The organism is Thermococcus sp. M36 (assembly GCF_012027355.1).
Lineage (GTDB): Archaea > Methanobacteriota_B > Thermococci > Thermococcales > Thermococcaceae > Thermococcus.
Genome location: NZ_SNUH01000001.1, coordinates 872,495 through 986,530, shown reverse-complemented (window position 1 = coordinate 986,530; position 114,036 = coordinate 872,495). Strand labels below are relative to the sequence as shown.

General features: G+C 53.3%; 115 protein-coding genes (1 of these 115 running past the window's edge). 40 read left to right on the top strand and 75 right to left on the bottom strand.

Annotated elements, in window-relative coordinates; translation table 11 throughout:
* Together E3E36_RS05525 and E3E36_RS05520 are read left to right on the top strand one after the other, a co-directional pair.
* Positions 1-692 carry the 3' portion of an ABC transporter permease subunit gene (locus tag E3E36_RS05525; protein WP_167894287.1) on the top strand. The gene continues 376 nt to the left of window position 1, outside the view, so only the last 692 of its 1,068 coding nucleotides appear in the window; the start codon falls outside the window, past its left edge; the stop codon is at positions 690-692.
* Entirely contained in the window at positions 689-1,945 is a 1,257-nt protein-coding gene (locus tag E3E36_RS05520) for an ABC transporter permease (RefSeq protein ID WP_167894286.1), read from the top strand. Before E3E36_RS05525 ends, E3E36_RS05520 begins: the two co-directional genes overlap by 4 nt.
* Here E3E36_RS05520 and E3E36_RS05515 read toward each other — a convergent pair.
* The 15 genes from E3E36_RS05515 to E3E36_RS05445 form a co-directional block, all read right to left on the bottom strand.
* The gene (locus E3E36_RS05515) at positions 1,934-3,121 is read right to left on the bottom strand and encodes an ABC transporter permease (protein ID WP_167894285.1); all 1,188 of its coding nucleotides are present in this window, start codon (positions 3,119-3,121) and stop codon (positions 1,934-1,936) included. The genes E3E36_RS05520 and E3E36_RS05515 overlap by 12 nt on opposite strands.
* Positions 3,118-4,152 (bottom strand): ABC transporter permease subunit, encoded by a 1,035-nt coding sequence (locus tag E3E36_RS05510; protein WP_167894284.1) that lies wholly within the window; start codon positions 4,150-4,152, stop codon positions 3,118-3,120. Before E3E36_RS05510 ends, E3E36_RS05515 begins: the two co-directional genes overlap by 4 nt.
* A gap of 107 nt (positions 4,153-4,259) precedes the next feature.
* Positions 4,260-5,483 carry a DHHA1 domain-containing protein gene (locus E3E36_RS05505; protein WP_167894283.1) on the bottom strand — a complete coding sequence of 408 codons (1,224 nt, stop codon included), beginning with the start codon at positions 5,481-5,483 and terminating at the stop codon, positions 4,260-4,262.
* Between the two features lie 45 nt (positions 5,484-5,528).
* Entirely contained in the window at positions 5,529-6,182 is a 654-nt protein-coding gene (locus E3E36_RS05500; RefSeq protein ID WP_167894282.1) for a V-type ATP synthase subunit D, read from the bottom strand.
* 29 nt (positions 6,183-6,211) lie between these two features.
* Entirely contained in the window at positions 6,212-7,603 is a 1,392-nt protein-coding gene (locus tag E3E36_RS05495) for an ATP synthase subunit B (RefSeq protein ID WP_167894281.1), read from the bottom strand.
* Positions 7,604-7,608: 5 nt separating this feature from the next.
* Positions 7,609-9,366, bottom strand: a complete 1,758-nt coding sequence (locus tag E3E36_RS05490) for an ATP synthase subunit A (protein WP_167894280.1) — start codon at positions 9,364-9,366, stop codon at positions 7,609-7,611.
* A 6-nt stretch (positions 9,367-9,372) separates the two neighbouring features.
* Positions 9,373-9,681, bottom strand: a complete 309-nt coding sequence (locus E3E36_RS05485; protein ID WP_167894279.1) for a V-type ATP synthase subunit F — start codon at positions 9,679-9,681, stop codon at positions 9,373-9,375.
* Positions 9,678-10,778, bottom strand: coding sequence for a V-type ATP synthase subunit C (locus E3E36_RS05480; protein ID WP_167894278.1), 1,101 nt, complete (start codon positions 10,776-10,778; stop codon positions 9,678-9,680). Before E3E36_RS05480 ends, E3E36_RS05485 begins: the two co-directional genes overlap by 4 nt.
* Positions 10,779-10,783: 5 nt before the next feature.
* Positions 10,784-11,395, bottom strand: coding sequence for a V-type ATP synthase subunit E (locus E3E36_RS05475; protein WP_167894277.1), 612 nt, complete (start codon positions 11,393-11,395; stop codon positions 10,784-10,786).
* Positions 11,396-11,432: 37 nt separating this feature from the next.
* Entirely contained in the window at positions 11,433-11,921 is a 489-nt protein-coding gene (locus E3E36_RS05470; RefSeq protein WP_167894276.1) for a V-type ATP synthase subunit K, read from the bottom strand.
* Between the two features lie 15 nt (positions 11,922-11,936).
* A complete protein-coding gene (locus E3E36_RS05465) occupies positions 11,937-13,922 on the bottom strand; it encodes a V-type ATP synthase subunit I (protein ID WP_167894275.1) in 1,986 nt (661 codons plus the stop codon).
* A gap of 1 nt (position 13,923) precedes the next feature.
* The gene (locus E3E36_RS05460) at positions 13,924-14,235 is read right to left on the bottom strand and encodes a V-type ATP synthase subunit H (protein ID WP_167894821.1); all 312 of its coding nucleotides are present in this window, start codon (positions 14,233-14,235) and stop codon (positions 13,924-13,926) included.
* Between the two features lie 146 nt (positions 14,236-14,381).
* Positions 14,382-15,074 carry a TrkA family potassium uptake protein gene (locus tag E3E36_RS05455; protein ID WP_167894274.1) on the bottom strand — a complete coding sequence of 231 codons (693 nt, stop codon included), beginning with the start codon at positions 15,072-15,074 and terminating at the stop codon, positions 14,382-14,384.
* Positions 15,074-16,597 (bottom strand): preprotein translocase subunit SecD, encoded by a 1,524-nt coding sequence (locus tag E3E36_RS05450; protein ID WP_167894273.1) that lies wholly within the window; start codon positions 16,595-16,597, stop codon positions 15,074-15,076. Before E3E36_RS05450 ends, E3E36_RS05455 begins: the two co-directional genes overlap by 1 nt.
* The gene (locus E3E36_RS05445) at positions 16,594-17,511 is read right to left on the bottom strand and encodes a protein translocase subunit SecF (RefSeq protein ID WP_167894272.1); all 918 of its coding nucleotides are present in this window, start codon (positions 17,509-17,511) and stop codon (positions 16,594-16,596) included. The genes E3E36_RS05450 and E3E36_RS05445 overlap by 4 nt, the downstream gene beginning before the upstream one ends.
* A gap of 335 nt (positions 17,512-17,846) precedes the next feature.
* On the opposite strand from E3E36_RS05445, the gene speD reads away from it, so the two are divergent.
* The gene (speD, locus tag E3E36_RS05440; protein WP_167894820.1) at positions 17,847-18,263 is read left to right on the top strand and encodes an adenosylmethionine decarboxylase; all 417 of its coding nucleotides are present in this window, start codon (positions 17,847-17,849) and stop codon (positions 18,261-18,263) included.
* Here speD and E3E36_RS05435 read toward each other — a convergent pair whose 3' ends face one another.
* The 7 genes from E3E36_RS05435 to E3E36_RS05405 all read right to left on the bottom strand — a co-directional run bounded on the left by E3E36_RS05435 (position 18,264) and on the right by E3E36_RS05405 (position 23,995).
* Positions 18,264-18,788 carry a hypothetical protein gene (locus E3E36_RS05435; RefSeq protein WP_167894819.1) on the bottom strand — a complete coding sequence of 175 codons (525 nt, stop codon included), beginning with the start codon at positions 18,786-18,788 and terminating at the stop codon, positions 18,264-18,266.
* A gap of 22 nt (positions 18,789-18,810) precedes the next feature.
* Positions 18,811-19,557 carry a KaiC domain-containing protein gene (locus E3E36_RS05430; protein ID WP_167894271.1) on the bottom strand — a complete coding sequence of 249 codons (747 nt, stop codon included), beginning with the start codon at positions 19,555-19,557 and terminating at the stop codon, positions 18,811-18,813.
* Between the two features lie 85 nt (positions 19,558-19,642).
* On the bottom strand, positions 19,643-20,149 hold the full coding sequence (locus tag E3E36_RS05425) for a PUA domain-containing protein (RefSeq protein ID WP_167894818.1): 507 nt from the start codon (positions 20,147-20,149) through the stop codon (positions 19,643-19,645).
* A 202-nt stretch (positions 20,150-20,351) separates the two neighbouring features.
* On the bottom strand, positions 20,352-20,867 hold the full coding sequence (locus E3E36_RS05420) for a YkgJ family cysteine cluster protein (protein WP_167894270.1): 516 nt from the start codon (positions 20,865-20,867) through the stop codon (positions 20,352-20,354).
* A 134-nt stretch (positions 20,868-21,001) separates the two neighbouring features.
* The gene (locus E3E36_RS05415) at positions 21,002-21,529 is read right to left on the bottom strand and encodes a hypothetical protein (protein WP_167894269.1); all 528 of its coding nucleotides are present in this window, start codon (positions 21,527-21,529) and stop codon (positions 21,002-21,004) included.
* A 9-nt stretch (positions 21,530-21,538) separates the two neighbouring features.
* On the bottom strand, positions 21,539-22,108 hold the full coding sequence (locus tag E3E36_RS05410; RefSeq protein ID WP_342764379.1) for a hypothetical protein: 570 nt from the start codon (positions 22,106-22,108) through the stop codon (positions 21,539-21,541).
* A gap of 111 nt (positions 22,109-22,219) precedes the next feature.
* The gene (locus tag E3E36_RS05405) at positions 22,220-23,995 is read right to left on the bottom strand and encodes a tRNA uridine(34) 5-carboxymethylaminomethyl modification radical SAM/GNAT enzyme Elp3 (RefSeq protein ID WP_167894268.1); all 1,776 of its coding nucleotides are present in this window, start codon (positions 23,993-23,995) and stop codon (positions 22,220-22,222) included.
* A gap of 104 nt (positions 23,996-24,099) precedes the next feature.
* Between E3E36_RS05405 and E3E36_RS05400 the strand changes: the two genes are divergently transcribed.
* A complete protein-coding gene (locus E3E36_RS05400; protein ID WP_167894267.1) occupies positions 24,100-24,852 on the top strand; it encodes a Nif3-like dinuclear metal center hexameric protein in 753 nt (250 codons plus the stop codon).
* Here the strand turns inward: E3E36_RS05400 and E3E36_RS05395 are convergent.
* The 3 genes from E3E36_RS05395 to E3E36_RS05385 are packed head-to-tail and all read right to left on the bottom strand — an operon-like array spanning position 24,827 to position 28,304.
* Complete coding sequence (locus tag E3E36_RS05395) at positions 24,827-25,192, bottom strand: hypothetical protein (protein ID WP_167894266.1); 366 nt, start codon at positions 25,190-25,192, stop codon at positions 24,827-24,829. The genes E3E36_RS05400 and E3E36_RS05395 overlap by 26 nt on opposite strands.
* Before the next feature lie 18 nt (positions 25,193-25,210).
* Complete coding sequence (gene alaS / locus E3E36_RS05390; RefSeq protein ID WP_167894816.1) at positions 25,211-27,952, bottom strand: alanine--tRNA ligase; 2,742 nt, start codon at positions 27,950-27,952, stop codon at positions 25,211-25,213.
* Positions 27,953-28,007: 55 nt separating this feature from the next.
* Positions 28,008-28,304, bottom strand: a complete 297-nt coding sequence (locus E3E36_RS05385) for a hypothetical protein (protein ID WP_167894265.1) — start codon at positions 28,302-28,304, stop codon at positions 28,008-28,010.
* A gap of 101 nt (positions 28,305-28,405) precedes the next feature.
* On the opposite strand from E3E36_RS05385, the gene E3E36_RS13275 reads away from it, so the two are divergent.
* On the top strand, positions 28,406-28,528 hold the full coding sequence (locus E3E36_RS13275) for a hypothetical protein (RefSeq protein WP_255452957.1): 123 nt from the start codon (positions 28,406-28,408) through the stop codon (positions 28,526-28,528).
* Here E3E36_RS13275 and hisS read toward each other — a convergent pair whose 3' ends face one another.
* The 5 genes from hisS to E3E36_RS05360 all read right to left on the bottom strand — a co-directional run bounded on the left by hisS (position 28,529) and on the right by E3E36_RS05360 (position 33,499).
* On the bottom strand, positions 28,529-29,842 hold the full coding sequence (hisS, locus tag E3E36_RS05380; protein WP_167894815.1) for a histidine--tRNA ligase: 1,314 nt from the start codon (positions 29,840-29,842) through the stop codon (positions 28,529-28,531).
* Positions 29,843-29,912: 70 nt separating this feature from the next.
* Positions 29,913-30,527 carry a MarC family protein gene (locus tag E3E36_RS05375; RefSeq protein WP_167894264.1) on the bottom strand — a complete coding sequence of 205 codons (615 nt, stop codon included), beginning with the start codon at positions 30,525-30,527 and terminating at the stop codon, positions 29,913-29,915.
* A 109-nt stretch (positions 30,528-30,636) separates the two neighbouring features.
* Positions 30,637-31,764 (bottom strand): cation:proton antiporter, encoded by a 1,128-nt coding sequence (locus E3E36_RS05370; RefSeq protein WP_167894263.1) that lies wholly within the window; start codon positions 31,762-31,764, stop codon positions 30,637-30,639.
* A gap of 10 nt (positions 31,765-31,774) precedes the next feature.
* Positions 31,775-32,917: a cation:proton antiporter gene (locus E3E36_RS05365; protein ID WP_167894262.1), complete on the bottom strand. Its 1,143-nt coding sequence runs from the start codon at positions 32,915-32,917 to the stop codon at positions 31,775-31,777.
* A 27-nt stretch (positions 32,918-32,944) separates the two neighbouring features.
* Complete coding sequence (locus E3E36_RS05360) at positions 32,945-33,499, bottom strand: HPP family protein (RefSeq protein WP_167894814.1); 555 nt, start codon at positions 33,497-33,499, stop codon at positions 32,945-32,947.
* A 158-nt stretch (positions 33,500-33,657) separates the two neighbouring features.
* On the opposite strand from E3E36_RS05360, the gene E3E36_RS05355 reads away from it, so the two are divergent.
* From E3E36_RS05355 to E3E36_RS05335, 5 genes are all read left to right on the top strand, one after another.
* Positions 33,658-35,124, top strand: a complete 1,467-nt coding sequence (locus tag E3E36_RS05355) for an NAD(P)/FAD-dependent oxidoreductase (protein WP_167894261.1) — start codon at positions 33,658-33,660, stop codon at positions 35,122-35,124.
* Between the two features lie 155 nt (positions 35,125-35,279).
* A complete protein-coding gene (locus E3E36_RS05350; protein WP_167894260.1) occupies positions 35,280-36,245 on the top strand; it encodes a DUF4855 domain-containing protein in 966 nt (321 codons plus the stop codon).
* Positions 36,230-37,195, top strand: coding sequence for a CGP-CTERM sorting domain-containing protein (locus E3E36_RS05345; protein WP_167894259.1), 966 nt, complete (start codon positions 36,230-36,232; stop codon positions 37,193-37,195). Before E3E36_RS05350 ends, E3E36_RS05345 begins: the two co-directional genes overlap by 16 nt.
* Before the next feature lie 70 nt (positions 37,196-37,265).
* A complete protein-coding gene (locus E3E36_RS05340) occupies positions 37,266-38,177 on the top strand; it encodes a TIGR00269 family protein (RefSeq protein ID WP_167894813.1) in 912 nt (303 codons plus the stop codon).
* A gap of 112 nt (positions 38,178-38,289) precedes the next feature.
* A complete protein-coding gene (locus E3E36_RS05335; protein WP_167894258.1) occupies positions 38,290-38,946 on the top strand; it encodes a DUF257 family protein in 657 nt (218 codons plus the stop codon).
* A gap of 50 nt (positions 38,947-38,996) precedes the next feature.
* On the opposite strand, the gene E3E36_RS05330 is transcribed toward E3E36_RS05335, so the two are convergent.
* Positions 38,997-40,961: an alpha-amylase/4-alpha-glucanotransferase domain-containing protein gene (locus E3E36_RS05330; protein WP_206203478.1), complete on the bottom strand. Its 1,965-nt coding sequence runs from the start codon at positions 40,959-40,961 to the stop codon at positions 38,997-38,999.
* 130 nt (positions 40,962-41,091) lie between these two features.
* Between E3E36_RS05330 and E3E36_RS05325 the strand changes: the two genes are divergently transcribed.
* Positions 41,092-44,496: a CARDB domain-containing protein gene (locus E3E36_RS05325; RefSeq protein ID WP_167894256.1), complete on the top strand. Its 3,405-nt coding sequence runs from the start codon at positions 41,092-41,094 to the stop codon at positions 44,494-44,496.
* A 20-nt stretch (positions 44,497-44,516) separates the two neighbouring features.
* On the opposite strand, the gene E3E36_RS05320 is transcribed toward E3E36_RS05325, so the two are convergent.
* Positions 44,517-45,167, bottom strand: a complete 651-nt coding sequence (locus E3E36_RS05320) for a diacylglycerol/polyprenol kinase family protein (RefSeq protein ID WP_167894255.1) — start codon at positions 45,165-45,167, stop codon at positions 44,517-44,519.
* Positions 45,145-45,837 (bottom strand): HAD family hydrolase, encoded by a 693-nt coding sequence (locus tag E3E36_RS05315; protein ID WP_167894254.1) that lies wholly within the window; start codon positions 45,835-45,837, stop codon positions 45,145-45,147. The genes E3E36_RS05320 and E3E36_RS05315 overlap by 23 nt, the downstream gene beginning before the upstream one ends.
* 74 nt (positions 45,838-45,911) lie before the next feature.
* Between E3E36_RS05315 and E3E36_RS05310 the strand changes: the two genes are divergently transcribed.
* The 3 genes from E3E36_RS05310 to mfnA are packed head-to-tail and all read left to right on the top strand — an operon-like array spanning position 45,912 to position 48,540.
* Positions 45,912-46,163: a DUF131 domain-containing protein gene (locus tag E3E36_RS05310; RefSeq protein ID WP_167894253.1), complete on the top strand. Its 252-nt coding sequence runs from the start codon at positions 45,912-45,914 to the stop codon at positions 46,161-46,163.
* Position 46,164: 1 nt separating this feature from the next.
* Positions 46,165-47,340, top strand: coding sequence for a cation:proton antiporter (locus E3E36_RS05305; protein WP_167894252.1), 1,176 nt, complete (start codon positions 46,165-46,167; stop codon positions 47,338-47,340).
* A 39-nt stretch (positions 47,341-47,379) separates the two neighbouring features.
* Positions 47,380-48,540, top strand: a complete 1,161-nt coding sequence (gene mfnA, locus E3E36_RS05300; protein ID WP_167894251.1) for a tyrosine decarboxylase MfnA — start codon at positions 47,380-47,382, stop codon at positions 48,538-48,540.
* Here mfnA and E3E36_RS05295 read toward each other — a convergent pair.
* A complete protein-coding gene (locus E3E36_RS05295; RefSeq protein ID WP_167894250.1) occupies positions 48,530-49,390 on the bottom strand; it encodes a cation diffusion facilitator family transporter in 861 nt (286 codons plus the stop codon). The genes mfnA and E3E36_RS05295 overlap by 11 nt on opposite strands.
* Positions 49,391-49,749: 359 nt before the next feature.
* On the opposite strand from E3E36_RS05295, the gene E3E36_RS05290 reads away from it, so the two are divergent.
* Positions 49,750-50,982: a flippase gene (locus E3E36_RS05290; protein WP_167894249.1), complete on the top strand. Its 1,233-nt coding sequence runs from the start codon at positions 49,750-49,752 to the stop codon at positions 50,980-50,982.
* 472 nt (positions 50,983-51,454) lie between these two features.
* Here the strand turns inward: E3E36_RS05290 and E3E36_RS05285 are convergent, their stop codons facing one another.
* The 5 genes from E3E36_RS05285 to E3E36_RS05265 form a co-directional block, all read right to left on the bottom strand.
* Positions 51,455-52,486 (bottom strand): SDR family NAD(P)-dependent oxidoreductase, encoded by a 1,032-nt coding sequence (locus tag E3E36_RS05285; RefSeq protein WP_206203477.1) that lies wholly within the window; start codon positions 52,484-52,486, stop codon positions 51,455-51,457.
* Positions 52,467-53,612, bottom strand: a complete 1,146-nt coding sequence (locus tag E3E36_RS05280) for a DegT/DnrJ/EryC1/StrS aminotransferase family protein (protein WP_167894248.1) — start codon at positions 53,610-53,612, stop codon at positions 52,467-52,469. The genes E3E36_RS05285 and E3E36_RS05280 overlap by 20 nt, the downstream gene beginning before the upstream one ends.
* The gene (locus E3E36_RS05275; RefSeq protein WP_167894247.1) at positions 53,609-54,043 is read right to left on the bottom strand and encodes a DapH/DapD/GlmU-related protein; all 435 of its coding nucleotides are present in this window, start codon (positions 54,041-54,043) and stop codon (positions 53,609-53,611) included. Before E3E36_RS05275 ends, E3E36_RS05280 begins: the two co-directional genes overlap by 4 nt.
* A 15-nt stretch (positions 54,044-54,058) precedes the next feature.
* A complete protein-coding gene (locus tag E3E36_RS05270; RefSeq protein WP_167894246.1) occupies positions 54,059-55,171 on the bottom strand; it encodes a glycosyltransferase in 1,113 nt (370 codons plus the stop codon).
* A 352-nt stretch (positions 55,172-55,523) separates the two neighbouring features.
* Positions 55,524-56,681, bottom strand: a complete 1,158-nt coding sequence (locus tag E3E36_RS05265; protein ID WP_240911771.1) for a glycosyltransferase family 4 protein — start codon at positions 56,679-56,681, stop codon at positions 55,524-55,526.
* Between the two features lie 54 nt (positions 56,682-56,735).
* On the opposite strand from E3E36_RS05265, the gene E3E36_RS05260 reads away from it, so the two are divergent.
* From E3E36_RS05260 to E3E36_RS05220, 9 genes are all read left to right on the top strand, one after another.
* Positions 56,736-58,019: a UDP-glucose/GDP-mannose dehydrogenase family protein gene (locus tag E3E36_RS05260; RefSeq protein WP_167894244.1), complete on the top strand. Its 1,284-nt coding sequence runs from the start codon at positions 56,736-56,738 to the stop codon at positions 58,017-58,019.
* Complete coding sequence (gene galU / locus E3E36_RS05255; RefSeq protein ID WP_167894243.1) at positions 58,016-58,894, top strand: UTP--glucose-1-phosphate uridylyltransferase GalU; 879 nt, start codon at positions 58,016-58,018, stop codon at positions 58,892-58,894. The genes E3E36_RS05260 and galU overlap by 4 nt, the downstream gene beginning before the upstream one ends.
* Positions 58,887-59,792 (top strand): glycosyltransferase, encoded by a 906-nt coding sequence (locus tag E3E36_RS05250; RefSeq protein ID WP_167894242.1) that lies wholly within the window; start codon positions 58,887-58,889, stop codon positions 59,790-59,792. Before galU ends, E3E36_RS05250 begins: the two co-directional genes overlap by 8 nt.
* Positions 59,793-59,846: 54 nt before the next feature.
* Positions 59,847-60,476 (top strand): acyltransferase, encoded by a 630-nt coding sequence (locus E3E36_RS05245; RefSeq protein ID WP_394353039.1) that lies wholly within the window; start codon positions 59,847-59,849, stop codon positions 60,474-60,476.
* Between the two features lie 2 nt (positions 60,477-60,478).
* Positions 60,479-61,582 (top strand): DegT/DnrJ/EryC1/StrS aminotransferase family protein, encoded by a 1,104-nt coding sequence (locus E3E36_RS05240; RefSeq protein WP_167894241.1) that lies wholly within the window; start codon positions 60,479-60,481, stop codon positions 61,580-61,582.
* A 23-nt stretch (positions 61,583-61,605) separates the two neighbouring features.
* The gene (locus tag E3E36_RS05235) at positions 61,606-62,556 is read left to right on the top strand and encodes a UDP-N-acetylglucosamine 3-dehydrogenase (RefSeq protein ID WP_167894240.1); all 951 of its coding nucleotides are present in this window, start codon (positions 61,606-61,608) and stop codon (positions 62,554-62,556) included.
* Positions 62,553-63,899, top strand: coding sequence for a nucleotide sugar dehydrogenase (locus E3E36_RS05230; protein ID WP_167894239.1), 1,347 nt, complete (start codon positions 62,553-62,555; stop codon positions 63,897-63,899). Before E3E36_RS05235 ends, E3E36_RS05230 begins: the two co-directional genes overlap by 4 nt.
* 82 nt (positions 63,900-63,981) lie before the next feature.
* Positions 63,982-65,115 carry a site-2 protease family protein gene (locus tag E3E36_RS05225; protein ID WP_167894810.1) on the top strand — a complete coding sequence of 378 codons (1,134 nt, stop codon included), beginning with the start codon at positions 63,982-63,984 and terminating at the stop codon, positions 65,113-65,115.
* Between the two features lie 64 nt (positions 65,116-65,179).
* Positions 65,180-66,169 (top strand): TIGR00269 family protein, encoded by a 990-nt coding sequence (locus E3E36_RS05220; protein WP_167894238.1) that lies wholly within the window; start codon positions 65,180-65,182, stop codon positions 66,167-66,169.
* Here E3E36_RS05220 and E3E36_RS05215 read toward each other — a convergent pair.
* Complete coding sequence (locus E3E36_RS05215; RefSeq protein ID WP_167894237.1) at positions 66,160-66,918, bottom strand: hypothetical protein; 759 nt, start codon at positions 66,916-66,918, stop codon at positions 66,160-66,162. The genes E3E36_RS05220 and E3E36_RS05215 overlap by 10 nt on opposite strands.
* 249 nt (positions 66,919-67,167) lie before the next feature.
* Here E3E36_RS05215 and E3E36_RS05210 point away from each other — a divergent pair, with 249 nt between their 5' ends.
* On the top strand, positions 67,168-67,782 hold the full coding sequence (locus tag E3E36_RS05210; RefSeq protein WP_167894236.1) for a hypothetical protein: 615 nt from the start codon (positions 67,168-67,170) through the stop codon (positions 67,780-67,782).
* A 4-nt stretch (positions 67,783-67,786) separates the two neighbouring features.
* Positions 67,787-68,095, top strand: a complete 309-nt coding sequence (locus tag E3E36_RS05205; protein ID WP_167894235.1) for a transcriptional regulator — start codon at positions 67,787-67,789, stop codon at positions 68,093-68,095.
* Between the two features lie 82 nt (positions 68,096-68,177).
* Here E3E36_RS05205 and E3E36_RS05200 read toward each other — a convergent pair whose 3' ends face one another.
* Together E3E36_RS05200 and pcp are read right to left on the bottom strand one after the other, a co-directional pair.
* The gene (locus E3E36_RS05200; protein ID WP_167894234.1) at positions 68,178-70,190 is read right to left on the bottom strand and encodes a DUF460 domain-containing protein; all 2,013 of its coding nucleotides are present in this window, start codon (positions 70,188-70,190) and stop codon (positions 68,178-68,180) included.
* Positions 70,191-70,228: 38 nt separating this feature from the next.
* A complete protein-coding gene (gene pcp / locus E3E36_RS05195) occupies positions 70,229-70,831 on the bottom strand; it encodes a pyroglutamyl-peptidase I (protein ID WP_167894809.1) in 603 nt (200 codons plus the stop codon).
* Between the two features lie 62 nt (positions 70,832-70,893).
* Here pcp and E3E36_RS05190 point away from each other — a divergent pair, with 62 nt between their 5' ends.
* Positions 70,894-72,006 (top strand): NAD(P)/FAD-dependent oxidoreductase, encoded by a 1,113-nt coding sequence (locus tag E3E36_RS05190; RefSeq protein WP_167894233.1) that lies wholly within the window; start codon positions 70,894-70,896, stop codon positions 72,004-72,006.
* Positions 72,007-72,025: 19 nt separating this feature from the next.
* Entirely contained in the window at positions 72,026-72,376 is a 351-nt protein-coding gene (locus E3E36_RS05185; protein ID WP_167894232.1) for an ASCH domain-containing protein, read from the top strand.
* On the opposite strand, the gene E3E36_RS05180 is transcribed toward E3E36_RS05185, so the two are convergent.
* The gene (locus E3E36_RS05180) at positions 72,369-72,512 is read right to left on the bottom strand and encodes a hypothetical protein (protein ID WP_206203476.1); all 144 of its coding nucleotides are present in this window, start codon (positions 72,510-72,512) and stop codon (positions 72,369-72,371) included. The two genes, E3E36_RS05185 and E3E36_RS05180, sit on opposite strands and share 8 nt — an antisense overlap.
* 30 nt (positions 72,513-72,542) lie before the next feature.
* Positions 72,543-74,039, bottom strand: coding sequence for a carboxypeptidase M32 (locus E3E36_RS05175; RefSeq protein WP_167894230.1), 1,497 nt, complete (start codon positions 74,037-74,039; stop codon positions 72,543-72,545).
* A gap of 159 nt (positions 74,040-74,198) precedes the next feature.
* Between E3E36_RS05175 and E3E36_RS05170 the strand changes: the two genes are divergently transcribed.
* Positions 74,199-75,032, top strand: coding sequence for a carbohydrate kinase family protein (locus E3E36_RS05170; RefSeq protein ID WP_167894808.1), 834 nt, complete (start codon positions 74,199-74,201; stop codon positions 75,030-75,032).
* Here E3E36_RS05170 and E3E36_RS05165 read toward each other — a convergent pair.
* From E3E36_RS05165 to E3E36_RS05145, 5 genes are all read right to left on the bottom strand, one after another.
* Complete coding sequence (locus tag E3E36_RS05165) at positions 75,029-75,451, bottom strand: hypothetical protein (RefSeq protein WP_167894229.1); 423 nt, start codon at positions 75,449-75,451, stop codon at positions 75,029-75,031. The genes E3E36_RS05170 and E3E36_RS05165 overlap by 4 nt on opposite strands.
* Complete coding sequence (locus tag E3E36_RS05160; RefSeq protein WP_167894807.1) at positions 75,448-76,674, bottom strand: DUF58 domain-containing protein; 1,227 nt, start codon at positions 76,672-76,674, stop codon at positions 75,448-75,450. The genes E3E36_RS05165 and E3E36_RS05160 overlap by 4 nt, the downstream gene beginning before the upstream one ends.
* Before the next feature lie 81 nt (positions 76,675-76,755).
* Positions 76,756-77,709, bottom strand: a complete 954-nt coding sequence (locus E3E36_RS05155; RefSeq protein WP_167894228.1) for a MoxR family ATPase — start codon at positions 77,707-77,709, stop codon at positions 76,756-76,758.
* Positions 77,678-78,130, bottom strand: coding sequence for a hypothetical protein (locus E3E36_RS05150; protein ID WP_167894227.1), 453 nt, complete (start codon positions 78,128-78,130; stop codon positions 77,678-77,680). The genes E3E36_RS05155 and E3E36_RS05150 overlap by 32 nt, the downstream gene beginning before the upstream one ends.
* Complete coding sequence (locus E3E36_RS05145) at positions 78,120-78,845, bottom strand: DUF4129 domain-containing protein (RefSeq protein WP_240911815.1); 726 nt, start codon at positions 78,843-78,845, stop codon at positions 78,120-78,122. The genes E3E36_RS05150 and E3E36_RS05145 overlap by 11 nt, the downstream gene beginning before the upstream one ends.
* A gap of 201 nt (positions 78,846-79,046) precedes the next feature.
* Here E3E36_RS05145 and E3E36_RS05140 point away from each other — a divergent pair, with 201 nt between their 5' ends.
* Complete coding sequence (locus tag E3E36_RS05140; RefSeq protein WP_167894806.1) at positions 79,047-79,541, top strand: DUF2118 domain-containing protein; 495 nt, start codon at positions 79,047-79,049, stop codon at positions 79,539-79,541.
* An 11-nt stretch (positions 79,542-79,552) separates the two neighbouring features.
* Here E3E36_RS05140 and E3E36_RS05135 read toward each other — a convergent pair whose 3' ends face one another.
* A complete protein-coding gene (locus E3E36_RS05135) occupies positions 79,553-79,846 on the bottom strand; it encodes a hypothetical protein (RefSeq protein ID WP_167894225.1) in 294 nt (97 codons plus the stop codon).
* A gap of 135 nt (positions 79,847-79,981) precedes the next feature.
* Here E3E36_RS05135 and E3E36_RS05130 point away from each other — a divergent pair, with 135 nt between their 5' ends.
* Complete coding sequence (locus E3E36_RS05130) at positions 79,982-80,464, top strand: peptidylprolyl isomerase (RefSeq protein ID WP_167894224.1); 483 nt, start codon at positions 79,982-79,984, stop codon at positions 80,462-80,464.
* Here E3E36_RS05130 and E3E36_RS05125 read toward each other — a convergent pair.
* Genes E3E36_RS05125 through E3E36_RS05105 form a run of 5 tightly spaced genes read right to left on the bottom strand, consistent with a single transcriptional unit; the run spans position 80,456 to position 86,823 of the window.
* Positions 80,456-81,394, bottom strand: coding sequence for a type II secretion system F family protein (locus tag E3E36_RS05125; protein ID WP_167894223.1), 939 nt, complete (start codon positions 81,392-81,394; stop codon positions 80,456-80,458). The genes E3E36_RS05130 and E3E36_RS05125 overlap by 9 nt on opposite strands.
* Before the next feature lie 5 nt (positions 81,395-81,399).
* Entirely contained in the window at positions 81,400-82,464 is a 1,065-nt protein-coding gene (locus E3E36_RS05120) for a type II secretion system F family protein (RefSeq protein WP_167894805.1), read from the bottom strand.
* A gap of 11 nt (positions 82,465-82,475) precedes the next feature.
* On the bottom strand, positions 82,476-84,359 hold the full coding sequence (locus E3E36_RS05115) for a CpaF family protein (RefSeq protein WP_167894222.1): 1,884 nt from the start codon (positions 84,357-84,359) through the stop codon (positions 82,476-82,478).
* 6 nt (positions 84,360-84,365) lie between these two features.
* Positions 84,366-85,364, bottom strand: a complete 999-nt coding sequence (locus E3E36_RS05110; protein WP_167894221.1) for a hypothetical protein — start codon at positions 85,362-85,364, stop codon at positions 84,366-84,368.
* A gap of 10 nt (positions 85,365-85,374) precedes the next feature.
* A complete protein-coding gene (locus tag E3E36_RS05105) occupies positions 85,375-86,823 on the bottom strand; it encodes a DUF515 domain-containing protein (RefSeq protein WP_342764378.1) in 1,449 nt (482 codons plus the stop codon).
* Positions 86,824-86,908: 85 nt separating this feature from the next.
* Between E3E36_RS05105 and E3E36_RS05100 the strand changes: the two genes are divergently transcribed.
* From E3E36_RS05100 to trm14, 3 genes are read left to right on the top strand one after another with little or no spacing between them, the layout of a single operon-like run.
* Positions 86,909-87,271 (top strand): TIGR04076 family protein, encoded by a 363-nt coding sequence (locus tag E3E36_RS05100; RefSeq protein ID WP_167894220.1) that lies wholly within the window; start codon positions 86,909-86,911, stop codon positions 87,269-87,271.
* A complete protein-coding gene (locus E3E36_RS05095) occupies positions 87,198-88,271 on the top strand; it encodes a GTPase (RefSeq protein WP_167894219.1) in 1,074 nt (357 codons plus the stop codon). The genes E3E36_RS05100 and E3E36_RS05095 overlap by 74 nt, the downstream gene beginning before the upstream one ends.
* Positions 88,272-88,276: 5 nt before the next feature.
* On the top strand, positions 88,277-89,374 hold the full coding sequence (trm14, locus tag E3E36_RS05090; protein WP_167894218.1) for a tRNA (guanine(6)-N2)-methyltransferase: 1,098 nt from the start codon (positions 88,277-88,279) through the stop codon (positions 89,372-89,374).
* A 40-nt stretch (positions 89,375-89,414) separates the two neighbouring features.
* On the opposite strand, the gene E3E36_RS05085 is transcribed toward trm14, so the two are convergent.
* The 6 genes from E3E36_RS05085 to E3E36_RS05060 all read right to left on the bottom strand — a co-directional run bounded on the left by E3E36_RS05085 (position 89,415) and on the right by E3E36_RS05060 (position 95,950).
* Positions 89,415-89,933 carry a cell division protein gene (locus E3E36_RS05085; RefSeq protein ID WP_240911770.1) on the bottom strand — a complete coding sequence of 173 codons (519 nt, stop codon included), beginning with the start codon at positions 89,931-89,933 and terminating at the stop codon, positions 89,415-89,417.
* Between the two features lie 4 nt (positions 89,934-89,937).
* A complete protein-coding gene (locus E3E36_RS05080) occupies positions 89,938-91,689 on the bottom strand; it encodes an OPT family oligopeptide transporter (protein ID WP_167894217.1) in 1,752 nt (583 codons plus the stop codon).
* A gap of 341 nt (positions 91,690-92,030) precedes the next feature.
* On the bottom strand, positions 92,031-92,369 hold the full coding sequence (locus E3E36_RS05075) for a hypothetical protein (protein WP_167894216.1): 339 nt from the start codon (positions 92,367-92,369) through the stop codon (positions 92,031-92,033).
* A 57-nt stretch (positions 92,370-92,426) separates the two neighbouring features.
* The gene (locus tag E3E36_RS05070) at positions 92,427-93,092 is read right to left on the bottom strand and encodes a fumarylacetoacetate hydrolase family protein (RefSeq protein WP_167894215.1); all 666 of its coding nucleotides are present in this window, start codon (positions 93,090-93,092) and stop codon (positions 92,427-92,429) included.
* 173 nt (positions 93,093-93,265) lie between these two features.
* Complete coding sequence (locus E3E36_RS05065) at positions 93,266-94,420, bottom strand: tryptophan--tRNA ligase (RefSeq protein WP_167894214.1); 1,155 nt, start codon at positions 94,418-94,420, stop codon at positions 93,266-93,268.
* Positions 94,421-94,540: 120 nt separating this feature from the next.
* Complete coding sequence (locus E3E36_RS05060; RefSeq protein WP_167894802.1) at positions 94,541-95,950, bottom strand: acetate--CoA ligase family protein; 1,410 nt, start codon at positions 95,948-95,950, stop codon at positions 94,541-94,543.
* 215 nt (positions 95,951-96,165) lie between these two features.
* Here E3E36_RS05060 and E3E36_RS05055 point away from each other — a divergent pair, with 215 nt between their 5' ends.
* From E3E36_RS05055 to E3E36_RS05040, 4 genes are all read left to right on the top strand, one after another.
* Positions 96,166-96,741 carry a winged helix-turn-helix domain-containing protein gene (locus E3E36_RS05055; RefSeq protein WP_167894801.1) on the top strand — a complete coding sequence of 192 codons (576 nt, stop codon included), beginning with the start codon at positions 96,166-96,168 and terminating at the stop codon, positions 96,739-96,741.
* 24 nt (positions 96,742-96,765) lie between these two features.
* A complete protein-coding gene (locus tag E3E36_RS05050; RefSeq protein WP_014788876.1) occupies positions 96,766-97,071 on the top strand; it encodes a DUF211 domain-containing protein in 306 nt (101 codons plus the stop codon).
* Positions 97,072-97,629 (top strand): winged helix-turn-helix domain-containing protein, encoded by a 558-nt coding sequence (locus E3E36_RS05045; RefSeq protein ID WP_167894213.1) that lies wholly within the window; start codon positions 97,072-97,074, stop codon positions 97,627-97,629.
* Between the two features lie 171 nt (positions 97,630-97,800).
* Entirely contained in the window at positions 97,801-99,174 is a 1,374-nt protein-coding gene (locus E3E36_RS05040; RefSeq protein WP_167894212.1) for an alpha-amylase, read from the top strand.
* A gap of 2 nt (positions 99,175-99,176) precedes the next feature.
* On the opposite strand, the gene E3E36_RS05035 is transcribed toward E3E36_RS05040, so the two are convergent.
* The 11 genes from E3E36_RS05035 to E3E36_RS04985 form a co-directional block, all read right to left on the bottom strand.
* Entirely contained in the window at positions 99,177-99,824 is a 648-nt protein-coding gene (locus E3E36_RS05035; protein ID WP_167894211.1) for a hypothetical protein, read from the bottom strand.
* Between the two features lie 9 nt (positions 99,825-99,833).
* Positions 99,834-101,276, bottom strand: coding sequence for an NAD(P)H-hydrate dehydratase (locus E3E36_RS05030; RefSeq protein WP_167894800.1), 1,443 nt, complete (start codon positions 101,274-101,276; stop codon positions 99,834-99,836).
* Positions 101,273-101,539, bottom strand: coding sequence for a hypothetical protein (locus E3E36_RS05025; RefSeq protein WP_167894210.1), 267 nt, complete (start codon positions 101,537-101,539; stop codon positions 101,273-101,275). Before E3E36_RS05025 ends, E3E36_RS05030 begins: the two co-directional genes overlap by 4 nt.
* Positions 101,540-101,680: 141 nt before the next feature.
* Positions 101,681-102,049 (bottom strand): hypothetical protein, encoded by a 369-nt coding sequence (locus tag E3E36_RS05020; protein WP_167894209.1) that lies wholly within the window; start codon positions 102,047-102,049, stop codon positions 101,681-101,683.
* Positions 102,050-102,055: 6 nt separating this feature from the next.
* The gene (locus E3E36_RS05015; protein WP_167894208.1) at positions 102,056-103,003 is read right to left on the bottom strand and encodes a hypothetical protein; all 948 of its coding nucleotides are present in this window, start codon (positions 103,001-103,003) and stop codon (positions 102,056-102,058) included.
* Positions 103,004-103,098: 95 nt separating this feature from the next.
* Positions 103,099-103,641 (bottom strand): [protein ADP-ribosylglutamate] hydrolase, encoded by a 543-nt coding sequence (locus E3E36_RS05010; protein WP_167894799.1) that lies wholly within the window; start codon positions 103,639-103,641, stop codon positions 103,099-103,101.
* A 189-nt stretch (positions 103,642-103,830) separates the two neighbouring features.
* Entirely contained in the window at positions 103,831-105,105 is a 1,275-nt protein-coding gene (locus E3E36_RS05005) for an amidohydrolase family protein (protein ID WP_167894207.1), read from the bottom strand.
* 213 nt (positions 105,106-105,318) lie between these two features.
* A complete protein-coding gene (locus tag E3E36_RS05000; protein ID WP_240911811.1) occupies positions 105,319-106,503 on the bottom strand; it encodes an MFS transporter in 1,185 nt (394 codons plus the stop codon).
* Positions 106,484-107,251 (bottom strand): hypothetical protein, encoded by a 768-nt coding sequence (locus E3E36_RS04995; protein ID WP_167894205.1) that lies wholly within the window; start codon positions 107,249-107,251, stop codon positions 106,484-106,486. The genes E3E36_RS05000 and E3E36_RS04995 overlap by 20 nt, the downstream gene beginning before the upstream one ends.
* The gene (locus tag E3E36_RS04990; protein ID WP_167894204.1) at positions 107,214-108,614 is read right to left on the bottom strand and encodes a PqqD family peptide modification chaperone; all 1,401 of its coding nucleotides are present in this window, start codon (positions 108,612-108,614) and stop codon (positions 107,214-107,216) included. Before E3E36_RS04990 ends, E3E36_RS04995 begins: the two co-directional genes overlap by 38 nt.
* Positions 108,615-108,945: 331 nt before the next feature.
* Positions 108,946-109,719 (bottom strand): S-methyl-5'-thioadenosine phosphorylase, encoded by a 774-nt coding sequence (locus tag E3E36_RS04985; RefSeq protein WP_167894798.1) that lies wholly within the window; start codon positions 109,717-109,719, stop codon positions 108,946-108,948.
* A 115-nt stretch (positions 109,720-109,834) separates the two neighbouring features.
* Here E3E36_RS04985 and E3E36_RS04980 point away from each other — a divergent pair, with 115 nt between their 5' ends.
* Together E3E36_RS04980 and E3E36_RS04975 are read left to right on the top strand one after the other, a co-directional pair.
* On the top strand, positions 109,835-110,563 hold the full coding sequence (locus tag E3E36_RS04980; RefSeq protein WP_167894203.1) for a proteasome assembly chaperone family protein: 729 nt from the start codon (positions 109,835-109,837) through the stop codon (positions 110,561-110,563).
* Between the two features lie 9 nt (positions 110,564-110,572).
* Positions 110,573-110,956 carry a DUF473 family protein gene (locus E3E36_RS04975; protein WP_167894202.1) on the top strand — a complete coding sequence of 128 codons (384 nt, stop codon included), beginning with the start codon at positions 110,573-110,575 and terminating at the stop codon, positions 110,954-110,956.
* Here the strand turns inward: E3E36_RS04975 and nucS are convergent.
* The 3 genes from nucS to E3E36_RS04960 form a co-directional block, all read right to left on the bottom strand.
* Entirely contained in the window at positions 110,953-111,705 is a 753-nt protein-coding gene (gene nucS, locus E3E36_RS04970) for an endonuclease NucS (protein WP_167894201.1), read from the bottom strand. The genes E3E36_RS04975 and nucS overlap by 4 nt on opposite strands.
* Positions 111,706-111,740: 35 nt before the next feature.
* Positions 111,741-112,805 carry a DNA repair and recombination protein RadA gene (gene radA / locus E3E36_RS04965; protein ID WP_167894200.1) on the bottom strand — a complete coding sequence of 355 codons (1,065 nt, stop codon included), beginning with the start codon at positions 112,803-112,805 and terminating at the stop codon, positions 111,741-111,743.
* 180 nt (positions 112,806-112,985) lie between these two features.
* Entirely contained in the window at positions 112,986-113,999 is a 1,014-nt protein-coding gene (locus E3E36_RS04960) for a TrkA family potassium uptake protein (protein WP_167894199.1), read from the bottom strand.
* Positions 114,000-114,036 lie beyond the last annotated feature (37 nt).

The window sequence follows — 114,036 nt, the reverse complement described above, 5'->3', positions numbered from 1 at the left end:
TCCTTACCGAACTTTTCATACTGACGTTCGGTCTTTATCTGGGACTGAGGGCAGGTTACAAAGGTGGATGGGCCGATAGGCTTTTATCTGTGCTCACCCCAGTATTTTCAGCCATTCCTCCCTGGTTCATAGCTGTTGTGCTCCTCTACACGCTGTACTGGAAAGTCTCACTCCTGCCGGTAGACTTTGAGGGCTACTTGAGGAGAACTTCAATCGAAGGGGGAGCAATGCCGATAGCATACGTAATCGGGCTCCTGCTCCCTGTTCTGACCCTAGTTGTTGCAATGGTGTGGGAGTACGCATTCAACATCAGGAACCTCGTCAAGTTCGAGAGTACCGAGGGGCACGTTCTGTATGACAGGGCCAAGGGTCTGCCCGACAGGAAAATAATGAGAAAGCTTCTGAGGACGGCGTTGCCGGCGTTTCTAACGTTTACCACCTACAACTTCCTGGAGATCATGATGAGCGCGTTCGTGGTGGAGGTTATATTCGATATCCACGGCGTGGGCTGGATACTCGTGTATTCCTTCAGGCTGGGACACGGTGTAGGCGGAGTAACGTTCCACTACAACAGCTACGGGGTTTTCTTCGCGGCCTTCGTGATGATGCTCTTCTACTTCATAAACGCCGTTGTGATGGAGTCGCTCTACATACACCTCGATCCAAGGACCGGAAAGGAGGGGCCAGAATGAGAAGGGTGCCGCTCAAACTAAAGATCGCCGCAAGCATACTTCTGTTTTACCTCCTGGCAGCGGCAATCAGCCCCAAAATAGCAGACAAGGAGGCCATAGACAACTGGGACATCAAAATGTATTGGGCCTCCAACCCAAAGCTCGTCCCTCCCGCCTGGGTCAACGTCTTCGGAAAGAACCTGCCGCCAACAGAAAACCTGACCCCCTCAAGGGTCGAAGGGGACGTATACGTTTACGAGTACGACTTCCACTACTCCGAGCCCCCGCAGGACATAATACTGTACTTCACATCCATCCAAGACGTGACGATAAACGTGACCCTCCCCGACGGGGAAGAGTACACCTTATACCAGGGGCTCTCACGGAGCGAGATGAGGCTCGGCATGATGTTTATGGTCATAGAGAAGATAGCCCGGGACAAGGGGCTGAACTACACGGAATCAGACCTTATTTTCGGCATGGGGCTCCAGCCGATATTCATGGGGAAGAACGGTCCGGAAAAGGGAACCTACCTGCTGGAAATAAAGGCGGAGAGCGAGCCGATGGTCAGGGTACTCGGAAAGGTCTACGGAATCCTCGGAACGGACTCCACGGGAAGGGACATCTGGCAGGGCTTTCTGTGGGGTCTCAGGGAGACGATGATCATGGTGGTTGCTGTGGGTCTGACGGCGGTGGTAATAGGAGTCACCCTTGGAGTACTGAGTGCCCTTTCGGGCATTGCCGGGACGATAACCGACAGCTTGACTAAGCTCTCGACTATACTCCCCCTGGTTCCGGTCATGGTAATGATGGTGCCGATTACAGGGAAAGTCACCTACGGTGGACACCTCGAAGTGCCCTTCTGGAGCTTCGTGCTTCTCCTTGGGTTGCTCCTCTTCGGGAAGATAGCGAGGAACGTCAGGGCCCTGGTGGAGACCGAGCTGAGCAAGGAGTATGTGGAATCGGCGGTGAGCCTCGGGGGCACGAGGTGGTGGATACTGAAGCATCACATAGCAAGGGCAGTCCTGCCGTATTCAATCTACCAGTTCTCCATAGTGATGCCGAAGGTCGTGGCCATAGTGTCCCTGCTGGGCTTCTTTGAAGCCATACCCGGCTTTAACTGGGGAACCCTTCTTGGAAACATGATAACCGAGAACCAGCTTTTCAGCATGGCGTGGTGGATAGTGTTGCCCATTGGAGCGGCCCTGGCGGTGTTTGCGATGGCCTTCGTGCTGATAAACCTCAGCATGGAGGAGGAGTTCTCAGTCAGATGAAGTCTTTGATAAAAGGGTCAGCCCCACGCTCAGCAAGACTATGGCTACCGACGGAGACAGCGGCCACCACCAGAGGGTGTAGATGGCGTTCTGGGCAAAGGCCTCCGCCACAAAGGAACCCCAGTTTACGCCGGGAATTATCTGAAACAGGCCGAGTATCGAGATGACCGCTATCATCTGGGCGAAGAGGAGCGTAGAGTAGGAGAGGGCGTACGGGACAACAGCCCTCATTATATGGCGGAGGATTATGGCCAGATCGCCCGCCCCCAAGGCCCTCGCCGACTCTATGTACTCCTGCACCTTCTCGTGCATGACGATGCCCCTGACCGCGCTTGCGAACTTCCCGACGAGGAGCATCGCGAGGATAACGGCGAGCTCGACCGTCCCCATTTTGAGCTTCCCGTGGGGGCCCGTAGAAGATAGGACGAAAACCACCGCTATCGCCAGCGGGAGGTAAGGGATGGAGTTGAGGGCCTCCAAGACAACCGAGACCGCATCGCCGAACTTCGATTCGTAATAGCCCGAGGCGACCCCAAGAAAAATGCCGAGGAATATCACGAAGAGCGTCGTGAGGAAAGCTAAAACCAGCGTGTTCACGGTGGAGCCAACAAAGCCCACCCACAGGTCCCTTCCCTTGTAGTCCGTGCCAAGGAGGCCGTAGGTGTCGCCGACTATTACGGCCTCAACGCCCGAAGGATAAACCTGAACCGTGTACGTGCCCCTCAGCGGCTCCCGATTCTCGTCCATGAAGAGGGCCTGCGTGGGCGTTATGAAGGCCATGTCGTCCCTCCTGAGGCCGAGCTCCTCGATGGCGAAGCGCCTGGCCTGGAGGACGAGGTCAACGTTCGAGTTCACGCTTGCGGTACCGTTTATCTCTCCCCTAAGATGAACAACCCTCCCGTCTGGGCGGAATATGGTTATCGAGACCTCTCCCTTTCCCCTGAGGATCAGGTTAGATGGTGCCTTCTCGACCACGGTGTAATCAACCCCTCCCCTGAAGGCAACAGTCTTGGAGGAATCCCCCAGCCAGACCGGCTTCGCCCCTCTTGGGTAGTCCACCCAGAAAAGGTAGTTGTCCCAGTTGTCGAGCTTGACCCGGTCAAGGGTGGCGTAGGATACGGCAGTGAACGTGAAGAAGAGCACCAGAATCAGCACGCCCACCTTCCTGCGGTTCATGACGACCCCCTCGGCTCCAGCTTTATCGAGAGAACCTCAACGGCCATTGAAACAATGAAGTTGAGGAGAACCAGCACGGTGACGACGAAGGCGAAGGTCATGGCATAGAAGAACACGCTGTCGGGGGTAATGATAAGTGCCGAAGCGAGGAGCGTCCCGAGGCCGTTGAGCCTGAAGAGGTAGTCAACAACGAGGACGAGAGTCTGGATCTCGATGAAGTTCTGGAGCCAGACGTGCATTACCGGGACTATGGAGGCCCTCACGACGTGCTGTTTAACTCTCCTTTCAGGCAGGCCCATCGCCTTCTTTGCCTCAACGTAGGGCTGCTGAAATTCCTCGCGCATGATGACTGTTATACCCTCTGCCAGTCCCCACGAGGCCACGAGGAGCACCGAAAGGACGGGGAAGATGAAATAGGCCATCATTGACCAGCCAGAGCCCTTGATGCCGTTCGCGAGATCCGAGGGGAGGGGGGAGTAGATTATGAGCAGGAAGAAGAGGACGACGAAGAACCAGACGGGGATGCCGTTGAAGACCCTCGCCGTCACCTGAAGGAAGCCATAGAAACGCTCACTCCTCACGGCCCTGAAAGCCAGAAAGAGGGCCAAAAGAACTACTGAAGCATCGGCTAGGACTAGGAAGAGCAGGGTGCGGTATATGTACCCCCAGGTGGGCTGTACAGTCCCGTAGAGGTAGTTCCAGTAGCTGTACTTACCCGAAAACCGGGTGATATCCCTGAGAACCGCTCCCATGTATTCCAAACCAACCCTGAGGGTCGATTTCCTGAGCTCCGGATGGTTTTTAGGGGCGATGTACTTGACGTAGTACTCGAAGGGATCCATGCCGAGCTTTTCGGCCGCCTCAACGACTTTCTGGGCGTTCGGATTGTACTGGAAGAAGCCGATGGCTTCGAGGTAGGCCCTCTTCTCGGTGACCCCCTTTATCGCATAGCCTAGGACGAAGGCCACAAGCAGCGTGACGATGACGTACCTCAGCAGTATCCTCGTCAGGGACAACGTCCCACGCCCCATCGGACTGATCCTGACTATGCACTATAAAAATTCACAACAACGCTTATAAAGTTTTACGCTGGGATAAAAGTAAGTTGAACACTTTCAAAGGGAGATAAACAGGTGGGTCATGCCAGGCGACGTTTGAGAGCCTCAACGGCTAGCTCGAGAACCTCCCCCGGAGAAACCCTGAACCCTCCGCCCCTGGCAAGGACTTCACTTCCTCCCCCACCACCTCCAGCCTTCGAGAGAACCTCTCTCAAAAGTTCGTTCATTGAAATACCATCAACACCCTTGTTCTTTGCGAATATGACGTAATTCTCCCCGACGAACAGGGCTACCGTGCCGGGGTTCTTGTCAACGAGGTGGACCACGAAGGCCTGGGCGTCCTTCATCGGGGCTTTTTCCAGGTGGGCAACGACCTTTATGCCCCTGACTTCCTCAGCCTCGCTAAGCAGTGCTTTGGCCTTCCACTCCCACAGCGCCTTCCTGAGGGAGTCCTTCTCTTTTTCAAGCTCCTCCATCTCGCCCTTAAGTTCCATTACGCGCTCGACGAGCGGCCTGTTCTTATTGGGCATCCCGTCGAGGGACTTCCAGTAGTCGTCCAGGAGTTCATCGAGGTACTTCAGAGCCCTGCTCCCGCAGACAAACTCTATCCTCCACAGCTTCCTGCTCTTGCGGTAGAAGTTGACGACCTTTATGAGGCCGACCTCCTTAGTGCTCTTTACGTGAGTCCCGCCGCAGGGGATTACATCGACGCCGGGGATCGAGACTATCCTTATCGGGGGCTTAACCTTTTCCGAGAGCTCCTTTCTGAGCTTCTTTCTCAACTCGTCGGGGAGCTCTTCATAGACATCAACTTGAACGGACAGGTCCTTCCACACTATCCCGTTGGCCCTCCTCTCGACCTCGTAGATGATTTCCCAGGTGAGCTCACCGGAATAGTCGATCTCTATTTTGTTGTGGGTCTCGAATATCTGGAAGCCCGTCGTGTTCGCATCGTAAAGATCTTTGAAGACCGCCGAAAGGATGTGCTGACCGGTGTGCTGGCGCATGTTTTCGTATCTCCACACGGCATCGAGAATTAGCCTCACCGGTTCTCCCGGCTCCGGAAGGCGTCCCTCAAGCCTGCCCTCATGCCATACCTCATCCTTTCCGTGAACCTTGTCCACAAAGATTTTGAAGCCTTCCCCTACGATGATACCCCTATCCGAAGGCTGGCCCCCTCCTTCGGGATAGAATATTGTCCTGTCGAGGAGAACCCCAACGTTTTTACCTTCTTTCTCGACCTTCAGAATCCTCGCACCGGCCTCCCAGAGGTAGGCGTTTTTGTAGAACAGCCTCTCCGTCATATCACCACCGAAGAAAAATAGGCGGGAGGGATAAAAGGGTTGCCGTCAGGAACCCTCGGCCTGGGCCCTGGCCTCAATGAGGGCCTTGACCCTCTTCAGCCTGAAGAAGTTCTCGCGCTCCATCTCGTCGAGGCGCTGCTTGATGAACTTGACGGTAGCTTCCATCCTCGGGATAATGATGTATTCAAGCGCATTGACACGCCTCTTAGTGACCTCAATCTCTCTGGCGAGTCTCTTGAGGGTTTCTTCAACCTCCGCGAGGCGGACAGCCAAATCGAGGACTTCTTCGAACTTCTCAGCGGCGAGGTCGACCTTTGCCGAACTGGAGACGAAGGCGTACCCTCTATCGCTGGTGCTCCTCCTGAAGGACTCCGCCTCTATAAGGGGGACGGAGACACCCATAACGTTCCTCCGCTTTATTTCTATCTCCCTGTTGGGCTCCACGGAGAGGCTTATCTCCCTGAGTCTGAGCATGCCGACGTCTATCTCTGCCATCTGGAGGGCCTTGAAGGCTTCCTCCATCTTCCTGCCGAGCTCTTCCCTGAGGCTTAGGGCCTCGTCGTAGATGGTAAAGAACTCCATGATGAGGGCGTCCTGCTTGTCCTTGAGGAGCTTGTGACCCTTCTTGGCTAACTTAATGCGTCTCTTGAGGTTCAGGAGCTCCATACGGGTCGGCTTGACGTTGAGCAGCTCTGCCATCTCGACCACCTAAAGGTTAAAGGGGGAGGTCAGCCCTCCCTCTTCCTGTACTTGGGGTGGTACTTGAGGATGTACTCTTTCCTGACACGCTTGAGCTCGCTCTCCGGAAGCTCGGCGAGGAGCTCCCAGCCGAGGTCGAGGGTCTCCTCTATGCTCCTGTCCTCGTCGTAGCGCTGGGCGACGAATTCTCTCTCAAAGCGGTCGGCGAACTTGAGGTACTTCCTGTCGGTCTCGCTAAGGGCTTCCTCACCAACGACTGCGACGAGGTCTCTCAGAGACCTGCCCTCAGCGTAGGCCGCGTAGAGCTGCTGACTGAGCTGCGGGTGATCGTCCCTGGTCCTGCCCTTACCTATACCGTCCTTCATCAGACGGCTGAGCGAGGGCAGAACGTCAATGGGCGGATAGATGCCCTTTCTGTGCAGCTCCCTGCTGAGGACTATCTGGCCCTCAGTGATGTAACCGGTGAGGTCCGGAATCGGGTGGGTGATGTCGTCGTCGGGCATGGTGAGGATTGGCATCTGGGTTATCGAACCCTTTCTTCCCCTCACACGGCCGGCACGCTCGTAGATGGTGGCTAAATCGGTGTACATGTAGCCCGGATAACCGCGCCTTCCTGGAACCTCTTCCCTCGCCGCGGAAATCTCACGGAGGGCCTCGGCGTAGTTGGTCATGTCGGTGAGGATGACCAGAACCTGCATGTCGTAGTCGAAGGCGAGGTATTCAGCCACGGTGAGGGCCATACGCGGTGTGATGATTCTCTCGATGGCCGGGTCGTCGGCGAGGTTGAGGAAGAGGACGGCCCTCTCTATGGCACCGGTCTCCTCGAAGCTCTTCTTGAAAAAGTTGGCCTCCTCGTAGGTAATACCCATCGCGGCAAAGACGACGGCGAACTGCTCCTCCTCGCCGAGAACCTTCGCCTGCCTCGCTATCTGTGCAGCAAGCATGTTGTGTGGAAGACCGGAACCGCTGAATATAGGGAGCTTCTGGCCGCGAACGAGGGTGTTCATACCGTCTATGGCCGAGACACCGGTCTGGATGAAGTCCCTCGGGTAGGCCCTTGCGACTGGGTTGAGCGGGGCACCGTGGACGTCGCGCCTGTCCTCGGGGATGATCTCCGGACCGCCGTCTATGGGCCTGCCAATGCCGTTGAAGACCCTGCCGAGCATGTCCATGCTGACGGGCACCTTGAGGGTCTCGCCTGTAAAGCGAACGCGGGTGGTCTTTATGTCGAGATCCCTAGTGCCCTCGAAGACCTGGACGATGGCCATGTCCTGCCTTGCCTCAAGGACCTGGCCCTTCCTCTTCTCCCCGCTTTCGGTCTCTATCTCGACGACCTCACCGTAGGTGACGCCCTTGACTCCCTGGACTATCATGAGCGGACCGTAAATCTTGCTAACGGTCGAGTACTCCATTCCCGGCATCAGCATCACGCCCCGTACTTCTTAAACAGCTCCTCGAACTGTGTGTTGGTCTCGTCTATAAGCGCGGCAACCTTTTCGACGTCAGGCTCGAACTTCATACGGCCTATCTTCTCCCTGACCGGGAGCTTGGCTATCTCGTCAACGGGGACGCCCCTGTCGACGGCCTCCATGGTCTTCTCGTAGAAGTTGAGGATAACCCTCATCATGGTGACCTGCTTCTTCGGCGGGCAGTAGGTGTCGACCTCGTCGAATGCATCCTGCTGGAGGTAGTCCTCACGGAGCATCCTTGTGACTATGAGCACCGCCTTCTCCCTGTCGGGCAACGCGTCCGGACCGACGATACGGACGATCTCCTGCAGTTCCGCCTCCTTCTGGAGGAGCGCCATTGCCGTGTCACGCATCTTCCTCCACTCGGGGTCAACGTTCTGCTCCCACCAGCCCTGTATCGAGTCTACGTAAAGCGAGTAGCTCCTGAGCCAGTTGATTGCCGGGAAGTGCCTCCTACGAGCAAGGTCGGCATCGAGCGCCCAGAATACCTTGACGACACGGAGGGTGTTCTGGACGACGGGCTCGCTGAAGTCTCCACCGGGCGGTGAAACGGCACCTATGACGGAAACGCTTCCAATCCTCTCATCGCTTCCGAGGGTGACTACACGGCCGGCACGCTCGTAGAACTCCGCTATCTTGCTCGCGAGGTAGGCAGGGTAACCTTCCTCACCCGGCATCTCCTCAAGACGACCGGAGATTTCACGAAGGGCCTCCGCCCACCTGCTCGTCGAGTCTGCCATGAGAGCGACGTCGTAGCCCATGTCCCTGAAGTACTCAGCGATGGTGATTCCGGTGTAGATGGACGCCTCCCTTGCCGCGACCGGCATGTTCGAGGTGTTGGCTATGAGAACCGTCCTCTCCATGAGCGGCTTCCCGGTCTTCGGGTCCTTGAGCTTCGGGAACTCCTCAAGGACGTCGGTCATCTCGTTTCCGCGCTCACCGCATCCGATGTAAACAACCACCTGGGCGTCGCTCCACTTCGCCAGCTGGTGCTGGGTGACGGTCTTTCCTGAACCGAACGGACCTGGAATGGCAGCGGTTCCACCCTTGGCCTGGGAGAAGAAGGTATCTATCGTCCTCTGTCCAGTGATGAGCGGAACCTCGGGCGGGAGCTTCCTCTTGTACGGTCTCTTGACACGAACCGGCCATTTGTGGTACATCTTCAGCTCCTCTATGCCCCCGTCCGGCTTCTTGACCTTGGCTATGACCTCTTCGATGGTGTAGTCGCCCTCTTCAGCTATCTCGATTATCTCGCCCTCGACCCACGGCGGGACGAGGATTCTGTGCTCGATGATGCTGGTCTCCGGGACGACACCGAGAATGTCGCCGCCGGTAACCTTATCTCCGACCTTGACCTTCGGGGTGAAGTGCCACTTCTTGTCCCTGGGCAGAGCCGGGGCGGTGAGGCCCCTAGCAATGAAGTCGCCGCTGAGCTCACGGAGCACTTCGAGCGGCCTCTGGATACCGTCGTACATCGCGGTGAGAAGTCCGGGACCGAGCTCGACGCTCAGGGAAGCGCCGGTTCCCTCGACCGGCTCGCCCGGTCTTATACCTGCCGTCTCCTCGTAGACCTGGATGACCGCTTTGTCTCCCTCAAGGCGGATGATTTCTCCTATGAGACCCATTTCGCCGACGCGGACGACCTCGTACATCTTCGAGCCTTTCATTCCGTCGGCAACGACGAGTGGACCGGTAACGCGAATTATCCTTCCCATTTCCCCTCACCTCTTCAGATCAACACCAATTGCCCTCCTAACTATCTCCTTGATGGCCTCTTCGCCGAACTTGGAGCCGGACTTGTCCGGCACCTGAAGGATGATCGGAAGCTCAACGTCAGGTACGTCAACCTTCTGGAGGAACCTCTCGGTTATCAGAATTATACCCACATCGCCCCTTTCAACGAGCTCCTTCAGCTTGTTACTGAGCCTCTCCATGTCCAGGGGGGTGTCCTCAAAGGAGTAGACCTCATGGGCCCCCGCCAGCTTGAATCCCAGAGCAGTATCCTTGTCCCCAAGCACTGCTATCTTCATGCGACATCACCCACGAGCTCCTTTATCCTCTCGGGGTGAACCCCGTCCTCGATCAGCTTGGCTATCGCCCTGAGCTTCCGCACTTCTCTCTCCTTCTGGAGTATGTAGCTGAGCGGTGCCGCGACGCTGAGCGGGTAGAACCTGTTGAGCTCGTTCAGCCTCTCAAGGATGTGCCTCTCAAGGGCCCTTTCAAGGGCGCTCAGATCCCTTTCAACCTCGTCCCGGACGTCCCTGATGACCTTGCCGTACTTGGTGGAATCGAGCTCGGCAAGGGCCATGCTGAGGTCCTCGACGTGCATGAGCGGCTCAAGTTTCACGGTGCCGCCGGGGATTAGGAGGGGCCTTATCGCCTCCGCAGGCATACCTGCTGCCTTGGCCCTGAGAACCGTGAGGAGGTTGATCCTGTCTATCCTGAGCCTGACGAACTCCTCAAGGATGATCCTCTCGTCGTCCTTCTTTGAGAGGGCATAGCCTAGAAGCTTGCCGTAATGCATCCTGTAGAGCTCCGTCTCGAACTCCTTGGCCGATATCTCACCAAGTATGAGCCTCTGATACGGTTCCTCGTAGGGAGTGCCCTCGAGTATGACGAGTATCTCCTCCATCGTCTTGGCGTCGGCCATAGCCCTGACCTTCGGGAGCATTGAGCCTATCTCTATGACGTAATCACTCGCCGGTTCCCCCGAGAGCTTGGCCTTGACGACGTTCGCCACGTTTCTGACGTCCCACTCCTCAAGCATCAACTTAAAGAACGGGCTCACCCTCTTCGGGAGGATCTTGACCATAAGCTCATAAGTCCCGGCCAGGGCCTTCTCCAGGGCCCTCTCTATCTCCCCCAACGTGTACCCTGAGACGTCCGAGAGGTAGTCCTTGTAGTCGGTGTCCTCTAAGCCAACGACGAAGTTCTGGAGCGTCCTGCTCTCGGCGAGCTCGTTGAACCTCTGCTCGCTCAGGAGCTTTGCCTCCATTGCCTTTATCCTGGCGTTGGGGTATGAATAGGGGGTGTACTTCCAGACTATCCTTGCGGTCTTGTAGCCGACCCAGGTAAAGACCACCGCGAGGGTCGTGTCAAGTATTCCGCTCACCGCTCCTGGTTCCATTCCCCTCACCCGAAGAGAGCCTTGGCTATCTCTGCCCTGAGCTCGCTCTCAAACCTCTCTATCCTGGCCTCAAAGGTGTTGTCAACCCTGACCGACCCATCGGGGACCTCCACGAGGACGCCGCCTATGGTCTGCACCTCCTCCCCGAGGCGGATCTCAACGTCCCTCCCGACCCTCTCTGCAAGGGCCCCTGCAAACTCCTCAAACCTCGTTTTAAGGAGCTCCAGCGTTCTCCCGTTTGACCTGATAACAATGCTCTCGGATCCAAGCTCTTCAACGGCCTTTGCCGCCAGGTCAACGAGTATCGGGAAGTACTCTTCCTCAGGGAGCTCCGAGAGCCTCTCACGGAGCGCCAAAATTACCTCCTGAATGAGGGCTTCCTGAACCTCTAGGCGCTTCTTTCTGACCTCAAGGCGGGCGTTTGCTATTATGCGCTGTCTCTCAGTCTCGGCTTGGGTCTGGGCCTTCCTGAGTATCCACTCGGCCCTCGCCTCGGCCCTTTTCCTGGCCTCGGCCTTGATCTTCTCCGCCTCGTCTTTGGCCTCACTGAGTATGTACTGTATTTTCTGCTCGGCCTCCCTGTTTATCTCCTGAATGATCAGCTCTGCCCCTTCCATCCTCCTTCCCCCTTGAATTAAAGAAAGTTGGACGGAGTCAGAAGCCGACTCCGGTGACGATCATTATCAGGGCACCGACGAGACCGAAGATTGCCATGGTCTCGGCCATAGCGGCGAAGATGATTCCCTGGGTGAAGGTCTTCGGGTTCTTAGCAACGGCACCAATGCTGGCGCTTGATATGATGCCCTGCGGTATGGCCGAGAGACCGGTGAGGCCAACGGTGAGACCGGCTCCAAGGAGTATAGCGCTCTTGACGATGTTGTCCATGTTGCTCGGGTCGGTGAACTTGAAGCCACCGCCGAGGATTCCCGAGACCATCAGGATGAGGAACAGCGTAATCAGTCCGTAGATGCTCTGGGTCATCGGCAGGCCCTCAAGGATGAGGGCGTTCCTGAAGTTCTTCTCGTCCTCTGCGACTACTCCGGCCGCGGCTGCTCCAGCTATCCCAACACCGAACGCTGAAGCCGCTCCGGCTATTCCAGCGGCAAGGGCCGCACCAAGGGATACGTAAACTATCGGATCCATCCTTCATGCACCTCCTTAAGCTTCAAACTCCAGCTCGGAAACTTCTCTTTTTGCCCTGAAGGGCTCAAAGGGTTTACCTTCACCTGAGTAGAACGTCCCGAAAAATTCAACGTACTGGAGACGGAGCGAGTGTACGAACGCCCCGAGGGCGTTGATGGCAACCGAGAACAGCTGGCCGCCGATAAAAAGTATGAGGCCTATGACTATGCCGATTGGAACGGGACCTATGCTTATGCCCCATATCATCTGGGTGAGGATGTTGATGACCATCGCTATTCCCGCAGTCGCCAGTGCGAGCGCCATGAGCCTTGCGTAGCTGAGCCAGCTACCGACGAAGCCGAAGAAGTCCGAGATCGTCATGAGAAGCTTCATCGGAAGAGGAAGGTCGCTCATGAACTCAGACACCATGAAGAGCACAAAGCCCAGGCCGAAGAGCACCTTTCCGGGGATACCCAGTGCAGGGTTGCTGAGGCTGAGTGCCAGCATGGTGACACCGACTATCACCAGCATCCATGAAAGCTGCTCGGTCACTGCACCGATCCTGTCTCCGTTCTTAAAGCGGACAATGAAGCCCACGGTATAGCCGGTGAAGAGGTGGGCAAGGCCTATCGCCAGTGCAAGCTGGAGGACTACGAGGGCGTCGGTGAAGGTGTCCCAGACCCTCGGAACGGTGAAGCCCGCCATGTCGAGGGCGTTACCGAAATAGCTGCCAAATACTATTCCCATGAGCATCGTGAAAACGGCACTCCACAGGAGTGTGTAGGCGAACTTGTAGGTGCCGTCGTTGAACTTCCTGTGCCCCTTAACGAGGAGTGCAGCTATTATGCCTATGATAAGGCCGTACATAAAGTCCGTGAGCATGAAACCGAAGAAGAACGAGTACGTGAAGGTTATTATCGGTGTAGGGTCGACCTCGTTGTACTTGGGCATTCCATACATTTCGGTAAGCATCTCAAAGGGCCTGGCCCATGCAGGGTTCCTCAGCTTTATCGGAACCTCGTCGAGCTCCTCCTCGGCAGGTTCGCGGATATTGATGTAAACGGTCCCCCCTGTGATCTTCCTGAGGCCACTAAGCACGTCCTGAACGCTGCTCCTGGGAAGCCATCCAGTCAGCGCAAAAGTCATGTTGGTTCTGGCCAGCATCGGGAGAACAGATGCCTTGTCACGTTCGTTCTCCATGAGCTCCCTGTAGAAAACCACGTCGTCGTAGTACTTCTCGGCCAGCATCTGGGCGTCCTTTCTGGCGTTTTCAAGCTCCTCCTCCTTCCTGCGAAGCCTCTCCTCGTATTCGGCAATAAGTTCCCTCGGGGTCCCCGCACCCTCCGGGATCTCCACCCTCTCCAGGGAGTACTTGGCGAGGACGGGGTTTACCTTATCGTAGTCCCGTCTGAGGAAGGCGAAAACCGCCAAAACCTTGTCCTTGAACTCCCTTGAAACCACTACGATCCTGCCCTCAGTGATGCGCCGGACTTCCTCAACAAGCGGCCCGAACTTGTTCCTGTCAACGGTTCCGACAACTATTTCGAGCATATCCGTAGGCCTGAGGTAGGAAACATCAAGGTCAATCGAAGACAGGAGCTCAAGCACGGCAATGTCCTGCTTGATCCTTTCTATCTCGGCCTGAGTCGTGGTTATCTTGCCTTCCACAGCCTTTATCTCGGGCTCGACCTGGGCAAGGAACGCTTCAACGTCCTTTATGAGCTTCTCGATGCCCTCGTAGCGGTACTTTTTCTTCGCCTTTTCCTTCGGAAAGATGAAACCCTTTATCCCCCCACCGGAGGTCTTTCTGTAGGCCTTGAGGAAGTCGACGAGCCTCGAAATCGTTATGCTGTACGAGGCGGCCTTGCGGTGGTACTCGTTGGGTGAGTCCTTCTGGGCGACGTCAACATCGATCTCCCTTATTTCAACGGCCCCATGCTCGTGGAGGTACGTGAGGAGGGAGTCCTTGTACCTGTTGAGGGTTATGACCTCTACCTTTACCATCTCCTCCGGACGGAACATCTTAGCTCCCTCTCACGAGCGCTATTCCCGCAGAGATCGCCTTTTCAAAGTTGTTGGTGGCCCTGACCTTGAGGCCCTCGATCTCCTTCTCGCCCTCCTCAAGGATCTTTCTGGCCTCTTCTTCGCCTTCGGCGCGGGCCTTCTCAACGAGCTCCATGGCCTTCTTCTCGGCGTCCTCGATTATTTTCTTTTCGAGGAGCTTGGCCTCCTCCCTCGCTTTGAGGACAATAGCCTTAGCGTCCTCCTTGGCCTGTTCAATCCTCTCCTCGGCCCGCTTCTCGGCATCCACAATCTGTTTGATGACGTCCTCCATGATTAGCCCCCCAATGACCCTAAAACAGGTCTCCCTCACGCCAACTTTGGCTTCCCTAATTGGTTTAAATAGTTTTTGGCCTCAGCTTCGTATATCCTGCGAAAAAAAGTGATGATCGGACACAAAAGTTGAAAAAAAATATCATGTTAGCCCTTCTTCTCCGGCTTTTTCTTTTCCAGGAGCCTCTTCACATCGTCAAGGACACTGTTCTTAGCAAAGATTATGAGCTGTCCCTTTTCGGGGAGCTTGGTGTCGCCGGACGGTATTATCAGGTTGCCCTTCTCGTCGTAGACCGCCACCATAAGGGCGTCCCTGGGGAGCCGTATGTCCCTGACCAGTTTCCCGGCTATGTCGCTGTCTCCGTCTATCATGAAGCGCACTATCTCGGCGCCCTCCTTGGGGAACAGAACCCTGTCAAAGCCCGGCGTGACTATGTTTCTGCTTATGTACTCTGCCGCTATTTCCTCGGGGCTTATGACGAAATCAAAGTACCTCTTAAGGTCCGTTACCTCCTCAAAGATGCGCCTGTTCTGGGGGTTGCTTATCCTGAGCGACGTCTTGATCTTTGGGTTGAGGTGCTTCGCCAGTATGCAGGCAAGCAGGTTGGCATCGTCCTTGCCCGTTAAAGCCGCAAACGCGTCGGCCTGCTTTATGTTGGCCTCCTCAAGGGTCTTCGGATCCGTCGCGTCGCCCTCAATGACGAGGCCGTTGATGAGCAGGGAGAGCTCTTTGGCACGCTCCTTGTTCATTTCTATTATGGTGACGTCGTGGCCGTCCTCCTCGAGCATCTTGGCCACGAGGTAGCCGACCCTCCCTGCACCCATTATTACGACGAACATCAGTCCTCACCGAGGAGGTACTTTGCTATCTCGGCGTAGGCAGGCCTGGTTATGAGGATCCCGATCAGGACGCCGAGGATGGTGGTGAAGGCGAAGCCCTTCAGAGTTCCGACGAAGTATACCAGCAGGAAGCTCATGGCGGCTATAGTCGTTGCTGCGGCGGCGAAGATGACGAAGAACGCCCTTCCCATCCTCTTAAGCACACTGGCGCGCCGGGTTATCCTGGTGCTCCTCTCCCCGCTCAGAAGCTCATCGGTTATGACTATCTGCTGGTCAACACCCGTACCTATGGCCGCGATGATACCCGCTATGCTGGGCAGGTCGAGGTTCCAGTTTATGAGGGCAGCGAAGCCGAGGATAATGATGACTTCGAAAAGGCTCGTGCTCGCCACGGGGATAGCTATCCTGAGGTTCCGGTAGTGGAAGTACACTATGAGGAGAACGGCTATCAGCGCGCCCACACCGGCGTACAGGGCCTGGTTCTTGAAGCCCTCACCGAGCCTGGGCGAGATGAACTCCATGCCAACGACGTTGAGCTTGACCGGAAGGGAACCGCTTTTAAGAATGGTATAAATATTTTTAGCCTCAGTCCTAGCTTCTTCCATTGTGGCCGCACGTCCCGTGATCTGGACGTCCTGCTGGGCCTCTCCGACTGTAAGGCCCTCACCCAGGGAGTACGGCCCGTAGAGACCAAGGGCATCACGGATTATCTTTTGATTATCTTCTCCCGGATTCCTTGGAATATATGAAACTGTGAAGTTCATTTCTTCAAGCCGAGTTTTGAGATCCTGGGGAACGTCCACCAGCACTATCCTGTCCCTGCCCTGGGCAAGCTTCGCTATCTCATCCGCGGTCTGGTTGGTATAGACAACGGCAGTCACGTTGAATGCTTTGCTGATCCTCTCCAGGAGTGTGGGAGCCTCCGGGGCGTTGGCGTTGAACTCGGAGCTGTTCATGGTCTTGTAGACGCTCTCCGGGACGACCATCAGAGAGTTCACTGGAGGATCAAGGAACATGTCAACTGGCCACCCAACCTTGCCTTTGGCAAGTTCGGCAAATTTCTCCGCCGCGGCTTTTGATATCCTGAAGGGGACGCTCCAGCTGTTGTCGGGTTTTACTCCAGGATTTCCAACATAGATTATGTCCTTCCCTGTGCCGAATATGACTCCGTTGAACTCCATGTAAAAGACACCCTGGTTCATTATGACCGACTTTATCTGGTTGGCCTCCTCGGCGGTGGTTACGTTTGCGACCTTTATGAGCACTATCTGGTCTCCCTGGGCCTCGACGGTTATATCCCTAAGTCCCAGGGTGTTGAGTCTCTTCTGGAGGGAATCAACGACCAGCTGCATCGTGTCGCTGTCTACCGGCTTTTCGGTCTGGGCCACTATGGCAACGCCACCGGCTATGTCTATTCCAAAAGTGAGGGGTTTAACCACGAGGGCCGTGATCGACCCGATGAGAACCAGCGTGAGCAGGATTATCCTCCAGTTGAGAAGGAGCCTCTTCGTCCGTCTCCTCATTCCTTACCACCCCATCCGATCTGCCTGAAAAGGTACCACTTGAGCACACCCGCGTTGAGAACCCACGTGTTCATGAAGTCCGCGAGCAGGCCGAAGATCAGGACTATCGCTATGTTGTCAATGGTCTGGGAAGTGGATATGACCCACAGCACCAGCAGGGCGCCCAGGGTGGTGGTGCTCATCGTGAACCCCGTGGAGACCGCGGTCAGGTAGGCATCTTCAATTGTGTCCTCCTTCCTTCTCAGGAGCTTTGTGGTCAGGAGTATGTTGCTGTCGACAGTGTAACCTATGAGCATCAGAAGGGCCGCTATGGTTGCCGTGGTGAGCTCTATCCCGAATATGCCCATCATGGCGACCGCTATGGTCATGTCCGAAAGGGCGGAGAATATTATCGTGAGGGAGGGCACAAGGTTCCTGAAGAACAGGAAGACGACAACGGCCATGGCCAGGAACGCAAAGACTAGGGCTTTGATGCCCTGCTGCTGGGCTATCTTTCCAAAGGTGGGCTGAACCTCGCTGTGGGTGTACTCCGCGTCCGGATACCTCTCCTTCATAATGTCTATTACCCTGACCGGATCCACCCCGATAGGGGCGTAGACCCTGACTCCGGACGTATCAACGCCCGTGAAGCTCTCAACCCTCACATCAACCCCCAGCCTGTCCCCTATATACTTGGCGAGCTCGTCCGGGTTGGCATCCACGCCGTAGGCCGTGACGACCACTCCTCCCTGGAGGTCTATCCCGAGAGTCGGAAAGTGAACCGCCAGGATGAGCAGGGCTATTATGAAAACCACCAGTGGGTACAGAATCATGTTCCTGTATTCCATCTCGGCCAGAAAACTCAGCTTCTCCATCTTCTTTGCCCGCACGGACTCGCCGGCGGTGGGCCTTCCCTTGACTTTAGGCTTCGACATACCTTCACCCCTTCGCGAGTTTTATGTGGACTTGTGGTTAGTTGGAAGTGCGGGTTTTAAAATTAGTGGTTCACGGCTAAAAATGGCCACCAGTGAGCATACTTAAACCGTGTGCAAGCACACCCATGAAAACGCCTTCAAATCGGACATAGGGGCAAATAACCCACAGCTTTCGGAAAATTCCAATAACCGCCCGCAAATTTCCGTTCAATCCATTCCAGGCCAATCCATAACAGTTCAACACCAAAACAGCCCGTTCACAACTCTCCGCTTTAGGGCTTAACTTTAAAAAGGGTTCGTAATAGGGACAACAAGAGGTGAGAGCCATGGTCGAGATCGAGACGATAGGGTTCCACTACGTTGTCGAGGCTGCTGGCTGTGATCCTGAGGTTCTCAGTAACGCTGACAGGATAAGGCGGATATTCCTCGAGGCGGCAAAGATAAGCAACATGGAGGTCAAGTCAAGCTACTTCTTCAAGTTCTCCCCAAGCGGGGTCAGTGGGGTCGTCATCGTCGCCGAGAGCCACATCTCGGTGCACACCTGGCCGGAGAAGGGCTATGCTGCCCTGGACGTCTACACCTGCGGCACCAAGGCAGACCCGGAGAAGGCCGTCGACTACATCCTGGAGCAGTTCAAGGCCAAGTACGCCCACGTCTCCGAGATAAAGCGCGGCATTGAAGAGGACGACGAGACCTACACCCACATGATCCTTACGTGGGAAGAGAGCCTGAGAAAGAACGGAAAGAACTGATCAGAGGAGCTTCTCTATTCCCTTTATCCTCTCCAGGGCGTCGTCCAGTACTCTCTTGATGTTCTCGATCTTCGCCCTGAGCTCGCGGTTCTCCTCCTCGAGCTTCATGACCTTCTTTTCAAGCTCCTCCTTCTCCCTCCTGAGCTTCTCGTACTCTTCTATGGCTACCACCTGGCCGCCCTTGGCAAGAACCTCGATGTTCCTGACGAGTTCATCGAGCTTGCCCTGCTTTATGAGCTCGTAGGTCTCCCTGACGAGCTGTCCGGCCTTGGTCTCGCCCTTGAGGTGCTTCCTGATGGTGGCCTCGGTTCTGCCGAGCTCTTCCGCCATCTCCCTGACCGTCATGCCGGCCTTCTCTCTGGCTATCGCTCCAGCCGCTACGGCCAAGCTGTCGACCCAGGTCAGCCTCTCGGCCGGATCCTTTATCAGTTCTATGACCTCCGGCCTGAAAAGGGTCGCAAACAGGAGGAGGCTCTCCAGCCTGTGTATCTCCTCCCTCCCGATCGGGTTCAGCGGAACCTCCATTTCCATCACCCCCTTCCAGTTTTCACTCAACCTCGACTATCGCCTTCCTCTTGAGGATCTTGTCGGGGTAGACAACTATTCCCTTGTCAGTTATATCAAAGGGGTGCCTCCTCATGGAGTGGCTCGTCCCGCGCATCTTCCAAACTATAAGGCTCCTTCTGAGCTCGCCGTCAATCTCGTCGAAGTCAAGGCGGATTATGCCGTCGACGCCATGTTCAACACCCGGCCCGCCGAAGCCGCGCTCACCAACGCTTATCTGGCTCACAAAGATGCTCGTGACTCCCAATCCAGCCAAAACTCTCTTGAGCTGCATGACGATGCTCCTAGCCATCGCAGGCTTGTTGATGTAGAGGGTCGTAACGGAGTCAACGACGAGCCTCTTAGCTCCGATGTCCTTAACCGCCGTCCGGAGGACGTCGATGAACTCCCTGATATCGGTTAAATCGTGAACTATGTACCTCTCATACTCCTTGCTCTTACCTATCCCCGCGGTGAAGGCATCCACCATGGCAAAGAGACCTTCCTCCTCGTACTTCCGAACGTCCCAGCCGAACCCGGCCATGTTCTGCCTCACCTGAACCGGGTGCTCCTCAAGGGCCACGTAGATGCCCGGCTCGCCCATCTGGAGGCCGTTCCATATGAACTGCTGGCTGAATATCGACTTTCCAGTTCCCGGACCGCCGCTGAGAAGGACGACGTTCCTCTCCGGAATCCCCCCGTGGAGTACCTCGTCCATCCCGGGGATGCCCGTCTTCACTCGCCTTATCACCGGGCGCCACCCCCTTTAGTTACCTTTAGTTATCATTATGTTTTAACGGAAAGGGTCTTAAAAAGATTACGTGGGGTAAGAAAAGTCAGCGCCTCCTCCTCAGGAACTCCCCCACGTCGGTAACGTTCAGGATGAACTTCTTCCTGCTCTCCGGGTTTATCCTCCCTATGCCGAGGATAACGCCGTTCTCGTCATAAATCACCAGTTTCTTCGTCCCCTGCCAGCTGTATCTCCGCACGCCGCTCCTTGGCACGTCCTTGCCTGTCGTGAAGAGGAAGCCCGCCTTTGGACTGAGAATCGCGTAGTTTTTACTGACATCAACGAAGTAGAAGAACTCCACGTTGGGATAGAACTTCTCGACCAGGTTTTTATCCACCTTTATCGTGCCGACGAAGGTTCCGTAGGCGTAGGGCTTAACCCCCATCCCCTCGATCTCCCTCCAGAGGCTCTCGTTCACGGCATAAACGTCCCTAAAGCGACCTTCCACCACGGCAAAGAAATGATGCCTAAGCTCGCCGTACTTCTCGGCCTCGCGCAGGATCAAATCGTACTCCCACGACGAAGCGCGCCGGTATCTGAGTCCCTCCACCATTCCACGCACCGTCACTAGTTCTTCAGCGGACTTAAAAGGTTAGCCCGTCGCGTTTGGAGGACTAACGTTTTCAGGGTAGGCAACGATAACGGTGGCGTTCTCCGGGATTTCCCCGGCTTCTCGTAGAGAGAGTTAGGAACGACCGCAGAGAACACAACGGCTGGAAAGCCGTAGAACATTAAGTTAATCCCCGATTGTATATTTACCTTTCGAGTTCATCGAGCAGCTCAGCAAATCCTGCCATGTCCGTCCTCTCGAACTCCCTCTCGAACTTGAGGCCCAGCTGGGCTATTTCCTCCGGGGTTATGGTCGTTTCCGGCTCTTCCGCGTTTATTCCCGGGCAGCTCTCGTCGTAGTAGAGCCACAGTGTCTGTCCCCCGTGGTGGAACGGCTTTTCGCCTTCAACGCCGAGGGGCTTGCGGGAGACCATGAATGGATAAATCCTGCAGATTATCGGATTCGCATTGTGAATCCGGCATTTTCCCGTTTCAGGGTCATGAAAGACGCAGCCCAGATCCCACTCCCTCACCGCCAGGACGAAGCGGATTTTATCCCCCTCTATGGAGAATGTCACGAACTCCTGGGGGTCGTGGCCGGTCTCTGCGATTCTCTCTATGTCCCTCAGCGTCAGATATACGTGCCTCCCACGGCAGCAGTCGAGGCAGAACTCACACCTGAAGGGCACCGGTTCCGTGAAGGGTCTCGGTTCGAATCTCATGGGACTTCATTCATGGAAAGGGTTAAAAATGCATCGGAACATCCTCTGCCGGACCTTTTGTCGCCAGAACAGGCTTTACCGCTAGAATTTGGCAAGATCAACGAAAAAAGAGGCGGAAGCAGGCTTTAGTCCCTTTAACTTTTTCCGTAGGCGACTTTGAAGGCTCCCCAATCGATTTTCTCACCGTATGTCACCGTGAAGTTGACCAGCTCGTAATTCTCAGGCCTTCCTTCCGGCTTGTAGAAGATGAGGTGATAACCCGGCTCGACGTACCAGTAGAAGCCAGGGGTTATCACGAAGAGGTACTTTGGAATTACCAGCTTCCGCACACATTTCTCGCTCACAATGAACTTCTGCCCGTCCCAGAAGGCAACGTCCGCACACCAGCCGGGTGTTTGAATCTCCAGAAACACCGAGTTCCCGTAATCTTCACTGCTCTTGAGTATGAGGTGCTTCTGCATGTCAACCGAGTTCTTCCAGGTGTAGTTGCCGAGCGTGATGTTCTCAAGGAGGACTATCTGCCCTTTCGGCGCGGCGACGCCGTACGGCACGACTTTGTGGGTGAGGAGTGGATAGTAGACTACCTTGAAGATAAGAATCGCAAAAACGAGAGCCAGAAAGAGAACCTTGGCCCGAAATGCCGTCTCGTAGGATATCTTCATGCAACCACCTCATGACTTTCCGAGGGACACCTTGAATGCCCCCCAGTCCGTGCTTCCACCGTATGTTACGGTAAAGTTGACGGTCTCATAGTTCTGGACGGGGCTCTCCTTGTGGAAAACTATCACGTATCCCGTCTCAAGGTACCAGTAGAGTATCTCCTTGGCCTCGTGTGTCGGAACCCTCCTGAAGGCGTACTGGCTCAGCTGGACTTCCCTGGCGCAGTCGTATTTCTGCTGCCAGCCTTTCGAGGAGCCGCCCCATACCCAGAGGTCAATGCACCATCCTGGCGTCTGGACTTCCAGGGTGAGCGTGTCCCCCAAGTTGTCGTTGCCCTTCAGGACAAGGAGGTTGTTCTGGGACGTTGCCGGAACGGCGTTGGTGTAGTTCACCAAGCCGAGGGTAAAGTTCTGGGCAAGAACGATCTGCCCCTTGGGCGCCGCCACCCCCCACGGGTTGGTTTGATGGGTCAGGAGCGGGTAGTACACTATCATGAATATGGCGATTCCAAAGATGAGAGCCAATATGAGAACCTTAGCCCTGAAGCTTGTCTCATAGGATAGCTTTTTCTTCAAGCCCACTATGCTTCACCTCAGTACACGGTTGTACTCAGATGTTTAAAAGTTTTACTCAAAAGAAAAACTTTCCAACATCGGGGGCCGTTAAAGGACAGCAACTTGGAACAAAAAAGATCAGGTGTTCAGGTGGGCGTCAAACTCTTTACTCTCCCTGTAGTCAGCGTAACCCCTATCGAGCCTCTTGGCGACGTAGGGCCCGTTCTTCCGATAGCCGAACTTCCGGTAGTAGTTCCTGACTCCCACGCCGCTGATCACGAGCATCTTTTTGACGTCGAACTCCTCGCGAGCTATCCTCTCGGCCTCGGCGAGGAGCTCCCTTCCGTATCCCCTGTGCTGCCACTCGTACTTCGGCTTTCCGCCTATCGGCACGAGCGGGCCGTAAATGTGGAGCTCCCTGACTATGGCTGAAGGACAGCAGTTTATCTCCTTCCTGTGGGCCTTCTCGCTTGGAATTCTGAGGCGGAGGAAGCCAATAAGAATGTCGTTTTTGACGTCCTCAAAGCTGAGGAAGATTTCTCTTCCTCCCGCTGCCTCGTAGTCCTCACGGAGCAGTTTGATGTGCTCGATTTCGGGCTGAACCCCGAACTTCTCCATCATGTGGCCAACTTCCCTAAAGCGAATCTCCCTCGGTCTTATGCCGCGCTTAATCAGCTCATTGAAGACGAGCTGGCCGAGGTTGGAGTGCTTGACGCCATCAACGATGAGCTGAACGGGAATATCGCGCTGGATTCTCATCACCCTAACCCACTTCGGGAAAAGCTTGTATGCCTCAACTAGAAGCTCCACCGCTTCCTCCGTCCGGTAGGGTCTGTATTTGCTCTCCTTCCACCAGCGGTAGAGGGGGGCATCGGCGGTAACGAGCGTGGGATATATCTTCAGCATGTCAGGCCTAAAGCGGGCGTCCTCGAAAATCGCCCTGAAGGTGTAGAGGTCGCGCTCGAAGTTGCTTCCCGGAAGGCCCGGCATTATGTGGTAGTTGATTTTGAGACCGGCATCGCGGAGGAGCTGGGTTGCTCTGACTATCTCCTCAACGCCGTGCCCGCGCTTGGTTCTCTCGTGGATGAAGTTGAATATCGTCTGGACGCCGAGCTCAACGCGTGTCGTTCCGAGCTTCAGCATTCTGTCTATATGCCTCTCAAAGGCCCAGTCGGGGCGCGTTTCGATAGTAAGGCCTACCATCCTCACTCTGGCCCTCTCGTTCTTCCTCTGCTCGTCTTCAAGGTAGTAGTAGGGCTTTGCGTGTGTTTTCTGCCACGCCTCTCTAAAGGCGGGGTCTTCATTAAAGACGGACTCGTCTTTGTGAACTATCAGCCTGACGAGCTTCTCCTCAAGGTTTTCTATCTCCTTAAAATGGGGGAAGTCGTTCATTGCTTTGAAGGCACACTTGACGAACCACTCCTGGTAATCCAGATCAACCGCGGGAAAAGTTCCACCCTGGATTATGACCTCGACCTTATCCACGTCGTGGCCTATGTCAGTGAGCTGCTTAAGGCGACGCATCATGATAATGTACGGATGGTAGGCGCTCTGGACGGCTCTCAGGGCGGAAGGCTCCTTTCCCGTGTAGCTCTGGGGTGAGCCAGCGCTCGGCCCGCCGGGGCAGTAGATGCAGCGCCCGTGGGGGCAGGGAAAGGGCTTGGTCATCATGGCAACTATCGCGACGCCGCTTATCGTTCTCGTCGGCTTTCTCTTCAGCAGATCCCTAAACTCCTCGCGCCTCTCCTCGGGGATGGCTTTAAGGATATCAGAATTACCCGGAATCTTTGAGAGATGATACTTCCGCGAAACCTTAATCTTCCAGCGGTTGAGCTCCTCCCGGTTCTTAATCTCACCGTTCATGACAGCCCTCGCGAGCTCCTTAACCGCTTTCTCAAACTCACTATCCCCCATCCCAACACCTCTCGGCTCAAGTTGACGGGCGGTTTTAAAAGGGTTTGTGGGGCATATTCAGTTAGTGAATAATTCACCATAGTGAATATGGCCGGGTGATAACTATGAACCGCGATGACCTCGTTGCTTTCCTCAACGAGTACCTCAACATCCTCGCCTATCCCGACAAGTCCAGCAACGGCCTCCAGGTGGAGGGAAAGGAAGAAGTTGAGAGGGTGGCCTTTGCCGTGGATACGACGCTGAAGACCATAAGGCGCGCCGCCAAAGGCGGAGCCGACATGCTGATAGTCCACCACGGCATGATATGGGGCGGTCTGGGCTACATCACCGGGGTGCACTACAGACGCCTGAAAGCCATCATGGACGCTGGTATGAACCTCTACGCCGCCCACCTGCCCCTGGATGCGCACCCGGAGATCGGCAACAACGTTGAACTGCTCAGGCTCCTCGATCTGGAGCCGAAGGGCCCCCTCGGCGAGTACAAAGGCATCCCCGTCGGCTTCTGGGGTGAGTTCGAGGAGCCGCAACCGATAGAGAAGGTCGCCCAGGTAATAGCCGAAAAGCTTGATACAACCGTTAAAACCTATGAGTTCGAAAAAAGGAAGATTAAGACCGTTGGAGCCGTCAGCGGGGCCGGAGCCTTCGCCCTGGAGGAGGCCTGGAAGAAGGGAATAGACCTCCTCATAACCGGCGAGTTCACCCACGCGGACTACCTAACCGCCCTCGACCTGCCGCAGAGTGTTCTGGTTGCGGGCCACTATAAGACGGAGACGCTGGGAGTAAAAGCCCTGATGGGGCTTTTGAAGGAGAAGTTCGGGCTGGACGTTTTCTTTATAGACGAGCCAACCGGGCTCTGAGCTTCTCCAAGACTTCTTTTTCCTTCAGAATTCTGAGGCTAAGCCCGAGCTCTCCAGCATAACCGAGAATCCAGCCAGGGTTCGGGTTGAAGTTTGAAACCACCCACAGCTCCGGAAACCCGGCCCTGTGGGCCTTGACGACGTCGTAGAGGAGCCTCTGGGGAAACCACTTGAATGAGGCCTCAAGCTCTATCGCGAGTAGCCTTTCCCCGCCGTTAAGGATAGCTATATCAATACGCGTCCCGTCGGGGGTTCTGTATTCGGGGACGGCTTTGAGGCCGAGTTCCCTGGAAAGCTCCAGAACCTGCCTCTTGAGAGTTTTGACCTTGATTTCGATCACCAAAGAAAAGTTAAGGAATCAGCCGAGGCGCTTCTTCACCTCGGCTATAGCTTCCTCAGCCTTGAGCGGGTTCTTTATCCTGCCCTGGGCGAGCTCCTTCCTTCCGCCGCCACCGCCGCCTGCAACGCTCGTTATCACCTTCGCCAGCTCGCCGGCCTTGAGGTCGAGGCCGTTTCCGACGGCGACGACGAAGTGGCCTTCCCTGCTGATGAGAATCACAACGCGCTTCTCCTTCCTGAGCTTGTTGGCTGCCTCGCGGAGGTCGTCCATGGTGCCCTCGACTATCGCCCCGATGAACTCAACCTCACCGACCTTCTCGACCTCGCTCTCGAGCTCGTAGACGAGGAGCTTCGCCAGCTCCTTCCTCAGCTTCTCGACCTCCTTCTTTGCCGCCTTCCACTCATTGAAGAACCTCTCAGCTGTTTCGGGCACCTTCTCCGGCGGGACGCGGAAGACCTCGCTCGTCCTCTTCAGTATCCTCTCGGTCTCCTGCATCCAGTTGATTGCCGCCTCTCCAGCGGCGAAGATTATGCGTTCAACGCCGTCTTGTATCCTCTCGGTTCTCAGGATCTTTATTGGGCCTATTAGGCCGGTGTTCGGCAGGTGGGTTCCACCACAGGCCTGGACGTCCCAGTCCTCTATCCTGAGCACCCTGATGACCCTTCCCGGAACGACTCCACCCTGGTAGAGGCGGAAGCCATACTTCATCTCGGCTTCAGTCCTCGGGAGCCACTCCCACCTGACGGGCCTGTTCTCCATCACAACCCTGTTGGCGAGCCTCTCTATCTCCCTGAGTTCCTCCTCACTTATGCGTTTGTAGTGGGAGATATCCAAGCGGGCCCAGTCGGTGCTGAGCTGGCTTCCAGCTTGCCAGACGTGCTTTCCGAGAACCCTGACGAGGGCGCCCATAAGCACATGGGTTCCGGTGTGGTGGCGCATGTGCTGGATCCTCCGATCCCAGTCAAGCCTTCCGTGGACGGTCATGCCCTCCTTGAAGGCCTCGGGCTTCTCCACCTTGTGGAGGATTACCTTTCCGACCTTCTGGACGTTGGTTACCCTCACTTCTTCGTCCCCAGCGGTGAGCACACCGGTGTCGTAGGGCTGGCCTCCACCCTCGGGGTAGAATGCGGTGGCATCCAGAACGACCCAGTCCTCAATGACCTTGAGCACCTTGGCATCGAACTCCTTCATGAAGGGATCCTCGTAGTAGAGCGTCCTTGTATCAGGTAAATTCTTGACGAGCTCGAAGTCGACGACGTACTCGGCGGCCGCCTTCTTCTCCTGCTTCTCCGCCTCCTTCGCGACTAGGGTGTAGAAGTTGTCCGGAATCTCGACCTTTACACCCTCCTTTTCGGCGACCTCGGCGACTATCTCCGGGGTAAGCCCGTGGCTCTCGTAGAAGAGTATGAGCCTTTCGAGCGGTATCTCCTCCTTTCCTGCCTTCTTGAGCTTCGCTATCTCACGCCTGACGAGGTCGCTGCCGCGCTTGAGGGTCTCACGGTAGCGCTTTTCCTCGACATTGATTATGTCGAGGATTACATCTTCCATCTCCTTGAACTCCGGGAAGGTCGGGGAGAGCTCCTTTATGTGCATGGCAATGATCTCAGCGAGCGGCATCTCAAGCCCAAGCTCGCGGAGGTGCCTTATGCTCTTCCTTATGAGGAGCCTGGCCAAATAGCCGGCTTTAACGTTGGAGGGGATTACACCGTCGGCGAGCATGAAGGTTAAAGCTTTCGTGTGGTCGGCTATCGCGTAGATGAGCTCATACGGCCTAACGGCCCTTTCAAGCTCCTCGACGCTTATGCCGACGCGCTTAGCCACCTCCTGACGGAGAACCTTAAGGTCTCCCATGTCCTCGATGTCGAACATTCCGGCAAGGCGGGAGTTCTCCATGAGGATGCGCTCGTCTATCTTCTCTATTCCAGCGAGCTTCTTGAGAGGCTCGACAACGTAGCCGAGAACCGCATCATAGGCCGTCGGGGTCCCCTGGCTCATCCAGACGAGCCTCTCAAGGCCGTAGCCGGTGTCAACTACTCTCGTCTCCATCGGCACGTAGCGGTCGCCCTTTATCTCGACGACCTGGCTCGGGTCGGCGTTTTCCGGAGCCTTCTTGTACTGCATGAAAACGAGGGTTGCAACCTCCAGACCGCGGTAGAGCACCTCGAAGGCAGGTCCGGCGTTTCCGCCGCCAGCCCAGGGGTTCTCCTTGAAGGTTATGTCCTCGGCCTTCATGCCCAGCTCTTTGGTGAAGAACTCGAAAGCGAGCTCAACCGTCTCGTCCATCCAGTATATCGGCTTGCCGGGGTAGTTGAAGGCGTGGTGGGCCATCATCTCGAATATCGTGAAGTGCCTGCCGGTGATTCCGACGTTGTCTATGTCGGTGAACCTTATTGACGGCTGGCTTATGGTGAGCGGGTTCGCCGGCGGGTCGGCCTCGCCGCTTATGACCCACGGCTGGAAGTCCATTATGCTTGCTCCCACGAGGAGGACGTCGTCTCTCCAGCGCGGCAGAACAGGGAAGCGCTTTACCCTCCCGTGGCCGTGCCTCTCGAAGAACCCAAGGAAGGCCTCGCGCATCTCTTCGAGGGTGTACTTCTTAGGTATGCCTGGCTTTCCGATGAAAGAGTACTCGTCGCACGGCGGGTCGCCGCAGGTCTCCCTGTCCGGATCGAGCGTCCAGAAGGGCTTGCCGCACACTTTACACGTCTTCCTTATCCACCCCTCTTCTTTAAACATCTCAGTGGTCATGTCCATGCTCATGAGCATCACCCCTTAAGTTGAAGTAGAAAACGAAGTTGGGCTATTAAGGTTTTCCTCACTCCCTCGAATCCAGACTGAGATCAATCTCAACGTCCTCAAAAAGCTCCTCATCAATGATAACGAGGGGAACTTTCAGGGACTTCATGAGGTCGAGGAGGGCTTTCTCCCTCTTCTCCATGAGCTCGAGCTTGTGCCTCAGGTTCGCGTTCTCTATGGCGAGGCTGTTGGCCTCGTCCACCTTCAGCCGGAGCCGCATCTTGAGCTCGTTTATCTGCTCCTCCAGCTCGACTATCGAGCGCTTCAGCCTCTCAATCTCCTGAAGGTATTCCCCACAGAGGCGGTCCTTTATCATACCGGTCAGCCCCGCGAAACCTCCTCACCAATCAGGGGGCTCCAGACTCATCATCCCCTAAAGCATTTAACTCCTAATGTCATAACGGTTTCGGTGGTGGCATGTTCGAGGGGTTAAAACGAGCCTACAGACTCTGGCGCTCCCGCTGTCCCTTCGTGCGGAGGCTTGAGGAGTGGAGAATGAGAAGAAAGGCAAGGGAGTTTAGGGTGGAGGTGAAAAAGTAGTCAACCCCTCAACATCCCGGCGAGGACCTCTACAACCTTTTCCTTTTCCATTGTCCTTTGCTCACCGCTCTCCATGTCCCTTATTGTTACTTTGCCCTCCGCGAGGTCCTTCTTGCCGACGAGGACGACGTAGGGGACGCCCAGCCTTCCGGCGTAGTCCAAAGCCTTCCTCAGCTTCCTTCCGGTCAGCTCGTAGTCGGCCTTAACTCCAGCCCTTCTGAGGGAGGAGGCTATCTCGATGGCAGCCTTTTTGAGCTCCGGCTCCTTTCCAATCGGAATCACGTAGACATCGGGCCTTAGCTTGGGCTCCGGAATGAGGCCCTTCCACTCAAGGATCGGAATCAGCCTCTCAATACCTATGGCGAAGCCCGTCGCCGGAGTTGGCTTACCTCCGAAGACCTCGATGAGGTTGTCGTAGCGACCGCCGCCGCCTATCGAGCCTATACCGAGGTCATTGGGCGCTATGGCCTCGAAGACTATGCTCGTGTAGTAGTCAAAGCCCCGCGCTATGCCGAGGTCTATCCTTACCCACTCCGAAACGCCGTAGGCGTCGAGAAGGTCAACCAGCTCGTAGAGCCTTTTGATTTCTGCCTTTGCCTCTTCACTCGTAAAGAGTTCCTCCGCCTTTGGAAGAACCTCGTCCGGCTCCCCCTTAATCTCGATCAGCGAGAGAACCTTCTCAATTCCCTCATCGTCAAGCCCAAAATCCCCCAGAGCAGCGATGAAGTCCTCGCGGCTCATCTTGTCCTTCTTGTCTATAAGCCTCATGAGCCCAACGTCGTCCTCAACGCCGAGCATCCTGGCGAACTCATCGAGAAGAACCCTGTCTCCAATGTTGACCGTGAAGTCCTCAAGGCCGGTGGCGAGATAGCTCTCAACGAAGAGGGCTATGACCTCCGCATCGGCCTCCACCTTGTCGCTTCCGAGAAGCTCAACGCCTGCTTGCCAGAATTCCCTATAGCGGCCGCTCTGCGGTTCTTCATACCTAAACATGTTGGCCATGTAGTACCACTTTATCGGCTTGGGCGCGTTCTGGAAGGAGTTGACAAAGAGACGGGCAACGCTCGAAGTCATGTCCGGACGAAGCGAGATGTTTCTGCCGCCCTTGTCGTCGAAGGCGTAGAGCTGTTCGACGACCTCCTCGCCGCTCCTCAGCTGGAAGAGGGCGGTATACTCAAAGGTCGGCGTGAGCACTTCATGAAAGTTATAGCGTTCGAAGACCTCGCGTATTCTCTCAAATACCCATCTCCTCTTGGCCATTTCCTCGGGGAGCAAATCTCGCGTTCCTTTGACCCTCTCAAGCCTAACTTTCATCTTCAACCCTCCTTTTCCTGGGAAAAGCGGAAGAGGTTAAAAGTTTAGCCCAGGAGTTTTTGACGTTCCGCTAAGCCGCGGACGTCATGAGCAGGTATATTCCAACGACGCCCTGCACCATCATCTGTGCTCCAATCGCCATCGTGAACATACCGATTATCCTTATGAAGACACCAAGGGTCGTCTTGCTGACGTTCTTGATGACGTAGAGGGTTATGAACATTGTGAGTGCCGTAAAGATTATGGCCAAGAATATCGCCGCGGCCGCGTGGTAGAGGCCCTTCTCAGCGGTTAGGGTTATCGCGGTGGTTATTGCTGCCGGGCCGGCTATTAGGGGTGTCGCGACCGGAACGGCCGCCAGAGCCAGGATGTTTTTCTCCCTCTTGAGGGTGAGCATTCCGCCGCTCTCAAGGGCCTCCAAACCGATCTTGAAGAGCACGAAGCCGCCGGCAACGCGTAGGGCGTTTATGTCGATGTGGAAAATTTGCTGAAGGATTATCTGCCCGGAAACCGCGAAGAGGAACAGCAGGAGGAAGCCTATTAGATTCGCCCTCACGATGAGGGTTCTTATGTCCTCTATGTGGAAGTCCTCGCGGAGGAGGCTGACCAGGAGTATCTTGTCGCTCGGGTCTATCATGATGAGCATGAAGAGCGCCGAACTGAGTATCGAGAGCACCTCACTCATGTTCGCGACTGCGGCAAGGGATTTATAAAGCTATGCCCAACTATGTACGCGCAGAGCGATGACGAGACCGGCACTGGCTGAGCCGTGATGAGCACTCGGTTGGCCGAGCCTAAACTTTTGAGAAGGCGAACTTCAGGAGCGGCGGCGTTATCACCGTTGTGACGAAGACCATGAGGATCGCCACTGTGAGAGCGTCCGGCCCGATTAAGCCACTCGCCATCGCCACGGCAAGCATGGCCAGCTCGACACCAAGCCTGGGTATCATGCCTACGCCAATCTTGAATGAGGACTCCCAGTCGAAGCCGGCAAGCCTTGAACCGAGGCCGCAGCCTAAGACTTTGCTGAGAATCGCCGCGATGGTGTAAAGGACAGCGAAGAGGCCGGCATGGATTATGTAGCCCAGCTCTATCCTCATCCCAATCTCAACGAAGAAGAGCGGGATGAAAAGGGAGTAGCCGAGGACGTTCATGTGGTCGAGTACGGACTTTTTCTTGGCGCTCTGGCCTAGGGCGAGGCCCGTCAGATAGGCCCCGAGGATCGAGGCAAGGTTGAGGTGCTCCGCGAGGTATGCGAAGGCTATGAGGAAGACCAGGGCGAATGCAGTCTCTGCCTCGGGGAGGTCTATCCTGGAGATGAACCTGAAGACCCTGTCCGCGAGCTTCGGGCCGAAGAACAGGAAAAAGAAGAGCAGGAGGGAGACCGAGATGACAACCTCCGCGAGGGTTCCATAGTTGACTCCACCGCCCCGTATCATCGATATGGCTACCGTGAGGATCAGGATTCCGAGGACATCGTCCACAACGGCTGCGGCCAGGATCGTGGTTCCCTCGCGGGTGTTGAGCTTTCTCAGCTCCATGAGCACCTTGACCGTTATGCTGACGCTCGTCGGAGTCATCATGGCACCGTAGAGAACGGCCTCGTGAAGCGGTACGAAGAAGTAGGCGACGGAGAAGCCGAAGAGGAAGGCCACGAGAACGCCCAGACCGGCAACCACGACACTCTGCTTCCCAACGCGTTTGAACTCCTCGAGCTCGCTCTCAAGGCCCGCTATGAAGAGGAGGAGCAGGACTCCGAGGTTGGCGAACTGGCCAATAACAGGGTTGGTGTCGAAGAAGATGCCTATCAGGAGTCCCCCGAATATCTGGCCCAGGACGACCGGTTGGCCGAACCTCTCGAAGAGGTACCCAACCAGCTTCGCCGTTGCGAGCATCAGGGCAATGAGGACCAGTATCTCCATCCTACCGCCCCTACTCCCTTGAGAACGCCCACTTTAAGAGGAAGGGCGTCACGAGGGTTGTTATTATGACCATGCTGACCGGGATGGAGAAAAGCCCTCTGTCAAAGACCCCCTCTCTGAGGGCTATGTTGGCCATTATCAGGGCGACCTCCATCCTGGGAACCATGCCAACGCCTATCTGGAGCGCCTCAATAGGCCGGAACTTCATCACGATACCGCCGATTCCACAGCCGGCCATTTTGCTCACTATTGCGATGAGGGCGTAGACGACGGCGAAGAGACCTATGTGTGTCAGCACGTGTACGTCCGTCTCGACGCCTATGCTCACCAGGAACACCGGGATGAAAAGGGAGTAGCCTATGGTAAGGGTCTTGCCAGTAATTTCCCTGGCCTCCGCACTGCCTGCCACCAGAAGTCCGGCCAGGTAGGCCCCTGTTATCCCTGCGAGCTGGAACTGCTCGGCTATGTAGGCAAAGAAGAGCATTATGGCTATCGCAAAGGCCGTTATGGTCTCGGGAAGGTTTATCCTCTCCGACGCGCGGAGGGCCTCCTTCACCGCAGGACTGCCGAGCAGAAGGCCAAGAAAGAAGAAAAGAACCACCTCTCCCAGAATCAGGAAGACATCGCCCGGATAGACGCTCCCCTTGGTGTTTATAGCGACAAGGACAGTAAGGATTATGATGCCGAGGACGTCGTCGACGACCGCTGCGGCCAAAATCGTCGTACCCACCCTCGTGCGGAGCTTCTTCATCTCCATGAGGATGCTCGTGGTGAGCCCGACGCTGGTGGCGGTCAGGATGCCCCCCATGAAGAGCGCCTGGATGTTTGAATAGCCCCACGCAAGGGCCGCTATGTAGCCGAGAACAAAGGGTATCATGACCCCAAGGAGCGCGACTATAAGTGCCGAGACCCCAACGTTCTTGAACTCCTCTATGTCGGTCTCAAGGCCGGCAAGAAAGAGCAGCATCACGACACCGAGCTCGGCAACCAGCTTAACGCCCTCATCGTATGACACCAGGCCGAGAAGCGATGGACCGATGAGAATGCCGCCTATGAGCTGACCGAGCGCCGCTGGAAAGCCGAGGCGAACCGTGAGATAACCGAACAGCTTCGCAACCACTAGGATTAACGCCAGCTCCAGGAAGACGTCCATGATTATCATCTCGGGGTAGTTTTACCGTCACGCAGAGACTATGCGGATGAGGCGCATTATGTCCTTAACCTCAAGAAGGCCGTGAACCCTGCCCCCGTCGTCCACTACCGGGAGGTGGTGCTTCCCTGTTTCGAGCATTATCTTTATCGCCTTACCAAGGTTGTCGTTGAGATGAATGGTTATGGGCTTGCGGACCATTATGTCTCCCACGCGGGATGCGTGGCTTATGGAGTACTTCTTCAACAGGCCGATTCCGACTATGGAGTACCTCCTGGGGGGCTCAAAGAAATGGAGCAGATCCTTCATGGTGATGAACCCGAGGAGCCTTCCTTCATCATCCACGACGACGGCTGAGCTCTCCTCCCCCCTTAGATTCTGCACAAGCTTCGATAGGGGGTCGCTGGGGTGGAGGGTCAGGAAATCTGTGTCCATGACTATCCTGACGGGCACCTTGGATATGTAGCGGATGTTGTGGCTCATCTCCTCCTTCCTCTTGAGCTGGAAGAGCTTCCTCTTGCTGTGGATTATGTGTATCTTCTTGGCCTTCGCGGCCCTGGCCTTCTCTGAATTGGTCTTCTCCATACACCCCACGAATAAACATTAATGTGCAGATATGTTTAAAGCTTTCGGGGAGGTTTTTAACATATTTATGTCAATACTAGCCCACACACGGATTTGTTTAACCAAAAGTCTGCCAAAAACTTTTTAAGGAGACAACCATAGAAGTTGGCAAGGGAAATATGGTTTTTGAGAAAGGAAGCGGAAAGAAGTACGACGTTGTGATAATCGGAGCCGGTCCGGCAGGCCTTTTCGCGGCCTACGAGCTGGCGGAAAGGAGCGATTTTAGAGTTCTGGTGATAGACGAGGGCGGTGACATCGAGCAGAGAGTATGTCCCATGTACGAGCTCGGCTACTGCATTGGCTGCCAGCCCTGCCACATAATGAGCGGCGTTGGCGGTGCGGGAGGACTGAGCGACGGCACGATAAACCTCCGTCCGGACATAGGCGGCGACCTAAGGGAGCTCACAAACGACGAGAACTACGCCTGGCAGCTCGTCTGGGAGGTAGACAGGATTTTCCTACGCCATAAAGCGCCGAGGAATCTCTTCAAGGGCAACCCCGACCAGGTAAAGTACTGGGAGCAGAGGGCCGCTCAGGCCGGCGTTAAGTTCATTCCCATCATCCAAAGGCACATCGGCTCGGACAGAACGCCCGAAGTCATCGGTGACATAAAAAAGCACCTCGAGGGCAAAGGCGTTGAGTTCCTTCTCTGGACGAAAGCTCTGGAGTTCGGCCAGGGATGGGTGAAAGTCAGGCGCGGGAAGGACATCTTCACCATAAACACCCGTTATATTATCGTCGCCCCCGGAAGGGGAGGAGCGGACTGGTTCCACGACGTGGCCAAGAAGATAGGCCTCAAAGCGAAGCATGGACCCATCGATGTAGGCGTTCGTGTCGAGGTTCCTGCCATAGTGATGGAGCCCATAACAAGCATAAACCACGACCCCAAGTTTCACATCTATACGGACACCTACGACGACTTCGTGAGAACCTTCTGCACCAACCCAAACGGCTTCGTCGTCGAAGAGCGCTACGACGGCTACGTTGGAGTAAACGGACACTCCATGCACGAGAAGAAGAGCAACAACACCAACTTCGCCTTCCTCAGCAGGATTGAGCTGACCGAACCGGTTGAAGATACCACAGCTTACGGCAAGAGCATAGCCCAGCTGGCAACGACGATAGGCGGGGGCAAGCCCCTAATCCAGCGCCTCGGGGATCTCAGGAGAGGGAGGAGGAGCACCTGGGCGAGGATAAGGAGGAGCGACGTCGAGCCGACGCTCAAGAACGTAACTCCCGGAGACATAGCGATGGCCCTGCCTCACCGCGTCGTGACCAACATCATCGAAGGTTTAGAGAAGCTCGACAGGGTTCTGCCCGGTGTTGCGAGCGACCACACGCTGCTCTACGCACCGGAGATTAAGTACTACGCAATGAAGGTCGAGGTCGATGAGAACCTTGAGACGAGCATCGAGGGGATTTTCGCGGCTGGCGACGGCGCCGGGCTGAGCAGGGACATAGTGAACGCGGCCGCGACAGGGCTTCTCGCGGCGAGGGGAATACTCAAGAAAGAGGGACTATACACCGAGAAGGACTTCAGGGAACCGGGGAACTGGAAAGCGAAGGTTGAGGATATGGAGAGATAAATAAATTTGTTAAGCTCCTAAATAAAAAGGAGGTTGTAATTCTTTACTTTCACTTAAACTCGATTGTTTGGAACTTTTTAGGCTGTTTTAGGAGGTTTTGTTTAACAGAAAGGTTTTTATAGGACTGTTTAACTACTTAGAATTGGCGATTCCTTATGTCGAGGTTTAGTCTGTGGTGGATTATATGGAATGGTTCCGAGTACGATTCCAGAATGACTTTTGAGGGGAAGAAACTATCCCCCAGCTACAAGGTTGTCAATGCGTTCAAGGATAGAGGTTTTGACAGGGTTGTTTTTCTAGATAGCGAAGGGAAAGAGATAAACTACACTGGAAATGGGCGTAAAGATGGTGCCAGTTTGGCGCTGTGGATTTCATCAAGGGTTAGTGGCTTGAAGTACTATGTTCCAATACCCTTTTACAAATACGGGAGTGGTGAGCCAAGAGACGACCCTTCCGATGGTTTCGCTAACTCCTACTGGAAGGACTGGATTGACGGTGTTCTCAGTATCGTTGACAGCGATAGGCTCGGCTTCTACTGGAGCTATGAGAGTTGCCTCCAAGCAACTCCGCATGACGAACATAACGTTAGGGAGGAGTTCGTTCGGGAGATGGCAGAGTATATCCACAATCACGGCCAAGAACTCATCTGGATTCCTGCAACAGGGGGCAGAGGAGTGTCTTATTTAAACGACCCGAATTACGATGGGATTCCTACGATTGGGGGCTACTTTGACTACGTTTTCGTCCAGCCAAACTACTATGAGTACGACACCTGTATAGAAGAAACTAATGGGGACAAGCAGACGCTTTCTTATACCTACGAGAAGCTCGTGGAGAAGGTGCGTTGGGTTTACGAGGAACTTCCTAAGAAAATTAAAGAACACAACCCCAACTCCACGACAACGGTCTCAATGGAAATGGAAGCCGACAGAGCCGTCCTTCCCGACCAATGCGGCCATTGTGCTCTTGGGTGTGATACTGAAAAGTGCATTGAACGTGCTTGTGATTATTACAAAGCAATTTTAGAAGTAAATCCCAGTGCATTCTCAACCAGAGCCTACTATTCCGATGTGGACTTCAAAGTCATAGACATGGTGAGAGGAAAATGCCCAGACTGGTAATCTCCCTCTTTCTCCTTCTTCTCCTTGCGGCTCCAGTCTCGGCAACGTATTACGTAAAAGCGTCCGGCTTCATTTACGAAGTTAAATACAAAGTGTTGTCCAACGGGAATGAGGCTTTAATTCCCCTTCCGGTCCTCCAGTTCGGTGTTACCTGCGGCATGAACGATTGCTGGGCAGAGGTTTATGGAGACCAACAATATCTTCTCCTGTTTAACGGTTCTCAGCTTTTTCTCTTGAACTTCACTCCAGTCCTGCTTTCAAATCTTCCACCCAACGTGCCAAAGAATATCAGCCATTTGTACTTCAACGGCGTAAAATACGTGAACGGTTCATGGTACGTGAACGTGAGCGTTTTTGCTTACTCCGCCGAAGCCCATGATGGCTCCAAACTGAATTACGTTTTAAGGTTCGATACCAAGAGATTCTGCGCTGAAAAGACTAACGTGAGCTGGTCCCAGATTAAGGGGAGCACGCTCACAAACGAAATACACGGCTGGAAGATTGAAATCCCAAAGGTCTTCCTGCTGTCCCTCAAAAACGACTCCGCAGTACAATCCGGTTACCCCTCAGCGGACGTTCTTATAGTTGTGAACGCCAGCAATACAAAATGGCTACCAAGATCTTTTATAATAGTCAATCAAACCCAGTTTCCAGTTTACTTCATGCTCAAAAAGGACCATCAAGTGAAAAACATCACGCTCCTTTTCCTGAACACTACCCCAGTTCAGATGTGGTACGGATACTACAACGAGAAAACAACGGGAATACCGGGTTACTGGTTCCCTGAGGGCGTCAGAATCGTTAACGTAACTTCCTGCAAACCCACTTTGAACGAGACTCAAACAACTGCCACAACCCCAACAGGACACCAAAACAAAAGCATCTGCGGACCGGGACTGATAGTGATTATTGCACTGAGCGCCGCGCTTCTCTCGAGGAAGGCAAAGTAACGATGTTTGGCCAAAAAAGGTTAATGTTAAAAGCCGCTCCCCTCTTCTATTTCCGGTGGAAAAAATGCCGATGAGATGCAAGTTCTGCGAGAAACCAGCTTTCATTAAGCTTCACTACCCAAGAATGTACCTCTGCCCTGAGCACTTCACGGAATACTTCGAGAGGAAGGTTAAGCGCACAATAGAGAGATACAAGCTGCTGAAGCCCGACGAGAGAGTTCTAGTCGTTGTGAGCGGGGGAAAGGATTCAGCCGTTACCGCTTACGTGCTGAAAAAACTCGGCTACGATATAGAGTGCCTCCACATAAACCTCGGCATAGGGGAGTACTCGGAGAAGAGCGAAGAATATGCAAAGAGGCAGTGCGAGGCTTTGGGAGTTCCTCTCTACATAGTCCGCGTTAAGGAGCTCCTGGGTCACGGAATTGGCGAAGTGAGGACGAGAAGACCCACATGCTCCTACTGCGGCTTAACGAAGCGCTACATCTTCAACAAGTTTGCCTACGACAACGGTTTCGACGCCGTCGCCACCGGCCACAACCTCGACGACGAGGCGAGCTTCATCTTCTCCAACATGATGCACTGGAACACGCAGTATCTGGCCAAACAGGGACCGCTAACCCCCGGCGAGGGCAAATTCGTGAAGAAAATTAAGCCCCTCTACGAGCTCACCGAGAGAGAAGTTGTTGCCTATGCACTTGCCAACGGCATAGAGTATCACATCGAGGAGTGCCCGCACGCCGTAGGAGCTACGACCATAGAGTACAAGGAAATCCTGAACGAGATGGAGGAGAAGAGACCGGGAACCAAGATAAACTTCGTGAAGGGCTACCTGAGGAAGAAGCACATCTTCGAGGCCGAGCTTGAAGAGGTAGAGCTGAGGGAGTGCAAAGTCTGCGGCATGCCGTCGAGCGGTGAGGTATGTTCCTTCTGCCGCTTCTGGCGCCTTGAGGAGCCGCTGGACTTCAGGGTAATAAAAGATTAATGGCAAGGGCCGATGAGGTAGTCCTTTCGGGCCCTGAGCTGTGATGAGGGCCTCCCTAACCGAGGCAGAAGGTTATTTAAGGCTGCCCCCCAAAGTTATACGGGGGAACTGCATGAGCGTGCCCGACGGACTTATGGTAAACCTGTGGGAGTCCCTCAAGAAGGGTGAAATAGTCCTGATAGAAAGGGCCGACAGCGGGGATCAGTACTTCGGGCTCCACCAGCTGGTCAGCTGGGGAAAGGGCAGGGGATACAGCGTCATGGTGGTTGATGTCCTAGACTCACTCCACCTCCTGCGGGCAAAGGCCCGGCTGGCCGGCCTGGATGACTCAGTGTTTGACGACATCCCCGTGATAAAGATAGGGGGGAGCATTGAAGCGGGGAAGGTAATAGGGTGGATAAAGGACCCATCGGAACCTGCGATACTCTCAAGAAAGTTCAAGGAGGCCTACGAGGAGTTCCTTGAGTCAAACTCCCCCGTTCTGACGGTCACAGTTGGGCTTGAAAAGCTCTTTGTGGCCGCGGAGTTCTCGTCCAAAAACGTCCAGGCGATAATCGGCTCAATCTCCAGATACGTCGGCGACGAAAGGCGGCTCGCTGTTATACTCCTGAAGGCGCGGGTCATAGACCCGTCAAGACAGGCGGTGGTGCGGCTCCTCGAAGACATCGCAACTACCGTGATAGCCGTCTCTAGGAGGGACAAGATAACGGAGTTCCACGTCATCAAGTCGGTGAACCACAGGCTTGAGGGAATGACGATAAGAATATGACTCCCCGATTTCTCAGTTTTTTACAATCACAGGGAAGGAAAAAGGGAACGTCAGAGCTCCGTGAAGCGGAGCCTGAAGCGGAGCTCGCCCTCCACCGGGAAGAGCACCGTGTAGCTGACGCCCTGCTGGACGAAGTCCCATCCGCTCTCGCTCTGGCTTAGGGTCTTTATCGGGTACTTCCAGACCCTAGCCCTTTTGTCCAGCTCTATTCTGACCTTCCCGATGCCGTAGGTGTCGTCCACCTCGAAGCTCTCCGCCTCGAACTCTTCTGGGTTTTCCATAACGCTGTGAACCGCGAGGTTCAGCTCGACACCGAAGAGGGCCTTTGCATCGCTCCTGACGGTGTAGTCAACGACGAAACCATCTCCTGTGATGTGGAAGGTCTTCTCCACCTTCGCGGGCCTCCCTGCGACGCTGCCTTCCCTCTCAAGGGATATACCCCCATCAAAGAGGCCGAAGTCGTAGGCCCCCTTGAGGAAGTCGCCGAGTTCGGCGTATCTGCTGAGCCTGTACTCGTCAAGTGTGGTTTCGGGTTCGAGGAAGTGGTCCTGGAGAATCGCCCTTAGGCGGTCGTCGTAGGCAAGTTCACGTCTTATCTCGTCCGGTATCTGCCTCCCGACCTCGTGGATGCTCGCGACGCCCTCTCCGGTCTCCTCCTCGGGCGTTGCCGCCTCCTGAACCTCGTGGTAGTGCTCCCAGCGCCTTGCGAGCACATCGTTGTAGTTTACCGCCTTTTTCTTCGAGCTGAACTCAAAGAGGGCACCACCGTAGGAGGGCTTGAAGACGGCGTAGAAGTTCCCGCTCTCAAGGAACGCCTCGTCCCTCCCGTCGAAGTCGATGTCCCTGACGAAGCTTCCAGTGGAAACAAAGGTGTTGGCCTTTATGATGTTCTCCCACACGGCCCGCCTCAGGTGCGGGAGGTAAACGCCGCCAAAGACGCCGTGCCAGTAGGCGTCGTTGCACTGGGCCTTGAGGATGAACTTTCTCGCCTCCGGGTTCTCGCGGACGAGCTTGCTCACCATCAGCATCCTCTTGTGCATGTAGTTGCTCTCCGGGTACTTGAAGAAGAAGTTCTTCCAGATGCCACCCCTCACGAAGACGCGGTACTTCTCGAACTTGCCCTCTCCCTTAAGCTGCTCAACGAACTCCACGAAGAGCTTCGCCTGCTTTGCCGGGAGGGACCACTCGCTCATCTCAAAGTAGGAGGCTATCGGGAGGTAGACAAGGCCTCTCGGTTTAAAGCGAGCGAGGTACTCAGAGTATAGCATGAGGTTTATCCTTTCGTCGCTGGAAACCCTGTCAAAGAACTCCCTGAGCCAGCCCTTCCCGTAGACCCATTCGTGGGTTCCCGGCCAGACACCGAACTTCTCGCCGTCGTCGTGGAAGACAGCCACCTTGCTCTCGTCGCCGTCGTCGATGGAGTGCAGGTACTCGATTGTCTTCTCCACCGGACGGAAGGGTATCAAATATCTCAGCTTCTCGTCTATCGGGAAGACCGCTATTACCTCCCCACCATCCTCTGTGTAGTATGGCCAGTAGAGCTCCTCCTTGGCCAGGCCAGCGCTCATGAAGTGGTAGTCGTCGACGATGACGTACTCTATTCCAGCCTCGCGGAGGCTTTTTACAAGTTCCGGCTGCCAGACGCGCTCGGTGAGCCAGACTCCCCTGGCATCGTAGCCGAGATTCCTGGCGAACTCCTTGAGGAGCTTTATCTGCTCCAGCCTGTCCTCCTTGGGGATCGCCGCCAGGACAGGCTCGTAGAAGCCGGCGACGACTATCTCAAGCTGGCCCTTTTTAACGAGAGACCTGAGGAGGTCTATGTGTTCCGGCCTGTTCTCGGATATCCACTCAAAGAGAGGGCCGGAGTAGTGGACCGCGACCTTCATGTTAGGGTACTCCTCAAGGATCTCCATGAAAGGCCTGTAGGAGCGGTCGTAGGCGCTCTCAAACACCCAGCCAAAGTTTCCGAGGGGCTGATGGTTATGAATGCCAAAGATAAAGTTCACCATCGCCAACCACCCACCATTACTGTTATCACTAGCGGTGATATGGGAAGAAAGGCATATAAACCTTTTTCTCGTATTACTCACTACGGGTGATTACCGTACACCCTTGGGGACTCAATCCCCTTTGGAGGTGGACGATGTGAAGAAAACGACCGCGGTTGTGTTTATATCGGTTCTGCTGCTTGGTTTAGTGCCCCTTCCGAACTTCGTCAGTGCAATGTACGGCACTAAAATAATCGACGGAAGCCTGGACGACTGGACCGGCGCCGACCTCCTGGCGGTTGGGATGGACAACGGTCAGGCCGGGGCGAATCTCGACAAGATGTACGTCTCCTGGGACGACCAGTACCTGTACATAGCGATAAAGACCAACAACACCCAGAGCTGGGACGTTGCCTACGGAATAGGAATAGACATCGACCCGGGAACCGGCAACGGTTACGTTTCCGGTGGAGACTCCTGGGGAAGAAGCGTCGAGTTCTCGAACGGCTTTGCCCCCGACTATGAGATTTACTTCTGGTGGGGCTGGGACAGCGGAATGGGAACCGACAACTTCAACACCTGGACCGGTAGTGGATGGAACTACAACAGCATCTCCAGCGTCGGCGGGAGCTTCGCCTACACCGGAGACACCTCGACCGGACTCCAGACGGTCGAGATAAAGATACCGTGGAGTGCCCTGGGAGGAAAGCCGGAGAAGGTAGCCATAATGGCATGGGTCACCGGAGGTAGTGGCTCTGCAGTGGACAGCCTCCCCGTTGACCCCGCAATAGACTACACCAACATAGGCGGAGAATGGGGAGACACCGACACCTTCACCAACATGGCGGTCATCTACGTCGCCCCCAAGACCATAGATGGGAACCTGAGCGACTGGAGCGATGCCGACCTTCTGGTGACCGGAAGGGACAATGGCCAGGCCGGGGCGAATCTCGACAAGATGTACGTCTCCTGGGACGACCAGTACCTGTACATAGCGATAAAGACCAACAACACCGGTAGCTGGGACGTCGCTTATGGAATAGGTATAGACGTCGATCCAGGAACCGGCAACGGGTACACGAGCGGGGGGGACTCCTGGGGCAGGAACGTTGAATTCTCCAACGGATTCGCTGTTGATTACGAGCTCTACTTCTGGTGGGGCTGGGACAGCGGAATGGGAACCGACAACTTCAACACCTGGACTGGAAGCGGCTGGAACTACGGAAGCCTGGCCGACGTTGGGGCCAAGTTTGCCTACACCGGAGACACCTCGATCGGACTCCAGACCCTGGAGATAGCGATTCCCTGGAGCGCCCTTGGAGGCAAGCGCTCTAGGTTCGCCGTTATGACCTGGATAACGGGAAGCGGTGGCTCTGCAGTGGACAGCCTCCCCGTTGACCCCGCAATAGACTACACCAACATAGGCGGAGAATGGGGAGACACCGACACCTTCACCAACATGCTCGTCGGCGAGTGGTTCCTGATGGCGGACCTGACTGTCGGCGTGAGCGGACCGGGCGTCGTCGGCCTCAATAGAGAAGGGGTTTACAACGTCACCGTCAGGAACGAGGGCTCCCTGCCGGCCCAGAACGCGAGCGTTAGGGTCTACCTCAACGGAACCATCATCGCCAACTGGACGGCTGACCTCGGGCCGGGCGAGAGCAAGTGGTTCACCTTCACATGGACTCCCAACGCGACCGGAACCTACGAGATAAGGGCCGTCGTCGACGAGGAAAACACCATCCCAGAGGCCAGCGAGACTAACAACGAGTTCGCTATGAACGTCCAGGTCGTCTGGGTCGGAAGGATAGATATAGACGGGAAACCCGACGACTGGCCAGAGGTGGCCCTTGGGCCCAACGCGTTCACAGTTGACGGCGGGTTCTTTATGCTGGAGGACGCGGTGAACGACCAGAGGCACGACAAGGATCAGTACCTCCCGGGCCAGAGCTCCTCCCACGCGGACATAAGGGAGATAGGTGTGACCAAGGACGACCGCTACGTGTACTTCCTCTTCAAGTTCGTCAATATGAGCAACATAAAGATAGGCGACAACGGAGCGACTTTCATAGCGGTTCCGATAGACTACAAGGACGGTGGCGCCAACTGGTTCGCAGGTGAGATGGACACGAAGACCTCCATCGAGTGGGACATCCAGATGGCCATAAACCTCGGCGGAAGCCAGTACAGGGGCGAGACCACGGCCGTCACCACCGCGGGGAGCGGGGTCACTTCCCTCCTGTACTTCGTCGACCCCGACGGGAACATCGTCCAGGTCAGCGACGCCCTCGTTGGAGTGGACCTTTCAGAGAACACCATCGAGGTAAGGGTTCCGCTGGGGCTCTTTGAAGGGGCCAGCGGCTTCAGGTTCCAGGTCGCCACGGGCTTCAGTTACGGGCAGGCCGTATGGAACTTCGGGGACGACTTCAACAACGACGCCATAAGCGATATAGTGGACACACTAACCACCGAGAACAGCACCTCCGCAGAGCTGGCCGACAACATCCCCGACTACTACGTGGAGCTTACCTTCGACGGCGCCGTCGAGAAGGCGAAGTTCGTGAGTGCCAAAGTTGAAAGAATGATGGAGGCACAGAACAACTTCATCAAGATAGTAAAGTATTCCATAGCCCCGATGGTCGAGAAAGAGTACGGCAGGGCCTCGGAGCTCCTCAAGGAGCTGGAAAAATACGGCGTCTCTGAAGACGTCCGGATGGAGTACAGGAGCAGGATGGAGAGCGCATACAGGCGGTACCTGGACGGCATGAACATGCTGGGCACCCACAACTACAAGATAATTGGATCAATGATGGTCTACACGGCATACCACGAGCTCAAAAAGGTCTCAAAGGAAATGAACGAGACGATAGAAAAGATCATCAGCGGTGAGCTTGAGAAGCAGAAGCAGATGGAGGAGCTCGCAAAGAACCTCACCAAGACAATTGACGGGAACCTCGACGACTGGGACGTTGAGCCGATAGCCGTTGATGAGGAAGGCTACGGACAGGACGGTGCAAACCTCAAGGCCCTCTACGTTGACTACGACGACCAGTTCCTCTACATAGCCATAACCACAGAGAACAGGGCCTCATGGAGGGTCTCCTACGGCATAGCCCTCGACTACAAAGACGGGGGCTACACTACCGGCACCGACGCATGGGGAAGAAAGGTGAGCTTTGACAGGGGCGTCGATGCACAGCTCTACTTCTTCTGGAACGGGGAGTTCTTCGGAGACCCCGGAACGAGCACCATAACGAGCGCTCAGATCGCCCTCTGGGACGGAAACGCCTGGAACATGGAGGACCTCAAGTGGGTCGGCTTCTACGCCTACACGGGAGGCTCAACTGACGGCCTGCAGACCCTTGAGATAGCAATCCCGTGGAAGGCCCTCGGCGGAAAGCCGAAGGAGATAGGCATAGTAGCGTACGTGACCGGCCAGGGCGCCGGCGACTCAGCGGTTGACTCACTGCCGCTCCAGGATGCCGTCATGGACACCGACCCAGGACAGGAATGGGGCGACACCGATACCTTTACGGAGTTCGCGACGGTCACCATAGAGTGACCGCCCCCCTTCTTTTCTGTTTATAATATCAAGCCGAAGACGTAAAGGGCCAGTGCCACCGCCAGCTGGTTTGAGAAGTTGTCGTCCAGCTGATCCTCGGGCTGCTTTCCGGGAGGGAGGCCGTAAAGCTCCACCAGCGTCCCGATAAGGGAACCCAGAACGGCAAGGACGGGGCCCACGAGGGGCAGGAGTATCAGAAAACCGGAAGCAAAGTACGCAGTGCTGCCCTCAAGGCTTTTGCCGTTGGAGAACCTGTGTCTCCCGAAGGACTTCCCGATTATAGCGGCGAGGGCATCGCCAACGGTTGCGACGGTTATGGCCCCAACAGCTATTTCTGGGGGGAAGAAGTAGACAACCACAAACGAGGCTGCGGTGAAGTATATGTGGGCCGCCACCCGGTACCTCTCATGGCTCCGGGTTATCTCATCTAGGTGCCTCTCAAGAACCTCCACCCTCTCAATAACCTCATCGTCCACGTATATTTTGAGCCTCCTTTTTATATCGTCCCTGAGCTCCTCTATTATCCGGAACGGTTCAAGGATCACGAAAAGAAAGAATGCAAGGCCGACCATTGTCAGAACAACGTCCTTTCCGAAGAGGATGTACAGCCCGGGAACCAGCAGACCGGTAAGGTGAAGGGACTTGCGCTTAATCTCTCCCCGCATGCTCACGCCTTATCACCTCTAGGGCCTCCATGAGATCTCCAACGACGTAGTCCGCATACTTCGACCGCCGCCCCTTAAAATAACCCCTCCTGACGAGTATCGTGACTGCCCCCACATCCTTCCCACCCCTCATGTCAGTGTCATCCCTGTCGCCGACCATGTAAACCTCGTCCTCATGGGGAAATAGGCGCCTCGCCAGACGGAAGTTGTGGGGGTCAAGCTTGCTGTGTCCCGTCTCGCCGCTTATGATAAGGGCGTCGAAGTAGTCCTTTATCCCCAGGTACTCGAGCTTCTTTCTTTGCCATCTGGTCGAGGAGTCAGTTACGAGCACTATCCGGGCACCCATCCCTCTGAGCCCCTCAAGAAAAGGAACCGCGTCCGGGAACAGCTTCAGGTTCGAAAAAAAGACCCTGTCCACGAGCTCCTGGATCTCGTCGAGCTCCTCCGACGAGATGCCGACGTATATCTTCCGGAGAAGCCTCTCAACGATTTTATCGAGATCCATCATGTGGAACTCGCGGGACTGTTCGAGCTCGCGATATCTGGCCGTGAGTATGTAAAGGAACGCGCGGAACCGCCTTTTCCGGATGAGGTGTGGAATGAGGCGCAGTATGGTGTACTTCCCGGCTTCCCACGTGTTGCAGAGGGTATCGTCGAGGTCAACAAGCACGAGCATGTTAAAGACTAACCAAGGGGAGTTTAAATTCTTTGGGTTAAGGTTTAAAAGGTGATGGGGGAGCCCATAAATGTATGGACGGGAAAACTCTCATATTGGCCGGAATGGCCCTTATAATGACGGGGTTCCTCCTAGTGTTTATCGGAACCATAGTCTCTGCCATAGGAAGCGGGGAAGCAGATGTGGAAGGCGGCGGGGTTGTTATGATAGGCCCCATCCCCATAATCTTCGGAACCAGTTCTAGGGCCGCGGGAATCGCCACGGTGCTGGCTATAGTGCTAACGATACTCTGGATAGCGGCTGCGCTACTCAGCAGGAGGGGATGACGTGGACTTTCTTGCGGCGCTGGCGATTCTCCTCGTGACCGCAAAGAGCATCGAGTGGCTCTTCGAGAGGGCCGGGATACACCCCATAATAGCCCACGTCCTGACTGGGATCCTTCTGGGACCTTTCATTCTGGGGATCATTGAGCCGACGGAACAGCTTGGTGTTCTGGCCGAGTTCGGGCTCATAATGATGATGCTCTACATGGGACTGACCAGCAACTTTTCGGCGATAGCCCAGAACACCAAGAAGGCGGTGGTCGTTGCCGCACTCGGAGTTGCTTTTTCCTTCATCCTGGGTTTTCTGACGGTCGTGTCTTTTGGAAAGGGGATCACCGCGGCCATATTCATCGGGATCACCTTGGGCAACACCGCAATTGAAGTCACCAGCGGCGTCCTCGTCAAGGAGAGGGTGAAGCGCGAGGTCTCGTCAATACTGATGGGGGCCGCCTTTGCGGACGACATAATGGCCGTGTACCTCATAGGCATCATAACGGCCCTGGCAGACGGGGGCCTCAACGTCCTCTCCTTCGGGATGCTCACCCTCAAGATATTCGCATTCATCGCCGCTACGCTCCTCGTCTCGGAGTTCGTCTTCAAGAGATCCCGGTGGTTCTACGCAGTGGTGAGAAACCTCAACGTCTTCTTCACCTTCACCCTCATACTTACGTTTACCCTCGCGATAATAGCCGAATGGGTCGGACTTAACCAGATTATAGGGGCATATCTGGCGGGCCTGACCATTAGCAGGCTCCGTGAGAGGAAGGACCCGCTCGTCGTGACAAGAATAAAGCTCAACGAGCTCATCGAAGACCTGCAGGTGGTTCTAACGGAGTTCTTCATACCGCTGTTCTTTATCTACGTGGGACTGATGTTCAACCCTCCCCTCCGGGACATCAGCCTGGCCCTAATAGCGCTCCTCTATACCTCCGCGGTTCTTGGAAAGCTCCTCGGGTGCGGACTGGGGAGCAGGCTTTTCGGGCTGGGATGGACTGACTCCATCCTCGTCGGCATAGGTATGGGGGGTAGGGGGAGCCTTGAGCTGGCCATACTGACCTTCGGGCTGAACGCCGGCCTGATAGACCAGGCCCTCTTTGCCAGCGTCATAGCGGTTTCAATGCTGACGGCTCTGACAACGCCCCTGTTCTTTAAGACGTACATCAAAAGGGCAAAAGCTTAAATTAAAGGGCAGGTTAGTAGTCCTCAGGCTGGTGAGAAGATGTTTCCGCGGAAAGGAGCGAGCGAGGAAGAAGTTCTGGAGGAGCTAGAAAGAAAAACTTCAAGAGATTTGACCTTTGACTCCGGCAGGATACTCGGCTCGATGTGCACCTACCCGCATCCCTTCGCGGTTAGGGTCGTCCAGACGTACATAGACCGGAACCTCGGGGATCCAGGCCTTCACGTGGGGAGCCAGAGAATCGAGGGAGAGGCCATTGAAATGCTCTCCTCACTTCTAGGACTCAAAAAGGGCTACGGGCACATCGTTTCCGGAGGAACCGAGGCGAACATTTTGGCCGTTAGGGCCTTCAGGAACCTTGCGGATGTAGAAAAACCCGAGCTCATCCTCCCCGAGAGCGCGCACTTCTCCTTCATCAAGGCGAGCGAGATGTTGAGGGTCAAACTCGTCTGGGCAAAGCTGAAGGAAGACCACTCGGTCGATGTAAAGGACGTCGAGGCCAAGATCACGGACAACACCATAGGAATCGTCGGCATCGCCGGAACCACCGGGCTGGGCGTCGTCGACGACATTCCCGCGCTGAGCGATTTGGCCCTCGACTATGGCCTCCCGCTCCACGTTGATGCGGCCTTCGGCGGCTTCGTGATACCCTTCGCGAAGGAACTTGGCTACGAGATTCCGGACTTCGACTTCAGGCTTAAAGGCGTCCAGAGCATAACCATAGACCCCCACAAGATGGGCATGGTGCCCATTCCGGCCGGGGGAATAATATTCAGAGAAAAGAAATTCCTTGAGGCGATAAGCGTCCCCGCCCCCTACCTGGCCGGCGGAAAGGTGTGGCAGGCGACGATAACCGGAACCAGACCGGGTGCAAGTGCCCTGGCCGTATGGGCGATGATAAAACACCTGGGCTTTGATGGCTACAAGGATGTCGTGAGGAAGGCGATGGAGCTGAGCAGGTGGTTCGCAGCCGAGTTGAAAAAAATCCCCGGGGTATACCTCATCCGCGAACCTGTGCTCAACATAGTATCGTTCGGGACGGAGAACCTCGAAGAGGTGGAAGAAGAGCTGAAAAGGAGGGGGTGGGGGATAAGCGCCCACAGGGGATACATAAGGATAGTCATGATGCCCCACGTGAAAAGGGAGCACCTGGAGGAGTTCCTGAGGGATTTGAGGGAGGCCATTGGACACGCTATTCCGTGACCCCTTTTATGTCCACGTGGACAAAGGCAACGTCCACTTCGGGCAGCCCCTCTATGCGCTTCTTCACCTCCTCACTGATGTCATGGGCCTCTTTCAGATTGAGTTCCGGTGGAACCTCGATGTGGAGCTCCACGTGAAGCCTGTTCCCGACGTAGTGGGCCCTCAGGTCGTGGACGCCGAGGACGTTGGGGACGTCCAAGGCGGTCTTCTTTATCTTCTCACACACCTCAAAGGGTGGGGCCTGGCCGGTTAGGTAGCCGAGGTTCCTCAGGATTATATCAAAGGAGACCTTCACAAGAAATAGGGCCACAACAAGGCCCGCCAAGGAGTCGCCGTAACCAAACCCAAACCTCTGGGCGACAAGCCCCACGAGAACGGCCACACTGCTCAGCGCGTCGCTCCTGTGGTGGTAGGCGTCCGCTATGAGTATCTGGCTGTTGAGCTTTTTTCCGACGTGGACGGAGTACTGGAACATGACCTCCTTGGAGAGGATGGACAGAACCGTGACGCCCAGCATTATGGAGTTGACCTGGATAGTACCCCCGTGGAGGATACGGTAGAGGGCGTCCCTTCCTATCTCGTAGGCAACTATGAGGAGCGCCTCGCCGATTAAGAACGCCACCAGAGGCTCGAAACGGGAGTGGCCAAAGGGGTGGCTCCTGTCCGGCGGTTTGGATGATATCCGTATCCCGGCGTAGCCTATGACGCTTGTTATGACGTCGCTCAGGGAGTGGACTCCGTCGGATATGAGGGCTATACTGGAGTACATAAAGCCCACGATAACCTTGATGAGCGAGAGCACCACGTTCCCGACTATGCTGACCCAGATAGGCCTGTAAACTTCCTCCATGGTATCACCCAATTCTGTGCATATGCACATAATACTTAAACCTTACCGCCTCCTGTTCGGATATTTAACTTTATTAGGTTTTCCAATTTTATTAGGCTAATCTAATTCAATGGGCATAAAAATAAGCGGAGCGGTCAGTCCGTCACTCCATCATCACGAGCCTCAGGCAAGGCTGAAGTCATCATCCCAGAAAAGGTTGGGGATGGGCCTTAAAAGGGTTGCTCAGCGATCACCTTTCCCTCCTCACCGGTCGGTTCGCCCATCACTCATCATCGCGAGTGAGAGTTGGATGAGGGGCTTAAAACGGTTGCCGTAGGGCAATCCTTATCAACCCATACACGGTTTTAAGTTGGGTGCGTATGGGGGAGAGCCTGAAGCTGAGACTCATCAAAAACGCGGGCTGGCTGTTCGGGGCAGAGGTAGTTTCAAAGATACTGGCGTACGGTATAATAGTCCTCCTGAGCAGAACCCTTGGACCGGAGGGCCTTGGACAGTACTCGTTTATATTCTACTACGTCGGTCTCTTGGGGATATTCTCCGATTTGGGTGTCGGGTATTATTTTATGAGAGAAGTTGCAAGAGATAGGAACCGGCTGGATGAACTCCTCCCCGATGTCCTCGGCTTCAAGATAGTTCTGGCAGTGATCAATTTCCTTATAATCGTCGGGCTCACTGTTTTCCTCCCGAAGCCGGAATGGATGAAGCTCCTGATAATCCTGGCTGGAGCCGAGGCGATGCTGACGTGGATCTCTCTGATTTTTGTCAGAGTTATGTATGCCCACGAAGTCACGAAGTATGAGGCAATTGCAAGGATCGTAGAAAGACTTTGGGCATTTTTTATTGGGGGTACTGTCCTTTATCTGCATCCATCATTGTCATTGTTTGTCGTCACTCTCCTTGGTGGTTATGCCATCAGGGAAATACTTAGAATAAGATGGGGAACTATATTCACAGGAGAAATTAAAGTAAAATTCAAACCAGCGACATGGAGGGAACTACTTAAAAAATCCTATCCGTTCTGGCTCATCGGTCTTTTTACGCTGATCTATTACCGCACAGACATGGTCATGCTGAGCCTGCTAAGGGATGATTATGAAACGGGAATTTACAGAGCTGCATACATGTGGATCCAGGTTGCTATGCTAGTTCCAAATGTGGTGGTACCTACCACGTTGCCATCTATGGCACGGCTGTGGAAAGATGACAAAAAAACTCTGGAAATCCTCTTCAGAAAAAGTTTCCAGATGCTGGGTCTCGTGGGAATTGTTGGAGCCATTGGATACTACTTTCTCGCTGAATATGGGGTACTATTGGTATTTGGGGAAAAATTCGCCTCCAGTATCCCAGTTCTTAAAATCCTATCCTTTGCGTTGCCATTCATGTTTCTCAACTCACTATTTGGCAGCTTTCTGAACGCCACCGGAAAGGAGCTGACATTCACGAAGATAACTGGCTTCACCGCCATTCTGAACGTGGTTCTGAACTATTTCCTAATTCTGCACTATGGCGCAGTCGGTGCAGCGGTGGCGACGGTAGTAAGTCAGGGAGTTGGGAGTTTAGTTAATGGATTTTTACTAATGAACTCCCACTAGTTCCTAAACTACGTTAGAGCTTATACGTTCTCATATCCCCACTGGACTTCTAAATCCTACCAATTCAGCTAACTTTCTTACCTCGGGTTTGAATTGTTTCATTAGTTTGAGCCCGAGATCCTCTGGCAGAGGTTTACGAGGCACTGGCCTTGTGTTAAGTCTATTTACTCGTAGATATTTTTAGTAGCTTCTTTGGAATATAGGTAAATAACCGACGCTTCTCCTACAATATTATAACCTTCCAATCCCATGAACAACGTGATATACCGATCATATTTTTGTAGTACGGAAAACGAACTAAAAGTTCCTTCTCATCCCTAAAAACTCGAGAGTTTCTTTGTGGAAGTCCGTGCAGAAATAGTTTGGCTCCTTTATCTTACTCATTAAAAATCTCAGGGTGTTGTTTAAGGTAATAATATAACGATGTCGTGCCACTTTGTGGTTCTCCCACAAGGAATAAGTTAGTCCTAAATCAAAACGTGTTATACAAACCCACCCTTGCCTTTAGATATTCTGTGACAATGTCCCTGAGCTCCTCTTTGGAAAGCCTCGGAGCATCTTTGGAAGTGTATTCAAGATAGTCAGGTTTTGACAGTACTTTGTCCTCCTCAAGAAATATACGATACATTTCTCCCAAGTCTTCAACATGATAGCTCTCCACCTCATTTATTAGATGCTCGTGGAGTTTTTCACCAGGCGAAAGACCGATTAACTTCACTTTAACGTCTTTGGGATTAATGCCCAGTAGGGGAGCAATATCCTCAACCATAACATCCACCAGATCACCCAACCTAAAAGCAGGCATTTTCAATATGAAAAGCTCTCCACCCATTCCAAGCTCTGTAGCCCTAAAAACAAGTTTAACTGCATCTGAAATACGCATTATAAACCTTGTCACCTCAGGATCTGATACAAATAGTGTTCTTTTTTTCAAAAGGGTGGTCACAAAAATTGGAATCACTGAACCTCTGGAGTTTGCGACATTCCCAAATCTAACCACCATAAACGCGTTGCTTCCACTAGCCAAACGGCTGGCATTTAATGTTATCCTCTCCGCAATGAACTTGGTTGCCCCCATAACAGTGGTTGGATTAGCAGCCTTATCTGTACTTATTGTTACGAACTTCTCAACACCATAATGAAGAGCCAAATCTACTAGATTCTGAGTACCAATTATGTTTGTTTTTACTGCTTCAAAAGGAAATTCTTCAGAAATAACAACGTGCTTCATTGCTGCGGCATGGAATACAATATCCACATCATAAAGCTTGAACACATTACTCGCGCTTTGAAAATCGCGGACATCCCCAACAACAAATTCTAAACGCTCATCAAGTAATTCTTTTCTCATAACAAAATGCTTTATCTCGTCTCTACTCATCACGATAATCCTGTTCACATCTGCTTCTAGAAGTTGCTTAACGATTTCCCTACCAATGCTTCCAGTACCTCCAGTGACAAGAATATTCTTGTTTCTGAAGATGTCAGGATTCATCACTATCATCCCCCTCTAGAAATCCCCTGATTGATGACACAATGTATTCTACCTCCTCGGTCGTCATGTGAGGATACATCGGTAAAGCCAAGACCTGAGAGGAAACTTTTTCAGTCACTGGAAGCTCAATTTCAGAATATCCCAGATTTTTAAATACAGTATATCTGTGGGCTGGCTCAAAGTAGATCTTTGTAGAAATACCCCTTCTCATAAGATGTTGCATCAGTTGATCCCTTGTTTCTTTCCCATTCAAAATCCTCATAGTATAAAGTTGATATACGGCAAAATAGTCTTTCGGCTCCTCCAAAACCTTAATCTCACTTGTCCTTCTCAAGGCATTAGTTAAAGCATGTGCATGTTTTCTTCTCATTTCTATTAGAGAGTCAACTTTTTCTAGCTGAGATAGCCCCAATGCCGCTAGAATCGTTGAAAGTCTCCAGTTATACCCAACTTCAACATAATCACTATTAGCTCCAGAAGTGAAATAATCCCCTTCAGTTATCCTACCATAAGAAACCAAAAGTTTTAGTCGCTCATATATCTCTTTACTATCAGTAATAACAGCTCCACCTTCACTGGTGGTGAAGATTTTATTTTGGCAGAAGCTAAAAATTGCTGAGTCACCAAAGGTTCCAACGAATTTTTCTCTTATTTTTGCCCCAAAAGCCTCCGCAGCATCTTCAATTAATACCAAGTTGTAGTCTTCTGCTATCTCCCTGAGTTCTCTAATCTTGCATGGCATTCCACCATAATGAATCGGAAGAATAGCTTTTGTTTTTGATGTGATCTTTTCTTTTACATCCTCTGGATCTAACCCAAGAGTTTCCTCTTCAATGTCAGCAAAAACTGGCTTTGCTCCAACGTATAATGGGGCATACGCAGTAGCTATAAATGTAAACGAGGGGACTATTATCTCATCGCCAGGCTTAAACTTATGGGCGAGCATAACTGCATGAAGTGCTGAGCCTCCAGAATTAAAAGCCACGCAATATTTGGCCCCAAGATAGTCACAGAGTCTTTTCTCAAATTCTTCTACCTGCCTTCCAATGCACCAGTGCATTCCAGAGCGAATGACTTCCTCAACGGCTTTTATGTCATTTTCATCCCAATAGATCTTAAATAGGGGAATTTTCATTCTTCAATCTCCTCCATTAATTTCTTGATTTCCTCCTCTGTCAACTTTCGGAAAACCTTTGCAGGAACACCGAAAGCTATAACGTTGTCTGGTATGTCCTTGTTAACAAAACTAAATGCCCCGATAATTGAGTTTTCTCCTATTGTTACCCCAGGCATTATTACACTATGACTTCCAATTCTGGCGTTCCTTTTAATCACAACTTTTCCTTTTTTGCCGTCTATTGTAGATTCGGAATATATTGAACAATGTGAGCCAATTTGGACATAGTCCTCTATAATCACCCCATATTTTGCATTTATGTACGTAAATGCTCCAATGTCGGTATATTTTCCCAACTTAAGGCCTTCAGGATACTGCACCATCCAATTCCATTTTGTTAACGTGCCATGTTCAATTTTTGGGGGGATCCACTCTTTAAATCGGGACATAAAATCACCTTTCAATTACTCTAATACTCTAAATATTATCTCGGTCAAATTATTCAATACATGTGATTCACTACGATTTCTAAAAATTTTTCTGTTAATTCTACACATTTTTTTGTGCAATTTTTTGTTAACTATTGCGTTGTCAATTGTTCTTGAAGCTTTTTTGATAGAGTATGGATCAATAAATATAGCATTTTTCTGCCCCATCAATTCACGATAAGATCTAATATGCTTATTAAGCACAGGGACACTACAAAGCAACGCGCCCTCCATTATGGACATGCCAAATTGATCATCGAATGGGATATTAACATTAAAATCAGAGATCAAGAAAAGTCTTGCCATTTCATCTGCAGACAACAATCTATTTATAAGCGAAACCTTAATGCCTTCCTGTTTTGTTCTAGAAATGATATCCTTAAGGTATTTATCTTTAATCTTGGAATGGTTGATAAATAACAAAATAATTTGCTTCTTAAATTTAGACCTGCTTATAATCTCTACGAGAAAGTGATGGTTGTAGAAGGGGTGCATTGCTCTTGGAGAGAACACTAAAAAGTAATCTGGACTTTTTCGAATACTGTGGGCATTCATGTAAAATGGGGATCTGATAGGGAATATAACCGATAAAACAAATTTTTGGTCATTCTTAATGTCCCACATTTCCAAAAATCTTTTCAAATTAAAATGAAATTCAAATACTATTAAAGATATCTTTCGTTGCATAACGTACCTAAACATTAATTTGAAAAGATAATTTATATTTTTTCCTCGGCCTCTCCAATCAGTTCCGTAGGGAATATATATAACTGGTTTTTTAAGGGGCAATACTAACAATGCCAAAAGATACCATACGTTCATGTAATGGATAATATGAACATCACACCATTTATCCAATTTTAAAAAAAATGCTATAACTCGGAAAGGTCTTTTAAAAATCTCGATTAGCCCCTTCAGAAGAGAATCATACTTATTAAATGCAATGGAGTCATACAAATCTTTAGGACACCATGAGCCAATTGAAATAAGAGTAAACTCCTCAAATGAACTAAGGAGTTTTATATGAGTGTCAAAAAAGGGACCTTTTGTACCCCACATGCATATTTTTATCCTCTGATTTTTGGACATGAATATTCACCAAGTATTATTTTGAAGGGAATCCTTACTTAAGTTTATCTTTTTGTACCATTACTATTCGCTAGGATTTCTATTGAATCATTTAAATGAAGTGCTCAGACTTTCTTTTTCAAGCTCGAATATATGAAATAAGCACTGCTCAATCAGATCCAAGCAATTTACGTTCAATAATCTTCAAAACCGTCCCAAAAAGTATCTCCAAACTTTTTCCCAAAGTATTCAGTTGAAAGGTAAAAATCCGAATCCATGAAAGTTATCTCCATCCAGATATTATGAATTAGCGAGTACTAAAATTTTTACATAGTTTCTCCCCCACCTTCGAACAAAAGGTACATAGCCAGCCTTAATAAAAGTTAACCTCTTTAGAATCTAAACGATACGCTTTCTCGATAGCTTTTTTATTCCTATCCCATTTCCACTTGTCCCTTAATTCCATGGGAGGTTTTATTTTTGGAATATTCTCAAGAGCCTCCTCAATATCACTACTCCTAATATCAACTGCCATCCCGCATCTGTAGATATTAACAAAGTCCTCCATCAATGTATCCTTATTAACTATCACAGGAACTCCAACCACTATACTTTCAAACATTTTGACAGCCAACGACATCTTAATATTGGCAGTCATGGGATAAACAGAGTAGATTACATCACAGAGAGAGTAATACTCTGGGACTTTTTCGTACGGGACATCTCCAGTGAATTCAACACGTATATCTGGATATTGTGTGGATAACAATTCCCGAATCTTGTCTTTAGAGGCACCACCCCCAACGAAAAGTAGTTTTAGTGCCCTATTTTTTCTGGCAACTTCAAAAAGGGGAACAAAGTTGGAGATACTTCGTATGGTTCCAATATATCCCACAACGATTCCCTTATGTTTCTCTCGCTTTAATCGAGGGAAAAACCTTAGATCAGGAGTGTTCCATACCACGTATATCTTGTCTGGCATGACACCGTTCCTTACGAAGAACTCTTTAATCCCCCCATGCCTTCCCCCCACAGACTTACTTACCGTTATCACCGAATCAGACAACTTGGCAAAAAGAATCTCCGCCCTCCGGAGGATTTTTCTCAAGGGAGTATCCTTTTCCCGTTCTTCAAGCAGAGAAATGCGAGTATAATACAAATCATGAACATCATAAATAAATTTCGCCTCAAGAAGCCGAGATAAAAAGAAAGCTAAAGGTGCCGTATCAAAATCGTTTGCATGGATGGCATAAATTCCCTCTCGATTGTTTACAATGTATTTAAAAGCCCTGAAGTAAAACAAGGGCAATTTTAAAAGAAAATCCACAAACGAAGCGTATCTTGACTTGAGAGCTACCCTATAAACATTAATTCCCTCAACTGTTTCATAAGATGGATACTTTCCTTCTCGATCCCATGCCACTATAGATACATCAAAACCAAGTTCCAGTAATGTTTTAGCCTCCTTGTACACACGCGGATCTGGTTTAAATGGATTAGTGAGTAGCATGAAGACTTTTTTTCTTCTCATTAGCATCACCTTTTTATTGAGTTTACACCCTATGTGGTATCAGGTGATAGAATAATGAAGGTTTCGGTCATTGGCTCCGGCTACGTGGGCCTCGTCACGGGCATGGGCTTCGTCAAGCTTGGGAATGAAGTCATTTTCGTGGACGTTGACGAAAGAAAAGTTAAAATGATAAACAACGCGGAACCCCCAATCTACGAGGAAGGCCTCGAAGAGCTCATGGGGGAATTCAAAGGCAAGTACCGCGCGACCAAGGACTATCACGAGGCAATCCTGAACTCGGACGTTACATTCATAGCCGTCGGGACACCCTCAAAGGAGGACGGCTCAATCGACCTCAAATACGTTAAAGAAGCGAGCAAATCAATTGGAGAAGCCCTTCAAGAGAAGGAAGACTATCACGTGGTCGTCGTCAAGAGCACTGTACTCCCTGGAACCACTGAGGAAGTCGTGAAGCCAATCCTTGAGAAGCACTCTGGTAAAAAAGCCTTCGAGGACTTTGGTCTGGCAATGAACCCAGAATTCCTCCGAGAGGGAGTGGCTTTAAAGGACTTCCTCAACCCGGACAGGATTGTAATCGGAGTCCAGGATGATAGAACCCGAAAAATCCTTGGGGAGTTATACGCCCCAATTAACGCCCCAAAATTCTTCACGGACATTAAAACCGCTGAGATGATCAAATACGCGTCAAACGCTTTCTTGGCCACAAAGATAAGCTTCGCGAATGAGATTGGCAACATCTGCAAGAAACTTGGAATCGACTCGTGGAAGGTATTTGAGGGCGTTGGACTGGATCACAGGATAAGCCCGCACTTCTTCAAGACTGGCATTGGCTGGGGCGGCTCGTGCTTCCCGAAGGACACGAAAGCTTTAATCAGGAAAGCGGAAGAGCTGGGAGAGGATCCTATAATCATTAAAGCCGCAGTCGAAGTTAACAAAAAACAACCGCTCAAGCTGATAGAACTTTTGAAGAAGCACGTTCCAAACCTGAAAGGAAGAAAGGTTGGAGTCCTTGGTCTAGCATTCAAGCCAAATACTGACGATGTTAGGGAAACGAGAGCCTATGTCATTATCAAGGAACTACTTGATGAAGGGGCTAAAGTAATAGCCTACGACCCTCAGGCGATGGAGAACTTTAAGCGATTCTATCCTGATGTTGGAGAGAAAATCGAGTACGTCAACTCCCCGGATGATGTCCTTAGAGATACTGACGCTGTTCTGATAGTCACAGAGTGGAGTGAGTTTGAGGAGCTTGATTACTCGGAGAAGATTGTCATCGATGGTCGCCGGGTGAGAGCCGCAGAGAAGGGTGCAAAAATTTACGAGGGGGTCTGCTGGTGAAAGTTAGAAAGGCAGTCATTCCAGCGGCAGGACTGGGAACAAGAATGCTTCCAATAACGAAGTCAATGCCCAAAGAAATGCTCCCCATAGTCGACCGTCCCGTTATCCATTACGTCGTCGAGGAAGCCATCAAGGCGGGAATTGATGACATCCTCATAATCACTGGGAAAGGCAAACGCGCGATTGAGGACTACTTTGATAGAAGCTTTGAGCTGGAGTACTACCTCAGAGAGAAGGGAAAAATCGATGAACTCAGGCAGATTGAAGAAATCGGTGAAATGGCGGACATTCACTACGTCCGCCAGAAGAAGCCCCTTGGACTCGGAGATGCGATACTCCACGCCGAAAAACACGTGAACGGGGAGTCCTTCGCTGTTCTCCTGGGAGATGACATCATAATAAGCAACAAACCCGCGATAGGGCAGCTGATTGAAGTCGCAGAAAGAAGGAACTCACCGGTTGTAGGGGTAGAACACGTCCCTCACGAACTGGTAGACAAATACGGAATCATTGATGGGAAAAAGATTGAAGACGACCTTTACAGGATAAAAACCCTCATAGAGAAGCCTATACCCAAAGAGGCACCAAGCAACATCGCAATAATCGGTAGGTACGTTTTAACACCAGATGTGTTTGATGCTCTTAGAGAGACACCCCCCGGAAAAGGAGGTGAGATACAGCTTACTGATGCCCTCAGGACTCTCCTAGATGAAAGGGAGATGTTCGCGAGGAGAGTCGCAGGGAAAAGATATGATGTCGGGAGCAAGGCAGGTTTCATAAGGGCCAACCTAGAACTAAGCCTTACGAGGGAAGAGTTACGGGATGAGGTAATCAAGCTTATGGAAAGCATTCTCCGGGAGGTTCGGGATGGCTAGGCCTACAGTATCCGTTGTAATCCCCACATACAACCGTGCCAACCTGCTGAAAAGAGCCATAGAGAGCGTGCTTAACCAGGGGTTCAGGGATTTTGAGTTGATAGTTGTTGATGACGCGTCTTCAGATAATACCCCTGAAGTGGTAGAGAGCATAGAAGACGGGAGAATCAGGTACATACGCCTTAAAAAGAACTCAGGAGGACCTGTTGCAAGGAACACTGGTATCAAAAAAGCGCGTGGTAAGTTTATTGCCCTCCTTGATGATGACGATGAATGGCTTCCAAACAGGCTTAATGTCCAAGTAAAGAAATTTGAAAACCTCAGCAGGGAAGTTGGAGTTATTTATGGGGGTTTCTATTACGTCTCCCAGCAGGATGGAAGGATACTGGGAAAACGGCTACCACGTTACAGGGGAAACGTATACGGACATCTCCTTCGAGAAAATTTCATTGGAAGCCCAACATTATTGATAAGGCGCAAATGCTTTAAAAGAGCGGGGCTTTTTGACCCAAAGCTAACGAGTTCTCAGGACTGGGACATGTGGCTTCGAATAGCAAAGTATTACAAGTTCGAGTACGTGGATGAAATCATTGCGAAATATTATGTCCATGGCAAGCAAATATCGTTCAATATGAAAAAATACATACCAGGAAGGGAGCGGTTTATCCACAAGCATAAAGACATTAGCAAGAATCCAGAAATTCTTAGTATTCATTTAAGCCAGATGGGATTACTCCTCCTCATAGGGGGGGATCCAGAAAAGGGGCTGAAGTATCTTACACATTCCATAGCAATCGCCCCCTCCAACTTAGAGAACTACAAAAAGCTTGTCGAACTTGCACTCGATTCACGCTCTCTGGAGTACATCAAAAAAATACTGCACTTCAATACACATTAGGCGTTTTCGAAATGCACATAACCCTTATATGATTATGCTCCCTCTATATCCTCGGTGATTAAAGTGTCTGAAAAATCCAGAGAATACTTCGTCCACCCTCTGGCTGTTGTTGAGGAGAACGTTGAAATTGGGGAAGGAACGAGGATATGGCACTTCGCCCATGTTAGGCAGGGGGCAAAAATAGGCAAGAACTGCAACATCGGAAAGGATGTTTACATTGACGTTAATGTCGAGATAGGCAACAACGTGAAAATCCAGAACGGGGTAAGCGTTTATCACGGCGTTAAAGTCGAGGACGACGTCTTCCTCGGCCCGCACATGACATTCACCAACGACCTCTACCCGAGAGCATTCAACCAAGACTGGGAGGTTGTGCCCACCCTCGTGAAGAAGGGTGCAAGCATAGGGGCCCACGCAACCATAGTCTGCGGCGTGACAATCGGGGAATACGCAATGGTCGGGGCCGGGGCAGTTGTAACCAAGGACGTCCCGCCTTTTGGGCTGGTTTATGGTAATCCCGCCAGGTTGAAGGGCTTCGTCTGCTACTGCGGCAGGAAGTTAAAAGAAAAAATTAGAGAAGAGGAGGAACACGTGATATTCAAGTGCTCCCACTGCGGGAAAGAGGTTAGGGTGAGGAAGGAAGACTACGAACGGTACTTGAGGGAAAAAGATAAGGGGTGCTGAAAATGCGGAGCATTCCCATCGCCAAGCCCCTCATCGGGGATGAGGAGATAAACGCCGTCGTTGAAGTCTTAAAGAGCGGAATGCTCGCCCACGGGAAGGAAGTTGAAGCCTTTGAAAGAGAGTTCGCCGACTATCTCGGTGCCAATCATGGAATAGCGGTCGCTAACGGAACTGCGGCATTGGACGTTGCCCTAAAAGCCCTCAGAATAGGGCCCGGTGATGAAGTTATAACAACCCCATTCACGTTCATAGCCTCAGCCACCTCAATCCTCTTCCAAGGAGCAAAGCCCGTTTTTGCCGACATTGACCCAAAAACCTACAATCTCGATCCAAATGAGGTCCTAGAAAAGATAACGGACAAGACAAAGGCGATACTCGTCGTCCACCTCTACGGCCAGCCTGCGGACATTAAGGCCTTCCAAGAAATAGCCGAGGATTACAACCTCTACCTGATAGAGGACTGCGCTCAGGCGCATGGGGCCGAGTTTGAGGGCAGAAAAGTGGGTACCTTCGGGCACGTTGCCGCGTTCAGCTTCTACCCAACGAAGAACATGACAACCGGCGAGGGAGGAATGGTCGTCACTAACGATGACGAGCTCGCGAGAAGGACCAAGCTCATCAGGAGCCACGGACAGGCTGAAAAGTACCTCCACGTGGAGCTCGGCTACAACCTCAGAATGACGAACATTGCCGGTGCTCTGGGAAGGATTCAGCTCAGGAAGCTCGACGAATGGAACGAGGAGCGTATAGAGAACGCCAGGAGACTGAGCGAAGGCATTGGGAGGATCAAGGGTCTAACTCCACCGTACGTTGATTCAAGGGTCAAGCATGTATTCCACCAGTATGTCATCCGCGTTGAGGACGACTTCCCCCTGGGACGGGACGAGTTGATGGCCAAACTCCGCGAGAGGGGCATTGGAACAGCGGTTCACTATCCGATGCCGGTCCACTGGCAACCCCTCTTCCAGAAGCTTGATTATGAGAAGGACTGCTGCCCGAACGCGATAGAAGCGAGCAAAAAAGTCCTGAGCCTGCCAGTTCACCCCGCAGTTAGTGATGAAGACGTCAGGTACATACTGGAAAACCTCCAGGAGCTCGCCTCTTAACCCCATTTATTCCGGTGGTGGAAATGCTCCATGTTGGCGTCGTTGGTGTTGGCATGATGGGACAGCATCATGTGAGGGTTTATTCAAAGCTGGCGAGAGAAGGGAAGGTTGAGCTTGTTGGCATTGCCGATGCAAACTTTGAGAGAGCCAAGGAACTCGCCAAGAAATTCAACACGGTCCCGTACTCTGACTACCGGGAGCTCGCCAAGGCAGGCCTTGATGCCGTTAGCATAGCGGTTCCTACTTCCCTCCACAAAAAGATCACACTAGAATTCATTGAGAAAGGCATCCATGTCTTAGTGGAAAAACCGATAGCGGATAATATCGAAAACGCTCAGGCAATAATCGAGGCGGCTGAGAGAGAAGGGATAACTCTCATGGTGGGGCATATAGAGCGCTTTAATCCAGCTGTTCTAAAGCTTAAGGAGCTGATCTCACAGGGAGAACTCGGCAAGCTGGTCACAATAAGCGCCAAACGTGTTGGTCCAATGGCAGCAAGAATAAGGGATGTAGGCATAATAATAGACCTCGCGGTTCATGACATAGATATCATAAGCCATCTTTTTGATGAACCCGTCAGAACGGTTTATGCAAGGGCCAAAAACGTAGTTCATCCTGCAGGTGTCGAAGACCATGCCCTCATAACACTCGGATTCGAAGATGGAAGTGGCATAGTGGAGACCAACTGGCTGACACCCCACAAGACCAGAACCCTCACTGTCGTTGGAACAGGAGGAATAGCCTATCTCGACTACATAGAGCAGCGTCTCAGACTCTATAACAGTGAATGGATAAAAGAAGCCAAGATTCTGAGGAGAGAACCGTTGAGAAACGAATTGGAACATTTCATAGAATGTATTGAAAAAGGAAAACGGCCGATAGTCGACGGTGAAGCTGGAATCCATGCCCTTCGGGTTGCCCTTCTCGCTCAGGAAAGCGCAAGAACCGGCCAGGTTTTGGAGGTGGGAGGGTGAAGCTCATTGGATTAAATAGGGACGAAGTTAAAGCTGCTATTGAAGAGGGAAACGTCACAATAGCCGTGTATGGAATGGGCAAGATGGGCCTGCCTCTGGCCGCAGTCTTTGCAGACCATGGAGCCAAGGTTATAGGAGTGGATATTAACGAGAAAGTCGTTGAAATGATCAACCGCGGAGAGAACCACGTTAAAGAAGAGCCCGGACTTGACGAACTGGTCAAGAAGAACGTTGAAGCCGGCCGCTTGAGTGCAACCACCGACGGGGTCTGGGCCGCTAAACAGGCGGACGTCATGATAATCCTCGTACCAACTCTAACCGATGAGAGGGGCAACTTAAAGCTCGGACCAGTCTACGATGTTGCTGAAAAGATTTCCCAAGGCCTTGAAAAGGGGGACATAGTCATTACCGAAGCAACTATGCCACCAGGAACCACTGAGAGCCTCATCCCAATTCTCGAAAAGTCAGGACTCAAGCTCGGCGAGTTCGGCCTCGCTCACGCTCCAGAGAGAACCATGACTGGAACTGCCATCAGAGACATAACCGGCCAGTACCCGAAGATAGTGGGAGCGAGCGACAAGAAAACACTAGAAGCAGTTATTGGTATCTACGAGACCATCAACAGGAAGGGTGTTATTCCAATGAGCTCGATCAAGGCCGCCGAAGCGGTTAAAGTCTTTGAGGGCGTTTACAGGGACGTGAACATTGCCCTCGCCAATGAACTGGCAATGTGGTGCGAGGAGCACGGACTTGACGCTCTTGAAGTCTTTCAGGCGGCAAATACACAACCCTACTGCCATCTGCATATGCCCGGTGCTGGAGTGGGAGGCCATTGTATTCCTGTGTACCCCTGGTTCGTGATAAATCTCGCGAAAAAGACTAACCCACTCCTAATCAAGACGGCCAGAGAGATAAACGACTCAATGCCGTACCACGTTGTGGAGCTTACTGTCAAGGCCCTGAACGAGGTCGGGAGGCCTGTGAAGGGAAGCAATATTTTAGTCCTAGGCCTAACATTCAGGGGCGGTGTCAGGGAGTTCATGAAGGCAGCGGCAAAGCCCATCATTCAAGAACTCAAAGAGTGGGGTGCCAACGTTTACGCTTACGATCCACTGTGCACTCCTGAGGACGCGAAACGCTTTGGCGCCGAGTGGAAGGAGGACTTCAAGGGGATTGATGCCATCGTCATAACAGCGGATCACAGGGAGTTCAAGGAGCTAGACCTTGAGAGGCTGACCAGAGAGATGCGTAGCAAAGTGATAGTTGATGGAAGAAACGTTCTTAAGCCTGAAGAAGCCCAAAAACATGGGTTCGTGTACCTAAGAGTGGGAAGAACACAATAAGGCCATCTTCTTTTTTCAGTTTGATACTGAAAGAAGAGTACATTTTTAAACCGCCCCCTCCAAAATCGGTTAGGTGACCCAAATGAACAGCACCCTCATCATGGCAATCACCGGCATCGCGGTATTCTGGACAGTCCTCTACGCCCTCTTCGGAAGGAAAGAGGAGAAGGAAGAGGGCCTGTCAGTTGACATGTTCATCGCCATGTGGAGAACCAAAAAGCTTCTAGGCCTTATAGACAGGGTTGCAGGCAAAAACAGACGCTTCTGGAGGGTTTATTCCGACGTTGGAATAGCACTCGGCTTCATGGGAATGGCCTACGTGTTCTACGCACTCTTCAAAACCGCCCTGCAAACCATCCAGACGGGCGGTGAGCAGGCGGGGGTTCAGCTCGTCATCCCCGGCCTGACCATACCCCTCTGGTACGGCCTGATCGGCCTCGCCGTCGTCATGGTCGTCCACGAGCTGAGCCACGGAATAGCGGCGAGGGCAGAAGGGCTGCCCCTCAAGTCCGTCGGCCTCGTCCTTCTCGCGGTGATACCTGGGGCATTTGTGGAGCCCGACGAGGAGAAGCTGGAAAAGGCTCTGCTCCGCTCCCGGCTCAGGGTGTACGGCGCAGGTTCCCTCGCCAACATTACCACAGCACTCATAGCCGTTCTAATCATCAACCTGGCCATTTCGCCCCTCCTCCAGCCGGCGGGAATACTGGTCTCCGGCGTTCTGGATGACGGGCCCGCCTACGGGATCCTCCAGAAGGGGGACGTCATTGTGGCGATGGACGGCCAGAAAATCACTGACCTTGAGGGTTTCATCGGGTTCATGAACACAACAAAGCCGGGCCAGATGGTCACTCTGACAGTGCTCAGGAGCGGGGAGGAGCTGAGCCTCCAGGTGAAGCTCGGCGCCCATCCGGATGACCCCTCGAAGGGCTACCTCGGTATATATCCCTCCCAGAACGTTGTATCCAAGATAGGGATGGAGCGGCTCGTGCTCCCGCTGTTCTTCGCCTTCTACTGGATATACGTCCTCAACCTGGGGATAGGGCTCATGAACCTGTTCCCACTGGTCCCCCTGGACGGCGGTAGGATGCTTGATGACGTCGTAAGGGCGTACCTGCCAGAGAGAGTGGCGAGGCCTGTGAGGTACTTCACCATAGGGGTGGGCCTGGCTTTGCTGGCCCTCAATCTGTGGCCCGCAGTAATGAACCTCGCGGGCTGAGCCCCCCGCCATTCCCTGTCAGCAACCTTTTAAAGGGCCGCTCCAAGCTGGGAACGGTGAGGCAATGAAGTGCTCAAAGTGCGGCCGTGAAGCGGTCTACCACGCACGCTACACGGGCAGGTACTACTGCAGGAAACACTTCAACGAGATGGTCGAGAAGAAGTTCAAAGAGACCGTAAAGAAGTACCGCCTCATCGGGAAGGGTGAGAGGATAGCCGTCGGAGTGAGCGGCGGGAAGGACAGTGTCGTCCTCATGCACCTCCTCGCGAAGCTCCGCGAGAAGTTCCCCTTCGAGCTGGTCGCAATAACGATCGATGAGGGGATAGCAGGCTACCGCCCGCCAAGCGTCGAGATAGCGAGGAGGAACGCCGAGAAGCTAGGGATAGAACACCGGATATATTCATTCAAGAACCACATCGGCTTCACTCTCGACGAGACGGTCGAGATAATGGGGAGCTTCGAAAAGGGGGAGAGAATTGGTGCATGCTCCTACTGCGGCGTCTGGAGGAGGTGGCTGCTCAACCATGCCGCCAGGGACGTCGGGGCGGACAAGCTCGCCGTCGGCCACAACCTCGACGACGAGGTTCAGATGTTCATAATGAACATCATGAGGGGAGACATAGCGCGCCTCGGGAGAACTGGCCCCTACTACGAGGAGATACATCCAGAACTGGTTCCAAGGATAAAGCCCCTCAGGGAGATCCCCGAGAAGGAGATCGTGCTCTACGCGATCCTGAACGACATCGAGGTCGATTTCAGCGAGTGCCCCTACGCGGTGGAAGCTTTTAGGGCCGAGATCCGGGACTGGATAAACGAGATGGAGGAGAGGCATCCCGGCACGAAGTACCAGATACTGAGGAGCTACGACAAGCTCTTCCCGCTCATCGCGAAGACCTACACCAAGAGGACGAGCGAGCTGAAGCGCTGTAAAATCTGCGGCCAGCCGACGACCGGCGAGATATGCAAGGCCTGCCAGTTCAGATTGCAGGTGGGGAGTAGAAAAACGGAGAGGGACACCCCAGAGGGGAGGGCACGAGAGGAAGGTCACACCTGATATACCGGCGTCAGCTCCGGCCTGCCCTTCACCAACCTGAAGCGGCAGATGCCTCTGGTGGGGTCGAAACTGGGCAACGGGGAGGCCCTGACAAACATCATTTCCTCCGAGGAATCCCTCAATGGCACGAACTCTATCACGTACTGGCTGTAGAGTATCATCCAGGAGATTACGTCCTCAGATGCCCGTCCCGTGTTTAAGAGGAATATGTTTATGGGCCGCTTCCTTTTTTCGGTTATCCGGGACTTCTCCTTCAGTGCCATGAGGCGCTGGAACACCCTGATAAAATTGTCCTTTCCAAGCAGGAACGTCAGGCCGTCAAGTGTTACGTCCACCCCAACGGGCCTTCTTTCGCCGATGCGCTCCTCCAGAACGCGCCGGTACAGACGGACGTACTTGGGGAGGAACGTGGAAACGTCAATGCTGGTATCGGTGTACACGAAGTCCTCGGAGTACTTCAGTCCATAGAAGGACGAGAATATATCAATAACCGCAAGGGAGCCCCTCCCGCCCTCGCGCTCGATGTCGAAGTTGATAGCCCCCAGCTCCATCTTCAGCGGGGACAGCGGGAGAACAGAGTCGAGGATCACCCCTACGTCCCCCATGGCCATCCTGTTGCGCAGTATTTCAAAAGCCAGAGCCCACCCCCTGGAGTACTGGCTGTAGAGGATCAGAAGGTTGCTGTCCTCCAAAAGGCCGCCCCCAAGGGCCTCGTCGAGAACAGGAATCCCCGTGCTCAGAAGCTTCATGGCGCCACCCCTAGAATTATAACCGTAAGGGGTATTTATCTTTAACTGTTGGAGTCTGAGCCTTTCTGTAATAACGGTTGAGGGGATACAGGGGACGCAGGGACACGAAGAGAACAGGTTGTTCTATTTATGGAAAAGTGCTGGCACACCGCCGAAAGCCACCGTGAGGAAAGACCCAAGGGACTCTGAAATCCAGAGAAACCCCACTCTATAAATAATCCGCCGCCCTATTCTCAACGGGTGAGACGTATGGAGGAAGTTAAGGAACTAAAGGAAGTGCTTGAGAGGGTCGAAGGCAAGCTGATAGCAGCTGGGAAGATGTACGGGGCGATGAACTTCGGGATATGGCTTTCTGTGATGCTGTTCTACTACGCCATCATCGGAGTCGTTGACCTGCCATGGCAGTTCAACCTTGTTTACTGGCCCGTTGCCTTCATCGTTGCTATGGGTTTTACCGGGAGGATATGGAAGCGGCTTCAGAAGCTTGGGCGGGTTACGGGAAGGGAGGCGGAGATCTCAACAACTGGGGGGATTCTGATAGCTCTCTCCTGGATCACGGGGATAGTCCTCGGGTGGGGAATCATACCCGGAATGCACCTCGGGGTCAACGCGGAGGCGAGCATGGCCGTTGGATTCCTGAGCTTCATATCCTTCTCGGTCTTTGCGATGTGGCTGGTCTTCGCGAGGTACGGCGGAATCGAGCGCGAGATAATCCCGGCATTCCTCGTTCCGGCCATGGGGGTACCTTTCGCCAGGGGCATGGGATCGGGGGCGATGGCCTGGGCCGGCTTTCTCGTGGGACTGGGGTTCTCCCTGGCGGTGCTCGCCTACATCTACTCTGCCTTCAGGGCAATAGAGCGGTGATAGCATGGAGGCCCTCAGAGAGCTGAGCAGGAACCACGTCCTCGGAAATCCGGTGAGGCTGGGTGTCATGCTCTACCTCCTGCCGAGGGGGAGGGTTCTATTCAAGGAGCTCCTTGGGGTGCTGGAGGTAACCCCTGGAAACCTCGATTCACACTTGAAGGCCCTCGAAAAGGCCGGCTACGTTGAAACATACAAGGTTTTCGCGGATAGGCCACGAACTGCCGTACGGATAACGGAAAAAGGAGCCCAAGAAACCTCAAAATACCTCAGAACATTGAGAACCGTGCTGAATCAGTTTAATCATCCAACCTGAATGAATATCCCTTTTTGCGGACCATCCAGAGCCCGGGAAGAGCATCAATGCCATCCACTATTTTGCCCCAAATCAGAGGCTTTCAGTGCCGCTGGGTTTCCTCATCTGCCTTTCTCCTCAGCTCTTTCATGCGTTCTATTCTGTACTCCTCCACGAGGCGGAGGATTTTCTCTGCTTCCCTCTCCTCGTCCTCCCGCTTCCACTTTTCCAGAAGTTCCGCGATGGCCCCCTCAAGGGTCTCCCGCTCAACGACGGCGAACTCGTCAACGCGCCTGACGTCAAGCTCCTCACTCGAAAAGAACGGCACGTGGGCCTCACGGAGAACCTCGGCAACTGTCTGGGGGAGGGGTTTTTCGGTTATCAGGGCCCTAATGCCCTTCTCGACCAGCTCCTCGGCTATGGCCCTTCCAGCACCGGCGGGGTTCACCACAAAAAGAACATCACCGCGCTTTATGCCTATCTCCCTCTCAATCCTCTCAAGCTCCCGCCAGCTGAGAACCTCCATGACCTTGAGGGGGACGGCAGAGCCCCTTATCTCAACCACGTTCATGCGCTTCATCTGGACCAGATCTTTGCTCAGCCTCTCTATTACCACCTTCGCCTCCCGGAGCTGCCTCTCAAGGATCTCGATGCGCCTCACCTTGGCCTCAAGCTCCCTCTCGCGGAGAACCTTCCTCCTCACTTCCTCGTCGTAATCGACGAGCCGCCTCTCAAGCCTGCCGATGACCTTTCTTTGCTCTTTGATTATCTCCCTTAGCTCGCGGTTCTCGTTCTCCAGCATCTCGATCCTCTTTTCAAGCTCACGTATGCGCCTTATGTACGGTCGGAGGTCAACGCTCTCCCTGACCGGTTCAGAACTTTCCCCTGTCCTCTCCCCTTTATACCTCTCCCTCACGGAAACCTTCTGCATGGCCTCGCCTAGGTTGTAGCCCTGAATGACGAGGGCCTTAACCTCGTCAGCCTTCCTGGCGAGTCCAGCCTCCCGGAGTTTTGCATCCACGTGCTCCAGCTTGGGCTTCAGCCGCAGGTAGGCCTTGTAGGCCGCCGCCAGGGCATCCCGCTGGTGGTCGTCGTCAACGCTCACACCGAGGCCCCTCAGAAGTTCGTTCTTTTCCTCAACACGGAGGCTTTCCCTGGGGACAAAAAGACTGGCCTTGAAGGAGCGGGCTATCTTCTCGACGAAGCCAGGGGCCGGGTTCACGTCGGTGGCCACAACAACGGGGTGTCCGACGTTGCTTATGAACCTGAAAACCTCGCCGACTGGCATGTTCCTCTCGCTGTAGAGGGCCACGATGTTCCCGCTGAGGTCAACCGCGGCTATCCCAACGGTTATCCCGGGGTCAATGCCGACTATGATGCTCCGCCTTTCACGCACAGCCTCCTCGCCCCTGAGGGGGGTGAACCCGAGCTCGGCCCTCTCCACCGGCTGTATCCTGACCTCGACGTCTCCCCCGCGCATGGGCTTTATCAGCCCCGCGAGCTCTTCCCTGCTGGCGTAGACCCTGAACTCCCCCTTGGCCAGACCGTAGTCCTTCTCCTCAACTTCCAGGTCAAAGGGTATGTCCGCCCTCCTGAGCCTCTCCTCTATCTCCCTCACCTTGTCCCGAACGAGGTTGTGAATCCTCTTCCTGTACCTGTCCTGGCTCCAACCACCTTTCCCGTGGCTCCTGCCCCTCGTAACTTTGATTATCACCTCGTCCTCGAAGGCCAGAACTTCGTAGCCAACACCCTTGCTCGCGAGAAGGGCAGCCAGCTTCGCCTCCTCGTAGGGGTCGAACCTATCGGTTATCCGTATTCCATGCTCCTTTGCCAGACTCTGAAGGGAGCGCTGCTCGCCCGGCCTCCCAGTCACCTGGACGAGCTTCGTGCCGCCTGGGAGGGCACGGAGAAACTTCCTCAGATCGTCCCCCAGCTCGGTAACACTGTCGATGGCCACGATGTCCGGCCTCTTGCTCTGGATGAAGCGGATTAACCTGTAGAAGGTGAACTCACCCTTTCTTTCAAGCCGTCCATTGAACCAGCTCACGACGGCAAACCTTTTGGGATTCTCGCTTATTATGTCCACTCCGAGGATTAGAATAGGCCTCACCCTCATGGGTTTGTAGGGGGTAGGAAAAGGGATTTAAAAAGGTTTCAGGCCCTCAGTGAGGTTTTAACCGCGATCTCAATGGCCCTCTTTATCGTATCCAGGGCCATTGACGGCCTCGGTTTGTCGAGGGCCTGCTCGTGACTGAAGGGCACGTGTATGAATCCCGCCCTCGTCTCCATTCCCGCAACGGCTATCGTGTGAAGAACCGTGAACATCGCCGCGTTGCAGACGTAGGTTCCTGCGGTGTTCGAAACTCCTGCAGGGATTTTCTCCTCCCTCAAAGCCCTCACGATGGCCTTTACCGGCAGGGTTGCAAAGTACGCCGCCGGGGCACCCTCAAAGACCGGCTCGTCCTCCGGAGTGAAGCCCTCATTGTCCGGCATCGTCGAGTCCATGACGTTTATTGCAACGCGCTCGACAGTTATGTTCGGCCTCCCGCCGGCCTGGCCCGTCAGGATAACCACGTCGGGCCTCTCCTCAACGATGAGCCTAGGGAGAATCTCCCGGACTCCCCTGAAGGTAACTGGGAGCTGGCGCTTCACTACTTCCGCACCTTCTATTTCCTCTGGAAGGGCCCTGACAGCCTCCCACGAGGGGTTTATCTCTTCGCCCCCAAAGGGTTCAAAGCCCGTAACGAGAACCTTCATTTCGACCACCGGGAAAGGTTAGGTTTTTAGGGTTTAAAAGCTACTCCGGATGAGGGGTGAGGATGAAGTACGACGTTCTTATCATCGGCGGCGGGCCCGTCGGAAACTACCTGGCCAGCCTGCTCGCGAGGGACTTCAGCGTTGCCGTCGTCGAGAGAAAGGGCTCCTTCGGGGGAAAGGCGTGCACCGGAATAATAGGTGCCGCGAACTACGAGAGGCTCGGGCTTCCAGAGGAGGCCGTGCTGAACAGACTCCGCGGGGCGGCCTTCTACTCAAGGATACAGAGCTTCGAGATAGAGAGGAAAACACCGCAGGCGTATCTCGTCGACAGGAAAGTCTTGGAGAAAAGCCTGGCGGAAAGGGCAGTTAGGAGGGGAGCAGAGTACTACATGGCGACGACCTTTCAGGGATTCAAGAACGGGAAGGCAGTTCTACAGCACCTCGGGGAGAGGCTCGAGGTCGAGGCAGACTTCTACGTTGGGGCTGACGGCGTTTCGAGCACCGTCGCCAAGGCCATCGGGGCAAAGACGAACGCAGAATTCTTAAGCGGCTACGAGGTGGAAGTTGTAGGGGACTTTAAGAAGGACTTCGTCGAGGTGTGGGTGAACAAGGACCTAAACGGGGACTTCTTCATGTGGGTGGCGCCGGTGAATGAAGAATTGGCGAGAGTGGGAACCCTCGGGAGCATTGAGGCACTCAACCGCTTCCTCAGGGTGAGGATGCTCAGGCCCACCTCCATAGTAGAGTTCAAGGCCGGCTCGGTTGGGTTCGGCTGGAGGAAGCCTTGGGTGCGGGGCAACGTTGCGCTCATAGGCGACGCCGCGCTCCAGATAAAGCCGACGACGGCGGGGGGCATAGTTTACGGCATGTTCTGCGCCCACGCCCTCAGGCGGGCCCTCCTGGACGGGAGGCCGGGGGAATACGAGAGGGGCTGTTCCTTCGTGAAAAAGCAGATCAGCTTCGGCCTGAGGTTCAGAAGGGTCTTCAAAGGCATGAGCCAGGAGGACATAGAGAGGGTCTTTGAGGTTCTCGGAACCGAGGAGGCGAGGGAGGTCATTGAGACACAGGCAGATTTCGATGACCACGTGAAGACTGCCAAAGCGATACTCAGGAGGCCCAAGCTCCTCGCAAAGCTCATAAGGATCAGCCCGTCCATAGTGCGCTACCTCGTCTGAAAGGCACGGGGGTGGTGGCATGGCGACGTGGAGGATGGGTCTCCAGGAGGAGTACCTGAAGGCCATAGCCGAGGGCAGGAAGAAGGTCGAGGGGCGCTTATACGACGAGAAAAGGCAGAGAATAAGGCCGGGAGATACGATAATCTTCGAGAACAAGCTGATGTGCGTGGTGAAGGATATCAGGGTCTACTCGTCGTTCAGTGAGATGCTGGGGAAGGAGGGCCTTGAGAACGTCCTGCCCGGCGTGGAGAGCATCGAGGAAGGAGTAAGGGTTTATAGGCGCTTCTACTCCGAGGAGAAGGAGAAAAAGTACGGTGTGGCTGCCATAGAGGTCGAGCCAGTCGGGTGGGTTGGGGAGCCGCTCACTTAGCGAACCCCTCAAACTCCCTTTCAATCTCGTCGATACGCTTTTTGGCCGCCATGTATTCCCCCTCGTCAAGTATCCCGAAGATACGCCTCAAAGCGTAGCCGTTGTCCGCGTTGGACTTCGGTTTATCTTTCTTCACCAAACGAACCACCCAAAAAGGAAGGAAAATTCAGAGGTACCTCTCCTTTACCCACCTTATGAAGTAGTCCGGGTTCAGCTCCTCGCCGATGGACTTCTTAAGCAGCTCCTTCGGCGGGTAGATTGAGCCGTACCTGTGAACCTTCTCGCGGAGCCAGGCCTTTATCGGCTCGAAGTCCGCATTGGCGATGTGCTCTTCCACGTTGAGGTCCTTCTTCATATGGTAGTAGAACTGTGCCGCCAGGAGCGTTCCGATGCTGTAGGTCGGGAAGTAGCCGACCGTTCCATGGGCCCAGTGGATGTCCTGGAGGATTCCCTCGACGTAGCTCTTGGGCCTTATGCCGAGGAGGTTCTCCATCTCGTCGTTCCAGAGCTCCGGTAAATCCTTCGCCTTGACGCCCTCGTTGAGCATCATCCTTTCGAGCTTGAAGCGGAGCAGGATGTGGAAGTTGTAGGTGACGACATCTGATTCAGTCCTGATGAAGTCAGGCCTGACCATGTTGAAGTAGAGGTAGACGTCCTCCGGAGTGTAGTCCGCCATGAAGGGCAGATTCTCCCTCAGGACGGGGTGGATGAGGCCGGCAAACTCCATCGAGCGGCCGACGATGTTCTCCCAGAAGCGGCTCTGGCTCTCGTGGATGCCGAGGCTTACTCCACCCGCAATCGGGCTGAACATGAACCTCTCGTCCTGCTGGAGCTCGTAGAGTGCGTGACCAAACTCATGGACGGTGCTGAGGATAGTCCTCCTGAAGTCGTAGCCCTCATACCTGGTGGTTATCCTGACATCGCGGATACCGAACTCAGTGGTGAAGGGGTGGGCTGAGACGTCGAGCCTTGAACGCACGCCGAGTGGGTAGCCGAACTTCTGGAGTATCCAGACGTTTACGCGCTCCATCCACTCCCGCTCGTACTTCTCCTTCTCAAGTGGGTGGCTCTGCGGGACTTTACCCTCTTCCATTATCCTCTCAAGGAGCGGCTTGAGCTTCTTCTCCAGCTTTTCAAACATCCTCTCGACTTCGCGGGTGGTGAGGCCCTCCTCGAACATGTCAAGGAGAGCATCATAGGGCTCGTCTTCGTAGCCGAGATAGTCAGCGGCCCTCTTTGCGAGATCTATAATCCTGTCGAGCCACGGCTCGAACTTGGAGAAGTCGTCGCTCTTTTTGGCCTCCTCCCAGGCCTTCGTTGCCTGGCTGCTTACCTCACTCATCTCCCTCAGGAACTCCGGCGGGAATGAGCGGCTTATCCTTATCGAGCGGTCGAGAACCCTAACAACGCCCCTCTCGTACTCGTTGAGGCCTTCTATGGATTTGGCCTTTTCGACGAGCTCGACGAACTCCGGCTTGAGGAGGAACTCCTGGCTGAGAACTGAAAGCTCTCCCTGGGCGACGCTCCTCTCCAGGATGCCCTCCCTGGGCATGTTAACCTCCATGTCCCAGCCGAGGACGCTCTGGGCGTGGCCGATTGCCCAGATGCGCCTGTACTTCTCAAGAATCTGCTTGACGGTCTCGTTCTGGAAAACACTTTCCATTGAAACCACCCCGTTCTTCTTTGATAAAAGCTTCCGCTCCGGCTCTTTTAACCTTTTCGACGTTCATCTAAACGTGCGGGTAGAAGCCGATTACTCAGACCGGAAATCGCTTAAAGGGGTGGGCACAAGTCTGTGAAAAAGCGAGTGCTGGTGATGATCATGAAGCTTGACCTGGCGGTGCTCGGCCACGTCTCAATAGACCACATCAGGTTTCCCGAAAAGGACGAGATACTGTACCCCGGGGGTGCAGCGGCGGCCGTGGCCACTTCCGCCGCGCTGGCCGGTGCAAAGGTTGGTCTGGTAACCAAGGTGGGTGAGGACTTTCCGAAGGAATGGCTCGAAAAGCTCTCCTCCCTTCTTGACATTAGGGGCGTTCAAATCCTGCCCGGCAGGACGATTCACATATACATGATTTACCACCAAGATGGAACCGTGGATGCGCCGGTTGACATGGGGGTTGCCCAGAACATGGGAGAAACCCCAATTCCGGAGGAATACATGGACGCCAGCCTATTCCACATAGCCCCGATTCCGCCGGAGGAACAGCTCAAAGCCCTAAAAAGACTCGAAGGCAAAACGGTAAGCCTCGATTTCAACCCGACTTACATCGACGACTACGCCGAAAAGACCGGCCTCATGAGGGAAATAGTCTCAAGGGTCGAAGTGGTATTCCCCAACGAGAGAGAGGCTCTGACGATAACTAAGGCTCCAACCGTGGAAGAAGCCGCTAAAATACTGCACGGGTGGGGAGCAAGGCTGGTTGTAATAACGCGCGGTGAGAGAGGGGTTCTCGTCTACGATGGCGAGTTCAGGGAGTTTTCGGCACTCCCTATAAGCCCCGAGGAAATCGTTGACCCCACCGGTGCGGGGGATGCCTTCGCGGGCGGCTTTCTGGCGATGTACTCTAGGGGCGCACCCGTTGAGGACTGCGTTAAAAAAGGATTGGAGAGGGCCAGGGAGGTTCTGAAAAAAACGGGGAGCTGGAGCATCTAAGACGTCGCAAACCGGGCAAAGAGGTACAGCACCACTAGGAGCAGAGCGGCCAGTGCAGTTACCTCAAACCTTGGGAGCGCGGGGGAGAGCATTGACATCAGCAAATAGGTCGGGAAGGACATTGCCACCGCCGCGATCAGGATGAGGTAGTGATCCCTTGGAGCGCGCTCCCTGTCAAGATAGCCCATCTCAAGGGCAAGCAGGGTCAGCGCCATTACGGTCAGACCGTAGAGACCGCCCGTTTTCGTGTAGATGAGAAACACCGCCGTCGCCAGCAGGAAAAGCGTGCCGATGAAGTACCACTGAAGGGCCATGAGGGCCAGCGGCACCAGCAGGAGAGTTTTGATGTCGAGCATCCCGAGAAGAACGAAGAGGAGAACCAGCGGTATGAGGGAATAGAGCCTTCTCTTAATCTTCATAGCCCAACCACCTCCGCTATCGCCGCCTCCAGAGGTTTTCTGACATCCCAGTCGATAATGATGCCGTAGGCAGACATCTTCATCAGCATCGCCTTCCTTTGGAGTATCAGAAGCTTCACCGCCAGCTCCTCCTCGCGGCTCTTCGGCTCGACGGCGGTGTAGGGATTCGGACTTATGACCACGACGTTGTAGCCGTACCGGGCCGTTATTTTAAGCGCCTCCCTGCTCTCCTCTGTGAGGAGGGGGGAGAAGTATAACAGCTGGGCTTTAGCAGGGAAGCGTGCCTTTATCAGGTGCTCGACCTGGTAGGCTATCCTGTTGTTTTTGTCGGGTTTGGCGGTGCTCAGGAAGTCTATGCACTTGAAGAAGTGCCTTTTGCCGTAGTCAACGCGAATCCAGAGCGGAACGTCTTCCGCGAGCAGGAGACCAAAACTGGTTCCGTTGTTGAGGGCGTTGAGCATGAGGGAAGCCGCAGCGCGAACGAGGTGGTCAAAGACGAGCCTGCCGGTGTAGGATGCGTCCACTATGAAGACGACATCAACCTTGCGCTCGCTCTCGTACTCGTTGGCCATTATTCTGCCCGTTCTTGCGGTGGCCTTCCAGTTGATTATCTTGAGCGGGTCTCCCGGCTGGTACTCCCTGATTGCGTGGAACTCAACCCCCTCACCGACCCCCGGAGAAGGGAGTGGGCCGACGGTTATCTTCGTTCCCTTGGTGGAGTAGGGCGTTGGAACGTCCGTGATTATTGGAACGCCCACTATCTCGCTGTAGACGTCTATCTTCTTGTCAACCCTGAAGAAGCCGAATGGATCGCGGTAGCGCAGCTTTACCCAGTTGAACTCGTGGATTCCCCTCCTGACGCGAACCCTGTACCTTATCTCCCTCTCCTCTCCCGGCCGGAGGGAGAGGACGTGCTCTCTGTGTCCCTCCACCAGCTCTAAGCCGGGGGGTATGTCTTCGGTGATCTTCAGGGTGGGTATCCTCTCATGGGACTTGATCCTGAGGACTATCTCAATTTCAGTCCCTTCAAGGAAGCGGTTGTGGGGGATCAGGCGTTCTATCTCAACGTTGAGGCGCGGTTTGAAGAAGAACACTGCCACGAAGAGGAGCCAGATTATCGGAAGCGTCAGATAGACCAGCTCCCAGCGCAGGAGAAGGAAGGCGAACATAACGATGAGCCAGAGTGCGATGAGAATCTCCTCTGCCTTCTCCGTTGGGAGCATCTTGTCCGTAGGCTCTTCCTCCCTTTCCTCGACCGGGACGGAATGACCATAGAGCGGGGGTTGGGCCTGCACCTTTTCACCTCACTCAAACTTGGGAACCGGAACGCGCTCAAGGAGCTTCTCCATTATGCTCTCCTGGCTGACCTTCGTGTACCACAGCTCCCTCTTGAGGATGAGCCTGTGGCTCAGCGCCGGAACGGCGACGGCCTTTATGTCGTCGGGAATGACGTAGTCCCTGCCCTCCAGAGCGGCGTACGCCCTAGAGAGCTTGAGCAGGGCAAGGCTTCCCCTGGGAGATGCACCAACCTCTATCTCCTTCTTGTCCTCCCTCGTCGCCAAGACTATGTCGGTTATGTACTCCAGGATCGCGTCGCTGACGTAAACGTCCTCTATCGTCCTCTGCATCTCAACGACTTCCTCGGGGGTCAGGATAGGCGTTATATCGACCTCTTCCTTCTTCCTGGCCATCCTCCTCCGGAGTATCTCGATTTCCTCACGCCTGCTCGGATAGCCAACACGGAGCCTGACAAGGAACCTGTCCAGCTGCGCCTCCGGGAGTGGATAGGTGCCCTCCTGCTCTATCGGGTTCTGGGTGGCGACGACTATGAAGGGTCTCTCCAGCTCGTATGTGCTTCCCTCAACGGTGACCTGTCTTTCCTGCATGGCCTCAAGTAAAGCGGACTGGGTCTTGGGTGGGGCACGGTTGATCTCGTCGGCAAGGAGTATGTTCGTGAAAATCGGGCCCTTCTTAAACTCGAACTCGAGGGTCTTCTGGTTGAAGACGCTGACGCCGAGAATGTCACTGGGGAGAAGGTCCGGTGTGAACTGGACGCGCTTGAACTTGACTCCCAGAGCGGTGGCGAAGCTCTTCGCCATGAGCGTCTTGGCGAGTCCGGGCAGGTCTTCGAGGAGTATGTGCCCATCGGCCAAAATTGTCGTCAGTATGAGCTTCAGTACCTCGTCCTTTCCGACTATTGCCTTCTTGACCTCCTCAAGAACGGCATTACCCTTGGAGCTTACCTCTTCTATTTTCATAGAGATCCTCCTCCACAATTTTTAAGGCCTTTTCAAGGTTATCGAGAAAATCCCCCTCCGAACGGAGGGCTTTGAGGGCTTTGTTGGGCTCGGAGGTGAGCGAGTGAAACGTCCGATTGTAGTCCTCAGAGAGGGTGGCATATATTTCCGCTATCTTCTCCTCAAGAATGGAACGGGCCACCTTCCCCTTCTTGGCGCGCTCTATGAGGGTCACCATCCTCTCAATGTCTGTTTTTCTCTCGACCTTAAGTTCGCGTTCCCTCTTGGGAAGGGGAACACGTATCTCAAGGCCGAAGAGGAGAAAGGCCAGAAGGCTGCCCAGCACCAGAACGGCGAGCCATCTAACCAGGTAGGAGCCGGCAATTATAGCGATGAGCAGAGGAATCACGGCTATCGCAAGCACGTGCCCCTTAAACCTCATTCACACCCCTCCGCATCGTGCGGTAAACTTCGAGGGCCCTCCTGGCGTCATCCCACGTTATTTTCTCAGGGGCATATTTTGCCTTTTCGAAGAGCCGCGTCAGTTCGATGAACGCATCGTGCATGTATTTTACATGCCGGGCATGCTCCCAGTGCGTCCAGCTCTCCTCGTAGGGCACGCCGAGGTATTTGAGCCAGAGAACTGCGTTCTTGTATATCCCTACGATGGCCTCTCTTGGGTTCTCGAACATTTCGAGGCCGAGCTCATCAAGTTTTTTATCAAACAGCTCAGCCCGAAGCTTCATCTCCTTACGCTCCTTTTTCTGCAGGTATTCGCGGTACTGAATCACGGCAAGGTAGGCAAAGACCGCTATTGCAACCACAAGGAGGGCATAGAGAAGGTACTGAGACGGCAGAGACTGCCTCGTCGGTGCCGGCGAAGTGTTATTGTAGTAGACGGGAGATTGGGTGGTGGACTGAAGGGGAAGTGAACCGTTCACCGAGCCGTTCAATGCGGTGGTGTTGTTTGAGGGAAGTTTTGGGGTAGAATTCATCCGAATCAAGTACAGAACGAGGGTGATCCCCAGTCCACCTACAATCATCACGATGTACCGGACGAGAAGGCCGATACCGCCAGAATCAAGCCTCTGGAAGGGATCTCTCCATCCCAGAAGGACGCCGACGATAACGAACAGGCCAACTATTGCGAGGATCATCACGAGAACACCCGTCCACCGGGCTGGAGTGCCCGTTGAAGCCTCTGATATGGCAGTGCTGTAGTTAACCATCAGCGTCATCAGTGAAAACAGCAGTCCAAAGAGGGCTAAGAATTTTATCCTGGTGGACATTTTTATCGAGAAGTGTAGAGAGAGCAGGTTTAAAAGCTTTTACCCCTAGGTAAAAGTCAGGTGATGACGGTGGAGAGGGTTCCGAAGCTTTACGTTGAAGCTCCTCCGGAGGAGTGCATTGAGGGGAGAAAGACGATAAAAGACTGCGTGATCATCAGTGGGAACGTTGAGGTATGGCTGAGGAAGGGCGAAACAGTTCCCGACTTCATCGATGTGGAGGGCTCCAAGTTCCTCATGAAGGAAGTTTACGACAGATTCTATCTCTACGTTGACAGGACGGAGGGGAAGCTGCTCGCAGATGCAGTTCTGGTTCTCCCTGACGGGCGGACACGGATATACCTGAAGAAGGACGATGAACTGCTCCTGCTCCCCGTGGAGGGATACACAAAAACCCCGATAGCGAACGTGGGGAACAGGGTGAGAACGGGGGACGCCTTCGCGGCCATAACCACAAGAAAAGGGGAGATCCACTACCTCAAGCCCCCGAAGACCGGGACGGTTGTGTTCATAGATGAGGTAACAAACAGGCCGCACTACGTTTACTACATCCTCCCTGAGGAGTAAGGTGCTTTTCTTTACTCTTTCATCCCGGCAATCATCGCCTCAACGCTCGACTTAAGGGCGAGCTCGATGCCCTCCACGGTATCCATACCCTTGAGGGTTCTGGTGTGCTTGGCGCTGGTTATTATCAGCGACCACCTGAACAGGTTCTCCTTTACATGATGGCTCTGGAACATTGCTATGAACTTCTTGTCGTCCTTTGAGACCTCAATTATCTCAATATCGGTATCCCCGAGTTTCGTGGAATAAACGTCCCTGACAGCGAGGTCGCTGTATTCTCTCCTGAGTGTTTCAGAGAGGTACCCCATGATATCACCTGTTTTTAAATGGTGTGACGTTCCTTATATAGTTGCCGTGTTTATCGCCCGAAGTGGAAAAACACCAAAAGCGTTATAAGGGAGCCGGGCAAGTCCCCACTGAAGACAATTTTGGAGTTGAAGGAAATGAAGATTGAAGCTGGAGATTTTGTGGTGTTCCACTACGTGGGCAGATTTGAGAACGGTGAAGTTTTTGATACCAGTTACGAGGACATCGCCAAGGAGAACGGGATATACGTGGAGGAGAGGGAATACGGCCCTCTCGGAGTTAACGTCGGAGTTGGCGAGATAATTCCCGGCCTTGACGAGGCCCTGATCGGCATGGAGATTGGGGAGAAGAATACCATCACGATACCCCCGGAGAAGGCCTACGGCATGCCCAACCCGGAGCTCGTCATAGAAGTCCCGATCTCGGAGTTCATCCAGGCCGGCCTGGAGCCAGTTGAAGGGATGTACGTCATGACCGACTCGGGGATAGCCAAGATAGCGAAGGTCGAAGGTGAGAACGTCAGCCTCGACTTCAACCACCCGCTCGCAGGGAAGACCCTTATCTTTGAGGTCGAGATAGTGGACGTTCAGAAAGATGGGAAGAGCGGGGCCTCAGATTGATATGCCGGCGCTGACGGTGACCTTGTACGTCACTACACCAAGAACCGCGAGGAGCAGGCTGTACTTGAGGCCTGCCGAATACTTCCCTTCTCTTATTACACCTATCCCCAAGCCCGAGACCACCGCCTGCAGCACAATAAACCCAAGAAGGACGTTCTGAATCGCCTCCACAGGAAATATGGCCTGGGAACCCGTGACGGCGGTGAGGGTCTGGGAGACGGCGCCGGCTGAGATGGAACCCATAACTTTGGCAACGACCCCCATTATAAGGGGCCCTATAAACCCGCTGGTCATTATAAAGAACATTGTCTGCATCCCTGTGGATGCCTTCCTCTCCTGCTTTATGCGCAGTATCTCCCTCACATCGTTGCCCACAAAAACCAGCACGTCGCTCATCGGGGCGCCCCTTTCGAGGGCCTCGATTATTATCATCACCGAACGGTAGAGTATCTGGGATCTTTTGTTTCTCAGGGCGAAGGCCCTCATGGCATCAACCGTGGAGCGGCCTTTTCTGATTTCAGAAACGGTCTTCCTGAACTCCTCAGTCAGGGCTCCAAACTTTGCCATCGCGAGCTCTTCCAGAGCCTCGGAGAAGGATATGCCCGCCCTCAAAGAGCTGGCAAGGTAGAAAAAGGCATCGGGCAGCATTTTTTCCATCTGCTCAATACGCCTGATGGTTCTCCAGTATGGGTACACAAAGGCGATGCCAGCAAAAACGGCCGCCGACAAGAGCACGGCGTACACTGCGGAGGCCATGACTAGGTACGTGGCAAGGGCGGCTACAACGGAAGAGAGAATGGATATCACTATGTACTCTATCGAGAGAAAGTTGATCCCGGCGGAGTATATGAAAAGCTCGTACTTCCTGAGCCACTTCTTCGGCAGAATCCTTTCGAGGAACGCTGTGATGAAGGATGATATTCCGGCCATTCAATTCACCTCGGCTCTCCCTTCTTGATCATGTTTACTATTATCAGGGATATCGCAGGGAACGCAAGCCACAGTATTGTGGCCAGGCTCTCCACCGGCATTATGAGAGTTCTGGACATGATGGAGCCCGCAATGATTCCGACGACCAGCATCGTCGGCATGACTATGGTCAGGAACATGTACACGAATGCTATTCCGTTGATCTTCTGGACGTACTCGATCAGCTTCATCCTGTACTCGAAGGAGAAGTCCTCGGCGAGCTTATACAGTATGTCCGATAGGTTTCCACCGAACTTAATGGCCCTCAGTATCTGCTTCACGACCCTGCTCACGTTCTCGGAGGCCATTTTCTCCTCAAATTTTGAGATAGCATCCTCAAAAGAGGAGCCCGTTCGCATGTCCCTCAGTATGAGCTCGAACTCCTCCGAAATCGGCCCGTAATCTGCGCTTGCCACGGAGAGTATGGCCTCGGATATTCCAACGCCAGCACGGAGGAGGGATGCCATATGACGGAGGGCGTAGGGCATCGCTCTTTCCACCTCAGAGACCCTCTTCCTCCACACCATCCTCGGGTACTGGCGCATATAGATGAATGCCCCCAAAAAGGAGAGCACACCTATCAGGAGGGACGTGTCCACTGGGAGGTACAGGAGGTAAGCGAAGGCAATCCCGAACAGGCCCGCGAGTATGGCAACCACGAGCATGAGGGCAACGTACTGCTCCTTTGACATCATCATGTTGGCCCTGTAGAGGTCAACCTCTAGCCCCTTAAAGAATCCTGTTATCGTCCTGACGGGCCCTCCGAAATAGCGGAGCAGCCCCTCAGCGAGCCTGGTCACGAAGGGCTTCTGGATCTCCTGCCTGTGCCACTCAAGTATCTCCTCAAGCTGCTCCTCTTCTTTAGCCTCGCCCCGTTCAATAGAGATCTCTTTCTGGAGCTGCTTGAGGGCCCTGAGCCTTTCCTGGACGTTCTTTCCCGTCGGCATTCTCCTGACAGGACGCTCTGCCACTTCGATCGTTTTGCTACCAATGCGCTCCAAAAAGCGTGTGATTGCATCCCCGATACCCACTGCCACCACCTTCATATCAGGTTCTTGACCTGCTTGCTGGTCTCAATACTGCTCTCGGCCTCTATTTTCTTCATGAGCCCCTCCTCGTCAATATAGAACTGCCTGATGTAATACCCCACCTTTTCAATACCCCTGATTCCACGCTTGATCATCCACTCGAGAACTATCTTCCTCTTCTCCTTCTCGTACTCAATCTCAGAAACGCTCATGCCCGTGAAATGGGCGAGCATGTTAAGGGTCCTGCTGGGAACTCCCGTCGGGACGAGCTCGTCCTTGATGGGGTCATACTTGTAGAGCTTGTTCAGCTGAATGCTCTCCCCCTCCATTCCGGATATCTCAGCTATCTCCGTTACCCTCCTTATGGTCCCCATCTTCCTGCTGTGGAACCTGACCTGCATGAGGATTATGTCGAGGGCCGGTATCATTATCCTGGGGACGTTCATGGGAGGGCTCTCCAGGCGGACTATGGTCTCCCTGGCACTGTTGGAGTGAATGGTTCCCATACACCCGTCGTGCCCTGTGTTCATGGCGGTAAACATCGTCCTTGCTTCCGGTCCGCGGACTTCACCGACTATGATCCTATCCGGGCGCATACGGAGGGTGTTCTTGACGAGGTCGTCCATGGTGACCTCTCCCTTGCCCTCCAGGTTTGGGGGCCTTGTCTCAAGCCTTATCCAGTGTTCAACGGGAAGCTGGAGCTCGGCGGTGTCCTCAATGCTGATAACACGCTCGCTCGGCGGGATGAACATGGCGAGGGCGTTCAGGGTAGTGGTCTTTCCGGAGCCGGTTCCGCCTGCCACCAGGATGTTGGCGGGCTTGACACCGAGGCCGTCAACGAACACCCACAGCAGGGCGGCTATATCCGAGTTCAGCGTCCTGTATTTGATGAGGTCTATTATGGTCAGGGGATCCTTTTTGAACTTACGTATGGTTATGGTGGGCCCATCAAGACTTATCGGGGGGATCGTTGCGTTTACACGGCTTCCGTCCGGAAGGCGGGCGTCAAGGAGGGGGCTCTGCTGGTCTATCCTTCTCCCGACCTCCCTCGCTATGCGCTCTATGATGTTCAGTATCTCCTTGTCGTCGGGAAAGACTATGTTGGTCTTGCACATGTTGAAGCGCCTGTGCCACACGTACACGGGGCGATTTGTGCCGATGACCATTATCTCCTCAAGGTTGTCGTCACGGACGAGGGGGTCGAGCCTGCCGTAGCCTATCATGCCCTGGACTATCAGATCCGCAAGCACCTCCACCCTTCCCTCGGAGAACTGGGGGGCCTCCTCCCTGATCATGTTTTTGACGGCGTTCATGAACACCCTTCTGCGCTCCTCAAAGTCTGGGAAAGCCAGGGGATCTATCTGGAGTTCCGTTATCGCCCTCTCCCTGATCCTCCGGAGGAGCTCCTCCTCTTCCCTGGTCAGCCGGGGGAGCCGTATTTCATATATCGGGACGGGCTCTCCCCTAACCTTCAGGATACGGACGTTGCCGTAGGCGTCCAGCACTTTAGCCTGGCCCGCATAGGGGCTTTCCTTCGGAGAAGATGCCCCCAAAATGCTTTCCAGGCTCGGGGCACCCTCTCCGCCCCGGGTGCCCCCTCCCTTCTGGACGTCCTTTGAGAGTATGTTGCCGAGAAGCTCCACGCCGGTGGGCCTGTTCTCGACCGTCTCCTCGGGAAGGGGCCTGCTCAGGATCTCCTGGAGATCCACACCCCCGCCTCCCTCAAAGAAGGAGAAAGGTTCACCCGGCTTCTTTTCTCCCTCCCTCTTCTGGCGCGGCTCTTTTTTCTTAAGGCCCGAGGGCCTCTTCTTCAGTACCTTCTCCAGCAGGTCATCTTCCCCGTTCAGTATCTCATCAATCCACGAAAGGCCCTCTTTCCTGTTCTTCTCGTCGGGCACAAGCTCTCACCGTCCGGCAGTCCACTTAACGCGGTACTCTATCTCAAGGGAGTTCCCCATGAGAACGACCCACACAGGGAAGTCCAGACCTGCGTCTTCCGGAGGCCTTATCTCCAGGGTGTTCAGGGAGGGGCCGCTGAGGAGGGTCGGGGAAAGCTGGAACAAAGTCAGTCCCGTTCCCTGCGGCTGGGGCTCGGGCCTCCTCGGAGTGTCCAGTCCGAGGTATTTAGGCAGAAACTCCTCAGTGTACCCCCTGTAGGTCATTGTGTAGTTCGGGGTGAACCCGTACATGTCCGCTTCTGGGAATATCATTGGGACGGCCACCGCGAAGAAGGTGTAGAAGTCACCCCCCTCGTTGGGCACGTTCGTAAGCCTGAACCTGACAGTCCCCTCGTATTTGAGAACCCTGACATAGGAGTCCAGTATCGGGAACATCCCCCTGACGTACATTATCCTGGGAGAGTTTATGAGCTGGGGGTAGATGACACCACACAGCACCGGTTCGATGTCCCCAGTGTATACCTTTCCCCCGGCGAACGTGCCGTTGGTGTACTCAACCTCAGTTATCTTGCCAACGTTCCCGCAGTGTGACTCATAATCAACGGGGTTGATCGCATACGAGCTGTTGGACGTTATTTTAAAGTTAACAACCGCCGTCTCGTAAGGCATCAGCCAGAAGCCGACAAAATAGTTGAGTGTGTTCCGGGTCAGGTCGGGAGGGGCGACACTCACTATGTTCCCGCTGGCGTCACGATAAACATCGCCGTATTCAACGTTGCCCATCCGGTAAACCCTGAAGCTGTATCGTGGATTCACGACAACGAACTTCGGAAACGGGGCAACGTTGATCACGGTAACGTTTATGTCCAGCATGACCTCCCCTAGAACCCCAATGTTGTTGTACTTCCCGACTGCAGTGCTTCCGGGAAGCACGTAAGAGTCCGCCCTGACCAGGGGGACTATTAAAAGCAAAGAAATAAACAAAACGACAGGAAGCTTTTCCACGCTGATCACCTCACGTCGTGACCTTCGCTATGTAGATGGTCTGCTGGTTGGACAGTATGTCGGGCACGAATATGGAGGGAACCTTGAGTATCACAAGGAACTGGGCGTTCGGATCAAGCACGAGCATTCCGGACTCCTTTTCGAGGTCAACCACTTCCCAGCCGTACGCCCTGAGCTGCTCCTTGACGTCTTCACTGGCCTGTATCTTCCCGGCCGCTATGGCCTTGAGTATCTCCGTAAGGTCAACGGAATAGCTGTAGCTGGCGGAAGCGCTCTGGCTGGAGCTCTGCTCACTGGTGTAGACGTCGCTCGTCCTCTGGCTGTTGGTCACGGCACTCCCACCGGGCTGGTACTCACTCTGGTGCTGCTCCGAGTACTGGTTGGACGATGCCGTGTTCGAGGAGGTCGTCTGGCTCTGGGCCTCGCTGACCGATATCACACCGGCATCCCTTGGAAGGAGAACCAGCTCTATGTATCCCTCGTTGGCTATCTCCTTAAAGGACGACGTTCCGTTCTTGGCAAATATCATGACCTTGTCCCCAGGAGACAGGAACGCGCCGTTTATCCTGTCCCTCGGCAGGACAAGAGCTATATCCACGTACTCGACCCTATACACCCTGTACCCCATGAGCTCTCTGTAGTCCGTTATGCTACCGAGTATAGACTTGGCCTCGGTCTTTGAAAGGATCCTCTTAACGCCGTTCTTTTCAAGGATGACGCTCTGCGTCTGGACGCTGTCCACGAGGTAGAAGTAGTAGTCCCTCCACAGCTCAAGAAGATACGGGGCCGGGTTGGTTGAGTTGACCTGCTCCATGCTGGTGGCGCTCATCACCCTGTCCTCAAGGTTAGCAAGGACGTCCACCGCTTTTTTCTTCAGGTCGTCGGGGAGGGGCATTGATAGCAGGGGCTGGAACTCCAGCTCAATAAGCTTTACCTTCTCCTGCTTCGTCCTATTCAGCTGCTTTTCGTACTCGATCTGCTTCTGTTCGGCAATGTAAGCCTGGTATTTGTCCATAGCTTCCGTGTAGGCGGCCTTAATGTCTATGGCATTTACCTCATCTATGCTTTTGGCCGCCAGTATGCGGTTCCTGAGCTCCGTGTATGCCTCCTTGCCTATGGTGGAGTTCATAAGCTCGCTCCCGGGCTTAAAGTATGTATTGAGCTCGGCCAGCTTGCGGCTCTTCGCGTTCTCAAGCTCCCACGTCGCCCGGTTCTGGAGATAGACGTAAGCACCGATGGAAACAGCGAGAATTATTATCAGTATGATTGTAGCCCCCACAATGATCCTCTTTCTCCGCTCTCGCTCCTTAATGCTGCCCATAGAACGACGTTTTTTAGGGGGTTTTTTAACAGGAACTGGGGGAGTAGCAGCCTTTGAGAGCTCGGCCTCGGCACTGGCCCTGCCCAGTTCCCTAAGGCGTTTAATCTTCTTTTCAATATCCTCGGACACGTTGAGCACCACCGTTAACAGTCATCATGAACTGGGCTCTCGAGATCAAATAGGCTTTTGAACTCTAATCTTTATTTAGGTTTCGGTGAGATGTATGGAGCGGTTAGAGATTCGCGTAACAGAAATCCGGGGAAAATGTCCCGTTTTTCAGGTGGGAGACAGAATAGTAATCGAAGGGCCCGAGATAAACCTCGAAGAAACAGACGCCGTGTGCACCCATGCCTTCGCATCGCTGTTGCCGTACATAGTCGCTCTCCGAAAGGGTATTAAGCCGAGCGAGCTAGGCCTAGGCAGGGGAGAGAAAGCTTACCTCCAGTGCCTCGACCCCGGGCCGCCATACACTGACGGCGGAACTGTGATATTCGAGATAACGGTGGTGCGAGATGAAGCAGAGGAAAGCGTGGAGAGTGGTGAGGGAGGTAATAGACGAGGCCGACATGATAATCGAGGTAGTTGACGCCCGCGACCCGATAGGAACGCGCAACAGAAAGCTAGAAAGGATAATCCAGGAGGAAGGAAAACCCCTCCTCATCGTCATGAACAAGGCCGATTTAGTGCCCAAGGAGTGGGCTGAGGAGTACAAGAGAAAGAGCGAAATACCGGTTGTTTTTATCTCCTCCCGTGAGAGGAAGGGGACGGGAATCCTGAGGAGAGAGATAAAGAGGCTCGCAAAGCCCCTTCTTGAGGAGCAGGATAAAGTGAAGGTCGCCCTCATAGGCTACCCAAACGTCGGCAAGAGCACGATAATCAACACGCTGAAGGGGAAAAGAGCGGTAGGAACCGCGCCGATACCTGGCTACACGAAGGGCAAGCAGCTGATACGGCTGAGCAAAAGGATATGGCTCCTCGATTCCCCAGGCGTCGTTCCGATAGACGACTTCGACGAGCTGGTAATAAAGGGCGGCTTCCCGGCGGACAAGATAGAAGATCCCGTAAAGCCGGCTCTCAAGCTCATTGGGAGAATCCTAGAAACGAGGAAAGAAGCACTGACGGAGAAGTTCGGGATCGAGGAGTTCAAGAGCGAGGAGGAAGTATTGAGAAAGATAGGCGAGCGGAGGGGTTTGATAAAGGCCGGTGGGGAAGTTGATCTGGAGGAAACCGCCCGCTGGTTCCTCCGAGAATGGCAGACGGGAAGGTTCACCCTCTTCGGGAAGGAGGAGGAAAAACCCCATCAGTTCGTCTGGGACTTCGAGGACGTCCTCGACGGAATAGAAAGGGAACTGCTCCTCGACCCGAGGAGAATCCTGTGGAAGTACGGGGACGAACTCAGAAAAAAACTCGACAACCAGAAGCGCGTGGGGATAAGGGAGATAGAGGGCTTTACCGTTGGGGTAGCGACCGGCTTTAAGAAGTGCGACAGCGGGATAAAGCTCCTTGAGGAGCTGACCGGAAGGCACATTCTGGCCAGCGAGTGTTTCGGGAAGAAGTGGAAGGGAGTAATAGCGATAATGGAGTGATGGGTATGAGGCTTTTGCTGACGACTTCGCAGGGGATTGAAGACCTCGCGAAGGCCGAGGTTGAGAACCTGCTCTCGGAGTTAGGAGTTTCGTTTCGTGTAGAGGAGAGGCCTTTGGACGTCGAGGGCAGGGTTCTGGCTGAGGTGAGCGAAGCTTTCTACACCGACGAAAAGGGCAGGAAGAGGGAGCTTAGCGTTTCAACCTATCTTAACGAGCGCTCAAGGCTCCTCCACCGCGTAATCATGGAGATAGCGAGCGAGCGCTTTGAGGGGATCGGGGAAGACGAACCCGATGTTGCCCTCAGGAGGATAGAGGAGTTCGTCTCAGAGCTTCCAGTGGAAAGGTACGTCAAGGTGAGCGAACCCTTTGCGGTGCGCTCCTTCAGGAAGGGTGAACATAAGATAACGAGCCTCGACATATCAAAGATCGTCGGAAAGGCGATATTCGAGAGACTCTCCCGCTTCGGGACTCCCAAAGTCAACCTCGACCACCCGACCGTTATTTTCAGGGCGGAGCTCGTTGGAGAGGTCTTCTTCCTTGGGGTAGACACGACGGGTGATTCTTCCCTCCACAAGAGGCCCTGGCGCGTTTACGACCACCCAGCGCATCTGAAGGCCAGCATAGCGAACGCCCTCATAGAGCTGGCAGAGCCGGACGGAGGGCCCTTCATAGACCCCTTCTGCGGCTCAGGGACTATTCCGATTGAGTTAGCGCTCAGGGGCTACGAAGGGAGGATAATCTGCCTCGAAAAGTACAGGAAGCACCTCAGAGGAGCGGAGATGAACGCCCTGGCGGCCGGAGTTAGGGATAGAATAGAGTTCCTCCTCGGAGACGCGACTAGGCTGAGCGAACACGTCGAAAGCGTCGATTTTGCCGTGAGCAACCTCCCTTACGGGCTGAAGATAGGGAGGAAGAGCATGATACCAAAGCTTTACGCGGAGTTCTTCTCGGAGTTGGCAAATGTTCTTGAAAAGCGCGGCGTCTTCATAACCACCGAAAAGAGGGCGATAGAGGGGGCCATAACGGAGAACGGCTTCCAGATCAAACACCACAGGCTCATAGGCCACGGCGGACTGATGGTGCACACATACGTTATAGAATAGCGGAGCCAAGTGGACATCAAAGGGAAAGAAAAATTTAGGGTCAGACCCTCAGGGCCTTGACTGCCGAGAGGGTCTCCTTGAGGTCCTCGTAGCCATAGCGGAGGTACTTCCGTCCCTCCTTCTCGTAGCCGTCAGCGAAGGCGCTCCAGGCCCTGTTGAGGGCCCTCTCGCCCCTGCTGAAGACGCTCATGATGGTTCCGTAGGTCATAAGACCCTCTATCCTGAGAGGCTGGGCCTTTTCGGCGAACTCGTCGAGCTCTTCAAGGATTTTAGTGAGCTCGGCGTGGGCCTCATCGGCCGGGGCGTCGAGAACATTCTCGAGCCTGGCTATGGCATCGGCCAAGAGCCTTTCAAGTTCCCTGACACCGCCGGTTCCGGTCTGAGCAGCCCTGTGGAGCTCCTCTTTGGCACCTTGGCGTCTAAGGAATATTCCGACACCCATGACGGCGAGGGAAACCGCTAAACCGCCCCACATAGGCGGTATCCTGGCGGCGGTTATTGAACCGGCGACGAGGCCGGCAGTGAGGAGGACGTTTCCTATGAGCTTCTTCATTTCCATCACCTCACGGGTGGAGCACTCCGAGCACTGTGAGGACCGCGAAGAGGAGCGTCATCGCGGCCTCTCCGACCATGAGTCCAGCTGCCACTGGAAGCACCTTCTCGGTTATGAACTCGTGGCCCTTCTTCCTCTTGGCTATCTCGTGGACGATACAGCCCAGTCCGTAGGGGAGGATGTAGAGCATCGGCAGGTACATTGACAGGCCGACGAGGACGCCGAGTCCCGGTATTCCGCTCATGGAGAGGGCAAAGCCCAGTATTCCTCCGGCGATGAACTTGTCAACCGGGACGTTGCCTCCGAGGATGGCCTCGACCATGGACTTGAGGGCCATCGCTTGCGGCGCCGGAACGGTCTCGTTTCCTATTCCGTAGGCCTTCCAGATGAGTCCGACGACGGTGAGGGCTATTATCGGCCCTATCCAGGCGGTGAGCAGCTCGACCTTCTGCTGCCTGGAGGGAATGCCGCCGACGAGGTGACCGGTCTTGAGATCCTGCATCATATCGGCCGCTCCTGAGATGGCGACACCGACGGTGGCGCCGAGGAGTATGGTCAGCGGCACCTGCTTGCCAGTGAGGTAGAGGAGTATCATGACCGACACGAGCGAGAGACCTGAAACGGGGCTCCAGTCGGTCATTCCGGTGGACATGGCCACGAGCAGTGAAGCGACGAATATCCAGGCGACGCCGACGAGGGCGGTGAGCAGGCTCCTGCCGATGCCTAGGTTACCGAGCTTGTAGGTCGTGACGAGGAGCAGCAGGAAGGCGAGGGTTATTCCTGCGTAGAGGTACTTGATCGGGAGCTCCTCGTTCCTGCTGGAGTCGAGTTTGCTCGCGTTGGCTATGCTCCTGAGGGCGACGATAATGACCGGCATTGAAAGGATGAGGCCGGCTATCGAACCGCCGAGGAGCATACCGATGCCGAGCGGCCTAGTCATGTTGGCGTAGACGAAGCCACTGATGGCCCCTCCGGTGACGTCGCTCGGGAGCCAGCCGAGGCTCTTGACTATGGGGGTTATGATGTAGTAGGAGAGTATTCCACCGGCGAGGACTATGAGACCGTTCCTTCCGGTGATGAGACCCATACCGAAGACCATGAGCGAAAGGGCCATCGCGAGATTGACCCAGTCAGGGAGGTGGAGCATGGCGCCAAGGTCAATGTACTCGGGGATGATCTCCGGGAGGCCGAGCACCGGGAACTGCTGGACAAGGTAGACAATAGCGCTGACGGCCATGCCGAGGAAGAGCAGCCTGGCCTTCTCGATTCCGCTTCCCGGGGTCTTGAGGACGGTGGCAACCGCGGTTCCGGTCGGGAAGCGGAGGCGGTCAATCTCGATCATCTGCTTCCTCAGCGGGATGATGAAGGTGATTCCGAGTATAGCTCCGGCCGCTGTGGCGAGGAAGAAGTACGTGGTGTTTATCTCCTCGTGGAGTCCCATGATGTAGAGCGCCGGGATGGTGAAGATGACTCCCGAAACGGAGATGTTGACGGCAGAGGCTATGGTCTGGACGATGTTGTTCTCAACGACGGTTCCCTTCTTGAGGATTCCCCTGAGGACTCCCCAGCCGACGATGGCAGCTATCGCCGAACCGCCGGAGGTGAAGCCCATTATCATTCCCGCGTAGGTGAAGCTGGCGGCCATGAAGGCGCCCCAGATGACACCCAGTATTATAGCAGCGGGCGTCACTTCGCGGTAGGTCTCGTCCGAATCCTTACGCTTCCATCCAGATGACCTCAGTTTCCAGCTGGCGTCTGCCATCTCCCAACCTCCTGTACAGTTATGAGCATTCATGTCCACGTTCTTTAGGAATGTGCATTCCTTGGAGATTGGCCCGTTTGGTAATATAAAGTTTTTCAGACCTGTAAATGCCAAGAACGCGGATTTAAAACCAAAAACGAGTTAAAACAGACTTTTATGCCGTTTTTAGTCTCAGCATGAATAAAAATTCATCAGGAAGATGGACAATTGGACACCAACGCACATTACGACATTGAAGGCTCGAAGGGTGTTTAATGTGCCGTTTAATCCGCCGAACGATGGTTAGTTGAAACTTGAAAATGCTGAAGCGATTTAGGAAAAGTTCTGGGAAAAACGAAGGCTCAGGTCTTCAGGGTCACGTCAATGACCACGGTCTCGTTGCCGGGGTTCCTCACCACGACCTTCCACCTGCCCTTCGGAAGTTCAACGACCGCATTCACTTCCCTGACGGTTCCAAAATCCCTCAGCACGGTCCCGTCGGAGGAGACAACCTTCACCTCAATGGGAACGCTGGAGCTTATCTCAACCGTCAGATTCGCCGGACCCCTGAAGGGCCACTCTCTGCTCTCCCCGGCTGGAACGCTCTTTCCCCTGGCGTAGACGAAGTTGTTGTCGAGACAGCCCGCGATCAGGATTGAGAGGACAAGGACGACAACCACCAGCCAACGGACGGGCTTCATGACACCACCGAAGACAGTTAAAGATTAAAAACTTAAAAAAGTTTTTCAGCAGAGTATCTAACCCTCGGCCAGAACATCGAACTCGACCCTTCCAATTCCCTCTATCCACGCCTCAACCCTGTCCCCGTGCCTGAGCGGGCCTACTCCAGCGGGAGTTCCGGTCGCTATTATGTCCCCGGGTTCGAGGGTCATCACCGAGCTTATGTACTCTATCAGCTCCGGGACCTTGAAGACCATCTCGCTCGTCCGTCCGAGCTGTCTGAGCTGGCCGTTCACCTTGAGACCTATCTCTAGGTCCTCGATGTTAAGCTCTCGCTTATCAACCACCCTCGGCCCGACCGGGGCGAAGGTGTCGAATCCCTTAGCCATGCTCCAGGGGAGGCCCCTCTCCCTCGCCTCGGCCTGAAGGTTGCGAGCGGTTATGTCAAGGAGTATCGTGTAGCCGAGCACGTAGTCCATCGCCTTTTCCCTCGGCACGCGCCTGGCCCTCCTTCCGATTATGACGGCAAGCTCGACTTCGTGGTCTACTCTCTTGCTCATTCTGGGCAGGATTATAGGCTCGCCGGGACCGATGAGGGCGCTTGGAGGCTTGAGGAAGAAGACCGGTCTTTCCGGAACGTCGCTCTCCATCTCCTTCGCATGCTCGGCATAGTTCTTAGCCAGGGCCACTATCTTGCTCGGCCTCAGCTCGTAGAAGCCGTCCATATACGGAAGCCTGACCATGCCACCACCGGTCAAACTAAACCGAACCCCTTAATAAAAGGAGTGCCGCAGGAAGAACCCCAAGTTCCTGACCTCCTCCCCACCCCGAAGGGCGAGGCTTTCAAAAGAAAAATGTAAAAGTTAACATCGGGAAGTATAAAAAAAGTTTTGAGGGAACGAACTAAAAATCCAGCTCAGCCCCTCAGCGGCTCCGGAATGGACTTATCCCACTGCTCCCTCGCCAGTTCGCCGGTGTACTTGAACTTCTCGACCTTTTTCTCGGCCTCCTTGCGCTTCTTCTGGTGCTCCTTGAGGAACTCCTGAACCCTCTCAATCAGCTCGCGCTTGCACTGGCCGCAGAGGAGCTCGCCACTTTTGCACGCGTGATAGCGCTCCATGAGCTTCTTGTCGTCCGGCTCGAAGAATATCTCGAACCACTTGAAGACAACGCACTTCTCGGGTTCTCCTCCCTTCTCGCGCTGCTCCTTCGCGGTGGCCCTTCCGCCGGTGAGGGCGTACTTCCATATCTTCTTGCCCGCCTCTTCGGGGTTATCCGTGAGGTAGACGGCCGTCTCTGGCTTGCTTGCACTCATCTTTCCGCCGAGGTCTATCAACCCCGGAACGAACTTAGAATGAATTGCAGCGGTCTTGTAGTAGCCGAGGCTCTCCGCGAAGTCTCTCTGGAGCCTCCAGTAGGGGTCCTGATCTATGGCCGCTGGAATCAAACAGCGCTTCTTCTCGAAGAAGGTCGGAGCGGCCTGTATGGCCGGGTAGAATATCATCCCGATCTTGCTCTGGTCCGTGAAGCCGAAGACCGCTCTGGCCATCGAGTAGTTTATCTTCTTCGCTATCGGTATCGCCATCTCGTAAATCTTTGTGAACTCGCTGTCCTGGAAGATGAATGTTTTATCCGGGTCAAAGCCGACCGCTATAATGTCAAGGATGTTGTCGTAGGCCCATCTCTTCGTGTCGTCGAAGGTGAGCTTGTCCTTGAACAGGAACTTCTCGTCGTCCGTTATCTGGATGTAGAGATTGACGTCAAAGTTCTCCTGGAGCCATTTGGTGGCGTAGAACGGTATGATGTGGCCAATGTGCATCGGCCCGCTCGGCCCCCTGCCGGTATAGAGGAAGAAGCCCTTCCCCGTTTCGTAGTCGGCAAGAACCTTATCGTAGTCCCTATGGGAGAAGAAGAACTTCCTTCTGAAGAATATTGGAAGTTCGCTCTTCGTAAGCTCCGCGGTCTTCTCTATAAGCTCATCCGTAAGCGGGCTGGTTCCGAACTCGACTATAAGCTTCGCGTAGTCTACCACACCTTCAACGTCCCATGGGGTGACCTTAAAGTCGTCCATTCAAAGCACCTCCATCTCCAGTGGAAACGAAACTCCAGACTAAGGCGGTCAAGAAGAGGTCAGCTTCACCAAGGCCAAAAGCGACCACCGCGCATGGGGTGAGAAAGGGAGAAAGAGGATTTAAAGTTTTCCATTCTCCCTCAGCCACTCGCCGTACTTGACAAGGGCATAAACAGCGTCGACGCCATCCTCGACAGTCTCGTAGACAGGAACGCCGACCTTCTCTATCCTTCTGGCCATCCTGTGCGGGTAGTCTCCACCTGGGGCGACGAAGACTATCGGCTTGCCGTAGGCCTTCATCCTCTCCATGGCCTCAACTATTCCTTCGTCAAGGGCCGGGCTCTGGAAGAGCGCTATGACGACAAGGACATCGACGTTCTCGTCCTCGAGCGCGTAGCGCATGGCAAGCTCGTACCTGCTGGAGGGGGCGTCACCGATGATGTCAATGGGGTTCTTATAGCTCATGTGGTGAGGCAGTTTTCCTTCCTCTATGGCCTTCCTGAACTTCTCGTTGGTCTCATTGCTTAGCTCGGCGAGCTTCATTTCCCTCTCAAGCAGGCCGTCGCTCATCATGACGCCTGCGCCACCACCGTTCGTAACGATGGCGACGCGGTTGCCCTTTGCAGGCTTCTGCATCGCCAGAGCCTTCGCGTAATTGAAGAGCTGGCGCATGCTCTTGGCGCTGAGGACACCGGTCTGCTCGAAAGCGGCCTCGTATATCTTGTATGAGCCTGCCAGAGAACCCGTGTGAGAAGCGGCGGCCTTGGCTCCGGCCTCGGTCCTCCCGGCCTTGAGGACGATGATGGGCTTCTTGAGGGTGACCTCTTTGGCCGTGTTGAAGAACTTCCTGCCGTCCTTGACGCCCTCTATGTAGCCCGTTATAACGCCTGTCTTCGGGTCGTCGCCGAGGTATGCCATGAAGTCGCTCTCGTCCAGGTCTGCCATGTTTCCGAGGCTGATGAACTTGCTCATGCCTATCTTGTGGCTCGCGGCCCAATCAAGAATAGCTGCACCAAAAGCACCACTCTGACTCATAAAGGCAACTTTTCCGAAGGGCGGCCTTGCCTGCCTCTCGGGCGGGTTGAAGTTGCAGTCGAAGCCGTTCTCAAGATTGGTGACGCCGAGACAGTTCGGGCCGACCAGGCGAATGCCCCACTTCTTCGCCCTCTTAACGAGCTCCTCCTCGAGCTCTACCCTTCCGGCCTCCTTGAAGCCCGCGGAGATCACAACGGCCGCTTTAACGCCCTTCTCGCCACACTCGTCTATCACATCCGGCACGAATCTCGCCGGGACGGCTATGACCGCGACGTCAACCTCATCAGGGATGTCCCTGATGCTCTTGTAAACGGGGAACCTCTTCCCGTTTACCTCCACCTCGCCACCCTTGACGTTGACGGCATAGACTTTTCCATCAAACTTAAGCGTTATGGAGCGCATTATGGAGTTCCCAATCTTTCCCGGGACGTTTGAAGCGCCTATGACAGCGACGCTCTTCGGGTAAAACAGGAAATCAAGATTCGGCGTCCTCATCATGACCACCTCCGAAGGTTTTTCGGGGGCCCGTATTTAAGCCTTCCTCCCCAGATGGGTACATTCAAGCCCATGGATATTTTGTCCATCGGCTCCCCAAGGAAGCACCGGTTTTACATATATAAAGGTGTCGCATGATCCCAAGAGCTAAAGCAAAAGAGTTAAATCCTCGAACGTTCAAAGAATCGTTAGAACGTTAAAATTGGGTGGTGGACATGGCAAAGGTGAAGGTCATAACCGACCCAGAGGTAATAAAGCTGATGCTTGAGGACACAAGGAGGAAAATACTGGCCCTCCTCCGCAACAGGGAAATGACGATCTCCCAGCTCAGCGAGATACTGGGAAAGACCCCCCAGACGATATATCACCACATCGAGAAGCTCAAGGAGGCCGGACTGGTAGAGGTCAAGAGAACCGAGATGAAGGGCAACCTGGTGGAGAAGTACTACGGGAGAACCGCCGACGCCTTCTACATAAACCTCTATCTCGGGGACGAGGAGCTGAGGTACTTTGCCCGCTCCAGGCTGAAGACAAAGCTCGAAGTCTTCAAGGCGCTCGGATACGAGTTCGACGATGAAGAACTTCTCAACACTATGGACGAACTGCTGAAGAAGGAGCACGAGTTTAAGACTGAAATATCCCGGGAGATAGAGGAAAACGAGGACAGGCTCAGGGACTTCTCCAACGAGGACATCATCCACGCCATCGAGTGGCTTGCCATGGCAAGAATGGGACGTGACGAGGACGCACTTGAGCTCTTGAGGAGGCTCGGCAAAATACTTAAAAAATAAGACTAAAAGGGGAAGCGATGGGTTATGGCAAAGGGGATAAGACTCCTAGTGCTGGACGTGCTTAAGCCGCACCAGCCGATGGTGACAGAGCTGGCGCTGGGACTCAGCGAGCTTGAGGGAGTCGACGGCGTCAACATAACCCTTGTTGAGATAGACAAGGAAACGGAGAACGTCAAGATAACGATGGTCGGCGACAACCTCGACTACGACGAGATAGTCAGAACCATCGAGGAGTTCGGCGGTGTTGTCCACAGCATAGACATGGTCGCCGCAGGAAAGAAGATCGTTGAAGAGGGAGAGACACCGCAGGACAAGCTGGAGGAATACTGAGTGAGGGAAGTACTTATCATCACGGAACCCGAAAAGGTCAGAGTGCTATCCGAAGAGACCCGCTTTAAAATTCTTCAATTGCTTAGAGACCGCCCTATGACAATCAACGAGCTCAGCGAGGCCCTTAAAAAAGACCGCACGACTGTATACAGGCACATAAAGCTCCTGGAAGGGGCAGGACTGGTCGAGGAGATTGAGGTACACGGAAACGAAAGGGTCTACGCAAGGGCGGCGAGGATATTCCTCATAAAAGCCGACCCCGACGAGAGTGTCGAGGAGTTCAGGCAGGGCTACCTCCAGATGGAGACGGAGAAGCTGGTGCAGGTTCTGGAGAAGGCTGGCTTTAAGATAAAGGACAGGGAAAAGCTGAAGGAGCTCGCCAAGGAAGTGCTGAACGAAATAGAACTCAGATCCCAGCCAGTGATTAAGAGGATATCTCAGGCAGACATCGAGCTGACGGAGATAGAGCTGTTCCACCTGCTGAACATGCTGGTGTTCTTCCAGAGCTGTGAGCTCTGCAAGAAGGCCGAGGAGGCCAAAGACCTCATCGAACTCTGATCCCTTCTTTTACCCTGTTTCCGCCCGGCGTTGGAACACAGGGTTCGATTTTTCCACACACCCACGTGGACAATTACGTTCTGCAGTGTACACTAATGATAAGGCTTAAATATTTCACCGCCAGTGATATAATTCGGGGCACTGCCCCTTCAGGTACAGCAGGTGGTTACCATGAGGAGGAAGGCCCTCGTCCTGGCGGTGATACTGCTAGTTGCCCTGAGCGTCTCGGCAGTTCCGGCAAAGGCGGAAACCCTTGAGAACGGCGGCGTTATAATGCAGGCCTTCTACTGGGACGTCCCCATGGGAGGAATCTGGTGGGACACCATAGCTCAGAAAATACCCGACTGGGCCAGCGCAGGAATAGCCGCAATATGGATTCCCCCCGCGAGCAAGGGCATGAGCGGAGGCTACTCGATGGGCTACGACCCCTACGACTACTTCGACCTCGGCGAGTACTATCAGAAAGGAACCGTTGAGACGCGCTTCGGCTCAAAGGAGGAGCTCATAAACATGATAAACACCGCCCACGCCTACGGCATAAAGGTGATAGCGGACATAGTCATCAACCACCGCGCGGGCGGTGACCTGGAGTGGAACCCCTTCGTGAACGACTACACATGGACGGACTTCTCCAAGGTGGCCTCCGGCAAGTACACGGCCAACTACCTTGACTTCCACCCGAACGAGCTCCACGCGGGCGATTCCGGAACCTTTGGAGGCTACCCCGACATATGCCACGACAAGAGCTGGGACCAGTACTGGCTCTGGGCCAGCCAGGAGAGCTACGCGGCTTACCTTAGAAGCATCGGCATCGACGCCTGGCGCTTCGACTACGTCAAGGGTTATGGAGCGTGGGTCGTCCAGGACTGGCTGAACTGGTGGGGCGGCTGGGCAGTTGGAGAATACTGGGACACCAACGTCGACGCGCTCCTCAACTGGGCCTACGCGAGCGGTGCCAAGGTCTTTGACTTCGCCCTCTACTATAAGATGGACGAGGCCTTTGACAATACCAACATCCCGGCTCTCGTTTACGCCCTCCAGAACGGTGGAACTGTTGTCTCTCGCGACCCCTTCAAGGCCGTAACCTTCGTGGCCAACCATGACACTGACATAATCTGGAACAAGTATCCGGCATACGCTTTCATCCTCACCTACGAGGGTCAGCCCATGATATTCTACCGCGACTACGAGGAGTGGCTCAACAAGGACAAGCTGATAAACCTCATCTGGATACACGACCACCTCGCAGGAGGGAGCACAACTATAGTCTACTACGACAGCGACGAGCTGATATTCGTCAGAAGCGGCTACGGAAGCAAACCGGGACTGATAACCTACATCAACCTAGGAAGCAGCTGGGCAGGTAGGTGGGTATATGTGCCCAAGTTCGCGGGCTCATGCATTCACGAGTACACAGGCAATCTGGGTGGCTGGGTGGACAAATGGGTGGACTACAGCGGATGGGTTTACCTCGAGGCACCGCCGCACGACCCTGCCAATGGTTATTACGGCTACTCCGTCTGGAGCTACTGTGGTGTTGGTTGACATTAATTTTCCGGCCCGCACCATTCTTTATTTATTGTCACGACCTCGTCCGTTAGAGATGTCCCGTTGATGTTCTCCAGGTTGCAGAGTATCGTTACGTTGCCACTGACTATTCTAGCAAATATCCCCCAGGTTCTGCCGAGCACTTCAACAGTATCGTTCACGCAGGTCGTCCCGTTGGAAGCCTCGAAGAGGAAGTAGACGATTGAGCCCCTCTCGATTTCGTGGCCAAGGTAGGTGCCGTTGACGCAGGCGCTGAGGGTTATCCTCCTCTTGAGGGCGCCTTCAAGGGTTGGGGAGCAGTTTTCTTCACGAATCACAAAATGTCCGTCCTCAAAACTCGCCCTGCAGTAAAAGGTGTCCCCGTTGCGAATCTCAGCCACCACGTAATCGGGAGAAACATCAAAGTCCTCGGTGAAGTGAAAGTCCCGCCTGCCATGCTCTGAATATCTGAATCTGAAGAGTGCAACATGGGTGACCTCGTTGGGATACTTCTCCAGCAACTCAATTCCCTCAAGCTCCGCAGGAGAAGCAAAGTGGACCTCCACGTTAATCCGATATCTCTCCTCTGAAAGGGAAATAGTAAGACCCACAACTATAATGACAACAGCAATGAAAAAGAGGAAAGCCTTTGAAAGGTGGTCAGCCATGGAACCACCTCAGAACTCCACCACCCACCTGACCGCGTGCGGGACTTTTTTCGCAACCTCCAGTGCAGTGAAGTTCTCGCCGAGCTCGTCCTTCACCATATCCCCAGCGAGGCCGTTGAGGAAAGCGCCAGTGGAAGCGGCCCTTAGCGGCTCGTTGCCGAGGGCGAGCAGAGCACCAACGAGGCCAGCCAAGACATCTCCAGTTCCTCCAGTGGTCATTCCCCTGTTGCCGGTTTTGTTGTACTTCCAGGTTTTTCCGTCGCTTATGACGTCGTAAGCACCTTTGAGCAGAATAACGCCGCCAATTTTCCTTGCCTTCTCCCTCACGAGCTCCGCTTTTTCCTGGAAGGAACCCTCTGGCTTGACGCCAAAGAGAACCTTGAACTCGCTACCGTGGGGAGTTAGGACGAAGGTCTTGCCCTTGAGAACACCCAAGTCCTCGGCGATGGCCTTTAGGCCGTCGGCGTCTATGACTAAAGGCTTTTCGCAGCGCTTTACAAATTCCCTGACGAACTCCTTAGTTCCTTCCCTTAATCCTATGCCAGGCCCTATAATGACGGCATCAGCCTTTTCTGCCAGTGCCGAGACTTCTTCAAGATGCTCTTTTGTGAAGTTCTTTCCTTCGACAGGCCTCAGAATAATATCTGGGTCGGCTATGCGCTTCGCTGGATATTCCGGCATCACTAAATAAACCAAGTCCACAAGATATGAAGCAGCTTTTGCCGCTAGATAAGGCGCGCCGAAGTAGTCCTCGCTTCCGCCGATTATTAACAGCCTTCCGTTCTGGCCCTTGTGCTCGCCCTTCTTCCTTAAAGCGAACTTCGCATCACCGGGGCCAACGAGGTGGTAGAGCTCCTTCGGATAGCCTATCTTGACCACGACGCGTTCAAAGCCATCGTACTCCTCCTTGTCCCACTGGAATGTCACGGCGAAGTCGGCCTTAACTTGAACCTTTGAGGGATAGCCGCTCGGCAGGTCAACACTGACTATCTTGGCCTTTCCGGCGTATTCGTTTATCTTCTCGATGGCCGAGCGGATCGGCTCGCGCGGCTCGCCCCTCGTTCCCGCCCCGAGGAGGGCATCGATTATCACGTCAAAGCCGCCCAGGTCGAGGGACTTTATGTAGGCGGAATCCTTGAGAACCTTGATTCTCACGAAGTCCAGGCCCTTGAGTATCTCCCAGTTGTGCCTGGCTTCCTCGCTCCTTATCTTCGCCTCATCTCCGACGAGGAATAGGGTGACATCGTTTTCGAAGCTGAGGTGTCTGGCCGCCACAAAGCCGTCGCCGCCGTTGTTGCCGGTGCCGGAGAAAACCGCCACCCTCAGCCCCTTTCCAAAGCGCTCCTCAATCGTCCTGGCAACGCCAGCCCCGGCGTTCTCCATGAGCTGGTAAGGAGTTATGCCGAGCCACTTGGCGTTGATATCCCAGACGTAAACGTCCTCGATTCTCATGAGCACCACCTGTTAAAGTTCAGGTACAACGGGTAAAAACCCATCGCTACTCTTCTCCACCGGTGACGTAGTAAACTAATGAAGGACAGGAGTATCGAGGCCACCCTAAAGAACGCCACGAGCCTGTCAAGCTGGCCGACCGGGGAGACCATCGGATAGTAGGCAGACGCATCACAGTAGTTCGTGACGGCGCATATCGTCATCCTTATCGAATAGTAGAGTATCCAGAAACCGAGGACGAAGATGAAAACAAGGACGACCATAACTTTTCGAATGAGGTCATATCCTCTCCTAGAAACCATGCTACATACCCCACCGGGAGACATGAGGGAGACCATATGTTTTAATGCACTAAGAATATAAACTTTACTCTCCAAAGTTGGACATATGGCATATGGGAAACCTCACCGTTGACCGGATGTTTTGCCTACCAAAAACCCCATAACTAGGAGGGAACCATACCAGAGCGAAACCCAGGGCAGGAAAACCTCGACCGTGGAAAGGTAGGCCCCAACAAGGGCAGAAGGGAACTCCAGGAAGAGTGCCAGAACAACGTACGCCTTCAAAAGAGGCCTCGAAAAGGGTTTGTGCGCGAACAATCCCAGGACAAGCTCCCAGACTGCCATGGTAAGCACGTAACAAGTCCAGAGGCCCATGGGTAGCCTTCCAAAGACCCAGAAGTTGTACATTACTGTAAGGGAAAGGGGATACACGAAGGCGAAAAGCCTCAGGGAAAGTCTCAAAAAAGTAAGAAGACGGAAAAAGTACTCCATACTACACTACCTCCATGAATAATAATGCCAAACTTTCGACATATCTGGATTAGTGTCTACAGTATCCATCAGATGATTCCAAGTATTGCTTACATAGATCTCAACAGAAGATGAGTATGCTCTTACACCATATCCATGGGTCGGAGAGGGTGTTGCATACGTTTGAGAAACCTCATGGCAAAGGATATAACCACATTCAGTATAGGTACTGAAAGTTGTTGGAAAGACTATGCTACCATCTTCAACTCTAATACTTTCAACATCCTCACATCCATACGTGCTATCTCTTCCCCCATAGATAGAGCAACGTATAGAGTCATAGACTCTATCAAGTGAAGGATCTGGATGATCTTCGTCATGGAAATGGAGCTCGTAAGTAACCTTGGAGGAAGTATATTCAACAACTATTTTGAATAGATCATTGTTGCCATTTACATTGTACGAGTGCCCAGCACTATCAACGCCACTACCCCCATCTATATCCACCCTTACTTGCACCCACCAGTGGATTGGGTACGGGATTGAAGAGCTCATCGGGGTGTAGTAATAATCATAGACTTTGTCGTTAGCTCTAACTGAGGCAATCTTGATGGGCTTCACAACCAATACCTTGGCGTTCTTAGGATAAAAACTCTTCTGATAGAGGTAAGAGACATAGTCGCTGACGAGAAGACGTTTCAGAGTTTCCCTCTGCTCCGGCGTGAGGTTTTTAGCGTACTTGGCAATCTCTAAATCAAGCTCCTTTCCAAACTCCTTCATGACAAGATCAGTGAGCCTGTCCACAAAATGCGCATCGTCGATAGTTCCCTTGGTATGTGCAATATCAATCTGCTCCTTAACAAAGAGATCAATAGCCGTCCAACTATCCACGTCGGCCTGAGGTCGTGCACTAACAAACCCTGAAAAAACAAAAATAAACACCAGCACTCCAACCAAGAGTCTTGTCCGTTTCAAGGACATCACCATTAGGCATTAGGCGTTAGTTGTACATATAGTTTTCCATTAGCAATGGTGGGAAACATAAAATCGGAAATAAGAATATGAGCATTTTAAGTAACTTTTAACATCCCCTCGTAACCCCATTCAGAATAGAGCACCAGATAAACTCTCTCAATGCTCCCCGCTTCCCTCCCGAACTCCGCAACGACCTCCTTGAAGGTTTTAACGACCTCCTCGAGTGGGCAGCCGTAGATGCCTGCACTTATGGCCGGGAAGGCTATGCTCCCCACGCCAAGCTCATCGGCCTTCCTCAGCGCGCCGAGGATTGCCTTTCTGAGCTTTTCTTTCTTATCCTCGTCCCAGACGCCACCACAGTAGGGTCCGACCGTGTGAATGACGTACCTAATTCCGTATTCCTCAAGCCTCAAAGCTGGTGTTACAACGACCTCGCCGTGCTCGATGGAGTCCTTCCCGAGCTGTTTACGCATCGCTTCCTTACTTATCCGTATATACTCACGAACATTACCGGCGGCCGCTTTGGCTATCGCGTAGGCGACACCGCCGCCGTGCTCCAGATAGCGGTTGGCGGCGTTGACTATGACTTCCGCCGGAAAGCGGGTTATGTCCCCACGGACAATCTCGAAGGAGACCATCGGGCTCACCGTTTTAGGGATTACTCAGAGGGATTTAACCCTTGCGCGATTTATTACTATGATTTGCCTTATCACATCTCTCCTCTCCAAGCTTTGCTCTTCAGGGCGGAGAGGAGGGCAGTGGAAGACCAATATGGAGAAAAAGAGATGAGGTGAACGTCGATCCGGACTGGCTAGCCAGCCTCCGAGCTAAGCCAGCTTTTCTATCGTTTTTTCGGCCTCGTCAAGGATTTTCTCCTCGTCGAGCGTGAGAACCTCGCGGTCGAGCATGAGGATTTTTCCATCGACTATCGTCGTCTCGACGTCGTTACCGCTGGCCGAGTAAACCAGATGGCTTATCACGTTGTTTATTGGCCTCAAATGGGGCCGGTTGAAGTCGATGATTGCTATGTCCGCCAGGTAGCCCTCCTTTATCATGCCCGCGTTGAGGCGCAAAGCTTTGGCCCCGTTGATGGTGGCCATCTTGAAGACGGTTTTAGCGTCCGCCACCGTTGGGTCGAGGTTGTGGACCTTGTGGAGCAAAGCCGCTAACTTCATCTCGTCGAGCATGTCGAGGTTGTTGTTGCTTGCACTTCCATCGGTGCCGAGGCCAACGTTTACACCGGCGTTCAGAAGTCTCTGCAACGGCATCACGCCGCTGGCGAGCTTCATGTTGCTCGCCGGATTGTGGGCGACGGTAACGCCGTGCCTCGCGAGAATCTGTATATCCCTTGCATCGAGCCAGACGCCGTGAGCTATGATAACATCGCTTCCAAGGAAGCCGATCTCGTCGAGGAGAACCACGGGACTCTTTCCATAGCGTTCGCTTATCTGGCCTATCTCCGCCATCGTCTCGCTCACGTGAATCGTTATGAGCTTCCCGTGCTCGTTTGCCAGCTTCCTTACTTCCTTAAGCAGGGCTATCGAGCAGGTGTAGGGCGCGTGGGGCCCGAAGACGAAGTGAACCCTGTCGGAGCCGAGTTTCTCGATGAACTCCATCGTGCGGAGGGCCTCTTTGATCTCCTTCCCGGTCTTCTCGGGGTCACCGAGGTCTATCATTCCATAGGAAAGGTAGCCCCTCAGCCCGGACTCCTCGACGACCTCGGCAACCGCGTCCATAAAGAAGTACATGTCGAGGAAGGCCGTTGTCCCGGTCTTTATCATCTCAAGGGCGCCGAGGTAGGCCCCAACCTTGGTGTACTCCCTCGTGAGCTTTGCCTCCCGCGGCCAGATGTGGTTCTGGAGCCAGTCCATGAGCGGCAGATCGTCAGCCAAACCGCGGAAGAGGCCCATCGGGGAGTGGGTGTGGAGGTTTATGAAGCCTGGAGAAACAACTTTTCCCTTGGCGTCTATGACAGTGTCGGCGCTCTTGTTGATGTTTTTGGCAACCTCTACTATTTTATTACTCTCGATGAGGACGTCCGCTTTGATAACTTCAAGGTTCTCGCCGTAAACCACGTAGCCGTTCTTGATTAGGATGCTCATAACTACCACCCTCTTTTTTAAGAGGGGATATTTAGAAGATAAGTTAAAAAGATGTCGGGAAAGAGAGAAAAGTCAAAGGGGAACCCAGAGAGCCCATTCGTAGGGGTTGAACTCATTATAGTGATCCCAAATGTAGGCGTAGCTGCTCTCAAAGACATTTAGTGGAATATTGCGAAAGGCTCCTGAATGTACTAAAAAGTTCAGCTAATAGCGTCACACCCTACTCACCCGTTCATTCTCACGGATCTTTTTCAGCATTACAAGTATGAGTATCCCTAACGGAGTAAGTCCTGCAGGTGCCAAGAAAGTCATCTTGGGAGATACATTCCACAGGAAAAACCCTAACATGGGGCCTGGGACTGAAAATATTCTTGTCAGAGAGTTTTTAACACCCAATATCAAACCCCGATATTCTGGATTTGTGTTTTCTACTACATACCTTTCAGAGGCCACTTTTAATTGTTCAATAAACGATAAAAAGATTAATGATAACAGAGCCACGGGAGAAAGAGCAAGGGCAAAAATCCCCAGAAGGGGGATAGACAGTGTGTCTTTCAGTATGAGGGACTTTACACTTCCATACTTGTCAACGACATAACCGGCCATTAGAGTTCCACCAATCGTGAAGAGCGTGATTAGAGAATATAGCCAGGAGATTTCCGAAACACTTAGAGAATATACATTTTGAAGAAACACGGGAACAAATGCGGTTGCTATTGAGCCAATAAAAAATTCAAAAGAGATGTAGATTAGAAAGAGCTTTAAATGGGGTTCTCGAACAAATTTGACACCTTTAAAGATGCCTTTTAAAGGCTCCAAAACATTAGATTGGACATTATTTGGTCTTAAAGTCTCTGAAATGCGAAGATACAATGTTATGGCCACTAACACGGTAAATCCAGAGAGAAGGAATAGGTTAGAGATACTCACGACACTCAATAATGAACCAAATGCCAGATAACTTATAATACTCGCAGCATTGTTTGCTAAAAAGATAAGTGATAACGCTCTTCCAAGATACTCCACTGAGACAGATTCACCAATTAACGAAACAATAGCAGGAGAGGATGCCATAAACGCCACATTAAGAAGAATAGCCGGGATTATTACTAGAACACTCCCAGATTCAATAATAATCCCTAATGCCAACAGGCTTAGCACTTCAAACACAGTTGAGACTACTATCACTCCTTTCCTACCATGAGCATCACTAAACGCACCGGCTATTATAGGTATAAAACTCGCAAAAAAGTTGTTCGCCATTGAGAAGAACCCCAACAATTCTGGTCCCCCAATATCGTTTATCGTGATATTTAGGTAGTAACCGAGAAGATAAGCCACTGCAATAGTGTCAATAAAGTATGCTATGATCAAAAGCTTAACATTGTTGTTTTTCATTAGACTCAAATAGCTCAAACCATTCTGGTTTGAATTCAACTTTTGTAACCCTCCTGTTGTTTATTAGTGAAGACAAAACATTGCTAGGAACTTTCTTTAGTTTACTAATTTTCTCTATAAGATGTGAGTTATAACTATTGGTATACTCAAAAGACTTCAAAAAGTCAGTTGAAGGCTTAATATTTTCTGATAACATCCTCTGAGAGACAATGTTAGAAATTGCTTCTGCCACACTTTCTTCAATCATCACTAAATCGTCCTTAATAGGTTCTACAACGAATATACCTGGATCCCCCCTCGGAAAGTTCCTTTGAAGAAACTCTAAATCCAAATACATGTGAAAAAGCTCATGTCCGATTATCTTAGATAATACAATAAACTCTTCTTCAGTATTGGGAGGAGATGGGGCATAGAATAAAACAAGTACTCTTGTGATCGTTTTAAAATCCATTAAAACAACGTCCGGAGAAGGCAAGGAGAAGGTTATCTCTGGATCTTGAAGTGTCGGCATTAGTGGTCCATGATATTGTTCAAGAATATTTAAAGTCGTCCTAAGGGATATCTCAAATCCCCTGCACAAGTTTATTGAGAACTCGGACATGTATTGCAATATACTATTAGAAGTATTAACAATTTCTGATAAACTAAACCAAGCGTCTGTTATAATCGATTTTAATGTAGGATTCCCTAAAAGCTCCACCACACCATACTCATTTTGGTTCGTACGGGCATCTGGGATCTGGAGCATATAAATCACCATCATAGTAGCTATATGCTAATGCTCTACATTTTCCTCCACAGAGATCAAAGTATATACATGATTTACATTTCCCGTGCATATCTTCCTGTTTGAGGTTCCGGAATTTGTTTAAAATCTCTGAAGAATGCCATATCTCCTTGAATGTATTTTGGCGTAAATCTCCTGCGATAAGATTGGGAAAAGTATCTCCCAGCAATAAGTCACATGGATAAACAAATCCATCTGGTGTAATTTCTACATATCGTCCAGTCCGTACGCCACATCTAGTGAAAAGTTTGTAGAATTCATCATTGATAAGAGTTTGAGACAACCCCTTATCACCGACAAAGAAGAAGGGTTTTTCTGCTATTATTTGTATTCCTAATTTATTTGCTTCTCGCTCTAGTTCCTCAATGATTTTTAAGCGCTCCTTGAGGGGTATTGCCATCGAGTTATCTGCTCTCCCTACTGGTTTCAATTCCACAATATTCCACACATGCACCCCCAACTCTTTAATTAATGGGAGCATATTACGAAGATCATCCTTATTCGCTTTCTGTAAAATAGTTATTACAGAGACATTCATATTCAAATTAACTAGAAGTTTAATGGTATCTACCGCTTTCTCAAAAGAGCCAGGCATGCCTGTAAGTTCATCATGAATTTTAAAATCTGAGCTGTGAAGAGGAACTTGAACATTAACATTACATGTTGCTAATTTCTTTGCTAGTTCTCTATTAACAAGAAGACCATTAGTAGTAATATTTACTGTAAATCCTCTCTCACAAGCGTATTTAACAACCTCCGGAAGCCTTTGATCCAGAAGTGGTTCACCACCTGTTATACATAACTCAAAAGTTCTCATTTCAGATAGTTCATCTATAACCTTTTTAATCTCCTCCAATGTCAATGGCTCACGTAAAAGCCTTCTCGGCGCTTTCAAAAAACAATACTTACATTTTATGTTACACTTCCAAGTCAAGTACAGGAATGCAGTTAATGGGGCAGATAGGTATTTTAATTGATCTACAAATTTCCGCATTTTTTCCAGTTGGTTAAATGCATTATTCGGATTACCCTTTTTATGACCTTTTTTAACAACTCCATTTGTCAAAAGAGGGTATAAGAACTCAGAAACTACGTCCATAATTTCACTTGGTTTCAATTCATATATCCTGCTTAATAAACTAACAATATCACTTAAGGATAGTGAATATTGAGTAAGAAAAAGAATATCTGAAGCAGTTCGGTTAAGACCATAATAGCCCATATGCTGTTTATCATAGAGTATTCCACCAAAATATTCAAGCCTAATAACATAGTTAGGGTTCAATTGTACCACCGATTCCGGGTCAAGTAAAACCTTTTCCATACCTCCACACCCCTAAATAGGTAAAGGATAAAGGAAAGCCAATAAATCATAATGTCAAAGTGGTAATTTACCCCAAAGCCCCCATATGGTCCACTGGGTCTTCTTGCTTTTCAGGGGGACTATTTTTGGCTTCTCAAACTGTAGTGTCTTCATGGGAACCACCTCAAAATAAATGAAGACAAAATCATATTTAAGCTTTACGCTTTACAATAGCATGATCATTTTTTTTTCAATGCGTCACAAAAGGGATTACTTGAAAAGTATCAAACCAACCACATAGCAGATTAAAGAAGTAGAAAAGAAAAACAATTCAAAAGAGTACTACAAAAACTCACACGAACATGCTCTTCAGCACCTCGGCGCAACCGCACTTCCTCTCCTCTGGAATCCTCGGGATGGCCCTCTTGAGCAGTTCCTGGACCTTGTAGTTGTTCTCGGCCATGACCTTGAGAACTTCCTGGGCGTCAACGGGCTCCTCGGCCCAGACGTCGTAGTCCGTAACCGTCGCTATGTTCGCGTAGCACATGCCCAGCTCGCGCGCGAGGTTTATCTCCGGGACGAGAGTCATACCGATTATGTGGGCGTACTGCCTGAACATAAAGCTCTCGGCCCTCGTTGAGAACCTCGGCCCCTCGATGCAGACGTAGGTGCCCTTCTCGTGGACGGGGAAACCGAGCTCTTTGGCAGTCTCGTAGAATATCTTCCTCATCTCAGGGCAGAAGGGGTCGGCCATGGAAACGTGGGCAACCCTCGGCCCGTTGTAGAAGGTGTAGTCCCTCTTCTTCGTGAAGTCTATGAACTGGTCGGTTATGACGATGTCCCCCGGCTTGTACTCCTCGCGGAGCGAGCCGACGGCCGTTATGCCTATGACCCTCTCGACGCCGAGCTCTTTGAGCGCCCAGATGTTGGCCCTGTAGGGAACCTCGTGCGGCGGGAACTCGTGGTTCTTTCCATGGCGCGGGATGAAGGCGACCTCAACGCCCTCTATCTCACCGATTTCCACTGGAGCGGAAGGCCTTCCGTAGGGGGTGTGCACTTTGACGGTCTCCTTTGGTTCAAAGACGCCGTAGACACCAGAACCGCCGATGATACCTATCTTCGGCATGGTCATCACCGTGTTAACTGCTCACCGGAAACATATAAGGGTTGCCGTTCCAGTGGAAACCAAACCCCGAAAATTTAATAACCTTTTGAAACTAAATCTCTGCGGGGGTGGGAAAATGGAGAACGGAAAGCCCGTCAAGCTCGTATTGCCAGAGGTCAAAAACCCCATCTTCATAGAGGGCTACCCCGGAATAGGCCTGGTGGGCCACATAGCTGCCAACTTCCTGGCCAGGGAGCTGGAAATGGAGATGATAGGCTACGTGGAGAGCCCGTTCATCCCACCCATGGCCCTGATCCTCGAAGGGAGGCCGAACCCGCCGCTGCGGTTCTACGGAAGGGACAACGTCATAGTTGCCGTCGCCGACATATACGTCCCGCCGACCCTGGTGAACGAGATAGCCAGGGAGCTGGTGGGGTACCTGAGGGATATGAACGCAAGAAAGATAATCTCAATGGGGGGAATAGGCATCGGCTTCTTCAAGGAGAACACAGAGGTCTGGGGCGTCGGGGCCAGGGAGGAGCTGAACAGGGAACTCGAAGAGAAAGGGGTCAAGATCCTCCAGTACGGCTCGATAATGGGGATGAGCGGGAAGCTCCTTTGGGAGGCGAGCAGGAACGGGCTCGACGCGTATGTACTCTTAGGGGAGACCTTTGGTGACAGGCCGGATCCACGAGCGGCCGCCAACGTGATAGAGGCCCTCAAGAAGCTGACGGGCATAGAAGTCTCGACCGAGCCGCTCCTCCAGGAGGCGAGGGCGATAGAAGAGCAGCTCAGGAGGATGCACGAGCAGATGGAGCAGGCCAGGCAGAGGGCCGAAAAGCAGTACGAGAGCATCTACCTGTGAGGTGAGAGCATGGAGGCCGTTGTGCTGGCCGGAATAACGAGGCGCGTCCTGGACGAGCTCATGAGGAACCCATACCGGACGATCGAACTTCGGGGAGCGAGGAACGTCCGAGCAGTTGAGGAGGCCATGGAAAGAGCCATGAGGCTGTTTCTGACTTACGACCCGTTCAGCGACGTGGGGATCGGCACTGAGGGCCTGCTGGCCGAGTTGTTGAGGGCAGCGGAGCTGGAGACGAGGGTGCCCTGGGAGGAAAGCGACGAGAGGGAAGTAACGGTCTGCAGGGCAAAGGTGAGACTTGTCGGCCTGGGGAGGGTTGTGGAGGTCGAAAAGGAGAGGGGCCTGCTAGTAGTCCGCATCCGCGAGCTAATGCCCCAGGAGATGGGCATGGGCTAAAGAAGAGTTGTCTGCCGACCTTTTCCCGACGAGGTTTTCTTGGGCGGTTCAACCTTTTTGAACTCCAGCCCCTCCTTTTCAAGCAACCTCTTCGCCCCGGAAGTCAAAGAAGGTGCAACAAGGATACCCCTGACCTTCGGGTGCTCCTTCATCAGGGCTTCAACGTAGCGCTTGAGCTGGCTCACCGCGTGGAGATCAGCCTTTCTCCTCTTCAGCTCAAGGACTACAAGATTGCCGTCTTTGTCCCTCCCCAGAATATCAACTATGCCGTGGCCAATTTGCTTCTCCCTGAAGAGCGGCTTAAAGCCCGGCTCAATGAGCTCCGGGTTCCTGAATATCATCTCCGCCATCTCGGCCTCGCTTCCGGTCAAGGTAAGCTCCTCGTAGTCCTCTGCTTTGAAGAGGGAGACAAGGTAAACTTCCTCAAGCTCGACCTCAAGTATCTCCTTCGGCTTCCGCCGGACAGAGCGGAGGACTAGAATCCCATCGCGCTCCTCCATCATCACGAAGCTCCCCGGCGGCTGCCAGTTAACGGGCTCCCTCTTCCGGTTCTGGTGAATGAGGAAGGCACCGTCAGGCTTGATGATTATAACCCGATCACCCGAACCGAGCTCGCTCTTGGCCCTGCCGTCGTAGTGAACCCTGCAACGGGCGAAAAGAGTGAGCAAAGCCTCACTTGAAAGCGCCGAATCGGCGAGCCGTTTGACTTCATCCGTTGAGGGGTTCACGATGGCGTCAACTTTAGGCATGAAACGGGGTAGAGAAGAGGGGTTAAAAAGCTAACTCAGTCCTCGACGCCCCTGTCAGTGATGCGGAATATGGCCTCGCCCTCGGGCAGGTGGGGGCTGTCTATGAGCCTGGCGACGCGCTTCCCCGCTTTACCTTTCCTGAGGTATATCCTAAGCGTGGCGCTGTGGGCGAGGATGTGCCCGCCGACAGGCCTCGTTGGGTCACCGAAGAAGGCGTCGGGCTTCGCCTGCACCTGGTTGGTAACGAAGACGGCTATGTCGTAGAGGTCCGCTATACGGTGAAGGTCTGCGAGATGTTTCGCCAGCTTCTGCTGCCTCTCGGCGAGGGTTCCCCTGCCGACGTACTCGCTCCTGAAGTGAGCCATGAGCGAATCAACGACTAGAAGCTTTACCGGTCTGTCTGTCTCCGCTTTCTCCTTGATTATCTCCTCCGCCTTCTCGATGAGGAGCATCTGGTGGTTACTGTTGAAGGCCCTAGCGACGTAGATGTTCCTCAGGGCCTCTTCAGGGTCAAGACCCCTGGCCTCGGCGATCTGCCTTATCCTCTCGGGTCTGAATGTGTTCTCCGTGTCGATCCAGATGACCGAACCGTGAAGGCCACCCTCCTCTTGGGGAAGCTGAACCATTACTGCCAAGGTGTGCGCCAGCTGGGTCTTTCCGCTTCCGAACTCTCCGAAGACCTCGGTTATGGCCTGGGTCTCGACGCCGCCGCCGACGAGCTTATCGAGGCTCTTGCTTCCAGTGGAAATTTTGCCTATGGTTCTTCTCTTCTCCATGTACTCGTCAGCCCGCATGAACGTCCCTATGTTCGCGGCCTCCCTTGCGGCCTGGATGATCTTGAGCGCCGCACCCTCACTTATGCCAGCTATCTCCTTGAGCTCCATCGGGGACGCAACTGCTATGGCCTCGATGCTGTCGTAACCGGCCTCGCGGAGCTTTTCAGCGGTTGCAGGGCCAACGCCAGGAAGATCCTCCAAAGTCCTGATTTCCTTCTCCTTCTTTTTCTTGGTTGAGCTTGATGGTGACTCCTCAACGATGTCGAGCTCCTCAAACTCTTCGAGCTCTTTTATTTCATCGTCAGCTTTCTTTTTCCTCGCCATGGCACCCACCTACACGGACTACCTTCCGTAGGGGTAAAATTGTCAGGGGTTATATACTTTTCTCAGACAGGAGAGCTTTTAAGAGTTTGGTTCTACAGAAAAACCAAGGGGTCCCTCCCCCGGCAAATCCGGCATTGCAACGTTTATATGGCCAAAAACATCCAAAAAAGACTAAATTAATCAGGTTTTGCTGGAAGACACTGCTCTTATGACTATGAGCTTCGCACCATGCGGCACTTCCTCATCAAGGGACGGGCCCAGAACGGGCTCCTCGGTGTAGTAGCCCACAAGGAAATACCCCTCCACCTTGAGACGCCTGAGGGCCTCAACGTACGGCACACCCCAGAGCTCCGGCCTCACGATCACGGATATGTCGTACTTCCCCAGGGAGGTGGTCAGGTCGTCCACAACATCCACGACCTCGGGTTCAAAGATGGAGCTGGCCAGCAGTCTGCCGGCAAAGCTCCTGCTGAGGATAACCCTGTCCGCACCGGCCTGTTTAAGGAGCTCAGCACTTTCTTTCCTCAGCGCCTCAACAAAAACCCTCGCCCGGGACATTCTCTTTATCATCAGCGTTGTGAAGACTGACTTCGAATCGTCCTCCAGGGCAAGTATCACATGGGAGGCCTCCCCGATGTGGGCGCGCTCAAGGGTCTCAAGGTTCGTCGGATCCCCCACCAGAACCTCCACCTCCTCCGGGAGCTCCACTTTTTTCCTCTCAGTTTCATCGGGGAACACGACAACTATTGGACGCATCTCGGCACTGCCCCCGGAGACAGCGGTAATGAGCTCGCTCACGCAGCTGGGGATCGTGCTCCCCTGACCTATTATCACGTAATGGCCCGAATACCCAACACGGTGCATGCCCATCATCCTCCTCAGAGATGATGAAATGAAGTATTCAGCAAGGACGGAGACGAGGGCGGTGAACGTGGAAATCCCCGCGACCGCCGCCACCATCGCAACCGCCCGCCCCGCCCAGGACTGGGGCGTTACGTCCCCGTAGCCGATGGTGGCCATGGTTATGACCGCCCAGTAGAACGCGGTGGAGAAGCTGACGCCCTCGAAGTACATGAACAGAATTGCAAAGAACACCGCCAGGAGAACCACCACAACCGCTATCTGCAACAACCGGTTACGACCAACTTTGACCCTCATCTTCAGGAGCTTCCGAACCACGGTCACAGGGATCATGGTGTACACTACCCCCGGAACTTTAAAAGGTTATCAT

Coding starts and splice junctions, on each gene's coding strand:
- E3E36_RS05520 (WP_167894286.1), top strand. CDS start 689: ATGAGAAGGGTGCCGCTCAAACTAAAGATCGCCGCAAGCATACTTCTG.
- E3E36_RS05515 (WP_167894285.1), bottom strand. CDS start 3,121: ATGAACCGCAGGAAGGTGGGCGTGCTGATTCTGGTGCTCTTCTTCACG.
- E3E36_RS05510 (WP_167894284.1), bottom strand. CDS start 4,152: ATGGGGCGTGGGACGTTGTCCCTGACGAGGATACTGCTGAGGTACGTC.
- E3E36_RS05505 (WP_167894283.1), bottom strand. CDS start 5,483: ATGACGGAGAGGCTGTTCTACAAAAACGCCTACCTCTGGGAGGCCGGT.
- E3E36_RS05500 (WP_167894282.1), bottom strand. CDS start 6,182: ATGGCAGAGCTGCTCAACGTCAAGCCGACCCGTATGGAGCTCCTGAAC.
- E3E36_RS05495 (WP_167894281.1), bottom strand. CDS start 7,603: ATGCCGGGAATGGAGTACTCGACCGTTAGCAAGATTTACGGTCCGCTC.
- E3E36_RS05490 (WP_167894280.1), bottom strand. CDS start 9,366: ATGGGAAGGATAATTCGCGTTACCGGTCCACTCGTCGTTGCCGACGGA.
- E3E36_RS05485 (WP_167894279.1), bottom strand. CDS start 9,681: ATGAAGATAGCAGTGCTTGGGGACAAGGATACTGCTCTGGGATTCAAG.
- E3E36_RS05480 (WP_167894278.1), bottom strand. CDS start 10,778: ATGGAACCAGGAGCGGTGAGCGGAATACTTGACACGACCCTCGCGGTG.
- E3E36_RS05475 (WP_167894277.1), bottom strand. CDS start 11,395: ATGGAAGGGGCAGAGCTGATCATTCAGGAGATAAACAGGGAGGCCGAG.
- E3E36_RS05470 (WP_167894276.1), bottom strand. CDS start 11,921: ATGGATCCGATAGTTTACGTATCCCTTGGTGCGGCCCTTGCCGCTGGA.
- E3E36_RS05465 (WP_167894275.1), bottom strand. CDS start 13,922: ATGTTCCGTCCGGAGGAGATGGTAAAGGTAGAGGTCATAACCCTCAAC.
- E3E36_RS05460 (WP_167894821.1), bottom strand. CDS start 14,235: ATGGAGGACGTCATCAAACAGATTGTGGATGCCGAGAAGCGGGCCGAG.
- E3E36_RS05455 (WP_167894274.1), bottom strand. CDS start 15,074: ATGTTCGTCGTAATAATGGGTGCAGGGAGGGTCGGCTACCTCGTGGCC.
- E3E36_RS05450 (WP_167894273.1), bottom strand. CDS start 16,597: ATGAGGAGACGGACGAAGAGGCTCCTTCTCAACTGGAGGATAATCCTG.
- E3E36_RS05445 (WP_167894272.1), bottom strand. CDS start 17,511: ATGTCGAAGCCTAAAGTCAAGGGAAGGCCCACCGCCGGCGAGTCCGTG.
- E3E36_RS05435 (WP_167894819.1), bottom strand. CDS start 18,788: ATGGAGGTTCCGCTGAACCCGATCGGGAGGGAGGAGATACACAGGCTG.
- E3E36_RS05425 (WP_167894818.1), bottom strand. CDS start 20,149: ATGGTGGAGGGACTCAGATACCGGCGCGCTTCGTCGTGGGAGTACGAT.
- E3E36_RS05420 (WP_167894270.1), bottom strand. CDS start 20,867: ATGAGATTCGAACCGAGACCCTTCACGGAACCGGTGCCCTTCAGGTGT.
- E3E36_RS05415 (WP_167894269.1), bottom strand. CDS start 21,529: ATGAAGATATCCTACGAGACGGCATTTCGGGCCAAGGTTCTCTTTCTG.
- E3E36_RS05405 (WP_167894268.1), bottom strand. CDS start 23,995: ATGGGGGATAGTGAGTTTGAGAAAGCGGTTAAGGAGCTCGCGAGGGCT.
- E3E36_RS05400 (WP_167894267.1), top strand. CDS start 24,100: ATGAACCGCGATGACCTCGTTGCTTTCCTCAACGAGTACCTCAACATC.
- alaS (WP_167894816.1), bottom strand. CDS start 27,952: ATGAGCATGGACATGACCACTGAGATGTTTAAAGAAGAGGGGTGGATA.
- E3E36_RS05385 (WP_167894265.1), bottom strand. CDS start 28,304: ATGATAAAGGACCGCCTCTGTGGGGAATACCTTCAGGAGATTGAGAGG.
- E3E36_RS13275 (WP_255452957.1), top strand. CDS start 28,406: ATGTTCGAGGGGTTAAAACGAGCCTACAGACTCTGGCGCTCCCGCTGT.
- hisS (WP_167894815.1), bottom strand. CDS start 29,842: ATGAAAGTTAGGCTTGAGAGGGTCAAAGGAACGCGAGATTTGCTCCCC.
- E3E36_RS05375 (WP_167894264.1), bottom strand. CDS start 30,527: ATGAGTGAGGTGCTCTCGATACTCAGTTCGGCGCTCTTCATGCTCATC.
- E3E36_RS05370 (WP_167894263.1), bottom strand. CDS start 31,764: ATGGAGATACTGGTCCTCATTGCCCTGATGCTCGCAACGGCGAAGCTG.
- E3E36_RS05365 (WP_167894262.1), bottom strand. CDS start 32,917: ATGGACGTCTTCCTGGAGCTGGCGTTAATCCTAGTGGTTGCGAAGCTG.
- E3E36_RS05360 (WP_167894814.1), bottom strand. CDS start 33,499: ATGGAGAAGACCAATTCAGAGAAGGCCAGGGCCGCGAAGGCCAAGAAG.
- E3E36_RS05355 (WP_167894261.1), top strand. CDS start 33,658: ATGGTTTTTGAGAAAGGAAGCGGAAAGAAGTACGACGTTGTGATAATC.
- E3E36_RS05350 (WP_167894260.1), top strand. CDS start 35,280: ATGTCGAGGTTTAGTCTGTGGTGGATTATATGGAATGGTTCCGAGTAC.
- E3E36_RS05345 (WP_167894259.1), top strand. CDS start 36,230: ATGCCCAGACTGGTAATCTCCCTCTTTCTCCTTCTTCTCCTTGCGGCT.
- E3E36_RS05340 (WP_167894813.1), top strand. CDS start 37,266: ATGAGATGCAAGTTCTGCGAGAAACCAGCTTTCATTAAGCTTCACTAC.
- E3E36_RS05335 (WP_167894258.1), top strand. CDS start 38,290: ATGAGCGTGCCCGACGGACTTATGGTAAACCTGTGGGAGTCCCTCAAG.
- E3E36_RS05315 (WP_167894254.1), bottom strand. CDS start 45,837: ATGCTCGTGCTTGTTGACCTCGACGATACCCTCTGCAACACGTGGGAA.
- E3E36_RS05310 (WP_167894253.1), top strand. CDS start 45,912: ATGGACGGGAAAACTCTCATATTGGCCGGAATGGCCCTTATAATGACG.
- mfnA (WP_167894251.1), top strand. CDS start 47,380: ATGTTTCCGCGGAAAGGAGCGAGCGAGGAAGAAGTTCTGGAGGAGCTA.
- E3E36_RS05295 (WP_167894250.1), bottom strand. CDS start 49,390: ATGGAGGAAGTTTACAGGCCTATCTGGGTCAGCATAGTCGGGAACGTG.
- E3E36_RS05290 (WP_167894249.1), top strand. CDS start 49,750: ATGGGGGAGAGCCTGAAGCTGAGACTCATCAAAAACGCGGGCTGGCTG.
- E3E36_RS05285 (WP_206203477.1), bottom strand. CDS start 52,486: ATGATAGTGATGAATCCTGACATCTTCAGAAACAAGAATATTCTTGTC.
- E3E36_RS05280 (WP_167894248.1), bottom strand. CDS start 53,612: ATGAAAATTCCCCTATTTAAGATCTATTGGGATGAAAATGACATAAAA.
- E3E36_RS05275 (WP_167894247.1), bottom strand. CDS start 54,043: ATGTCCCGATTTAAAGAGTGGATCCCCCCAAAAATTGAACATGGCACG.
- E3E36_RS05270 (WP_167894246.1), bottom strand. CDS start 55,171: ATGTCCAAAAATCAGAGGATAAAAATATGCATGTGGGGTACAAAAGGT.
- E3E36_RS05265 (WP_240911771.1), bottom strand. CDS start 56,681: ATGAGAAGAAAAAAAGTCTTCATGCTACTCACTAATCCATTTAAACCA.
- E3E36_RS05260 (WP_167894244.1), top strand. CDS start 56,736: ATGAAGGTTTCGGTCATTGGCTCCGGCTACGTGGGCCTCGTCACGGGC.
- E3E36_RS05250 (WP_167894242.1), top strand. CDS start 58,887: ATGGCTAGGCCTACAGTATCCGTTGTAATCCCCACATACAACCGTGCC.
- E3E36_RS05240 (WP_167894241.1), top strand. CDS start 60,479: ATGCGGAGCATTCCCATCGCCAAGCCCCTCATCGGGGATGAGGAGATA.
- E3E36_RS05235 (WP_167894240.1), top strand. CDS start 61,606: ATGCTCCATGTTGGCGTCGTTGGTGTTGGCATGATGGGACAGCATCAT.
- E3E36_RS05225 (WP_167894810.1), top strand. CDS start 63,982: ATGAACAGCACCCTCATCATGGCAATCACCGGCATCGCGGTATTCTGG.
- E3E36_RS05220 (WP_167894238.1), top strand. CDS start 65,180: ATGAAGTGCTCAAAGTGCGGCCGTGAAGCGGTCTACCACGCACGCTAC.
- E3E36_RS05215 (WP_167894237.1), bottom strand. CDS start 66,918: ATGAAGCTTCTGAGCACGGGGATTCCTGTTCTCGACGAGGCCCTTGGG.
- E3E36_RS05210 (WP_167894236.1), top strand. CDS start 67,168: ATGGAGGAAGTTAAGGAACTAAAGGAAGTGCTTGAGAGGGTCGAAGGC.
- E3E36_RS05205 (WP_167894235.1), top strand. CDS start 67,787: ATGGAGGCCCTCAGAGAGCTGAGCAGGAACCACGTCCTCGGAAATCCG.
- E3E36_RS05200 (WP_167894234.1), bottom strand. CDS start 70,190: ATGAGGGTGAGGCCTATTCTAATCCTCGGAGTGGACATAATAAGCGAG.
- pcp (WP_167894809.1), bottom strand. CDS start 70,831: ATGAAGGTTCTCGTTACGGGCTTTGAACCCTTTGGGGGCGAAGAGATA.
- E3E36_RS05190 (WP_167894233.1), top strand. CDS start 70,894: ATGAAGTACGACGTTCTTATCATCGGCGGCGGGCCCGTCGGAAACTAC.
- E3E36_RS05185 (WP_167894232.1), top strand. CDS start 72,026: ATGGCGACGTGGAGGATGGGTCTCCAGGAGGAGTACCTGAAGGCCATA.
- E3E36_RS05175 (WP_167894230.1), bottom strand. CDS start 74,039: ATGGAAAGTGTTTTCCAGAACGAGACCGTCAAGCAGATTCTTGAGAAG.
- E3E36_RS05170 (WP_167894808.1), top strand. CDS start 74,199: ATGAAGCTTGACCTGGCGGTGCTCGGCCACGTCTCAATAGACCACATC.
- E3E36_RS05165 (WP_167894229.1), bottom strand. CDS start 75,451: ATGAAGATTAAGAGAAGGCTCTATTCCCTCATACCGCTGGTTCTCCTC.
- E3E36_RS05160 (WP_167894807.1), bottom strand. CDS start 76,674: ATGCTCCCAACGGAGAAGGCAGAGGAGATTCTCATCGCACTCTGGCTC.
- E3E36_RS05155 (WP_167894228.1), bottom strand. CDS start 77,709: ATGAAAATAGAAGAGGTAAGCTCCAAGGGTAATGCCGTTCTTGAGGAG.
- E3E36_RS05150 (WP_167894227.1), bottom strand. CDS start 78,130: ATGAGGTTTAAGGGGCACGTGCTTGCGATAGCCGTGATTCCTCTGCTC.
- E3E36_RS05145 (WP_240911815.1), bottom strand. CDS start 78,845: ATGATCCTCGCAATAGTTGGCCTGTTCGTTATCGTCGGCGTCCTTCTG.
- E3E36_RS05135 (WP_167894225.1), bottom strand. CDS start 79,846: ATGGGGTACCTCTCTGAAACACTCAGGAGAGAATACAGCGACCTCGCT.
- E3E36_RS05130 (WP_167894224.1), top strand. CDS start 79,982: ATGAAGATTGAAGCTGGAGATTTTGTGGTGTTCCACTACGTGGGCAGA.
- E3E36_RS05125 (WP_167894223.1), bottom strand. CDS start 81,394: ATGGCCGGAATATCATCCTTCATCACAGCGTTCCTCGAAAGGATTCTG.
- E3E36_RS05100 (WP_167894220.1), top strand. CDS start 86,909: ATGGAGCGGTTAGAGATTCGCGTAACAGAAATCCGGGGAAAATGTCCC.
- E3E36_RS05095 (WP_167894219.1), top strand. CDS start 87,198: ATGAAGCAGAGGAAAGCGTGGAGAGTGGTGAGGGAGGTAATAGACGAG.
- trm14 (WP_167894218.1), top strand. CDS start 88,277: ATGAGGCTTTTGCTGACGACTTCGCAGGGGATTGAAGACCTCGCGAAG.
- E3E36_RS05085 (WP_240911770.1), bottom strand. CDS start 89,933: ATGGAAATGAAGAAGCTCATAGGAAACGTCCTCCTCACTGCCGGCCTC.
- E3E36_RS05080 (WP_167894217.1), bottom strand. CDS start 91,689: ATGGCAGACGCCAGCTGGAAACTGAGGTCATCTGGATGGAAGCGTAAG.
- E3E36_RS05075 (WP_167894216.1), bottom strand. CDS start 92,369: ATGAAGCCCGTCCGTTGGCTGGTGGTTGTCGTCCTTGTCCTCTCAATC.
- E3E36_RS05070 (WP_167894215.1), bottom strand. CDS start 93,092: ATGGTCAGGCTTCCGTATATGGACGGCTTCTACGAGCTGAGGCCGAGC.
- E3E36_RS05065 (WP_167894214.1), bottom strand. CDS start 94,420: ATGGACGACTTTAAGGTCACCCCATGGGACGTTGAAGGTGTGGTAGAC.
- E3E36_RS05060 (WP_167894802.1), bottom strand. CDS start 95,950: ATGAGGACGCCGAATCTTGATTTCCTGTTTTACCCGAAGAGCGTCGCT.
- E3E36_RS05055 (WP_167894801.1), top strand. CDS start 96,166: ATGGCAAAGGTGAAGGTCATAACCGACCCAGAGGTAATAAAGCTGATG.
- E3E36_RS05050 (WP_014788876.1), top strand. CDS start 96,766: ATGGCAAAGGGGATAAGACTCCTAGTGCTGGACGTGCTTAAGCCGCAC.
- E3E36_RS05040 (WP_167894212.1), top strand. CDS start 97,801: ATGAGGAGGAAGGCCCTCGTCCTGGCGGTGATACTGCTAGTTGCCCTG.
- E3E36_RS05035 (WP_167894211.1), bottom strand. CDS start 99,824: ATGGCTGACCACCTTTCAAAGGCTTTCCTCTTTTTCATTGCTGTTGTC.
- E3E36_RS05030 (WP_167894800.1), bottom strand. CDS start 101,276: ATGAGAATCGAGGACGTTTACGTCTGGGATATCAACGCCAAGTGGCTC.
- E3E36_RS05025 (WP_167894210.1), bottom strand. CDS start 101,539: ATGGTCGTCCTTGTTTTCATCTTCGTCCTCGGTTTCTGGATACTCTAC.
- E3E36_RS05020 (WP_167894209.1), bottom strand. CDS start 102,049: ATGGAGTACTTTTTCCGTCTTCTTACTTTTTTGAGACTTTCCCTGAGG.
- E3E36_RS05010 (WP_167894799.1), bottom strand. CDS start 103,641: ATGGTCTCCTTCGAGATTGTCCGTGGGGACATAACCCGCTTTCCGGCG.
- E3E36_RS05005 (WP_167894207.1), bottom strand. CDS start 105,105: ATGAGCATCCTAATCAAGAACGGCTACGTGGTTTACGGCGAGAACCTT.
- E3E36_RS05000 (WP_240911811.1), bottom strand. CDS start 106,503: ATGAAAAACAACAATGTTAAGCTTTTGATCATAGCATACTTTATTGAC.
- E3E36_RS04995 (WP_167894205.1), bottom strand. CDS start 107,251: ATGCTCCAGATCCCAGATGCCCGTACGAACCAAAATGAGTATGGTGTG.
- E3E36_RS04990 (WP_167894204.1), bottom strand. CDS start 108,614: ATGGAAAAGGTTTTACTTGACCCGGAATCGGTGGTACAATTGAACCCT.
- E3E36_RS04985 (WP_167894798.1), bottom strand. CDS start 109,719: ATGCCGAAGATAGGTATCATCGGCGGTTCTGGTGTCTACGGCGTCTTT.
- E3E36_RS04980 (WP_167894203.1), top strand. CDS start 109,835: ATGGAGAACGGAAAGCCCGTCAAGCTCGTATTGCCAGAGGTCAAAAAC.
- E3E36_RS04975 (WP_167894202.1), top strand. CDS start 110,573: ATGGAGGCCGTTGTGCTGGCCGGAATAACGAGGCGCGTCCTGGACGAG.
- nucS (WP_167894201.1), bottom strand. CDS start 111,705: ATGCCTAAAGTTGACGCCATCGTGAACCCCTCAACGGATGAAGTCAAA.
- radA (WP_167894200.1), bottom strand. CDS start 112,805: ATGGCGAGGAAAAAGAAAGCTGACGATGAAATAAAAGAGCTCGAAGAG.
- E3E36_RS04960 (WP_167894199.1), bottom strand. CDS start 113,999: ATGATCCCTGTGACCGTGGTTCGGAAGCTCCTGAAGATGAGGGTCAAA.